Genomic DNA, 115,343 nt, shown 5'->3' on the forward strand with positions numbered 1-115,343 from the left:
CGCTTTCGAAATTCAGGATGAATTGATCTACAAGGTCGGAGAGGAGAGGAACGCGACGATTGACGAGAAGATCATACAGACGGTCGCCGTCCAGCGGATGCTGATGCGAGTCGCCTTGCTGAAGCCGGAGATCGGCACCGTCATCTTGATCGGCCGGGATAACAGCGTGTTCCAATATTCGAATACGACCAGCAGAGTCAACGAGAATAACCTGTTGTCGCGAGACTGGTACAAACGTCTAGACCCGTCGGGCGACACCTTCTTTATGACCGGTCTGCATGATCGTTCCTATTATGAGGACAAAGGGGCTGGAGCTATCGTGACGGTGGGAAGACTTCTATATAGCTCCGACGGGGCTTACGCGGGTATGCTTCTTATCGATCTGGACCCCTTCTCGCTGCTTCAGCTGGACCAGGATTTTGTCGCCGCCCGCAACAAGTACGGAATGAGGGTCATCATCCGCAATCGTCAAGACCGGATCGTGTATCATTCGGATGCGGCCAGCGGCAAGCTGTCCTGGATGCAGGTTCTCGAATCCGAGGCGGAGCCTGCCAAGGACGCGGGAAGCCAGGATCGGATCGTCTTAACGGGAAGCACGGCGAAGGGGGAATTGTCGATCCGAACGGAGATCCCGAGGGCGAAGCTTCTGTATAAAATCAATCGAATCAAAGGCATGACCGTGATTCTCATCCTGACGAGCTGCTTGATCGTCACTCTCCTCTCCCTAGGTTTAAGCTATACGATTACAAAGCCTATCAAGGCGCTGCGAAGAAGCATGAAGCAGGCGGAGGTCGGCCAATACCTGCCGATCGAGAAGAGACAGGCGAACGACGAGATCGGAAGCCTGGTGAACAGTTACAACAAGATGATCGTCACGATCCGGACGTTGATCGAAGAAGTGTACATGGCGGAGATCAAACGGCGTCAAGCCCAATTCACGGCGCTGCAAAATCAGATCAATCCGCACATGCTGTACAACACCTTGGAATCGATTCGGATGAAGGCGCTGATGAAGGACGACGAGGAGACGGCCGGCATGATCAAGATTCTGGCCCGCATGTTCCGGCTCGCGTTAGGCAAGGAAGGGAGGCGCCATTCGATCAAGCACGAGCTGGAATATACGATCCATTATTTGCAGCTTCAGAACATTCGATTCGACAACAACTTCCGGCTGCATGTCCGAATCCCCGACGAGTTGCAGGACTGCGGCATCATCCCCCTCGTCTTCCAGCCGATCGTGGAGAACAGCATTAATCATGGCTTCGAGGATTACGGAAGGATCATGAGGATCGAGATCGAGGGCATTCGAACGGCGGAGGGCGATCTCTTGATTCGGATTCGGGACGACGGGATCGGCATGTCATCGGACAAGCAAGCAGAGCTGCAGGAGCTGCTGCAGGGCGCGGAAGCGAAGAAGCACAAGCTCGAGCCTACGGACGAATCCGCCGGAAGCGGTCTTGGTCTGCTCAATATCGCGGAACGCATTAAGCTTCAATATGGCGATCGCTATTATTTAAGGCTGGTTCCCGCGATTCGGGACGGGACGACCATCGAGATGTTGATTCCCGACACGACGATCGGATTGACGTACGGCGAGAATACGGGGGTGTCGGAATGAAGATCGTGCTAGTGGACGACGAGAAGGGCATCGTGGACGGTCTTGCCAAAATGATCGGCCGCTATCTTCCGGAATGCCAGGTTGTCGGTGCGGCCTATAACGGAGCCGAAGGCTTCCGATCCGTTCAACAGCGGCGTCCGGATATCGTCATTACGGATATTCGAATGCCGAAGGAAGACGGGCTGGACATGATTAAACGGTTGAAGGAAGCGGGCAACCAGACGAAGTTTATTTTGCTGAGCGGCTATGCCGACTTCGAGTACGCCAGAAGAGGCATGCAGCTTGGCGTGCAGTTCTACATCAACAAACCGGTCGAGGAAGAGGAGCTTCGGGATTGCGTCCATCGGGTGATGGAAGCGATCCGGGAAGACAGGGTCAAACGGCAGGAGGTGGACGAGCTCAAGCAGGAGGTTCGAAGCCGAATCCAGGAAGAGGCTATACGGAATATCATCGAACTCGGGAACGAGCAAACTTCCGATCTGGCGGAAGAGCTCATCCGAAGCGCCGGCATCCCGACGAAGGATACTCGCTTCGCGTCCGTGCTTATCGAGCTCGACGGCAGCGTCGAATCGTTGAAGGAGACGGGGCTGCAACCGCTGTATCGTCTAATGGACGAAGCCTTATGCCGATACAAGCAGGTCTATCGGTTTCATTATTCGGGAACGCAGATCGCCGCGGTGGTCGCCCATCACGGACCCATTCGCTGCGAAGAGCTGATTAGCTCCATCCATCGACTGAAGGAAGCGGCCTACCGCGAATTCAAGCTGTCGATGACCGTCGGAATCGAGCACGGCGCACAATCGGGCGACGGGCATCGGCCAATCCTTCGAGGAAGCTCAGACGGCGTTATGCTACAAGGTCATCAAGGGAACGGACGCCGTCATTCCCTTCTCCGATATCCGTTCGGCCGAGAGGCGTCACCCGGTTCCCGAATCGCTGATCGGCGCCCTGCAGAACGGTCTCGAAGAGTTGAACGAAGCGGAATGCGACCGGGTCATTCGCGAGATCTTTCGGCGATTGGGGACGGAGCCGGGCATGAGCCCGGCCGAGCTTCAGCTGCAATGCTTAACGATCCTTCTGTCGAGCGCGCGAACCCTGAGCTTTGAGCAGCTGCAGCAGAACGACTTCCTGGGCCGTCACATCCTGACCTTGGAGGGCATCTCCCGGTTCCGCACGCTGGACAGCCTGGAGAATTGGATGATTCAAGTCATGCGGGGAATCCTTGCATTTAAGCGGGAGCATCGTATTCCGAAGAAGAAGAACCTTATCGCCGAGGTCAAGGAGTACGTCTCGAAGCACTATCAGGAATCGATTACTTTAGCGGACCTCGCCGCCCGGTTTTATCTCAGTCCCATTTATTTGAGTCAGCTCTTCAAGCAGAGGACGGGAGATACGTATTTGAACTATGTGGTGCAGGTTCGGATCGACAGAGCGAAGGAGCTTCTCGAGAATACGGATCTGAAGGTGTACGAGATCTGTCAGAAGGTAGGCTATTCGGACACGCAGCATTTCGCCAGGCTGTTCGAGCGACTGACCGGGTCCAAGCCAAGCGAGTATCGCAAAAGGGCGCAAGAAGGCAAGCGCATCTAGCCACTCCGGCCGGGGTGGCTTTTCTAATTCTTGAAAATGGCCTTGTTTAAACGAAAGAATGCCCGATTGAGAGAAAACGCTCCCAATTCTATAGTTAGGGTGTAAGCGAATTCAACCAGAACTACGGGGGGAATGAATTGAAAGAAACGGCATCCTATCGAATGAGAATACACTGGCCGCTGTATGTCATGGCGATTCCGGGCCTCGTTTTTCTCGTCATTTTCAAATTCGTGCCCTTGGTCGGCTCCGCGATCGCCTTCCAGGACTATTCGGTCTTCAAGGGGTTCACCCACAGTCCCTGGGTAGGGTTCAAGCACTTCGAGACCCTTCTTCATCATCCCGACTTCGCGAGAGTGTTCGGCAACACGCTCCTTCTGGGTTTGCTAAGAGTCGTATTGGTCTTCCCGGTGCCCGTCCTGCTGGCGCTGATGATCAACGAGATTCGGAAGTCTGCGCTCAGGAAAGGGATTCAGACCGCGCTCTATATCCCGCATTTTCTATCTTGGGTTGTCGTGGCCGGAATCATCTTCGACTTCTTCTCTCTAAGCGGGCTGTTCAACATCGTGCTCGGCTGGTTCGGAGCCGAACCCGTGCTGGCGATGCAGGACAGCGCCTACTTCCGTCCGGTCTACGTCCTCTCCTCCATATGGAGAGACGCCGGGTGGGGAACGGTGGTCTATATGGCCGCCATTAGCGCGATAGACCCCCAGCTTTACGAATCGGCCATGATCGACGGCGCTTCGAAGTTCAGGCAGATTCGCCACATTACGTTTCCGTTGGTCTTGCCGACCGTTCTGGTGTTGTTCCTGCTCGAGATCGGCAACTTCCTGGATCTAGGCTTCGATCAAGTGTTTAACCTGCTCACGCCGATGACGTACAGCGCAGGGGATATCCTGGATACGTACGTGTTCCGGACGGGAATCCAGCAAGCGCAATACAGCTTTGCTACGGCGGTTGGGCTATTCCAATCGGTGATCGGATTTATTCTGGTGTACATCTTCAACAGACTCTCGAGGAGAGTATCGGATGGGGGGCTCTGGTAGACATGTTCGCATCGAGAGGGGAAAAAGCATTCGTTACGGCCATCACCGTCATTCTCATCCTCGTGTCTATCGTGGCGATCATCCCGCTCCTGTCCGTGATCTCCACGTCGTTAAGCTCCCGGAGCGCCGTGGACATGAACCTGGTCACAATCTGGCCGAAGCAGTTCACGCTCGACTCATGGGGCTACATTATCGATCGAGCCGACCTGTGGAGATCGTTCCTTCTCACTCTCGTCACGACGGTCGTCGGGACGATATCGGCGCTGCTGTTAACCGCATTGCTGGCCTACCCGCTATCCAAGCCGGAGTACCGCTGGGGAGCGGTCGTGATGGTCGGCGTCGTCATCGCCATGATCTTCAAGGCTCCGATCGTTCCTTACTTCCTGACGGTACGCGGCATCGGCCTTTACGATAATCCGTTGGTGTTGATCATTCCTCAAATTTTGAATCCGTTTAATCTGATCATCATGAGGACCTTCTTCAAGCAATTCCCGAAGGAGTTGGAGGAGGCCGCCTTCCTGGAAGGCAGCGGCTACTTCCGGATGCTGTTCCAATTCGTCCTTCCGCTGTCCAAAGCGGTCTTGGCGACGCTCGCGCTATTCTATGGCGTCGTGCTCTGGAACCAATTCCAGCATCCGTTGCTGTTCCTGCAAAATCCGGATTGGTTCCCGCTGCAAATCAAGATCCGGCAGTTCATCACCGACGACAACGTGATTATTCCCGGAGCCGTCTCCGGCGCCGATCTGAACTACAACGCGCGGACCTTAAGAGCGACGACCGTTATTTTCGCCATTATCCCGGTCGTTGCCGTGTATCCGTTCTTGCAGAAGTACTTCGTCAAAGGGGCCATGATCGGCTCCGTGAAAGGGTAACGATTCGATTCGGTTTAAAGGCAATAGCCTTAAACATAATAAGACGAATTGAGGGGGAACAACGCGTGAACTTCAAAAAGATGGGGCTATTGGCCGCGGCAGGCATTCTATCGATTACGGCTCTTGCCGGCTGCGGAGGCAACAACGACGATTCTTCCGAAGGAGCTTCCGCTTCGGCCTCCAATCCGGCCTCGAGCGGCGGCGATGCCGTCGATATCGAAGTATGGGGGACCAATATCGGCTACAAACCGGTTACCAAGGGCAGCAAGACGTATGAGTTCTTCAAGGATAAACTGGGCGTCGGCGTCATCAACCCGTATGTGGAATGGAATGGGGGCACCAACTATTTAAACCAGTTGAACCTGAAGATCGCTTCCGGCGAAATGCCCGATTTGTTCGTTCCTTACGGGGGCATCGAAAACAACTTGGCCAAAAACGGAGCGATCGCCGATCTGACCGATCTCCTGCCGAAGTACGCGCCGAATTTATGGGAAGCGATTCCGCAGGATGTCTGGAATATCGTCAAAGCCAACGATCCTACCGGTCAGGGCAAAATTTATTATATCCCCAGTCTCGTGGACTACGGAAGATATGGCGGCATGATTCGTCAGGATTGGCTGGACAAGCTGAACTTGCAAATGCCGAAGACGCAAGAGGATTACGTGAAAGTGCTGGAGGCGTTCCGGGATCGGGATCCCAACGGCAACGGGCAGAAGGATGAGCTTCCGACCGGCGGTCGTCAAGAGGCGCGTTGGATGGATCACCTGTTCGCCATGTACGGCGTCGCCATGTTCGAAGGCTATCCGGATTGGGATCTTTACGACGGCCAACTGACGTATTCCGCCGTCACACCGAATATGAAGGCTGCGTTAGAGTTTATCGCCAAGCTGTACAAGGAGGGCTTGATCGATAAGGAAACGCTTCTGAACGATAAGGCCAAATGGGACGGCAAGGTTGCGGCGAACAAGGCGGGCAATTACTTCCATTGGGTAGAACAAATGCCTCTTTATCTGGATAACTTGCAAAAGAACACGGGCGTGAAGGGCCAGTTCTCCCTGCTCCCCGTACCGGAAGTTCAGGGCTACAAAGGCTTCTACACCTGGAAGAGAATGGGCAATCCGCAATGGGTCGTCAAGAACAACAAAGACGAGACGAAGCTGATGGCCACCTTGAAGCTGTTGAATAATGTATATGACAAGAAAAATTGGAAGGATTTATACCTCGGCGTAGAAGGAATGCACTACACGATGAAGGACGGCAAAGCCGTCAAGCTTCCGGACGATAAGAGCGCTCAAGAAAATGTGGGGATCCTGAATCCGGCTACGAGCTTGGCGACTCTTGATTTTACGACCGAACTCATGAAGAGTACGGCTTCGGAAGACAACCTGTGGCAGATCGATCAGGCGGTTAAAGCGATGCAGGACGCCCAGAAATACGCCAAGCCGATTGCGGGAGACGGCATGCCTTCCAGCGTATACGACGACTACCCGGACATTAACAATCGGACGTTGTTCGTGGAATACGCCACCAAGATTATCCTCGGCCAGTACCCGATTAGCAAATTCGACGAGTTCGTAGAGAAATGGAACCAATCGGGCGGCGAAGAGGTAACGAAGCGCGCGAGAGAATGGTATGCGAAAGTGCAGCAAAAATAAGGAAGGAGCGTCCGCCCGGCTTCGACAGGAAGCCGGGCGGAGCTTTCCCTCCGAGAGTTCAGGAGGCTATCATGAATTATCGTCTGCAACAATTGCTGGAGGGCCATGAGCCCAATTATATTCTTCCTTTTCTCTGGCAGCATGGGGAGGAAGAGGGGGTCATACGGGAGGAGATGGCTCGCGTTCACGAAGCCGGGATCGGGGCCGTATGCGTCGAAGCGCGGCCTCATCCGGATTTTCTCGGGCCGAAGTGGTGGTCGGATCTCGACGTTATTATGGACGAAGCCCGCAAACGCGGCATGAAGGTATGGCTGCTGGATGACGATCACTTTCCGACGGGACATGCGGCGGGCAAGGCGATAGAGGCTCCGGAGGAGCTGCATCGGCTGTTCCTGGGAGAACGTTATATCGATACCCTCGGACCCGCGGCCGGAGCTTCTCTGCTGCTGGATACGTTGCTGCTGACGGGACTGCGTCCGACTTACTCGACGGTCGATTATGCGCAAGGAAGGAACAAGCTTGTCTCCGTTGTCGCGGTCCGCCGCGATCCGTCGGACGGAACGCTGCTCGGCGAGCGCGTCGACCTGACGGGGAAGGCCCGCGACGGGGTTCTCTATTGGGATATTCCGGAAGGGCATTGGCGCGTCTTCGTCATTAGCGAGAATAAGAAAGACGGCAGCAAAGCGCAAGAGGATTACCTGAACCCGCTCGATCGGGAATCCGTCCGCATTCTGCTCGACACCGTTTACGAGGCGGTGTATGAACGCTACAAGGCCGACTTCGGCCACACCTTCGCCGGATTTTTCTCGGACGAGCCCGGGTTCTATAATGACAGAACGACCTTTAACTTCGAATCGAGACCAGGCAAGCCGGGCGTCTCGCTGCCCTGGAGCCGCGAGATGCCCGCCTTGCTGGAGCGGGAGCTGGGAGAGGATTATCGCAAGTACCTCTATCTCCTCTGGCACGATGCGGGCGAGCAATCGAAGATCGTCCGGTATACCTACATGAATATCGTCAGCAAGCTGTATGGGGAGAACTTCTGCGACCAGATCGGAGAATGGTGCAGAGCCCGCGGTGTCGAGTACATCGGGCATGTGTTGGAAGATAACAACGTCCATGCCAGACTTGGCTGCGGCGCCGGCCACTTCTTCCGATCCCTCTGGGGTCAAGACATGTCGGGACTCGACGTCGTCCTGTGGCAGCTCGTTCCCGGCTTCGACGAATTGTCCTTCCGCACGACATCCGGGGAGACGGACAGCGAGTTTTTCCACTTCGGCCTGGCTAAGCTCGGGGCGTCGCTGGGACATATCGATCCGAAAAAACAAGGGCGAACGATGTGCGAGGTCTATGGGGCGTACGGTTGGACGGAAGGCCTGAAGCTGATGAAGTGGATAACCGACCATATGCTCGTGCGCGGCGTCAATTATTTCGTGCCTCACTCCTTTACCCAGAGGGCGTATCCGGATCCGGATTGTCCCCCGCATCTGTATGCTGGCGGGAAGAACCCGCAATATCGTTATTACAAGCATTTAAACCGATATATGAATCGGATCAGCCACCTGCTGTCCGGCGGAAGACACGTGGCGACCGCGTCCGTCTTGTACCACGCCGAAGCCGAGTGGTCCGGGGAAGCGATGTATTTTCATAAGCCGGTGAAGGAATTGATGCGTCGGCAGATCGATTGCGACGTTCTTCCGATCGATGTTCTGCTCCATTCGGCCAAGGTCGAAGATAGCAAGCTGCGCGTGCATCGGGAGGACTACGAGTGCCTGATCGTTCCCTTCGCGGAAGCGCTGCCGGCGGCGATGCTTCGGCGTCTTGCCGAGTTCGCCGATCAAGGCATACCCGTTCGATTCGTCGAGGGGCTGCCGCTTCGATCGAGCGAAGGCCAAGACGTATCCGCCGAATTGGCTTGTCTGGCCGAGCATCGGAACGCGAAGCGGGTCGCTCTGAACGAGCTGGCTCCGGATCTCTTGGCCGAAGGCTATTACGACGTGCGAGCAAGCGAGTACGAGCCGTATCTTCGCAGCTATCATTACGTTCATGACGGTCTGGACGTCTTTATGTTCTTTAACGAACACCCGCATCAAATCTTGTCTGCGAAGGTGACATTGCCTGTTCAAGGCGATGCATACGCGTATGACGCATTCCACAATCGGTTGAATGCTTTGAATGCAATCGCGGAGACGGAGAATGGCTCTCTAATCGTACAGCTTGTTCTTCACCCCTATGAATCGATCGTCGTTCTCCAAGGAGTCGATCTGCAAGATGATGCCGAACACCCCATAAGCGAGGGAGAGTCCGAGTTAGAGCTGAACGGGGAATGGTCCGTCGCGATCGCCGACTCGGATAGCTACCCTCGATTCACGTCTTGGGGAACGTTGACGGCTCTGACGAATATGAGCGCGCCGGCGTATTTGCCTCGATTCTCGGGCACCTTCCGCTATGAGACGGAATTCGAGTGGAAGGATTCCGCAGGAGCTGACGTTCTGCTCGACTTGGGAGAAGTCTACGAAACGGCGGAAGCGTGGGTCAACGGCGAGCCGGCGGGGGTGCGAATTTGTCCTCCGTATCGTCTCGAGATCCATGGCTTGTTAAAGAAGGGAATAAACAAGCTTGTCATCGAAGTGACCAACACCTTGGCGAAGGAACAGCACGACTTCTTGTCGGCCTTCGCGCAGCAGGAACCGAGCGGCTTGATCGGGCCCGTCAAATTGATGAAGTTGTCAGAAGGGACAATCTAGCCGGCTTGGAGCTCGCCGATTCCGTATGAAGAAGTCGTTAAAGTACTATCGAATTGGTCGCCAAAGTATTAGTCCGCCTGGAAGGATTTCGTTAAGATGAGGAGAGTGAAACAGACTAGGAGCGTGGTCCGATGACGTATCTATGCAATCCCCTCAATATGGAATACAAATACCAGATGATGGAACTAATGGGATCGCTGGTTGCTTATCGGGAAGCCGCGGACCCGACGCTGGTTCTGTTCCGAGGGAAGTATTATTTGTTCCCTTCGATGACGGCGGGGTTCTTGGCGAGCGACGATCTGACGGAGTGGACGTTCCACCCGCTCAAGGATGTGCCGATTTACGATTATGCCCCGGACGTACGGGTCATGGGAGAGTATTTGTATTTCTCCGCTTCGGATAAATCCAAGAACGGCTCCTTCTACCGCACGAAAGACCCGATAGACGGCGGCTTCGAAGAGATCGAAGGGACGTTCTCCTTCTGGGATCCGAACCTGTTCGCGGACGATGACGGCAGAGTTTACTTCTACTGGGGATGCTCCAACCAAACGCCGATCTACGGAGTGGAGCTCCGACCGGAGGATATGAAGCCGCTGGGGGAACCGGTCGGCCTCATCTATCGCTCCGATACGACGGTCGGTTACGAACGGTCGGGGGAAAATCACGTTCCCAAATCGCCGGAGCAGATCGAAGAGATCGTTCGCAAGTTCGCGAGCAGCCGGCCCGACGCTTCGGAAGAGCTGTTGAATTCGATTCGCACGGCCGTCGGGAATGCCCCCTACATCGAGGGAGCCTGGATGGACAAGCATAACGGCAAGTACTACCTCCAATACGCGAGCCCCGGAACGGAATATAACATCTACTCCGACGGGGTCTATGTGGGGGATTCGCCGTTAGGACCGTTCACGCTGGCGAACAATAATCCGTTCTCCTACAAGCCGGGCGGATTTATGCCCGGCGCCGGGCACGGATCGACCCTGCGGGATAAGCATGGCAACCTCTGGCATGCCTCCACCATGCGGATCAGCGTCAACCACATCTTCGAACGAAGGATCGGACTGTGGCCGGCAGGCTATGACCAAGACGGAGAGCTGTTCTGCAACCAACGTTACGGAGACTGGCCGTATAAGCTTGAACAGGCTCGGATGGATCCATGGAGCGAGCCGGAGTGGATGCTGCTCTCGTTCGGCAAGCCGGCGAAGGCCTCCACCTTCGAAGAGGGGAACGACGCGTCGAGGGCGACGGACGAGAATGTTCAAACCTGGTGGAAGGCGGCGTCGAATGCGGCCGGAGAATGGCTTGAAGTCGATTTGACGCGGGAATTCGACGTCTACGCCGTTCAGATCAACTTCGCGGACGATCGGCTGCAGGCCGTTCTTCCCGAGGGAGCGGCGATGGAGAAAGGGAGATACATCGACCAACGCCGGCATTACACGAGATGGGTTCTCGAAGGCTCGGCCGACGGCAAGAACTATTTCGTCCTAGAGGACAAGTCGGACGCCGATACGGATTGGCCGCACGATCTCGTCGTCAAGGAAGAGGGAGTTAAGGCCCGGTACATCCGTTTGACGGTTAAGGAGCTTCCTTATAACCAGCGCGCCTGCGTCTCCGGCCTTCGAGTATTCGGCAAGGGGAAGGGCGAGCGGCCGAAGCCAGCCAGCGGAGTTCGAACGGAGCGGTTAAGCGAGCTGGACCTGTCGGTAACATGGGAGCGAAGCGACGCGGTCGGCTATAACGTACTCTGGGGATATGCGGCGGACAAGCTGTATCACAGCCATATGGTATTCGGCCGTCATGAGCTGACGATCAAAGCTTTGATCCAAGATCGGCCGGTCTATGTCCGAGTCGATGCGTTCAATGAATCGGGGATTGCCGAAGGCGAAGCGTTCCAAGCGATTTAGCGAAACGACGAAGAAATACGAAGCTTCATATATGCGTTCGATCAGGTCAACCCCTAAGTCGGGTTGGCCTTTTTGCGGGTTGAGCCCGTTCGATTAATGTTGTAAATGCAACAAAAATACAGTATTCTTTTCTTACCCGCTTCAAATATCCAGGTTGATCGGAGCTGCATAGATGAAGGAAGTTCTACGCGAGATCGGAATGATCGCCAGGGCGTTGGATTCGATCAGCAATATCGAATTTAAACAATACGACCTTACGAAGGGACAATACTTGTATCTCGTGCGTATATGCGAACATCCGGGAATCATCCAGGAGAAGCTGGCCGAGATGATCAAGGTGGACCGTACGACGGCCGCACGCTCGATTCAGAAGCTCGAGGATAACGGCTTTATCGAGAAGAAGGACGATCCGCACAACAGAAAAATCAAGAAGCTGTTCCCGACGGAGAAAGGGAAGTCCGTGTACCCTGCTCTCAAAAGAGAACACGATTATTCCGAACGAGTCGCGCTGACCGGATTCTCGGAGAGCGAAGCGGAGATGCTTTATAACCTGCTGTACAGGGTTCGGACAAACGTCGAAAAAGACTGGGAGTTCGTCAAAAAGGGGAACAAGAGAAATTACTGATGCAGGCGAGGAAGGAGAAGGAAAATGACGATCCGTATAAGAAAGGCTGTGCTTGAAGATCGGGGTCTGCTGCAAGAAGTCGGAATCGAAACCTACTACGATACGTTTAAAGATGATAACTCGCCCGACAATATGACAGCCTACTTGGATAAAGCGTTCGACTTGAAGCAATTGGAGAAGGAGCTGGCGAATCCTTCTTCGGAATTTTATTGGATTTATTCGGACGAGGAGCCGGCCGGGTACTTGAAGGTTAACGTGGACGATGCCCAGACGGAAGCGATGGGCGCCGATTCGCTGGAGGTCGAGAGGCTATATATCCGAAGGAAATTCCATAAACAGGGGCTCGGCAAACATCTCATGAATAAAGCTATCGAAATTGCGACCGAGCGGGGGAAAGCGAAAGTCTGGCTGGGGGTTTGGGAAAATAACGAGAACGCGCTCGCCTTCTATACGAAACTGGGATTCGTCCGGACGGGAGCCCACTCCTTCTACATGGGCGACGACGAGCAACTCGATTGGATCATGACCAAGACGCTTTAGACGATTAACGAAACCCGGTATGACGCACAAAAAGGAAATCGCGCGATCGAACAAACGGACGCCGGCTTATCACCGACGTCCGTTGCTCGATTATGGCTCCATATCCGCATCAAGACGGCGCACCTTAGGGGAGGATAACGTCCACAGCGCTCCCGTTAACAGCAGGAGGCCGCTAGCGGCAAATAGGAAACCGATCTGCGACCCCGCGTCATTGCCGAGCCAGGGCTTCTCCATCCATCGGTCCGCGAGAGGCCCGGTCACGAGGAAGGACAGGGGAGCCAGGAAGGCGCACAGCTGGCCGTAGGCCGCGAACACTCTTCCTTGAAGAGCAAGCGGCGTTCTGCGCTGAAGAATGGAATTGAACAAGGCCCCGGTCATCGCCAGCGGCAGCATCAGCAGGAACAGGGACGCTCCCATCACTCCAACCTGCCGGCTCGTTCCGAGAACGATAAACATCAAGGAAGTGAGGACCGATCCGGCGAAGATGAACCTGATTTTATAACGGAAATGTCCCCACCACACGGCTGCCGCGGCGCCGGCCAAGGCTCCGGCGTTCATGACCGCGAGAAGCCAGGACATCGCATCCGTGCTTCCCGTTCGCTGCAGAAAATAAGGGATGGCGAGCTCAAGAGGCCCGTTGAGAATAAAATTCCACCATCCGAAATACAGAAACAGATACAGAAGCGGCTTCTGCTTCCAGAGGAACCGGTAGCTCTTGGACGGCCTCCGCCCATAGGCCGCTTCGATCCTCCCGCGATTCATCGCGCCTCATCTCCGGAAGCGCAAGAATAGCGATGCCCCCTGTTCCAAGCAGGAACGTGATCAGATCCGCGGCCAAAATTCCGGAGAGACCGGAAGTCTCGTACAGCATACCGGCTATGGAGGGGGCGATCACTCCCGCAAGCGGGAACAACAGTTCCTTCAGCGAATTGATCCGATCCAGATCTTTGTCTTGCGCCATCAGCGGGGTCAAAGCGGACGTCGCCGAACTCTGAAGCGCCATAAACAATCCTTGAACGGCGGCGATCGCATAGAGGGGCCAAAGCGAACGAATGTCGCCGACAAGGCAGCCGACGAGCAGAGCCGCGCACGCCATCTGGCCCGTATCGCCGACGAGGATTGCCGATTTGCGCTTCCAGCGGTCCGCCGCCATGCCGATCCAGTTACCGAAGAAGAAGAGGGGCAGCTCATTGAAGAACGATAAAAGCAATAGAGGGGTCGCTTGGCCTGTATCATGAAACAGCTTGATACCGACCGCGATGGAGGTCATGCGGCTTCCCAGCATGGAAAGTCCTTGCAGGCCGAAGAAAGAGTAAGGCAGTATGCGGGAACGGGTCATATCGATTCTCCTTTAGTCGTTCTGAAGAGGAGAAGCTTTAGAGCCGCACGACGAATCAAAGCTCTGTCCATCGGACAGAACCTTCGACTTCATACGGATTCTAGCTTCGAATGCGGTTAAGCTTACCCTTCAGAACGAACAGCGAGGAGCATGCGCTATCGATTCCCCTTTAACGGTCCGGTTTTTCGTGAATTCATTCTATCATGCCGGAAAATCCCCATTCAACCCAATTTTTGGTTTAGACACATCCGTCCAGCCCATAACGGTCTGAATGATCGGATGCAATTGATCCTCGGCTCCGTCTCCTCAAATTCAAGTCGGCACAAATAATTCACTCAAACATTCGCGATCCGACTTTCTTAAGCGTCCTCATACTGGATGGCGACTTCGATATCTTGATCGTAGTTGCCGAACTGTCTGCCGAACAGACTGAGGCCGCCGCGGTTCTTGGCCGTATCGGGGGCGGAGATCCGGAAGCGGATGTCGGCTCCGAACGGGATCGGAACGTCGCGGATCGAGACGTCGGACATCCGCGTGCCGTCGATGTAGGCGCCATCGGGCTGGAGCCGGACCGTCTTCAACAGGCCGTACTGCGTGCCGTAATTCCACCAGTCGGGCGTATGAACGCCGCGGCGGCGGCCGAAGTCGCCGGGACAAGTCCAATAGCCGAGACAAACTTCATTAAGGTGAAAATAAATATCGGACGGCCAGTTCTCGTTGAAGCCGGGGGCCTCCGAGCAGAGCTCGAGGGAGATCGAGATGCCGCGAGGCCGCTGATTCGACAGCAGGTAGTTCGGGATCCGGTATTCGACGTAACCGCTGCCGAACCAGAGATGGGAAGCCTTCATCCGCTCGGGATCGGAGAAGTAGCGCGGATCGTCGACCATGCCGATGATTTGCGAGCGGGAGGCGAGCCCGCAGGTCGGTTGGACCCGGTAGTCCGAATATTGCCCGATCGGAATGGACGTCGAGTAGCGATTCGCGACCGGCGGCGCGGGCGAGCGAAGCTGCAGCGTAACGGAATCGAGCTGCAGATGGCACACCTTCTGCCGGCCGCGAGTGCCGGAGAGGCTCTCCGTCCGGATAATGCCGACGTCTTCCAGCTTCTGGACGTGCTTGGTGACGATCGCGGAGGAGATTCCCAGCGCTTCGGCAAGTTCCTTGACGTTCATGGGGCGCTTGTCCAGCAGTTCGATCATGCGCACGCGGCTCTCGGACGCGAACGTTTCGAGCAGCTTCATCTGCTGCGTCGAGACTTGGATTTTCATCGATGAACCTCACCGCTCTTGAACCGACATAGTTCTGATTATTATATAACCGTAAAGTTAACGAATCAACGATAAGAGGGTGTTCCGCTTGCCGTCCAACGACTCGGCGGGACACCCTCCAGCTCTAGATAATAGGTTATCAGGCTTCATCCTCGATCGCGGCGCGTCTGCCGTTAACGGCCTTCAGCCAGGCGAGGTCGAACTTCGGCCGCCGGTCGTACGTGTACAAGCCGTTGACCTCCTGTTCGATATCGTAAAGCTGCGTGTAACAGAACCCGAACATGTTCGGATTGTCGAGGAGCGCGTTCGTTAGCCCTTCGTATCTCTCCATGAATTCCTCCGCGCTCTTCGGCCGTTCGCCGTAACCCCAGCCCTTCTCGGACGATCGCTCGGGATCCCACCAGATACCGCCGTACTCGCTGACGAAGTAGGGCTGGCCGGAGTAGGACTGCCGTTCGGGGAACGACACCCAAGGCTCGCCGCCTTCCGCCAGCGGCTGGTACCGCGCCCGGAACTTCTCCGGATTCTGATCGTAGTCATGGACGTCGAAAATATCGGTCGCGACATGGAAGTTGCCGCTCGTGTCGATCACCGGACGCGTAGGATCGAGCGCGCGGGTGGCCTCGTAGACGATCCGCAGCACCTCGTCGTCCTGGCGGGTGCCGCGGGACGAATCCCACGTCTCGTTGAACGGGCACCAGCCGACGAGACTCGGGTGGTTGAAGTCGCGTTCGACGCCTTCGATCCATTCCGGCAGGAATCTCGCCAGCCCGGCGGCGGTCGTAATGTCGAGACCCCAGTTGGCATGCTCGCCCCAGACGAGATAGCCGAGCCGGTCGGCCCAATAGAGGAAGCGCGGCTCGAACATCTTCTCGTGCAGGCGGGCGCCGTTGAAGCCGGCAGCGAGCGACAATTCGATATCCCGCTTCAGCGCTTCGTCCGTCGGAGCCGTGTAGATGCCGTCCGGGTAGAAGCCTTGATCGAGCACGAGCCGCTGGAACACCGAGCGGCCGTTAATCCGGAACGCCATGCCGTCCAGCCGGAGCGAACGCAGCCCGAAGTAGGAGCCGGCGGCGTCGACGGTCTCTCCGTCCCGGACGAGCTCGAGCCGCAAGTCGTACAGAGCCGGGGCTCCCGGGTGCCATAGATGCTTCTCGGACAGGGGAACGGAGAGCGAGACGGACCGCGAACCGATGCGAACCGTCCGTTCGCCGGCGGCTCTGCCCTCGTAGGATGCGGCGACCCGAAGCGAGAGGCCGGCCGTCTGGCCTTCGACGACGGCGCTCACATGCAGGCAGTCGTTGTCGGGGTCCGGAATCAGACGGAACGAAGCGATGCGCGTCCTCGGCACGAGCTCAAGCCACACGGTCTGCCAGATGCCGGTCGTTCGCGTGTAGTCGCACCCTTGCGAATGGTACGAGCCGCTCTGCTTGCCTCGCGGCTGCAGGCCGGAGCGGACGTCGTCCTCCGCGTAGACGGTAACGACGTTGTCGCCTTCGCGCAGCGCATGGCTGATCGGGAAGGAGAACGAGCTGTAGCCGCCGCGATGCCGGCCGACGGAGATCTCGTTCACCCACACCTCCGTCTCGTAATCGACCGCGCCGAAGTGGAGCAGCACTTCGCCTTGCTCCCATCCGGCGGGAAGCGAGAAGCTGCGTTTGTACCATACCGCGGCCATGAAGTCCGTATGTCCGATGCCGGACAGCCTGCTCTCCGGGCAGAACGGCACGAGAATCTTCCGCCCGAGCGAGGCGTCCGGCGTTTGAAGTCCTCTTTCTTTGCCGCTGCGCGATGGGTCGATCTCGAATTGCCATTCGCCGTTCAGGTTAATCCAAGAATCGCGAACGAATTGAGGGCGCGGATGTTCCGGCCGTGGGATGGAAGGCGATTGAGGCACGGGTGAATTCCTCCATTTCGTTAACTTAATAATTAACAAATAAACTTTATGGCAAACCTTTTATAAACCATAATCGGGGCGAAGTCAACGATTAAACCGGTTCGTTGAGGAATAAACCGGAGGTTGAAGGTTTTTTCCTCGATTCCTTATACTAAGGAGTATCCAGGGAGACTTCCGTCATGCGGAGAGTGGAGGCCATGGAACGATTCGGATCGACCCGGAGAAAATGAAAGCGGCCGAAGCGGCCCATGGACAGGCCGAAAAAACGGCTCCGTTATTGGCTATTTAGCCACTCCGGCAGCCGACTATATGAAGTGGCCGTCTTCACGGTTACGGACGACGCCAGGGTGACGCTGTATTCGGAGCCTCGCGGAAGCAGGCACGATTAAGCAGGTCGAAGGCCCGTGGACGGTGGAGGAACGGATCGAGACCGTTCCCTGGACTCTGCTGAAGGATTATGTCTCCGTTGTAATTGAATCCTTGGTGAGCGACAAGCCTTCAAAGATAGATAGAGAGATAGAGGGTCCGGTTCAAAGGCCCTTTTTTCTCTGTAGAGTAAAGGGCCGGAACCCCCAGCCCTTTACTCTACAGATATTTAAATGGGCTTCTGACGCTAAATAGCGACTCTTGAATTCGTTAGAGAGCTCAATCCCCTCTAGCTTCGTCCTCGGCATTCTCGAAGAATACCCCCGCCCGAAGATCGTTCACGAACCGCTGAAGCCAGTCGTAGTAAGAGACGGCGTGCTTCAGCTTGTGCAGATCCCGGAGGCAGAGCTTGCGCTCGTCGTCCGGCGTGGCGGCGTCGAGGATAACCTCGGACAGCTCCGGGATGGCGGCGTCGAGAGCGCGGCGCATGACGTCGATCTCCCGCTGCAGCTTGGCGGCGAAGAAGTTCCGGAACGTCTGGAAGAAGTCCGTCTCGGCTGCGTACAAGTCCTTCCGCTCGTCCTTCTCCTTGAGCTTGGTCACCATCTTCGTATCCAGGAGCGAACGAACCGCGTAGCTCATATTGCTTTTGCTCATATTCATGAAGCTTTGCATCTCTTCGAGCGTCATCGGCCGATCCTCGAAGTACATAATCCCGTAGAGCTGCCCGAACGTGTAGTTGGCGCCGTACAAATCCATCGTCTCCGCGATCGCGTCGATCACGGGAAGGCGGAGCGCTTCGCGGCGCGTTGCCGGTTCCTTCAGGCTGCTGCTGGCCTTCTTCACGAATATCCCCCCAAGCGTTGTCCGGCTTCCGCCAAGTCGACCATCGACCTTATTTTACAAAAAATTAATTCTCGCATGATCAAGCTTTAACCATCCAAACCCCAAATGAACGTACAATAATTTTTGAACACAGAGCCGAATCGATGGAAATCAAGCTCTATTATACCCACTATTAAGATATTTTTGAACGATCCTAAGGAGGATTTAAGAAGAAAACATGAGACGGACAAGGCTCGCGTCGGAGGTCAAGGCGCTGTTGTTCACGTTGCCGGCGATGATTCCTCTCAGTCTGTTCTGGTTTTTCCCGCTGGCCTATGTCATCTACCTCAGCTTCATGGAATGGGACTTCATGAGTCCGGTCAAAACGTTCGCAGGTCTCGACAACTACCGCTACCTGCTGGACAACCCGGAATTCTATCGGACGCTGCGCGTCACTCTGCTGTTCTGCGCGGGAAGCGTGCTTCCGATCATGGCCGCCGGCTTGGCGCTCGCCCTGCTGCTCAGCCGGAAGCGAAGAGGCGGCGCGATCTACCGGACGCTGATCTTCTCGCCGTGGGTGACGCCGACCGTCGCCGTCTCGATCGTCTGGTCCTGGATCTACGAGCCCGACGTCGGACTCGCCAACAACGTCTTGCGCGTATTCGGCCTTCCCGGCGTTCGCTGGCTGGAAGACCCGAATTGGGCGCTCGTCTGCGTCCTGATCGTCACCGTCTGGAAGATGGCCGGCTGGAGCATGATCTTCTACCTGGCGGCGATCGGCAGCGTCCCTCCCGATTATCTGGAGGCGGCCGAGCTCGACGGCGCGAACGGCTGGCGCAAGTTCCGCGACATCACGCTGCCGCTTATCTCGCCGACGACGTTCTTCCTGTTCGTCGTCCTGACGATCTCGTCGCTGCAGGCTTACGACCAGATCAACGTGCTGACGCAGGGCGGGCCGGCCGGATCGACGCGCACGATTCTCTATTTCTATTACCTGTCGGCCTTCGACGCGTTCCGGATCGGGGAAGCTTCCGCCGTCGCCATTCTGCTCATCGCCGGGTGCGTCGCGCTGTCCTTGCTCTCGTTCTGGATCGGCCGCCGTACCGTGCATTATTCCTGATACGCGAATCGAAAGGCAGGGACACCGATGTCCAAGAACAGAGGCCTTCGCCGCCTCCTGACGCACTTCCTTCTCGCCGCGGCCGCCGTGCTGATGGCCTTCCCCTTCTATTGGATGGCGATGAGCGCGCTGAAGACGAACGACGAGATCTGGCGGTTTCCGCCGACGCTGTGGCCGCACTCGCCTCTGTGGAGCAACTTCGCGGACGCGTGGGATGCCGCCCCGTTCGCCCGCTACATGCTGAACAGCGTTCTGGTCGGAGCGGTTATCGTGCTCATCCAGATCGTCAACTCCGGGATGATGGCTTACGCCTTGACGCATATGGCGTTCCGGCTGAAGGGCGTCTTCACGGCGCTCACTCTCGTCGGCTACATGGTACCGGTCACCGCCGTGTACCTGCCCGGCTATGTCGTCTTAAGCCGGTTAGGCTTGCTCGATTCGTACGCGGGGCTGATTCTGTCCAACTGCGTCAGCATCTTCTCGATTTTCCTCGTCCGCCAAGCGTTCATGCAGATCTCACACGAGCTAGTGGAGGCGGGGCAGATCGACGGGGCTTCCCATCTCCGCATCCTGTGGACGATCGTATTCCCGCTGGCCCGATCTTCCTTCGCGGTGCTGGCGCTCATCACCTTTATCGAGCAGTACAACAACTACTTCTGGCCGATGCTCATCACGAAGAACCCGGATCTGCAGCTCGTGTCGGCCGGACTGCGAAGCTTCTTCGTGCAAGGGGGTGCATACGGACTCAAGTGGCCGCTTATCATGGCCGCCAGCGCCTTCACGATCTTGCCGCTGCTCGTTCTCTTCCTGCTCACGCAGAAGACGATCATGCGCAGCGTGAACTTGTCGGCGGGCGCCAGCAAAGGTTGATAGGGTAGACAGGGTAGAGAGAACGCGGATAGGAGCTTCTTAACTTAATCGAAGACAAGGTGGAGGATACGACAATGGCAACGATGAAGAAAACGACGGCAGGACTCGCTCTAGCGACGATCATGGCATTGACCGCATGCGGTTCCGGCAATAACGCGCAAACGGGCGACAACGCATCGCCTTCCGGCTCCGCGTCTTCCGAAGCTTCCGCTTCCGAGACCGCGACGAACTCGGCGGCGAACTCGGCGTCGCCTTCGGCAACCAAGGAGCCCGTCGCGATCGAGTTCTGGTACGGCCTCGGCGGCAAGCTCGGCGAGAACATGCAGGCGCTGATCGACAAGTTCAATTCGTCGCAGCAGGAAGTCATCGTGAAGCCCGTCGTGCAGGGAGACTATTCGGAGACCGGGAAGAAGCTGCAGGCGGCGATCGCCTCCGGCACCGTGCCGGCCGCCGTCCTGTCCTCGAACGTGGATTGGGCGCGCAAGGGCTACTACGCACCGCTGGACGACTTGATCGCGGCCTCGGCAGACTTCAAGAAGGACGACGTCATCCCGACCTTCCTCGCTCAAGGCCAAGTGGACGGCAAGCAATACTTCCTGCCGATGTACGGCACGACCCAGGTGATGTACTACCGCAAGGACGCCCTTCAGAAGGCGGGCCTGAAGCCCGAGGACCTGACGACGTGGGAAGCGCTGGCGAAGGCGGCGGAGGCCATGACCGTCAAGGAAGGCGGGAAGACGACGTTCTACGGCTGGGAACCGATGTGGGGCTCCGGCAACATGGTGGACGCGGTGCTGGGCAAAGGCGGCAAGGTGCTGAGCGACGACGGCAAGACGGTGCTCGTCGATTCCCCGGAATGGGTGGACACCTGGGAGCTGTTCCGCAAGTGGATCCATGACGACAAGATCATGCGCATCCATTCCGGCGGACAAGGCTGGGAGTATTGGTACAAGACGATCGACGACGTCATGAAGGGACAAGCGGCCGGCTACACGGGCTCGAGCGGCGACCAAGGGGACCTCGACTTCGGCATCGTCGGCGCGATGGAGCAGCCCGGCTGGGAAGGCGTCGGCCCCGGGAAGCCGGTCGCGGAGGCGATCATGGCGGGCATTCCGGCGAAGGCGAGCCCGGAGCAGCAGCAGGCGGCGTTCAAGTGGTTCCAGTTCTTCATGAGCGCGGAGAACACGGCGTTCTGGTCGATGAACACCGGCTATATCGCGGTTCGCCAGTCCGCGCAGCAGGATCCGGCGTTCGTCGAATTCAGCAAGGCGAATCCGCAGATCACGATCCCGCTGAAGCAAGCGGCTCACGCTTCCGCCCCGTTCCTCGATCCGACCGGCGGCAAGATCTCCGACGCGCTTAAGGTGGCCGCGGACAAGGTCCAGATCGGCAACGTGCCGGCCGAGAAGGCGCTCAAGGAAGCGAAGGAGACCGCGCAGCGAGAGCTGGACCGATTGAACAAGTAGGAGGATGAGTCATGCCGATCTTGCATGCGGCGGGTAAGGCTTATCGGATCGACGGAATCTTGTTCGATAAGGACGGCACGCTGCTGGACTTCATCTATACGTGGGGGAACTGGAGCGAGCGATTGCTCGCCCGGTTCTCCGCTTCGCTTCAAGAGAGAGGGCTGCCGCCTCCCGAAGCCGATCTGGACGCGCTCTGGGGCGCGTTCCGGTCGGCCGGCGGCTCCGTCGCCGGCTACGACCGGAACGGTCCGCTAGCCATGGGGACGGTGGACGACCTGCTGACGATATTGGCCTGGCAAGGTTATCGTTCGGGCCTATCGTGGGCGGAGGCGAAGGTGCTGGCGGCGGAGGGCAAACGGGCCGCCGACGAGCAATTGGAGGCGGAGAGGGCGGCGCGCCTGCTGCCGGACGCGCTGCCGTTCCTCGAAGCGTGCCGCCGAATCGGCCTGCCGCTCGCGGTCGTCACCGCGGACGAGACGGAAGCGGCGGTCAAGCACCTGGAATGGCTCGGCATCCGAGACTGCTTCTCCGCGGTCGTCGGCACGGATCAGGTCGCGAGGGGCAAGCCGTATCCCGATATGGCGCTGCTCGCGTGTCGCCGTCTGTCGCTGGACATCGGCCGCGTCGCGGTTATCGGGGATACGGAGGGAGACATTCGCATGGCCAAGTCCGCCGGAGCGGCCGCGGCGATTCGGATTGTGGCGCCCGGCCCGGAAGACGGCAGCTCCGAATCCGGCGAGGCGGATGCGGTCATCCGTTCTTGCCGCGAATTGTCCGTCCTTCGGGAAGAAGGTTCAACATGAGAGGGGCGCCGCGCATGGGTTGGCTGTTGTTAAGCTTGGCGATCGTCTTCGAGCTCTCCGGAACGATCTCGATGAAGCTGTCGGAGAGCTTCACTCGTCTCGTTCCGTCGCTCTTGATGTTCTTGTTCTACGGAATCAGCTTCACCTGCCTCAACTTCGCGCTCGGCTACATGGAGGTCGCCTTCGTCTACGCCATCTGGTCGGGAGTCGGCATCGTCCTCATCACGGTGGCGGGTTATTGGATCTTCCAGGAGAAGCTGCCGCTCGGCTCGCTGCTGTGGATCGGCCTCATCGTCGTCGGCGTCATCGGGTTGAATATGAGCAAGAACGGACATTGAATCTCGGGATCGGCTAGGAGGGAGTCTGATGAATCACGGCGTCGCAAGACCGCTGCTCACGTTCCAGGTCCTTACCGACACGCACGTGACGGCGGATCCGAACCATCTCTACAACCGGCGCTTCGAGCAAGCGCTGAAGGACATCGCGGAGAACGATCCGGCCAGCGCCGGCATGATGCACGCCGGGGACGTGACCGATCACGGGTTCCCGGAAGAATACGGGGAGTTTCGCCGGATCGGCGATCGGTTCCGCGACCGGCTGCCTCCGATGTACTTGGCGACGGGCAACCACGACGTCGCGCTCGGCGTCTGGGAATCGCGCCTCGGGAACTTCCTCGGGGCGACGAAGATGCCGGCCGCTTATCACGATCATTGGATCGGCGGCTATCATTTTATTTTCCTCGGGACCGAAGAAGGGCTGGAGCTGTTCTGCCATCTGTCGGAGGAGCAGCTCGAATGGCTGGACGCCAAGCTGGGGGAGGATGCGTCGCCCGGCAAACCCGTCTTCGTCTTCCTGCATCAGCCGCTTCTGAATACGACCGCCGGCTCGATGGAGCATCAGAAGTGGTACGGCGTGACGCAGGACGCCGAGCTGAAGGCGGTTCTGTCCAAGCACCGTCACGCGATTCTGTTCACGGGCCACGGCCATTGGGAGCTGGGGGCGGAGCGAACTTATTACGACGGGGAGGGCCGGCTTCCGGCCATGTTCAACGCGGCCTCGGTCGCCTACCTGTGGACGGACGAGGATAAGCGCAAGGAGGGCAGCCAAGGCTATTACGTCGAAGTGTACGAGGACCGGGTGCTCGTGCGAGGCCGGGATTTCGCCGCGGGCGCCTGGGTGGAGTCCGCCCGGTTCGAAGTGACGATTCCAGTCCGCTAACCCGTTATCCCGAATAGTCCGCTTGCCGTCCGGGCATGATGGGACTATGACAACTCTGGGACCTCTTGCCGGACTGATCTTATTCTGGAGCGCCGCCGTGCTCTTGCTGCTCTCCTTCTTCATAACCCGCCGGAGAATCGGCCTCCTGGAAGGCATCGTGTTGTGGTGCTTTCTTTTGGGCATCCAGAATCAATATATTTGGATAACGGAATTGAATTTGCGCTGGGTCCAGGTCTCGGACCAATGGATGGGAGCGCTGGCGTACGACGGAATTCGTTCGGCGATCGTTCCCTTCTCGATGATGCTGGCGTTGGAATGGAGCGATCGGCTTCCCGGAAGGCTTCGGCCGCTGGTCTGGGTCGGATTCGGCTCTCTCTTCGCGGGGATCGAGATCGCGGCGGAGTCGCTCGGCGTCGTGATCTACGGGGAGAAGTGGAAGCTGTGGTGGACCTTCGCCGTCTGGACGGCCGTTGCGGTACTGTCGGCGGCGGCTCTGAGCCTCGTCAGGAGCTTGGCCCGGAAGGATGTGCGCCCTTGAACGAATTTTGGCCCCGGCGGTTCGACAGCAACGAATGGTTCGTGCTGATCTCCCTTATTATCGTTTATGGCGTATTTCTGGCGCTGCCTCGCCGATTTCCGCGGGTGGTCGCGCTTGCGTATTGCTCGATCGGCTTCGGAATCTCGATGTATTGGGATTTCCATCTGGGCATCCCTCCGGCGGACCTTTACGATATTAACGATTCTCCAAACTATGAGATCACCGATATGTTCTTGTTCGTGCTGTATCCGCCGTTCGCATACTTTTTCGTCTACTTCATGGACCTGTGGAAAATCCGGGGGCTTGGCGTCGCCTTATACGTCCTGGCTTGCTCGGCGGGAGGAATGGCCTTCGAAGCCCTCGCCGTCTATTACCGCGTCTTTACGTACAAGCATTGGACGCTTGGCCTGTCCTTCCTCTTTTACTTGTTCGCCCAGACGGTCCTGGCGTTCCTGTACCTTCTGATCGAAAGGAATTATGGCCGGAAGAAGATGGAATCGGGTTAGAGGAGAGGCTCGATCCCCCGGAGCGGGGGCGTTCGAGCCTTTCTTCGTTCGGGTTACACGGACTTGACCGTATCGCGAAGAATCAGGCTCGTCGGAAGGAGCATCTTCTTGTAACCGTAGGAACCGCCCTCGATCTCGAACAGAAGCTTGGCGCTCTCATAGCCCAGGACGTCGAAATGCTGCTTGACGGTGCTTAACGCCACTTTGGCGAACTTGGAGCCTTCGAAGTCGTCGAACCCCATGACGGACACTTGTTCGGGAATGCGGATTCCCCGTTGGGTCAGCTGTTCGATGGCTTCAAGAGCCCGCCTGTCGTTCACGCAGAAGAGGGCGGTCAACTCCCCGTCTTGAATCTGACGCGCCAGCTTCGAATAGTCCAGTTCCTTCCGAAGGTATTGCCATTCCGGTTCCGGAGAGAGGGACGCATCCGCCATGGCGTGGCGATAGCCGTTATAGCGATCGACTTCCGGAGTCAGGTGATAATCGTAGGCGGCGAAGCCGATTCGCCGATGTCCTTGGCGAATCAAGTATTCCACGGCTTCGTAGGCGCCGTCGTGGTTGTTGCAGGCGATGCCGTTGACGGGATACTCGGCGGGGAACCGGTCGAGCATCACGAACGGAATTGAACGGTTGCGAATGTCCTTGAGGTAGCTCTTGGCGGAATCGGGATCGCAGGAGTAGATAAGCAATCCCCTCAGATCGGATTGAATCAGGCTTCGAATCCGCTCGCGCTCTTGATCGAAATCGTTCTCCACGAATTCGATCATAAGCTTGCATCCGCGCTTCCCCAAATACGACTGCACGCCCTTGATGATCTGCATATACGAGCTGTCGTGCATCTCGAGCCCGCAGAGGACGAAGGCGACCAGGTTGGAACCTCTGTCCGATGCGGCGTCTTGTCTGGCCACGAAGCTGCCCTTCCCCCGCACGCGGTAAATGACGCCCTCGTTCACCAGTTCGGCCAACGCCTTCCGCACGGTGATGGAGCTGACGTTCAGCAGCTTGGACAATTCCGACTCGCTCGGAATCCGATCGTCCGGCGAAATCTCGCGACGATGGACTTGGGATAACACGTAATCCTTAACCTTCTGGTACTTGGGCAGATCCTGTTCGATCTCGCTCACGGCGCGCTCACCCTCGATTCCAATTTACATCTTTACTTCGACGTTCTACCTTCTGATATTCCCTAGTATACGAACTTTTCCGAGATTGATAAAGCATAGAACCGACCCTCGTTACGCCGGCTTGACCGTATTCCGAATGACCAGGCTCGTGGGCAGCAGGATCTTGGCCGTGCCCCGGGCAGAGCCTTCGATCTCGAACAGCAGCTTCGCGCTCTCGCAGCCGAGGACGTCGAAATATTGCTTCACGGTGCTGAGCGGAACCTTGGCGAACGGGGAGCTCTCGAAGTCGTCGAAGCCCATGAGGGACAGCTGTTCGGGAATGCGGATCCCCAGGGCGGTCAACCGGTCGAGCGCCTCGAGAGCTCTTCGGTCGTTCGCGCAGAACAGAGCCGTCAGTTCTCCGGCATGAATCCGGCGCGCGAGCGCCTCGAAGTCCAGCTCCTTCTCGAGGAACAACAGCTCCTCCCGCACCGGGAGGGAGGCATCCGTCATCGCGTTGCGATACCCCTTGCAACGGTCGATCTCCGGGCTCAAGCGATAATCGTAAGCGGCAAAACCGATCCGTTCGTGCCCTTGTCCGATCATATATTCGACGGCTTCGTAAGCTCCGTCGTGATTGTTGCAGGCGACGACGTTAACGGGATAGTCCGCGAGGAATCGGTCGAGCATGACGAGCGGAATCGACTTGGCGCGGATCTCGCTCAGGTAGCTCTTCGCCGCGTCGGGATCGGCGGAATAGAGGAGCAAACCTCTAAGCTCCGATTGAATCAGGCGCAAAATAAGCTCGCGTTCGCGCTCGAAATCGTTTTCCACAAATTCGACGATCAGCTTGCATCCGAGCGGACCCAGGAAGGATTGGACGCCGCGGATGATCTGCATATACGAACTATCGTACATTTCGACGCCGGAGATGACAAGGGCGACCAGATTCGACGGCGCCGCAGGCTCGGTCGTCCGGCCCGCGACGAAGCTTCCCTTCCCCCTTACGCGATAGATGACGCCCTCGTTGACCAGTTCCGTCAGCGCCTTCCGGACGGTGATGGAACTGACGTCCAGCAGCTTGGCGAATTCCGACTCGCTTGGAATCCGATCGTCCTTTGCGATTTCCCGGTTTTCGATCTGGGACAAGACATAGTTCTTTACCCGTTGGTACTTCGGCGGAGACAACGTCTTTTTGCTCACGGCGGCTCACCTCGAATGAACTTTTTCTCCATTATAACGTAAGTCGATCCAATAATGTATACTAACTTAAAGAATAACATCATAAGTTTTGGCGAAGCATGCTTAAGTTGGGGATGGGGATTGAATAGCGAAAAACCTGTATTTATGCAGGTTTAAATCGTTGTTTCGACTATGGGATAGGAAAAGTAAGACACTTGTATATTAAAAAATGGGGGTTGAAAAATGGAAAAGTTCGGTTTAGTATAGGTCTCGTAAAGTATGTGTATTTGATTATGGTTAGCATAATAACTTGGGGGATGCGTATAAAGATCCAGCCAAACGGAAGGACGGTGGTCCGCATTCGGAAGATCGACGCTGTGATTTGCAAACGCTTTAACGACGCGGTCGAGTTCGCCGGCAAGCGAAAGGAGTTGTAGTCGGGAGATGAACCTGAGAGCAAGCTTTCTATTTCACCGATTGTTCGTATACCTGCTTCTCGTATGCGGCGGGGTCGTCTTTATGATTCCCTTCGTATGGATGCTGTCCACCTCGCTCAAAGGCTCCGCAGGGTTGTTCGATATTCCGCCGAAGTGGATTCCGGAGCCCGTTCAATGGCGCAATTACGTCGATGCCGTCCTCGCCTTTCCGTTCTGGAACTATACGGTCAACACGCTGATCATCACCGCGGCCAACATGGCGGGAACGATGATCTCGTCTTCGCTGGTCGCGTATGCGTTCGCGAGGCTGCGATGGCCGGGCCGCGGCGCGTGGTTCGTGGTCATGCTGGCCACGATGATGCTGCCGGGACAAGTGACGATGATTCCGATGTTCATTCTGTTCAAGCACTTGGGATGGCTGAATACCTTCTTGCCCTTGACTGTTCCGAGCTTCTTCGGCTCGGCGATCTACATTTTCTTTCTAAGGCAATTCTTCATGACGATTCCGAGGGAATTCACGGAAGCTGCGAAGATCGACGGCGCTCCGGAATTCATGATCTACTGGCGCATCTTCCTTCCGCTATCGGGCGCAACCATGGCTACCATCGCGATCTTCACCTTCATGGGCACCTGGAACGACTTCATGGGGCCGCTGATTTACTTGAACGACCCCGATAAATTCACGCTCGCTCTCGGACTCCGGTCGTTCCAGCAAGCCTTCGGCACGCGATGGAACGTGATGATGGCCTGTTCCATTATCGTCATGCTGCCTTCCTTGATTCTGTTCTTCACCTGCCAGAGGTACTTCATCGAAGGCATCACCTTGACCGGGATCAAGGGATAGCGAGACCGGGAGGCGAGCCGGGGAAGTCGATAGGGAAGGGAGGGGTCTTGGCAGAGCATCGGCGGTTGGAATAGGGAAAGAGCATGGCGAATCGGCAGTCCCGCATTTCATCCTGGTTAGGAGGGGTCTCCTATGAATTTCCGAATATTCAAGTACCTGATTCCCGGTATGGCGGTCATCTTGATGACCGGCGCCTGCTCCGGCAACGGCGCGAACGGCGTTAACGGGAATGCCGCATCCGGCTCGTCCGGCCCGAATTCGCAGGCGCCGGCGGGCAAAGAGGTGAAGATCTCGTTCTGGCATATCTACAATACCGGTCCGATGAAGGAGCTATACGACAAGCTGATCGACGAGTTCGAGGAAGCGCATCCGAATATTAAGGTCGATCACGCGGGTTACGGGATCTTCGACCTCGGCGATAAGCTGGCGACCGCGCTCGCGGGCGGCACGGGGCCCGATCTGGCGATGGACGGCATCGACGGCGGCCAATTGAAGATCAAGGCCGGCACGATCGTCAACCTGCAGCCCTATATCGAACGGGACGGCGTAGATACGAACCAATACTTCCCGCTGCTGATCGACATCATGAAGCAGGAAGGGAACGGCGACCTGTACAGGCTTCCGCTGGAGACCGACGTTCGCGTGCTTTTCTACAATAAGGAAGCCTTCCGCGAGGTCGGGCTGGATCCGGAGAAGCCGCCGACGACGTGGGAAGAGCTGGAGAGCTATTCGGATAAGCTGACCAAGTGGAACGACAAGACGAAGCTGCTGGACCGGATCGGATTCGCTCCGAATCTCGGCAACTTCTGGTACTGGACGCTGGCTTGGACGAACGGGGTGGACTTCTTCGACGATCAAGGCAATCCGACCCTCGATACGCCGGAGAATATCGAAGCCGCCGAGTGGTGGGTCAAGATGCAGAACAAATACGGAACGAAGGCGTTCAGCGCCTTCCAGTCGCAGTCCGGTTCGCTCGGCTTCGATCCGTTCGTGGGCGGGAAGGTCGCGATGGAGGTCAGCACCAACAACCTCGTCAGCGAGATCAAGGCGAACCAGCCGGATCTGGAGTACGGCATCGCGCCGATTCCGATCAAGAAGAATAACGCGACCTGGTCCGCCGGCTTCTCGCTGGAGATCGTCAACAACAAGGATCAGGCCAAAGCGGATGCGGCATGGGAGCTCCTCAAATTCCTGACGAGCACGGAGATTCAGAAGCGGCATCATATCGCCGGCAACGCGCTGGTGGGCAACCGGTTGGCCGCGACGGATCCCGAATTCATGAAGGATCCCGACTGGAAGACGGTCACCGACCAGATGCAGTTCACCCGCTTCCTCGAGACCCCGATCGAAGCGCAAGGCTGGGGCGGGCAGATGTGGAAAAACGTTCAAGCGGCCGTGGCCGGTTCCATGACTCCGGAGCAGGCGATCAAGACGAGCCAGAAAGAGACGGAAGATCTGATCGCGAATTACAAGAAAACGAGCTAGAGGGTGTGCGGAATGGAACAAGCGGAAATAAAGGTGTCCCCGGCAAAACGGTCCGAACGGCGCAATCGTCTGGCCCGGAGGGAGGCGCTGAACGGCTACGCCTTTTTCTCGCCGTGGCTGTTCGGGTTCCTCGTCTTCACCGCGGGTCCCGTCTTGTATTCGCTGTACTTAAGCTTCACCTCGTACGACACGCTCTCTTCCCCGAAGTGGATAGGGATCATGAACTATAAAGTGCTGCTGACGCAGGATGCGACGTTCTGGAAGAGTCTGTACAACACCTTGTATTATGTCGTATTCAGCGTGCCGCTCGGCCTGATCATCGGGGTGCTGCTGGCCATGCTCATGAATCAGAAGGTGCCGGGCATCCGCTTCTTCCGGACGGTCTTCTACCTTCCGAGCGTCGTATCGGGCGTCGCCGTCGCGCTGCTCTGGATGTGGCTGCTCGATCCGAGCTTCGGCCTCATCAATACGACCCTGGCCAAGTTCGGCATTCAAGGTCCGGGCTGGCTGACGGACGTCGATTGGTCGAAGCCCTCCCTCATCCTGATGAGCCTCTGGGGGGTCGGCGGCAGCATGATTATTTACCTGGCCGGCTTGCAGGGGATTCCGAGAGATCTGTACGAGGCTTCGCGGGTGGACGGAGCGGGCGCGGTCCGGCAATTCTGGCGGATCACCCTGCCGCTGCTGACGCCGACGATCTTCTACAATCTCATCATGGGCCTGCTCGGAGGCTTCCAGGTGTTCCTGCAGTCCTTCGTCATGACGAACGGCGGTCCGGTCGATTCGACCTTGTTCTATGCGCTGTACCTGTATAACAAAGCGTTCAAGTCGAGCCAGATGGGGTACGCTTCGGCGATGGCCTGGATTCTGCTCGTTCTTACGCTGATCTGTACGTTGATCGTGCTCCGCACGAGCAAGAAGTGGGTGTATTACGAAGGGGCGGAGAATAAGTAGCGGACATAAGCGGCGGTAAAAAAAGCGATGGACAAACAGCGGCGGACAACAAGCGGACAGCTCAGTACCGACAGGGGATCTTCATTATCCAACCTAGGAGGAATCGAGTATGCGATTTAACTCTTGGCGAGCGGCCGGATTGTTGACGGCCTGCCTCCTGCTGACCTCGGCGATCGGTCCCGGATTCGCGTCGGCGGAACCGGCGGGGGACGGTCTGGCGGGCAAGAAGCCCAAGCCTCATCCCATTCAGACGCAATTGTTCAAAATTCGAGTCGTCGACGCCGGGACGGGACGGGGCATTCCGGCCGTGGAGCTGCGGACGACGAACGGCATCCGCTACTATACGGACAGCGCCGGCTACGTCGCCTTCGACGAACCGGGTCTCATGAATCAATCCGTGTTCTTCCATCTGTCGAGCCACGGCTACGAGTTCCCGGCGGACTTCTTCGGCAATCGAGGTCAAGCGGTCGACGTCACGCCGGGCGGAAGCGTCACGCTGGAGATGAATCGGGTGAATATCGCCGAGCGGTTGTATCGGGTAACCGGCTAGGGCATCTATCGGGACAGCGTCCTGCTCGGCGAGACGCCGCCCATCGCGGAGCCGCTTCTGAACGGGAAGGTGATGGGGCAGGACTCCGTTCAGACGATCGAGTACCGGAACAAACTGTACTGGTTCTGGGGGGATACGGACAGACCGGCTTACCCGCTAGGGAACTTCCGCGTGACGGGCGCCACCTCGAAGCTGCCGGGCCATGGCGGTCTCGATCCGGACGTCGGCGTCGATCTGGATTACTTCACCGGCAGTGACGGCTTCGTCAAGAGCCTGGTGCCGCCGCTGCCCGACGGAGCCGGCATCGCCTGGGTGTTCGGCTTGATGACGGCCAAGGATGCCGCCGGGAAGGAGCGGCTGCTGGCCGGCTACAGCACGCATAACCCCGAGCTTACCGCCTTCGGCATCCTCGTCTTCAACGACGCAGAGGAGCAGTTCGAACCGCTCGTCCAGTTCCCGGACAAGAACGACTGGCGCCATCCGGGCGGCCAGGCTGCTTATTATGAAGAGAACGGCCAAGGGTATTGGGTGTTCACCGAGCATCGGATGCCGAACCTCCGCGTGCCGGCGACGTTCGCGGCGATTCAGGATTATACGCAGTACGAAGCGTTCACGCCTCTCGCGCCGGGAACGGTTTACGACGGAGCGAACACGACGCTCGAGCGAGATGCCGACGGCAAGCTCGTCTGGGGCTGGAAGAAGAACACGCCGCCTTTGAAGCAGGACCAAGAGAAGGAATTGATCGACTTGGGACTGCTCCAGGCGGGCGATCCGCGATACTTCCAGTTGAAGGACGCGGACACCGGGGCGGACGTCTCGATCGCCGCCAGCGCCGTCGAATGGAACGATTACCGGCAGCGATACGTTATGATCGGACAGCAGGTCGGCGGCAGCGCATCGGGGCTCGGCGAGATCTGGTACTCGGAGGCGGCCGCGCCGCAGGGACCGTGGACGACAGCCAAGAAAATCGTGACGCACGACAACTATACGTTCTATAACCCGGCGCAGCACGAGTTCTTCAACAAAGACGGAGGACGCTACGTTTACTTCGAGGCGACCTACACGAACACGTTCACGAACAGCATAGCGACGCCGCGATACAACTACAATCAGATGATGTATAAGCTCGATCTGGCCGATCCGGCCCTGGGCTTGACGGAAGCGGGAGGGTGACGTCATGCGGATAGGATTGACGCGCGCCGGAGTCGGCGAGGTCGAGAGCGACGAGCGGTTCATCGAGTTGGCCGCCGAGGGAGGATTCAAGGCGGTGGACGTCGACGCGAAGGGATTGGTCGAGCGGCTTGGCGCGGAAGGAGCTGTCCGGAAGCTCGAGAGTCACGGCGTCACCGTCGGCTCGATCGGGCTGCCGGTGGAATGGAGAGCGGGCGAGGAGGAATTCCGGGCCGGACTGACGGACCTGACCGAAGCGGCCGCCGCGGCGAGAGCGCTCGGCTGTACGCGCTGCTGCACCTATATTTTGCCTTCGACCGATTGGAAGCCGGCCCCGTTCATGGCGGCTGCGACCCGGCGACTGAGAATATGCGCCGGTATTCTCGGCGCCTACGGCTTGAGCCTCGGGCTTGAATTCGTGGGACCCCATCACTTGCGAACGGCTTGGAAATACCCGTTCATCTGGACGATGGACGAGACGCTGGACTGGATCGAGGCGATCGGAGAGCCGAATGTCGGTTTGCTGCTGGATTCTTACCATTGGTATACGAACGGCCATACGGTTGCCGACATCGAGCGGCTTCGGCCGCATCAGATCGTCCACGTGCATCTGAACGACGCGCCGAACGTGCCCGCGGAGTCCGCTCTGGACAACGACCGTCTGCACCCCGGAGAAGGCGTCATCGATTTGGCCGGATTCGTGCACGGTCTGCACCGCATCGGCTATGACGGCATCGTCGCCCAGGAGGTGCTGACGCCGTCCGCGCCGGAGGAGACGCCGGAGCGGCTCGTTCGCCGCTCCAAGGCGGGCTTCGACCGCGTCTTCGCGGCCGCCGGAATCCGGCTTGCCGGCGGGTGACGAAGATGGAGAGAACGAATCAAGCGAATCAAGCGAAGCAGGCCTATTTCGTGGACGGTTACCACGGCGGAATCAAAGGGCATATGCCGCTTGGCTCCTGGGCCGACGTTGTCCGCCGGCTTGAGCTGCATCCGGAGTGGAAGCTGTGTCTCGATATCGAACCGATCTCTTGGGAGACGCTGCGCCGGACGGATCCCCGCTCCTATGATGCGATCAAGCGGCATCTGAACGACCCGGCGGGCCGGGTGGAGATTGTAGCGGGAAGCTACGCCCAGCCGTTCGGCTGGGTCATCGGCGGAGAGAGCAACATTCGGCATTTGACCCGGGGAATGGAGATCGTCCGCGAGCACTTTCCCGGGGTCGCCGTCGATACGTATGCGACCCAAGAGCCTTGCTGGAGCAGCAGCTTCCCGCAAATTCTCCGTTCTCTCGGCTACAAGCGGGCCGTTCTCAAAAATCCCGGTACGGCTTGGGCCGGGTACGCCTCCGGCACGGATCGCGAGACCGTGCTATGGGTAGGGCCGGACGGCACTTCCATCCCCTGCGTTCCGAGGTACGCCTGCGAAGAGCTGCTGAACGCTTGGGAGACGGAAGCCGCGTATATGAAGCCGGACTTCATAGGCAAATGTATCGCTCGCGGCATCGCTCATCCGGTAGGCAGCTTCTTGCAGGATCTGGGTTGGCCGGCGTACCCGCGGCTGGACGGGGACCGCATCCGATACGCGACGTGGCGCGAATATATGGAGGAGATCGCCGCTCCGCCTTCCGAGGCATGGCTTATCACCCAAGAAGACATTCGCTGCACGCTTCCATGGGGAGAAGGGACGCTGCAGCGGATGTCGCGGGAGGTTCGGTCGGCCGAACAAGCGGTCCTTGCCGCGGAGAAGATGGCTTCCCTCGCCAGCGTGGTTACCGGATTCGCCTATCCGGAGGAGAAGCTTCGCGAGGCTTGGGACCAACTGTTGTTGTCCCAGCATCACGATGCCTGGATCTGCGCGACGACAAGAGATGGGCGCGAGAAGTGGGCCTGGCAAGCGGGGGCGCAAAGCTGGATGGCGGAGCTGCTTAGCAACGATATTCGCGAACGCGCGATGGACAGCTTCTCCCGGGGCCGGGATGAAGACGGCGCCAACGCAGTGAACGGCGAGAACGGCGAGTACGGCATCCGCGTGTTTAATTTATCGGGAATGGCGCGCAAGGAGCTGACGGAGATCGAAGTCCCGGCGATGGGAGCGGCGGCGATTCGCGTACGGAGTCCGGATGGCGCCCTCGTTCCGAGCCAGATCGCGCCGACGAGAATCTGTCGCGACGACGGCAGTCTCCAGGCGTGCAAGCTGATCTTCGAGGCGGAGCCGCCCGCGATGGGGTATCGCGATTATGCCATCGAGTACGTGGCCGAAGCCGACGGGCAGACAAGCGCCGGCCGGGACGACGACCGCTCGATCGCGTTCGCGACGGTATTCGACGATCATGCGGTCATCGAGACGGACATCTATCGGATTCGGATCGATACGGTCCGCGGCGGCACGATTACGGAATGGTTCGACCGGTCGCTGAACCGGTCGTTCGTCTCCGCCGAGCGGCCGTTCAACGAATTCGCCGGATACCTGATCCAAGAAGGGCGTTGGGCGAGCAGCGCCGAGGCGCCCGTCGAGTTGACGATCCGGGAGAACGGACCGCTTCGGGTCGTTCTCGAGATGAAGGGCAAATTCGGGAACGCGGACTTCGTCTCGACGTTAACCGTCGCCCGAGGCCGTAGAGCGCTCGATTGCCAAGTCCGGTTCCGCTTCGACGGCGATACGTGGGTCGGCGATCCTTGGGAGATGGCTCCGGTTAATCGGAATACGGAACGGAGGAGATCGCCCCATAACGCTCGCTATAAGCTGCGGGCGAGATTCCCGTTCGCGTTCGTTAGGCGGAAGGTCTATAAGAATTCCGCGTTCGACGTGACGGAAAGCCGGCATGCCGACACGCACTTCGAGCGTTGGGACGAGATCAAGCACAGCGTCATCCTGAATTGGGTCGATGCCTACGATGAGGAGCTCGACCTGGGACTCGCGATCTTCTCCGACCGTACGACGGGGTATTCGCACGGGGAAGACGAACCGCTTGCCCTTACGCTCGGCTGGGGCGGGGAAGGCGGCTTCTGGTGGGGCAAACGTCCGCTTGCGGGCGTTCAAGAGGCGCGATACGCGATCGTGCCTCACGGCGAACGCTGGGACCGGGCCGGCATCGCGCAGGAGTCCATGCGATGGGCGGAGCCGCTGCTTCCGATGACGATCCGCGGATTCGCCGGGTCGCCCGGGTCGTTGTCGCTCATGCATGTGACGGATCCGTCCATCGAGGTAAGTTCCGTGCGACGGGAAGGCCGAGACCTGCCCGTTCGTCTGTACAACTCCGCCCCGAAGGAGTCGAGCTTCTCCGTCGCGATTCGCGCGGAATCGGGAGACGTCGCGGAGGCCGAGCTGGACGGCAAGCTCAAGGAACGGCTTCGGCGTTCCGCCTTGCCGGATCGGGGCTTCGAAGCGAGCCTGTCGCTCCGGCGGCACGGACTCGCCACGCTCCGAATCTGCGACATTCGTTACAGCCAAGACGATACCAATAGGATGTGAGCGGAAGCTTGAATAGAAGACAAGAGATTCGATACCATGTCGAGAAGCTGCTTCAGGAGAAGAACCGATACCTGTATTCGAGATTAGCGCCGATCGACTTTGCCGGCTTCGTCACGAAGGAGCGCCTGACCTGCTCGGAGATCGGAGCTTACGCATTCGAACCCGTTCGACCGGGAGACCGATGGGGCGGCGATTGGACGTACGGCTGGTTCCGGGCGTCGATCGTCATACCGCCGGAAGCGGAGGGCAAGCGGGCGGTCGTGCGGGCCGACCTCGGCTCGGAAGCGACGCTGTACGTGAACGGGGTCGTCAGCGGAGCGTTGGATCTCCAGCATCATGACGCGACGTTGACGCGTTGCGCGAAGCCCGGAGAACGGTTCGAATTCGTCGCGGAGGCGTATGCCGGCCATTCGAATCGGCAGCCGACTCTCGGCGAATCGTACCTGTGCATTTTCGAAGAGGACGTCTATGCATTCTTCATCGATCTCGAATGCTTGCAGCAGGTCGGGGATCATATCGCCGCCGATTCGCTGCGGGCGGCGGAGATCCATCGCTGCCTCGCTCAAGTGGCGTCGACCGTCGATTTCGGCCTTCCCCGGGAGGCGCTGACGGAGAACCTGAATCGGTGCCGGCAGACGATGGCTCCGCTCCTCGCTTGCGTGAACGGCTCGACGGCTCCCACGCTGTTCCTCATGGGTCAGTCCCACCTCGATATCGCCTGGCTCTGGCCGATCGAGGAGACGAAGCGGAAGATCGCCCGGACGATGTCCAACCAGCTTGCGCTCATGGAGGAGTATCGCGACTATCGTTACATGCAGAGCCAGCCTTATCTGTTCCAGCTCGCCAAGGAGCTCTATCCCGAGCTGTACGCTCGAATCAAGCGGGCGGTGGAGGAAGGGCGGATCCTTCCCGAAGGCGGGATGTGGGTCGAATCCGATACGAATTTGCCCGGCGGGGAGAGCCTGATCCGCCAGGTTCTGCACGGCAAGCGGTTTTTCCGGGAGGAGTTCGGCAAGGACAACGAGATGCTGTGGCTGCCCGACGTGTTCGGTTATTCCGGCAACCTGCCGCAGATCATGCAGGGCTGCGGGCTTCGCTACTTCGCTTCCGTCAAGATGTTCCAGACCTACGAGAATGTCTCGGATCCGTTCCCGTACAATACGTTCCTCTGGGAAGGCATCGATGGCTCGCGGGTTCTGACGCATCTGCTCGATTACGGCGATTTTCCCATCCGGGTCACCCCGTCGTTCCTGATCCGCCAATGGAACGACCGCGCTCAGAAGGAGGGCATCTCGACCCGCCTCGTGCAGTTCGGACATGGCGACGGAGGCGGCGGAGCGAACCGGGACGACCTGGAGTTCCTGCGCCGGCTCGCGGATTTGGAAGGCGTCCCGCGAACGAGGCACGGCTCGCCGATCGACTACTTCGAGGATCAGGCCGCAAGAGGCCTTCCCGACGCCAAATACGTGGGTGAGCTGTATTACCCGGCGCACCGGGGGACCTACACGACGCAGGCGCAGCTCAAGCGCTTGAACCGCAAGACGGAGATCGGCTTCCGGGAGATGGAGCTGTGGGGAGCCGCCGCGGACCGGCTGCGGAATCGGGCGTATCCTTACCGGGAGATGGATCGGCTATGGAAGCGGCTGCTGCTGCAACATTTTCACGACATCTTGCCCGGCACTTCCATTCATCGAGTCCATGAAGAAGCGCAGGCCGAACTCGAATCGTTGCTCGAGACCGTCCAGGCGATGGCCTCCGGCGCAAGGGAGGCGCTGGCGGACGACGAACGTTCCTTTGTCACGCTTTTTAATTCCCTGTCCTGGGGGAGGCGGGAGCTGGTCGCCCTGCCGGACGGCGTCGAAGGCCTTACAGACCGGACCGGGCGGCCGTTGCCCGTTCAATGGCATGAAGGGGCGGCGTACGCGGAGCTCGAAGCTCCCTCCATGGGCTGGTCGACGTATGCGGTCGGCCGGCCGGGGATTGTTCCCGCGGAAGAGCCGTTCCAAGTCCCCGCAGCCGTGTCCGCAACCCCGTCGCGACTCGAGAACGAGCTCCTGGCGGTCGAGATCAACGAATGGGGCGAGCTGGTCAGCATTGTGGATAAGGAGACCGGGACCGAGTGGGCGGCAGGCCCTTGCAACGCCATGAAGCTATACCGCGATCGGCCGTCCGCGTTCGACGCGTGGGAGATCGACCGGCGATACCGGGCGTCCCCGGTCGAACTGGAGGAGAAGGCGAGCGTCTTCGTCACGGCCGACGGCCCGCTCTTCGCGAGCGTTCGCGTCGAGAGGACTCTTCATCGGTCGACTCTGATTCAAGATATACGGATTCGGGCCGGCAGCGCGCGGATCGATATCGACACGACGGTTCGCTGGAACGAGACGAACAAGATGCTGCGGGTCGATTTTCCGGTGCGCGTTCATGCGAACGAGTCGATGCAGGAGATTCAGTTCGGATACGTCAAGCGGCCGAATCACGCTTCGCGCCCCCACGACGCGGACCGTTACGAGGTATGCCAGCATAAGTGGTCGGCGCTTGCGGAGACGAACCGCGGCTTCGCGCTGCTGAACGATTGCAAATACGGGATCTCCGTCCAAGATCGTACGATGAGCCTGACGCTGCTCCGATCCCCCACGCAACCGGACGAGACGAGCGATCAAGGAACGCACCGGTTCTCGTACGGATTCACGCTCTGGAACGGATCGTTCCTGGACAGTCCCGTCGTCCGGCAAGCCTACGAGCTGAACTACCCGGTTCACGTCGCACGGGGAGGCAGCCGTCTTAAAGAGCTCTCGCTTCTTCGAATGGATTCGTCCTATGTGATCGCGGAGACGGTCAAGCTGGCCGAGGACGGATCGGGAGACTGGATCGTCCGCCTCTACGAGAGCAAGGGAGCTTCGGTATCGTGCCGGCTGCGCTTCGGGCTGCCCGTCTCTTCGGCGTTCCAGACCGATATGCTGGAGGAGAGCTTGGCCGAATTGCCGCATGCGGACGGAGAGATCCCGCTCCGATTCCGCCCCTTCGAAGTGAAGACGATTCGGCTCGTTCTGCAATCCTAGGAATTCCCGTAATTCCCGTAATTCCCGTAAGATAGCCAGTTCGATATGGGAGGCAGGATGACCGTGAAGCTGCGACATAATCAGCGTCTCGTCCTGATCGGAGATTCGATCACGGACTGCGAGCGCAAATTCCCGCACGGGGAAGGATTGTTCCAAGGCGTAGGCAAAGGCTACGCCGCCCTGGCGGACGCCTTGCTCCAGGCGGCGTATCCCGAGCTGAACATTCGAGTGACCAACATGGGAATCGGGGGCAATACGGTTCGCGATTTGAAGGCCAGGTGGCAATCGGACGTGCTCGATCTGAAGCCGGATTGGCTGACCGTCCTGATCGGCATCAACGACGTATGGCGACAATTCGATCAGCCCGCGATCCCGGAGTCGCACGTGCTGCCGGAGGAATACGAGCGCACGCTCGCGGAATTGGTGGAGTCGGCGGTTCCCTGCACGCAAGGGATCGTTATTCTGACGCCGTTCTATCTGGAGCCGAACGCCGAGGATCGGATGCGGAAGCGGATGGATGAATACGGCCGCGCGGCCGGTAGGGTCGCCGAGCGGTTCGGCGCGCTATTCGTGGATACGCAGGCGGCGTTCGACCCTCATTTTGCGCATGTGCACCCTACCGCGCTCGCCTCCGACCGCGTGCACCCGAGCTTGACCGGCCATCTGCTGATCGCGCGCGCGCTGCTGCAGGCGCTCGGCTTCGATTGGGGACGGATGGGCGGCGGAGCTTGATCCGGGTCTTTCGATTGAGGCGTTCGCATGGAATGCCATAAGCGCGCATGCAGACGGCTTCGGTGCAGACCGAAGCCGTTTGTTGCGTTCTCTACGAAATGAATGGAATTGAAATTTCGAACCCGGCAGCTTCGAGATTTCTATTGGAACGAGAGCGAGAACCGGATATGATGAAGGGAGACTTCGCAGAAGGAGACCTTCATGGATTATTCTTATCTTCAAGTGATCGTAACGATCCTTTGCGCGGTGCTTGTCGGTTTTACGAAAACGGGTTTGCCGACGCTCGGCATCTTCGTGGCGGCCATCATGGCGACGATCTTCCCGGCGCGGGAGTCCGTCGGCTTGCTGACGCCCATGCTCATCGCCGGAGACATCGTGGCCATTCTCTATTATCGCAAAGCGGTCGTCTGGAAGCATCTGTTCTTTCTGCTGCCTTGGGTGCTTGCGGGGATCGTCGCCGGGTTCTTCGTCCTGGACTATATTAACAACGGAGCGCTGTCCGTACTCATCGGTTCGCTGGTGCTCGTCTTGATCGCCGTCCATCTGTTTAAGGGGAAGCTGGAGAGCGCGCTGCATATCTCGCTCGCCAAGTCCCGAACCTTCACCGGGGTGCTCGGCGTTCTCGCCGGCTTCACGACGATGATCGGCAACGCGGCGGGCAGCATCATGTCGATCTACCTGCTGTCCAAAGGCATGAACAAGACGACCTTCGTCGGCACGAACGCCTTTTTCTTTTTCATCGTCAACGTCATCAAGGTTCCGTTCACCGTCTATCTCGGCTTGATCAACGCCCGTTCGCTGACGCTGAACGCCTGGATGATTCCGGTCGTGCTCGCCGGCGCGGCGATCGGCTTCAAGGTGCTCCCGCTGATCCCGCAGAAGTACTTCCAGGCGATTATCCTCGCCCTGGCGGCGTTCGGCGGCGTGTATCTGATACTCTTCTAATGAGAGAGACGTATGGGACAACGGAAAAAACTACGAATGTCCAATTGTCCAAAAGGCGCCATGCTTGAACGGTGGACGAAAAATCATACAAATTCTGCTTCAGGGAGACGTCTTGCTTGAATGTTGTATGATAAATCATACAAATTATGCTTCAGGAAGGCGCCATGCTTGAACGGTGTACGAAAAATCATACAAATTCTACTTCAGGGAGACGCCTTGCTTGAATGGTGTATGAAAAATCACACAAAATCATTTGCCTTGTTTTTTTCGGCAAGATTGGGCTCTCCGGCCCGGTCAATATGCGCTGAGCCGATCCATTCGAAGATAAGTACCTTATCATGAGTAACGGAGCTTGTATGTAAATGGGTCATCCGTAGAAAAAAGCTGCGTCCGGTGTTAGCCGGAAGCAGCTTTTTATCGTATGATGGCCTCTTCTCGTATGCCTTACTCAAGCGACAGCACCTTCACGCCGTAAGGCTCGATCGCCAGATCCCCGGCTGCCAGCCGCTCGCCGGCGAGCAGATCGTCGGTCTCCCGCAGCAGACGGGCGGAGACCGGTCGGCCGGAGTAGTTGAGCAGGAAGGCGAAGCGGCGATTCCCCTTCTCGCGGATCGCGATCTCCACCTCGGAGGGCAGCTCCGCCCAACCGGCCGTCGCGGGCTTGAGACCGAGGCGGCGAACCAGAGCATCCGCGACTTCGCGGGTGAACGCGGCTCCGTAATAGTACGCCTCGCCGCCGCCATAGGAAGCCCGGGTCAGCGCGGGTTTGCCCGCGTAGTAGTCGCCGTCGTACACGGCCAGCGTCTCGACGCTCTCGTTCATCGGACGAAGAATGTCGTTGAACTTAACGGCCGCGGCGCCGCGTTCCTCGCCGCCGTCGACCCACCGAATGTTCGGCGCAGCGCCGCCGCCCGGGATCAGGGTGAAGTCCTCCACCGTCACCCCGCACAGCTCCGCGACCGGACCCGGGAACGGCATCATCCGGCAATGTCCGCGCGTGTCCTTGTAGCCGGTGCGAGCCCCGAAGATCAGCTTGCCGCCTCCCGCCACGTACTTCTTCAGCAGCTCGGCCGTCTCTTCCGACATAATCGCGGGATGTGGATAGATCAACGCTTGGTAGCGCGCGAGCTCGTCCAAGCCCGTACTTCCCCGCATATACAGGTAATCGTACGGAATGTGGTTCAGCTGCAGCGACTTGCTCCAGCCGTATTCGCTCTCTCCCGTAAGCGGGCCGTGCCAGGCGTCCAGCTCGCCGTCCCATTCGTTGTCGTAATCGCGTACGATGGCGACGTCCGCCGCATACCGGGAGCCTGCGACGGCCTTCCCGATCCGTCCCCATTCGCGGCCGATCGTCTGCGCCTCCGCCACCCGGCGGTTGGGCTGGTTATGATAGTCGTTGATTCCGTGCCAATAGATCTCGGTGCCGAAGGAAGCCGTCCGCCAGCGGAAGTACAACAGCATGTCCGCGCCGTGGGCGACGGATTGATACGTCCATAACCGCATCTGCCCCGGCTTCGGAGACGGCTGCGCCATTCGGTTCACCCAGCCGCCCGGCCCCGATTGCTGCTCCATGACGCAGAAGTTGGGGGAGATCGAACGAACCTTCGCTAGGTTGTTGGACCACTTGCGATCCAGGAGGGGGTCGTCTCGATCGGCGTCGTTCCAGAGGGTAGCGAAGTTCGGGTACGAATCGTACGAGAAGAAGTCCAGCAGCTCGTCGGTCATCGCGTGGCTGTCCAGATGGCCGAACAGGCCGTTGGTCGTGATCGGCTGATTCGGCGCCAGCTTCCGCACAATCTCGACCTGCACCCGGAGGAACGAGATGGCGTTGTCCGAGATGAACCGCTTCTCGTCCAACGCTTGATGCGGATTCGGGGAATCGGCCGGCGTGGGGCGCGGCAGATGCACCTGTTCCCAGTCCGAGTAGCTCTGGTTCCAGAAGACGGTCCCCCAGGCCCGGTTCAGCTCCTCCAAGGTGCCGTATCGTTCCCGCAGCCAAGAACGGAACGCGGCATGGTCCGCGGGAGAGTAGAAGACGTTCGACTCGCAGTTGATCTCGTTGTCGATCTGCCAGCCCGCGACGCCGGGATGGTTCGCGTAATGGCGGGCCATCGCTTCGGTTATTTTGGCGCAATAGTCGCGGTATACCGGGCTGCTGTAATTGTAGTGCCGCCTTAACCCATGCTGATGTTGCACGCCCTCCAGCGTGACGTTCAGAACCTCGGGATGCTTGTGCGTCAACCAGGCGGGCGGCGTCGCCGTCGGGGTGCCGAGAATCACCTTCAGTCCGTGCTCGTGCGCCAGGTCGATGGCGCGGTCGAATACGTCGAACGTGAACTGGCCTTCTTCCGGTTCGAAGAAATTCCAGGCGAACTCGCCCATGCGAACGACGGTGAAGCCGAGCTCGCGCATGCGCCTGTAATCGTCGGCCCACAAGCTCTCGGGCCACTGCTCGGGATAATAGCATACTCCCAGTTCGAACTGCTCGACCGCTAGGGATTTGGACACGGTTCAAGACCTCTTTTCATTTTAATATACTAATTTTTTGCTGTGGAATCGCCTTCATAATCTCATTATAAAATGCTATAATTCCGTGTAAATAACATCATTTTGCCCGGAGTATCATCATTTTGCGTTTTGGAGGGGACATGAAACACCATTACGTGCTGCCGGAGCCGATGTACAAGCATTTTGCGGGTTATCCGGATATTATGGGGCTGTACTCCGAGTTCCCCGAGCACAAGGAGCGGCGGGAGCGGGGACAGCTGCAGCAAGGCAATCTGCATTTGGTATTGAACGGCCGAGGATACGTCACGGATAACGGCAGGGAATACGCCTTGGAGGCGGGGCAGGGCTTCTATTACGGACCGGGCTTGGAGCAGGAGTACCGGGCGGATCCGAAGGAGCCATGGGAGGTGTTCTGGGTGCATCTGGCCGGCGAGGGGGTGGACCGGCTGCTCGACGGCCGCGGAGCGTCCTCGGTATGGTTGTTCGCGTTCGGGGGGGAGCCGAAGGTCAGAGGTTTGACCGAGGAGCTGCTTCGGCTCGCCGCCAATAATGACCGAAGCGAGGTTCGCATGGCGGCGAAGGTGTACGAATTGCTGGCCGAGCTCGCGCTGAACGCGGAGACTCTCGGCAAGGCGGCGGCTCCGGACAGGCGCGCACGGATGCGGGAGACGGCGGAGTATATCCGATCGCATTGCGCGGAGCCGCTGACGCTCTCGCAGATGGCCGAGAAGGCCGGGTTCAGCGCCTATTACTTCAGCCGAACGTTCCACGAAGTGATGGGACGAACGCCGACGGAGTGGCTGTTCGAATGCCGGCTCGTCGTCGCCAAGCGGCTGCTCGCGTCCACCGGCTGGACGATCAAGCGGGTGGCGGAGCAATCCGGCTTCTCCCAGAGCAGCTACTTCATCGCCCGCTTCCGCGAGAACACCGGCTTGACCCCGCAGGAATACCGGAGCAAGTATCATCTTTGATCTGTTACCCGGGATTCATTTCGCTCGTTCTTCGGATATAACGAAGGAATTTCCGCGATTCTTGTCGAAACCGTATTCTTATGATGAAAAGAAGAAAAATCGCGGCCATCGTCGGCCTGTTCCTCCTCGCTCTGATCGGGCTGCGCCTGGCCTGGATCGGCGTGCAGACGACTTCGGCAAGGGCCGAGGCCGAAGACGGCTTGCTCGATCTGCGGCGCTGGGACCCTTCGTCCCAACCGATCTTCTCCCTCTCCGGGGAGTGGGAATATGTTCCTTCGCGCCTCGTGACCCCCGGTCCGGACGGCGCCTTCAAGGCGGAAGAGAGCCCGGTCGAGACGGTAACGGTCCCCGGAAGCTGGCGGCAGCAGACGGGATCCTCCTTCGGGTTCGGGACTTATCGGCTGCGCATTCTGCTGCCGTCCGGAAGCTTGCCGGAATTGACCGTTCGCGTCCCGGGAATCTCCGCATCGTCGGCTCTGTACGTGAACGGACGCCTTCTTGGCGGCTCCGGCCGTCCGGCCGAACGAGCTTCGTCCTATACGCCGAGCGTCTCGTCCTATTCCGCGACCTTCGCGGCCGATCGCGACGTTCTGGATATCGTCCTTCAGACGGCCAATTACGACGATCGCATCATGGGCGGCTTGTCGGAGCCGGTCAAGTTCGGCACGGCCAAGGCGATGAACCGGGCATACTGGTTCTCCGCCGGCTCCCAAGCGGCGGTCTGCCTGTTGATGCTCATCCACGCGTTGTACGCGTTCGTCCTGTACTTCATCGGGAATCGGCAGAAGGCGCTGCTGCTCTTCTCCCTGCTGGGGCTCTTCGGGGCGGGCGTCGCCCTATGCGATATCGATCGTATTCTGTCTTCCTGGTTCGGGGTCGACTACGAAGCGTTCTATAAAGTGTTCTATCTGTCCTACCTGGGCGCGGCGGCGCTGCTCCTGCAATATTTAAGAAGCCTGCTGCCCGAATTCCCGGCTCTTCGGTATGCGCGGTGGCACTTCGCCGCCTGCGTCGCCTTCGGATTGTTCGTGCTGGCGGCGCCGGTCAAGCTGTTCACCTATGCCGACGGCCTTCATACGGCGCTGCTGGTGATCCCGTTCTTGGCGGCCCCCGTCTTCCTCTATCGCGCCGCGCGAAGAGGCGTGCCCGATTCGATCTACCTGCTGCTCGGGGCGGCGGCCGTCCTGACGAATACCGTCTGGGGACTGCTGAATTACTCGCTGTTCCTCGATATCGGATACTACCCGTTCGATATGCTGGCCTTCTTCGTCTCCTTCGCGCTGTACTGGTTCAAGCGGTACTTCCGCAACGCCGCCGAGACCGTCCGGCTGGCGGAACGGCTGCAGGCGGCGGACAAGCGCAAGGACGAGTTCCTCGTGCACACCTCTCATGAGCTGAGGAACCCGCTGCACGGCATCCTGAACATGGCCCAGGCCGTGCTCGACAGCGGAGGGCGGTCGGACGAGGAGACGAATCGGGAGCGGCTCGCTCTGCTCGTCTCGGTCGGCAAGCGCATGTCGTTCCTGCTCAGCGACCTGATCGAGCTGAACCGGCTGCGGGAGAACCGTCTTCGTCTGAAGCCGGCGCCCCTTCTTCTGCAGGCGGAGACGGCGGGCGTGCTGGACATGGTGCGGTTCATGTCGGAAGGCAAGCCGGTTCGGCTCGAGAACCGGGTTCCGGATTCGCTTCCGGCGGTGCTGGCGGACGAGAATCGGCTTGTGCAGATTCTGTTCAATCTGCTGCACAACGCGGTCAAGTTCACGAACGAGGGAGTCGTCTCGATCGAGGCTCATGTCGAAGCCGATAAGGTCGTCGTACGGGTCGCGGATACCGGGATCGGAATGGACGGGAAGACGCTTAGCCGGATCTTCCAGCCCTACGAGCAGGGGGCGAACGAGGAAGAGACGAACGCCGCGGGATTCGGGCTCGGCCTGACGATCGGCAAGCGGCTGGTGGAGCTGCACGGAGGGGAGCTGACGGCCGATTCGACTCCGGGCGTCGGCTCCGTCTTCCGGTTCACGCTTCCTCTGGCGAAGGCGGACGGCCTCGACCCGGCGGGAAGCGAGGCCGCCGCGGCCAAGCTGGTCGAGGAAGCTGACGTTCCGGCGAGCGTCCCGGCAGGCTCGGTCTCGGCCTCAGCCGCCGCCTTGAACGCGGCTGAGGCCGACGGCTCCATGCCGGGCGCCTCCATCTCGGACTCCGCCGAAGAGGATCGGCCCCGCATTCTCGCCGTCGACGACGATCCCGTGAACCTGCGCATTCTGACGAACGTGCTCGGCCCGGATCGTTACGAGATCGTGACGACGACCAGCGGCTTCGAAGCGCTGTCCCTCTTGAACTCGGGCTCCTGGGATCTGCTCGTCGCGGACGTCATGATGCCGGACATCTCCGGCTACGAAGTCGCCCGGACCGTCCGGACGATCTACTCTCCCTCCGAGCTGCCGATTCTGCTGCTTACGGCCCGTCAACGGGCCGAAGATATCGAAGCGGGATTCCGCGCCGGGGCGAACGATTACGTCGTGAAGCCCGTCGACGCAGCCGAGCTGCGGATGCGGGTGAAGGCGCTGACGGACGTCGCGCGCGCCGCCCGCGAGCAGAAGCGCCTGGAGGCCGCCTGGCTGCAGGCGCAGATTCAGCCGCATTTCCTGTTCAACACGCTCAATTCCATCGCCGCGCTCGGCGACGAAGACACCGCCCGCATGCGCGACCTGCTGGTCGCCTTCGGCGATTATCTGCGGGCCAGCTTCGACTCCGCCAACTCGGACCAGCTGGTGCCGCTGCGGAAGGAACTGGACCTGGTGCGGGCTTATCTGTACATCGAGAAGGAACGGTTCGGACAGCGGGTACGTGTCGAATGGGAGGCGGACGACCATCTCCAGCTGAGGGTTCCGCCTCTCTCCGTCCAGCCCCTGGTGGAGAACGCCGTCCGGCACGGCCTGCTCCGGCGATCCAAGGGAGGCACCGTCCGCATTCGGACGGAGGATCTGGGGGATCGCGTGGAGATCTCCGTCGAAGACGACGGAGTCGGCATGGAGCCGGGCGCGCTGCCGCAAGCCCTGCGGCGGGCGAAGCCGCTCGACGGCGGGTCGGGAATCGGCCTGGCTAACACGAACCGCCGGTTGAAGCAGCAATTCGGGGAAGGCTTGCTCGTTCGCAGCCGCCCCGGGGAGGGGACGGTCGTCTCCTTCGTCGTTCCGAAGGAACGGCTCCGGGAGCCGGCCCGCCCCCGGAGAGCCTAGAAAAAGACGGGAGCCCGCATCTAAGAGATGGGGCTCCTTGTTGTTGCTCTCGTTGCTTTTGTTGAAATCGTTATAGTTGTGGTTGTCGTTGTAGTCGTTGTCGTCGTTATGATTGGCTCCTAACACCTTACATACTTGCGTTTGAATCCGAGCTGCCCTCGGGTTACCGCCTTTTGAATATTTTCGGAAGCGTTCAGCCATTTGCTTTTGCCTTTATCTTTGTAGATCTCCACCGGACCGACCGTCTTCGCCGTCTCGACCGCTTGCTCGTGAAGCGGCATATAGGAAGTCGCCGCCGTGTAGATGAAGTTATTCATGGCGGACTTCGTTCGATCCGGCGCGTCGTGAATCGTTTTCTCCACCGTCTCTAGCATCCCGGCGAGCTTGCTCTCGGCAAACTCGCGGTCCGCCCGGCTGCCCAAGAGCCAGCAATAGCAGCTCCAGCCGGCCGACATTCGGAGCTCCTCGCCGCTTGCGATCCACTTATCGGACACTTCCTGCGCGATATCGGCCTCCGCCAAAGTCACCGCGACCACATAATCGGACAGCATGTAAAAATAAGCCCCGTCCATCCAACGCTCGAAATCCTCTTCCGTCATCGCCTTCGGATCCGCAATGACGCCGGCGAAGTACATGGCGTCGTAGTTCCCCGTGGCGTACAGCTGCTCGGCCAGAGCCTGATCGATTTTGATCTTCTTCGCGATCGGCTTCATATCGCCGGTGGCGACGCCGAACAGCGGCTCGCGGGCGCCGTTGGACACGTACATCTTCTTGAGCCGTTCCTTGCCGAGAGCTTTGAGCTCTTGCATAACCGATTCTACGTTCATGGCTAACCCCTTCTTTCTTAGGCTCTTGCATTGTATTTTACACGATTCTGGACGGGGGGGCGTTGGCGTTTTTTTTCTACTATTGAACCATTCACATACAAGATCCGTGATTTCTGCTTGGGTACCTATCTTGACATAGATCGTATCTGGTGGAAGCCCGCGGGTAATGAAGGGGCCCGGCGGGCCCCAATTCGCCGACGCTGAAGGTTTCGCAGCAGCCAGGAGGGTGGCGGATAAATTTGTGTGATTTTTCGAATAGCATCACTGAAATCATCCGTGCAAATGAGCTTTTGTACGATATTTCGTACAACATCCGAGCAAGGTGCCATATCGAGGAAGAATTTGTACGATTTTTCATCCATCATTCAAGTAAGATGCCTTTTCGAGAAGGGGCGTACGTTTTTTCGTGCCCATTCAAGCATAGCGCCTCCTCGAGGCAGACGGGACCCTATCAAAATCGAACAGGACCATTTCGCCAACAGACTTCTCGGAATAGGGGATTCGGGAGCCGGGTTTAGGAAAATCGAGGGGAAAACCGGGCTTCCGGCACGAAATAGCGTCTATACGATTCGTTAGAATCGAAAAAACCTGATTTTCGGCGTAATAGCGTCTCCTCGATTCGTTAGCCGTCCCGTCGAAGTTCGTGCGTCCGTACCTTCGGGAGCTCGGCGACCGTCTCGACGGTCAATTCAAGATGATCTCGGAAGCGGTCATCGGCCCGATCCGCCGGGAGTTCGATACGAACCTGACGCTCGAGAGCTGCTCGGCCCGCATCAACTATCACCCTCACTATGTGAGCCGCATGTTCCGGAAGGAGACGGGCGTCAACTTCGGCGAATACTTGACGCAGTATCGGATCGAGATGGCCAAGCGATGGCTGAGGGAGTCCGACCTGAAGATCGGCGAGATCGCCGAGCGATTGCAAACTAACAACGCCGCCAACTTCATTCGTTCCTTCCGCAAAATCGTGGGAATCACGCCGGGGCGCTACCGCGAGCAAGGGAGCGAGCGATATCCGGTATAAGCCGTCGATACGGAGCCGGACGATCCGAGAACGGATTCGTCCGGCTTGTTCGCGATTTGCGGAACAGGGATGTTTTTCCTTGAGTTGCGAAGTTCGCTTTATTCGCCTATAATACCGAATAAACGTTCAGTATTATGGTCGATTGCGAAGGGGGGCGATCCGGATGAACAAGAAGCAGCAGCAGACCGAGCAGACGAAGAGGAGAATAGCCGACGCTTCCCGGGCTTTATTCGTCAAGAAGGGCTACAAAGCCACATCGATCGAAGACATCGTGAAGGCCACCGGATGCAGCGCGGGCAACATTTATTATCATTTCAAAAGCAAGGAAGGCTTGTTCCTGCATCTGATCGGGGAGTGGGACCGGGAATGGGAGGAGAAGTGGCTGGCCAAGGAGCCGCTCTATCCGACCGTAACCGATAAGCTGTACGGAATGGCGGAGCATCTGGCCCGGGAGCAGATCAATCACCCGCTGACGAAGGCTATCGACGAGTTCTTCAACAACTCGGAGAAGGATTCGGAAGCGGAAGAGCGGATCGGGGAGATGGTCCAAGGATACATTAACTTCAATAAGCAATTATTGCAGCGGGGCATCGACAGCGGGGAATTCAAGCCGGCCGACGTCACCGGTCTGGCCGTCATTCTCGACAGTCTGCTGTACGGCCTAAGCCTGCACGCCCGGCACATGGAACAGTCGCAAGCGCTGGCGGCTTATCGGCTGGCGATGGACGTGTTTTTGGGCGGGATTGCCAAGTAGGGCGACGCGGCTCTTATGACCGTCCGATGAGATAGGAAGGGCCGTTGCAATCGGAATCGGAATCCCTTGGCTTCGGCTCATAAGCCCCGTTCTGCGATTCGTTCGAAGCGAAATCCTTCATTTTGGGCGAAATAGCGTCTCCTTGATTCGTTAGCCGCCCTCAACCCATCGAAACGGGAAACCGGAACCGGGAACCGGGCAAAAATAGAGAACGTCATTTTTTTTTCGCCACATCTAGAATAAATATTCAGTATGCATGCGAATCAGGAGGATTCATTACGATCATGGCACTCTTTCTCAAAAACCGCGGGGCACTGCCGATTCTGATGCTCAATCTGTTCCTGGTGTTCACCGGGATCGGTCTTATCATTCCGATTATGCCGAAGTTTATGAACGAATTGGGCATCGGCGGGAGCACGATGGGCCTGCTCGTCGCGACGTTCTCGCTGACGCAGTTCCTCTTCTCGCCGTATGCCGGCCGTCTGGCCGACACCTACGGAAGGAAGCGGATGATCGTCATCGGCATGCTCGTGTTCGCCTTCTCCGAAGCGCTGTTCGGGATCGCGAGCTCTTCGTTCCTGCTGTTCGTCTCCCGGATGCTCGGCGGCGTCAGCGCCGCGATGATCATGCCGGCCGTCATGGCGTACGCGGCGGACATGACGTCGGACGAAGAGCGCGCGGCCGGAATGGGGTACATTAACGCTTCGATCACGACCGGATTTATTATCGGGCCCGGCATCGGCGGCTACATCGCCGAGTTCGGCATCCGCGCGCCCTTCTACGCCGCGGGAATCGGCGGGGGCGTCGCCGCGGGCATCACGCTGCTTTTCCTCCGGGAATCCCTGCCCGCCCAAGCGGCTCCGGCCGATTCCGGCCAGACGGCGGCCGCGGCGCCGAAGATCGGCCTGCTGACCCAGCTGAGAAGCTCCTACCGGGAGCCCTACTTCCTCAGCTTGATTATCGTGTTCGTCATGTCCTTCGGGCTCGCCAACTTCGAGACGGTGTTCGGCCTGTTCGTCGACCACAAGTTCGGGTTCGATCCCCAGGACATCGCCTTCATCATTACGTTCGGTTCGATCGCGGGCGCGGTCGTGCAGCTGACGATCTTCAGCTGGATTCTGAACCGCTTCGGAGAGAAGCGCGTCATCTCGGTTTGCCTTCTGTTCGCCGGAATCTTCATTCTGATGACGCTGTTCGTCCATCGGTTCTGGCTGATCTTCGCCGTTACCTTCATCGTGTTCCTGGCGATCGATATTTTGCGCCCGGCGATCGGGACCCAGATGTCGAGGCTGGCGAAGGACGAGCAAGGGTACGTGGCCGGTCTGAACTCCGCCTTCACGAGCCTCGGCAATATCGCGGGGCCGATCGTGGCCGGATTCCTGTTCGACCGCAACGTCAATTATCCGTACACGCTCGCGTGCGTCGTCCTGCTGATCTCCTTCGGGTTCTCGCTGCGGGCGGGGGCACGGAAGGAACGGGCGGTTGCTTGACGGCCGCGGATCGATTACAATAAGGTCATTCTGCGAATAGTAAACGGGTGTTTACGAATGCAAACGTTAAAAGAAGACGTCAACCGACGGATCCTGTCCGCCGCGCTGAACGAATTCGAACAACAGGGGTACGCCCAATCGTCCATGAGACGAATCGCCGCGGAGGCCGGGGTGACGGCGGGCAACATTTACCGTTACTACAAGGGCAAGGAGGAATTGTTCCAAGCGCTCATCCGGCCTACGTACCTCCAATTCATGGATTTGGTCCGCTTGATCCAGACGGAGGTCGACCGGGTGTTCGCTTCGGCCGGAGGCTTCCCGGAGCAGATGGAGCTCGTCGACGACACGTTCGATCGCCTGATCACCCTCCTCGAGGAGTCGAGCAAGGAGACGAAGATTCTGCTGACACTCAGCCAAGGCTCCGCCTTCGAGCACGCCAAGCAAGAGCTGACGGATATTATCGCCCAGATATTCAAGCGGGTCATGACCCGCCGGGAAGGGGACAGCGGCCCTAGCGCAACGAATGCCGCGACGGCCGTAACCATATTAGCCGCAACGATTGTGGAGGGGGTATGCATCACGCTGCAGAACGTCGAGGAACGCGAACAGATCCGTTATTCCGTCTTGGAGTTGGCTGCCGTATTCAGCGCCGGGCTTAAAGATAAGGCGAAGAGGTAGCCTTCTCTTTTTGTCCGAAAAATGAACGCTCGTTTACTTATGAGTTCCATTATTTCGGAAGGAAAGCAGGGATTTTAAGCATGGCAAAGTTACTGTACCGTATCGGAAAAGGGTGCGTTCGGCGTCCCTTGGCCGTCATTCTCGTCTGGATCGCGATCTTGGGAGGAACCGCGGCGCTCGGCACGATCTGGAAAGGTCCCGTCAGCAACGATATGTCCATCCCGGGCACCAAAGCGCAGGAAGCGTTGGATCTGCTCAAGGAGGAATTCCCGCAAGCGACGGGCGGAACGATCCGGCTCGTCTTCGCCTCCGAGAACGGAGCGCTTGACGCCGCGGATCGCCGCCAAGCGATCCTAAGCGCTCTCGAGGAGATTCGGAAGGACCGGGCGGTGCTGAACGTCGCCGATCCGTTCGCGACGGGGACGTTGAGTCCGGATAAAAGCATCGGGTACGCCGACGTCATGTACAACGTCCCGGCAATGGAGGTAAGCGAAGACTCCAAGGAGCGCATTCTCGACGCCATCGAATCGACCCGGGCCGCCGGGGTTCAGACCGAGCTGGGCGGCGACGTGGCCATGTCCGAGCTGGAGATCATGGGCGTCTCCGAGATTCTCGGCATCGTATTCGCCTTCGTCGTGCTCATCATCACATTCAAGTCCATCCTGGCCGCCGGGCTGCCGATCGCCACGGCGATCGTCGGCGTCGGCATCGGCATGATGAGCGTCTATTACAGCGCGAACTTCTTCTCGATCACGAACACGGGCACCATCCTGGCCGTCATGCTCGGGATCGCGGTCGGAATCGACTACGCCCTGTTCATTATCTCGAGGCATCGCCAGCAGATGGCGGAAGGGCTGGACGCGGCGGAGTCGGTCGCCCGGGCCAACGCCACCGCCGGCAGCGCGGTCATCTTCGCCGGGCTGACCGTCATCATCGCCCTGGCCGGTCTCTCCATCGTCAACATTCCGTTCCTGACCGTCATGGGGCTCGCCGGAGCGCTGACCGTCCTCATCGCCGTCGCCGTCGCCGTCACCCTGCTGCCGAGCGTTCTCGGCTTGGCCGGTTCCAGGCTTGCGCCCAAGGCGCCGAAGCAAGGCCGCGGCATGAGTAAGGACAAAAAGCCGTTCGCTTACAAGTGGGGCCGATTCGTCTCCCGGTACCCGGTTCCCGTCGCCGTCGTTATTATCGCGCTGCTTCTCGTCGTCGCCCTGCCCGCCCGGCATATGGAGCTCGGGCTGCCCGACAACGGCGCCAAGCCGGCCGATTCGACGGAGCGCAAGGGGTACGATCTGCTGTCCAAGGGCTTCGGCCCGGGCTTTAACGGCCCGCTCGTCGTCGTCGTGAAGGGCGGCGGAACGGGGAACGTTCTTCAAGATGCGGCCGCCGAGGCCGAGAACATCAAGCAGCTTCCGAACGTAGCCGTCGTGTCTCCGCCGATTCCGAACCAGAAGGGCGATCTCGTCCTGCTGAGCGTCATTCCGCTAACCGGTCCGAACGATAAAGCGACGAAGCGGCTCGTTCACGACATTCGCGGCCTGGGCGACAAGCTCATGGTCACGGGGACGACGGCGATCAACATCGATATCTCCGAACGGCTGAACGACGCGTTCCCGATCTTCGGCGCCGCCATCGTCGTGCTTGCGTTCATTCTGCTGACGCTGGTCTTCCGGTCGCTGCTCGTTCCGATCAAGGCGATTCTCGGCTTCGGCCTCTCCATCATTGCCACGCTGGGCGCGGTCGTCTATATTTTCCAGGACGGCCATCTGGCGGATCTGTTCGACGTCTCGAGCTCCGGCGTCATTCTGTGCTTCCTGCCGATTCTGCTCACGGGCGTGCTCTTCGGGCTGGCGATGGACTACGAGGTGTTCCTCGTGAGCCGCATGCGCGAGGAGTTCACGCACAAGGGCCAGGCGAAGAACGCCGTCGTGGACGGAATGGGGCTGAGCGGCCGGGTCGTCACGGCGGCGGGGCTCATCATGATCTTCGTGTTCGGCAGCTTCATCTTCGCGGACGACCCGATGATCAAGGTGATGGGCTTCTCGCTCACGGCGGGCGTTCTGATCGACGCGTTCCTCGTGCGGATGACGCTGGTTCCCGCGATCATGGCTCTGCTCGGACGCTCCGCCTGGTACTTGCCGAAGCGGCTGGGCCGCATTCTGCCGAACGTCGACATCGAAGGCGAATCGATTCGCGAGGAGCTGGAGAAGCCGGCGTCTCGGGCAGCTGTTTAAACAGCAGCAACTCCACGAAAAAAAACGCTCTTCGGAGCGTTTTTTTTTCGTGCGATTCGCCTTTATGCGTATTGTCGCTGCGACGCAACTCCCTAAGAAGTCGTTCCGGCCTTGTATTGGCCCGGGGTGACGCCGACGAACTTCTTGAACTGGCGCATGAAGTGGGTGTCGTGCTCGTAGCCGCACAGGGCGGCGACCTGCGAGACCGAATAGGCGCTGTGCTGCAGAAGATACTTGGCGTACTCGAGCCGGCCGGCGATGATGTCGGCGACGACGGAGCAGCCGAACAGTTCCTTGTAGAGATGTTGAAAATAAGACGCGCTGAGGCCCAGCCGAGAGGCGAGCTGGTCCACGGAATAGCGCCGCTGGGGCGAATTGAACAGCTCGTCGCGAAGCTCCGAGAACTGGCGGTAGTAGCGGCCCTGCTTCTCGGTCAGGGACAGGTCCCGCAGGTTGCTCAGCTTCATGAGGAGCGACCGGATCTCGCCGTCGAGAATGCGGTTCTTGAGCGGTCCGCCCGTCTTCCGGATCCGGTGCATCTCCATGACGCTCCTGGAGATGAGCGAAGGGTCGGTGGCCGGGAGGAGCGTGTCCGCCGGAAGCCGGAGCTCGTCCAGCAGGGGGCCCATCTCCTCGCCGGCGCAATGGAACCAATCGTTCACGAACGGAAGCTCCGATTCGCGATACGAGTGGGGGGTCGAGGGACCGAACAGGATATAGGAGTCCCTCTCGCAGATCGTCCGCATGCGGCCCGCGGCGACGACGGACCGGTTCCGGAAGAAGACGAAGGCGTAGTCGCCCGAGCCATGAGGGCGGTCGATGAAGATTCCCTCCGGATGGACGTAGCGATATCCGCATCCCAGCAGTTCGATCATTCCCAGGTCAGCTCCCCGATCGATGAATCGTTCCCGATCCCCGAATCTCCTAATCGTTGTAAAAAAAGCAGAATAGGTCAGTTTATATCATCATAGTCGATTGTCGCCCCCCTCACAATCGGATACAATATTTCATTGATGCTTGTACGGCAAAACGCAATGTTGCGCACTTATAAATAAAAGCGCTTACAAACGTGAAACGGGGGAGCTTCATGACACGGGTACCGATGATGCTGCAGCTGGCGCTGATCCTGTTCTGCGTCATGGCCGTTCCGACGGCCGTCCTGACCTGGTATAGCGGTACGCAAATTCTGCGGAATTCGGAGAGCGCCATCGCCGAATCGTCGCTGGCGGGGCTGAACGCCAACCGCAAGCTGAACGAGAACGCGCTGAACAACCTGGCCCAGGACGCCGTCCGTCTGGCCGCGACCAATATTTTCGACCGCATCCGCAATTACGAGACGTACTCCGAGCTGAACTCGAATTACAACTACGTGAGCAGCGCGCTGACCGTTCTGAAGGAGCTGGTCAACCTGAACCACCGGGTGGACGGCGTCTACTCCTCCTACTTCCTGCTCGAGGGAGCGGATTACGTCGTCTCGACGGACAAAGGCATTACGCCGCTGAAGCGCTACGAATCGATCGAATGGATCGACGAAGCGCTGGAAGGGCGGAGAGGGATCGGCGGGGTATGGTACCCGCGCACGCTGTCGTCGGGAATCCCGGTCCTCTCGTACGCGCTGCCTCTCAACCGGCTGTCGACCACGACCCGGGGGACGATCGTCGTCAATCTCCGGGAGAGCCAGATGGGAGACTATCTGCGCTCCTCGGAGCCCGGCAAGCACGGGTACCTGCTTATGCAGCCGGACGGCACGATCCTCTCGCACAACGACAAGTCGCTGCTCTATACGAACGGCCGCGAGCTTCCCTTCATCCGAGAGATTCTGGACGGAGGAACGAAGGAAGGCTACGCGTTCCATGAGCTCGAGGGGGAGCGGCTGCTCTATACGTGGTCCCGCTCGCCGCTGTTCGGCTGGTGGAACGTCAACCAATATTCGGTCGACGAGCTGATGACGAAGACGCATTCGCTGCAGCGAAGCATCATTCTGATCACCGCCATTATTATTTTCGTCGGCACGGCCTTGACCGTCTTCCTCGCCACTTGGCTGTCCAGGCCGGTGCGGAAGCTGGTCCGGACCGTCCGGTCCAACCGCAATCTGGGGGTTCCGGCCAAGAACGAGCTGGCCTTCCTCGACGCGGCGTTCCGGCGGATGCAGGAAGAGGAAGAGGGACTTCACAGGCTGCTTCGCGAGCGCGAGCAGGATACCCGCAGCCTCGCCGTCCATAACCTGCTGCGGGGCGAAGTGACGGAGCAGATCGCCGAGATGTTCCCGGAGCCGTTCTATCGGGTGGCCGTCGTCTCCATCGACCGCTACAGGCGTTACGTCGGCAAGACGAACCCGGAGACCCGCGTCTACCACCGGTACCATCTCGTCGCCAACGCCGAGAGCCTGTTCCCGGACGGCGTCCGCGCGAGGTGCGTCTATCAGGGGGAAGGCTGCTTCGCCGTCGTCCTCAACTACGGGCCGGACGAAGCCGGCTTCGGCCTCGAGGAGATGAAGGCGACGCTCGCCTCGATTCGCGACATGGCGACGGAGCTGCTCGGCCATACCGTGACGATCGGCGTCAGCGGTCCGGCGGAGACGGGCTCCGAGGCGTCGGATCGGCTGGCGGAAGCGATGGAAGTCGTCAAGCATCGCATGATCGAAGGCAGCGGGGGCATCACGTTCTGGAGACCGGAAGCCGACGGCGGCAAGAAATATGTTTATCCCGCCAACAGCGAGAGGCGCATTCTGAACTTCCTCGACGCCGGGGATCTGGACAGCATCGTGGGCGAGCTGGCGGCCATCCGGAGCGAGATTCATTCCGTCGACTATATCTCCTACGACAACATCCTGTTCATTTATAACCAATTGGTCGGCGTCACGATCAAGCACCTGAGGGAGAACAGCATCAGCACGTCGCGAATCTTCTCCGGGCGGAGGAACGTCTATTCCGCCATCGCCTCCTTCGACACGCTCGACGAGGTGGAGGACTATCTGCGCGAATTTTTCGGCGACATCATCCAGTACCTGGCCCGCAACAAGAGCGAGGAGAATTACGGGGAACGGATCATCCGTTATCTGGAGGAGAATTACCGCAAGGACGTCGCGTTCGAAGAGATGGCGAAGGAGATCGGCATCAGCTATTCCTACATGCGCAAGATCGCGTACGAGCTGACGGGCCAGAGCCTGATCGATTATACGAACAAGCTGCGAATCGAGAGCGCGAAGAGGCTGCTGCTGGAATCGAATCTGACGATGACCCAGATCGCGTCCGAAGTCGGCTATGCCAACGTCCAGAGCTTCAACCGGTTCTTCCGCAAGTTCGAGGGAATGCCTCCGAGCAGCTACAAGGCGTCGAAGTCCCGCACCTCGTAACGGGAGACGCTGCCGGGGACGCTATCGATAGAGCTTCGACGGAGCTTCGATGGAGCTGCTCCCCTGGCCATCCGGGCCGCGGGACCGCTCCATTTTTGCTTATGCCTATCAAAAATGATTTTGAACTGCCGGTTTGGACGGGCGAATCGGCGATAGCGGCCGGGTCAAAATCAAAAATGACGGCCGGAATCAAAACTCAAGATTTACCGTTCGGGAGACCGGAAGGTATGATGCAGTCATAACCGAGCCGACGCAGCAAGCTTGCACCCGGCAAGGAAGTTCTTCGAGGGGGAGGTGAGAGATGTGAAAGTTGAAAGCGCTTCATCGAATGTTGAAACCGCTTTAAAACGTGTGAAGGCCGACAGCCGGGGAGCCGCCTATTATCTGCGAAGGGACTGGCAGCTGTATCTGCTCCTGCTGATCCCGCTATCCTTCGTGCTCGTGTTCAAATACGCGCCGATGTCCGGACTCGTCATCGCCTTCAAAGATTATAAGATCGCGAGGGGATTCTGGGGCAGCGAATGGGTCGGGTTCGAGGTGTTCAACCAAGTCTTCGCGAAGCCGGACTTCGGCCGGGCGGTCCGCAATACGCTGCTGCTCAACAGCCTCGATCTCGTCTTCAGCTTCACGATGCCCATCGTGCTCGCGCTGCTGCTGAACGAGGTGCGGAGCGTCCGCTTCAAGCGCGTGAACCAGACGCTCCTGTATTTGCCGCACTTCCTGTCCTGGGTCATTATCGGGGCGATCGCCTACCAGCTGCTCGCCGAAGGCAACGGCGTGGTCAACAATCTGATCGAGATGATGGGCGGCAAGCGCGTTCCGTTCCTGCAGGAAGACGCCTATTGGCTCGTCAGCTACGTGGCGATCGGCGTCTGGCAGAGCATGGGGTGGGGAACCATCCTCTACCTCGCCGCCATGAGCGGCATCAACCCCGAGATGTACGAGGCGGCCATCGTCGACGGCGCGGGGCGTTGGCGGAAAATATGGAACGTCACGCTTCCTTCGATCCGCGTGACCATCGTGACCTTGCTGATTTTGAATCTGGGCAAGGTGATGGCCGGCTCGTTCGAGCGGGTGCTCGCCCTGCAGAACAAGGCGACCACGGAGTATTCGACCACGATCGAGGTCCTCGTGTACCGTTGGGGGCTCGAGGGCGGGAACTTCAGCCGCGCGACCGCGATCGGCTTGTTCCAGGCCGTCGTCGGGCTCGTGCTCGTGCTTGCGGCGGACCGCGTCGCCAAGAGACTCGGCGACGACGGAGTGATCTAGAGAGGAGGCGAACCATGAGAGCACCCGCCGGAACCCTGGCCGCATCGCGCAGAAGGCGCTTCGACATCTGGGACGCGCTGATCCGCTTCGTTCTGATCGTCGCTTCGCTGGCGTGCCTGCTGCCGCTCGTTCACGTCGCCTCGAAGTCGTTCAGCTCGGATGCCTTCGTCATCGCGAACAAGGTATACCTATGGCCGAAAGGATTCACTATCGAGGCGTACAAGAAGATTTTCGCCGACGTCAGCATTCTGCGCTCCTTTTATATCTCGGTGCTCGTGACGGTCCTGTTCACCCTGCTCGGGATGATCATCACGATCTGCGCCGCCTACCCGCTGTCAAGGCCGCAGCTCAAAGGCCGCAAGGCGCTGACCTTTCTCTTCTTGTTCACGATGTACTTCAGCGGCGGCATCATCCCGGATTACATGCTGATGAACAATCTGGGCCTGCTCGATACGATCTGGTCCCTCATCCTGCCGCTGTCGTTCAGCGCGTACAACCTGCTGATCATGAAGTCTTCGATGTCCAACAGCATCCCGATCAGCCTGGAGGAATCGGCGCGAATCGACGGGGCGGGGCACTTCCGGATTCTGTGGAGCATCGTCCTGCCGCTGTCCAAGCCGATTCTTGCGACGTTGTCTCTCTTCTACGCGGTCGGGCGTTGGATCGCGTATCAGGACGCGCTTTTCTACATCAAGCAAAACGTCGATCTGAGGCCATTGCAGTTGAAGCTGTACTACCTGGTCATTCAGGCGAGCGAGAGCTTCCAGCTGGAAGCTGCCCAGGTCCAGCTCAGCAATCCCGAGGTGCTGAAGGCTTCCTGCGTCATCTTCGCGACGGTTCCGATTCTCTGCATCTATCCGTTCATCCAGAAGTACTTCGTCCAAGGGGCCATGCTGGGAGCCGTCAAGGAATAATCCAAGCAAGCTTGAACCGGTACCGTTACGAGAATCGAAAATTCGAAGATGGGGGAACAACGATGAGCAAAAAGAAAATCGGATCCATGGCGATGGCCGTATTCGTGGGCGCCGGCCTGCTGGCCGGCTGCTCGGGCAACGACAGCAATTCCAACGCGAGCGGCAGCCCGGCTTCCGGCGGATCGACGCCGTCCGCGAGCAATGTCGCGAGTCCGAGCGAGAGCGCGAAGGGCAGCTATCCCGATTATTCGAAGGGCTTCCCGGAGAAGGTCAATCTCGAGATTCCGGTCTACGAGCGGGCGTTCGAGGGCTGGAACGTCACCGACAACTACTACACCCGCTGGATCCAGAAGGAATTCGGCGACAAGTACAACGTCAACGTGAAGTTCGTGCCGATTACCCGCAGCAGCGAAGTGCAGGATTACGAGCAGCTGCTCGCGTCCCACAAGGCGCCGGACATCATCTTCCACTACGACATGCCTCAGGCGCTCGCCTATTACGGCGAGGACGTCATGCAGGAGCTGGATTGGAACGAGATCGAGAATTACGCTCCGACCTACTGGAAGAACATGAGCGAGACGATCAAGAAGTACGGCGCCGTGGACGGCAAGAACGTCTTCTTCTTCGCCGCGCGGCCGGAGGCGGACAACTTCACGTCGATTATCCGGAAGGACTGGGTCGAGAAGGTCGGCATGAAGGTCGAGGGCCTCACTTCCCTGGAGAAGTTCAACGAGATGCTCGTCAAGTGGAAGGAAGCCGGTCTCGGCGTCGCCGGCGAGAGCCTCAAGAAGAACAACTACAACTTCAATTACGCCTTCCGCGATTGGCCGATCGATCCGAAGCAGCGCGCGCTCTATTCCGATCTCGGCGTCGCGGATCTGACCACGCCCGCCACGGAGCGTTACTTGCGCAACCTGAACTATCAATACAATAACGGGCTCGTCGACAAGGAATTCTACCTGCGCGACGACGACAACAAGATCAAGGCCGAATTCGTGGCGGGCAAGACCGGCAACTACGGCTTCTATCTCGCCAGCAATACCGACGTTCTCTCGGCTACGCTCGCGAACAATCCGGGCGCCGAATTCGCCGTGCTTCCTCCGGGAGCGCTCGTTCCGGAGGGGTTCAAGCCGCAAGGTCGCGCCTACTGGCCGTTCGGCTTCATCATGGGCATCAACTACGAATCTTCCGCCCAGGAGCGCGCCGCCGTCTGGCTGTATCTCGAGTGGATGAGCCAGCCGAAGAACCTGTTCTTCCTGCAGAACGGCGTCGAAGGCCAGAACTACACGCTCGACGCCGACGGCATCGCCGTGAAGGTCCCGGACTTCGCGGGAGAATCCAAGCTGTCCAACAACAACAACAAGGACTACTGGGCTCTCGTCACCGAGATCGCGCAATATTCCACGCCGGAGCTGACCCGCAAGGCGAACATCCGCAACTGGGCGCCGGCCGGCTACGAGTATCTGGCCGAAGACCTGATCAAGTATTACGACCAGACGGCGGAATTCCGCACGCCGGACGCCCTGTTCACCGTCGTGCTCGACAAGGTGAACGAGTACAAGGCCGATCTGAACGCCCTGTTCCAGGAGCTGTACGTGAAGTGCGTCATGGCTCCGACCGATCAATTCGACGCGACCTACGAAGCGGCGAAGAAGGCTTACCTCGACGCGGGCTATCAAGAGATTCTGGACGAGAAGCAGAAGGCGATCGACGCCGGCAAGTTCAGCTAATCCGACAGCTCGCTCGATAGCTAACCCGACATAGGACCGACGGACCTTAAACCGATTGCCGGAGCCCCTGCCCCCAGCGGGGGCTCTGGATATGGAGGCATGAACCGGATGAAGATTCAAGCGGATGCGCAAGAGTTGAAGCGAACGATCGATCGAGCGGTCGAGTATACGTTCGGGATGGACCTCACCTGGGATTGGCCGGGCGGGGTCGCCTTCTACGGCGTCAGCCGGGCGTTCGAGGCGACGGGCGAGAAGGCGTATCTGGAGAAGATGGCCGCCTGGGTGGACGAATACCTCGAAGCAGGCCTTCCCGGCTGGACCGTGAACACGTGCGCCATGGGTCACATGCTGCTCACCCTCTACGAGCAGACGAAGGATCCGAAGTACCTCGAGCTGATCGACAGCAAGATCGACTACCTGGAGCATAAGGCGCTTCGATTCGGAGACCGGGTGCTTCAGCATACGGTGTCGGCCAACAACGATTTTCCCGAGCAATGCTGGGCGGACACGCTGTTCATGGCGGCGTACTTCATGCTTCGCGTCGGGGTCGCGAAGGGAGAGAAGCGGCTCGTCGACGACGCGCTGCATCAATTTTTGTGGCACATCAACTATCTGCAGGACGAGAATACCGGCCTGTGGTACCACGGCTACAACCATCTCAAGAAGGACCATATGTCCGGCATCTACTGGGCCCGCGCCAACGCCTGGGCGGCTTATACGATGTCCCGCGCGGCGAAGGGATTGCCGGAAGGCTATTTGTATCCCCCGATGATGCATATCTGGAGTTCGCTGCGCGACCAGCTCGCCGCGATCAAGCGATTGCAGAAGGAAGACGGCCTGTGGGGCACCGTTCTCGACTACCCGGAGGCGTACGGCGAAGTCTCGGCGACGGCCGGCATCGCGGCGGCGATGGTGACGCAGGGCAACCCGCTTCATTCGAAGCACGTCCAGAAGGCGCTGGACGGCGTCCTGGCCAATATCGCCGCGAACGGACGGGTCATGAACGTATCCGGCGGAACGGCCGTGATGAACGACATCGAAGGCTACCTCGGCATCGACCGGAAGTGGGCGCAGGGCTGGGGACAGGGACTCGCGCTGGCTCTGCTGGCCGCGGTGCTGGAGACGGTCGAAGCGAACGGGAGGAACCAGGCGACTCCGGACTGACGGGAGATGGAATGTGTTAGGAAAAGAGGAGGATAGCGGCATTTCCGGGAGAGGGGGTGGTGCCCGCTTCAGGCACCATGGGACAATTCATTTTCTTATTTTAGCCGAAAGAGAGGAGATTGCTTTGATAAGACGGATTCGAAAAACGGCGACTCTCGCGATGAGCTTCGCCATGGCGTTCTCTCTGGTCGTTCCCGGCGGGCTGGCGGCGCCGTCGACCGCCAGCGCGGAGGAGGGGGTCTCGGCGTTCGAGAAGAAATTCGATTTCGGCCCGGCGACGGGGCCGGTGATGGAAGGCTTCCTCCCGGTCGGCCCTGCCGATCTGTATACGGCCGAACGCGGCTACGGACTGGACCAGGAAGTCAATTCGCGCCTTCGCTCGGGAGGGACGGATCTGACGAACGACTTCGTGCTGGCGCCTTCGTTCGGCTTCCTGGCGGACGTGCCGAACGGCGATTACTTCGTCACGGTGTATTCCGGCGACCTGCTCGCGGGCACTTCGACGACGAAGCTGAACGTGACGCTGGAAGGGGTCGCCGCCGGCACCGTTCAGGCACGCCAATCCGTGAGCGAAGCCACGTTCCGGACGACGGTCGCGGACGGCCAGCTGACCGTCGGGCTGAGCGGCTCGGGCGGCGGCGGCGCTTACCTGAACGGGCTCATCGTCCGGGAAGCCGTCCCCGTTCCTCCCGCCGCACCGGATTCGCTCGCGGTCGCGGGCGTCGCCGTCCAGCCGCCGTCCGTGACGCTTCGGTGGAATAGCGTGGCGGACGCCGTCTCTTACAACGTGTATCGTTCGGAGGGGCAGGAAGGGCAGGAGGGAGGCGGCTTCGCGAAGCTCGATCAAGTATCCGGAACCTCTTATACGGATGCTTCGGTTGTCGCCGGCGGGGTTTACGCTTACCAGGTGACCGCCGTGAACGCGTCCGGCCTGGAGTCCGGGGCGAGCGCTCCGGTCTCGGCGGAGGTGCCCGAAGCCGGCGAGCCGCCGGGAGACGCGGAGCCGCTTCCGTCCGGATGGCCGCTGAAGCTGGACTTCGGCCCGGGCGAGACGGCCGAAGGCTACTTCGGCGTCCGGTCTCCGGTCGCTTACTCGCCGGAGCTGAAGTACGGCTTCGCCGATCCGTCGGCCGTCGTTCCGGGCGACGCGGGCACGGACGACGCGCTGAGGTCCGACTACCTGATGCCGGCGGGAACGACGTTTAACGTCGATCTGCCGAACGGCGATTACGCCGTGACGGTCACGGCGGGAGACGCGGGCGCCGCCACGGAGACCTCCGTCTCCGTCGAAGGCATGACCGCGAGCAAGATCGCGCTCACCGCGAAGCCGGCCGGCGAATACCTGGAGCAGACGTTCGAGGTCGCGCTCGTGGACGGCCAGCTGAACCTCGCCTTCGGCGGCGCCTCGCCGAAGATCAACGGCCTCGTCATCGAGCGGCTGCCGGAGCGGACCGCCGGCGAGACGCCGACCGTCTACATCGCGGGCGATTCGACCGTCCAGACCTACGACCCTTACTGGAAGCCGCAAGCCGGGTGGGGGCAGATGATTCCCCGCTACTTCTCGGCCGGCGTCGCCTTCAGCAATCAAGCGATCGGCGGACGCAGCTCGAAGTCGTTCCTGCTGGAAGGAAGGCTGGACGCGATCCTCCGGGCGATCAAGCCGGGCGATTCCTTCCTCATCCAATTCGGCCATAACGACGCTACGATCAGCATTCCCGAGCGGTACGCGTCGCCGGCCGATTACAAGAACTACTTGAAGACGTACGTCGAAGGCGCGCGCCAGCGCGGAGCGACGCCGATTCTCGTGACGCCGGTCGGCCGCCGGGATTACAACGCCGACACGGGCCGGTTTAACGTGAGCTTCCCGGAATATGTCGCCGCGATGAAGGAGCTCGCCGAAGAGCTGGACGTTCCGCTCGTCGATCTGAGCGCGCTCAGCCGGGAGTATTACGACACGATCGGGCCGGAAGGCACGCTGGCCGTGTTCCTGCACGTGCCGGCCGGCATTTCCGGGGCTTTTCCGAATGGCTCCCAGGATAACACGCACTTCCAGGAATACGGCGCCATCCAGATCGCGAGGCTGCTGTCCGGCGGAATCCGGGAGCTCGGCCTGCCGCTGTCGTCCTATGTGGCCGATACGGAGCCCCCGGCGGAAGCGCCGGCGAAGCCGACCGGCCTGACGGCCGGCAGCGTGAGCAACGCCGGCGCGGTGCTTCGCTGGAACCCGGTAGAAGGAGCGGATATTTACAAGATCTACCGCAAGCCGTCCTCGGAGACGGAGTATTCGCTTATCGGTACGGCGACCGTGCCGACGATCACGATTCAGGGCATGGCGGAAGGGCAGAGCTACGACGTCTACGTCACCGCCGTGAACGGCCGGGGCGAGTCCGCTCCGTCGGATGTCGTCGCGATCCGCACGAAGCAGGCGACGCTCAAGTTCGACTTCGGGCTGGCCGGTTCTCCCGTAATGGAAGGGTATACGGGAGTGAATCTCTCGACGGTGTATACGCCGGAGCTCGGATACGGCATCGTCGACCCGACCGGCATGATCGGCCGCGACCGCGCGACCGGATCCGATCTGCTGCGGGATTGGCTCGGCTACTTCAACGTCGGCTGGAAGTTCAACGTGGACGTGCCGAACGGCTTGTATTCGGTGAAGCTCTACGTGGGCGACTACTTGGGCAGCGCGAGAACGAGCGTGGCGATCGAGAACGTCGACTACGGCACCGTCTCGGCGGGAAGCCGGACGATCGCGGAGAAGGTGATCTCGCAGGCGTCGGTATCCGACGGCCAGCTCAGCTTCGCCTTCGGAGGCGCGACCGGCATCGTCAACGGGCTCGAGATCACGCCGATTCTGAAGGCCCCGTCCGAGCTTCGGCTGGAGGCCAAGAGTACCGATCCGGACCGGCCTTCGGTGTCGCTGGCGTGGACGGGTGTCGACGACGCGGCGAAGTATAACGTCTACCGCAAGGTAGAAGGGGAATCGAAGCCGGCGCTGCTGGGCAGCGCGACGGACGAGGCGTACACGGACGAATCGGCGGACGTCGGCATGACGTACGTCTACCAGGTGACGACGGTGGACGCCGCCGGAACCGAGACGGGGCCGTCCGCGGCACTTGCGGTATCCATGGTCGATCCGGCCGTGCCGATTCCCGAAGCGCCGGGTTCGCTCGCGATCGGCGCCGTCAACAAGAACGACCTGTCCTTCGCTTGGGAGCCGAGCGAAGGCGCGAAGACGTACAACGTCTACCGGTCCGAGAAGGCGGACGGCCCGTTCGCGCGGATCGGCAAGTCTCGCGAAGCGAGCTATACCGATACGACCGTGCTGACGACCATTCCGTATTATTACAAGGTCGCGGCGGTTAGCGCGGGCGGCGTCTCGGAGCTGTCCGAGACGCTTGAGACGCCGGCCGTCACGGTTCTGTACCGGCAGGCGGAATATTTGGACCGCGCCTTCGTCGCCGTCAAGCGGGAGGATGGCGTCTATCTCGGGTGGAGGATGCTCGGCACCGATCCGTCCGGCATCGCCTTCAACGTGTATCGGGACGGCGTCAAATTGAACGCCGAGCCGACCGCCGGAGCGACCAATCTGCTCGACGCGAACGGAACGGCTTCTTCCTTCTACGTCTTGAAGACCGTCGACGCGGCAGGCAAGGAGAGGACGGCTTCCAAGGAGACGGCCGTCTGGGGGACGAATCATCTGGCCGTACCGCTTCAGAAGCCGGAAGGCGGCATTACGCCGGCGGGCGAAGCCTATACGTACAGCGCGAACGATACGAGCGTCGGCGATCTGGACGGCGACGGCGTCTACGAGCTGATCGTCAAGTGGGATCCGTCCAACGCCCACGACAATTCCCAGGCCGGGTACACCGGCAACGTCTATCTCGACGCCTACAAGCTCGACGGCACGAGGCTGTGGCGCATCGATCTGGGCAAGAACATCCGGGCCGGAGCGCACTATACGCAATTCATGGTATACGACCTCGACGGCGACGGCCGAGCGGAGGTGGCGTTCAAGACGGCGGACGGCACGGTCGACGGGACGGGAGCGGTTATCGGGGAGGCGTCGGCCGACCATCGCAACAGCAGCGGCTATATTTTGCAGGGGCCCGAATATTTGACCGTGTTCGACGGGCTGACGGGCCGGGCGCTGACGACGACCGACTACGATCCTCCGCGCGGAGTCGTGGCGGATTGGGGAGACGCCTACGGCAACCGCGTCGACCGGTTCCTCGCGGCGGTCGCCTATCTGGACGGCGAGCGTCCGAGCTTGATTTTCAGCCGGGGGTATTATACGAGAACGGTCATCGTCGCTTACGATTACAAGGACGGGCAGCTGGTCAAGCGCTGGAAGTTCGACACGAACGACGAAGACATCGGCGCCGCTTACACGGCCCAAGGGGATCATAACCTGTCCATCGGCGACGTGGATCGGGACGGCAAGGACGAGATCACCTTCGGCGCCATGGCGATCGACGACGACGGAACGCCGCTCTACAACACCGGCCTCGGACACGGCGACGCGCAGCATCTGGGCGATCTCGACCCGAGCCGGCCGGGGCTCGAATTCTTCAACGTGCACGAGCATACGGATTCGCCGTACGGGATGGACTTCCGGGACGCCGAGACGGGCGAGGTGCTGTGGGGCGTTCGGACCGGCATCGATACCGGCCGGGGGATGTCCGCGGATATCGACCCGAATTACTGGGGCGAAGAAGTATGGGCGGCGACGATCACGAACGAGCAGCACATTCCGATCACCGGCTTGTACAGCGCGAAGGGAGAACTGATCAGCACGGCGATCCCGTCCTCGACGAACTTCGGCATCTGGTGGGACGGAGACTTGAGCCGCGAGCTGCTCGACGGCAACCATATCGACAAGTGGGATTACGACAACAAGTCGACGTACCGGCTGTTCACGGCCGAGGGAGCCTCGTCCAACAACGGCACGAAGGCGACGCCGAACCTGCAGGCGGACCTGTTCGGCGATTGGCGCGAAGAAGCGGTCTGGCGCAGCGCCGACAGCTCCGAGCTCCGGATTTACACGACGACCGACGTGACCGACACCCGCCTGCGCACGCTTATGCACGATCCGATCTACCGGCTCGGCGTCGCCTGGCAGAACGTCGGCTACAACCAGCCGCCGCATACGAGCTTCTATCTAGGGACAGGCATGGAAGAGCCGCCTGCGCCGAAGATCGTCGTCGCGGGAGGGCCGTCTTCGACCGACGGGGAAGCTCCCGTGACGACCGCCAGCGTCGAAGGCGAATCGCGGAACGGGTGGTACCGGTCGGCCGTTCAAGTGAAGCTGGAAGCGGCCGACGACGGTTCCGGCGTCGAAGCGACCTTCTTCCGCATCGACGGGGGAGAGGCGCAGACGGGAACGCGGGCGACGATCGACGCCGAAGGCCGGCATACGGTCGAATACTGGAGCGTCGATAGGGCCGGGAACGAGGAGGAGGCCAAGACGCTGTCCGTCGCGATCGACCTGACGCCGCCGACGGTCGAGATTCAAGGACAGTCGGAGTACACGATCGATCAGAGGGCGGCGATCTCGTACGCCGCGACGGACGCGGGCTCCGGAGTCGCCGAGCCTCATGGCTCCTTGCTCGAGTCCGAAGCCTACGACCTGGAACCCGGCCTGCACCGGGTGACCGCTTCGGTCTCCGACTTGGCGGGGAACACGACGAGCGTACCCTTCGCGTTCGGCGTTACGGCTACGTTCGACAGTCTGGCGGCGCTGACGGCCCGGTTCGCGGGCGGGTCGGAAGCTCCGAACGCGGACGAGGTCGCGCGGGAGCTCGCGCGCAAGCTGGAGCAAGCCGAGCAGGCGGCGAAGGAGCATCGGGGAGCCGAGGCGCGCAAGCTGCTCGAGGCTTACAGCCGGCAGGTCGAGGCGCATAGCGGCAAGGTATTCGCGGCCGGGCAGGCGAGCGTCTTGAAGAGGTGGGCCGCGTGGCTCGGCCAAGCGACGCCGCTCGCGAACGGCGCTCCCGGGAAGCCGGTTCTGTCCGACGATAATGGCCATGACACGGGGCTTCGAGACGGGGATTACGCGGTAACGATGAACCTGTGGTGGGGCTCGAACGGCACGGAGTTCAAGCTCTACGAGAACGGAGGGCTGATCCGCTCGGCGACGCTGCCCGACGAATCGCCGGCCGCCCAGACGGTGAAGACGGAAATTCGAGGCCGCGGGAACGGCGCTTACGTCTACACGTGCGAGCTGATCAATTCGTTCGGCACGACGAAGTGCGATTCCCTTACGGTGAACGTGACCGACGCGGCGCCCGGTCGGCCCGTCTTGTCGCACGACAATTGGGACGGGGACGGCAGCTACCGGATCTCCGCGAATCTGTGGTGGGGAACGAACGCCACCCGCTATGCCCTGTACGAGAACGGGACGCTGGTCGATTCGCGGGAGCTTGAGGCCCATACGCCGAACGCCCAATCCGCCGAGACGGCGATCGGCGGGCGGGCTCCGGGAACGTACGAGTACGCGGCCGTATTCGGCAATGAAGCCGGAGAGACCCGAAGCGCGACGCTCAAGGTTGCGGTGTCGAAATAGGCTAGAAGAAGGCTAGAAGAAGGCTAGTAGTAGGTTAGTAGAATGCTACTAGAAAGCTACTAGAAAGCTACTAGAAAGCAAGTAGAAGGCTAAAAGAAGGAAACGAGGAGTCGAGTACGAATAACCGGAAGGCGGCGCAGGGAGAACCTCCCTTGCGCCGCCTTGTGTTGTCGTCAGATCGGATTCGCCAGGCTCATCTCCGAGCACATGAGAATGAAGGCGCCCGCGCCGTGCAGGTCGTTCTCGCTCGTCGGACGGGCGATATAGTGCGCGTAGTCGCCGATCCCCGTGCCGATGCAGATCCGGCCGATGACGAGGCGGCCGTTCTCGTCGAACTTCAACGTATCGACGACGCCTTGGTACCCTCTCCAAGCCGCCTCCATATACTTCGGATCCAGATAGCCGAGCCGCACGGCCTTGGCGATAGCCTGGACGTATAGGGCGGTGCAGGAGCTCTCCAGCCAATTGTCCGGCCGGTCCCCCTTGTCGACGACCTGGTACCATAGGCCGGTGGCGGCATCCTGATACTCCGTCAGGGAGATCAGCAAATGTTGCAGAATCGCGACCAGCCTCGGCTTGTCCTTATGATCCTCCGGGAGATGGTCGAACATCTCCAGCAAGGCGACCGGGTACCAGCCGATGGCGCGTCCCCAGAATTCCGGAGCGAGGCCCGTGACGGGGTCGGCCCACGGCGCCGTCCGGGTCTCGTCCCACCCGTGGTACATGAGGCCGGTGACCGGGCCCTCGTATGCTGTTCCATCAAGATCGCTTGATAGGCCATCAGGTCGAAATAATCCGCGTCGCCGAACGTCCGGCCGAATTGAACGGCGATCGGGCCGGCCATGTACAGTCCGTCCAGCCACATCTGGTTCGGACAATGCCCCTTATGCCAGAACCCGCCGGACGGATTCGTCGGCCAATCCTTCAATAGCGGTACGAGTGTATGCAGCGCCTTCCTGTACCGCTCGTCTCCCGTCCGTTCGTAGAGGTTGAACAGAAGCACGCCCGGCTGGATGTCGTCCAGCTCGTCGGCGTTGAACTTCCGGATCGAGCCGTCCGGGAGCACCTGACTGTCCACCCACCTCTTGATGTACTCGTAATAAAGGCTCTTGCCGGTAATCCGCCAGCACTTCTCCATCCCCGACAGGAACACTCCTTGGTGGTAATGGAACCGGTCCGGCGGCAGCTTCTCCGGTTCGAACTTGGCCATCAGCGCCTCGCAGGCCAGCTCCGCCCACTGGATGGGGGAGAGCGTCTCCCTCTGCGCCTTCGTCGTCGAGAGCTCGGAAGAATTCATCGCGATCGTTCCTCCTCTATGGATTTACGTTTAGGGTAGCATCGTTTATTGTGCATTTTGTGCTGAAAACAATGAAATCTTCTTATATTTTGCGAGATCGGAATGGAGTCTTATAATAGGGAGACTAGAGGCGGAGGAGGCGGGGGACCGAATGGAAGAGTTGGCGTACGAGAACGAAGAGGGGACCTTCTCGGTATCGCACCGGAAGGCCCGCAGCCATCATATGCCGGCCAGCCACTTCCACGGCACGTTCGAAATCTACTATATGATGGCGGGCAGCCGGCTCTTCTTCATCCAGGATCGGACCGTGGCGGTGAACGAGGGAGAAGTCGTCGTCGTCTCGCCGAATATCCTTCATCGGACGACCGATGCGGCCTTGCCCGAACACGAGCGGCTCATCGTCAATCTTCACGAGACTATCATGGCCGCCGCGAACGGGTCTTATCGGGACGATCTGCGGCCGTTGTTCGAGAAGGAGTACGTGATCGCCCGCTGTCCCCTGCAGGATCGGCTCGTCATCGAGGCGATCGCGAGGCAGATCGCGCAGGAGATTCGGGAGAAGCGGCCGGGCTTCGAGATGTACGCGCGAACGCTGACCCTGCAGCTGCTCCTCGTCTGCTGCCGGCACGTTCGCCAGCTCGGCGCGGAAGAGGAGCCGGTCTCTCCGAGCCCGATGCACGAGAGAATCTCGGAGGTCGTCCGCTATATCAACGGCCACTACGCGCAGGAGCTGTCGCTGCCTCTTCTGGCGGAGAGGTTCTTCGTCAGCCCCTACTATTTGAGCCGCTTCTTCAAGGAAGCGACCGGCTTCTCGTTCGTGGAGTACGTGAACAGCGTCCGGATCAAGGAAGCGAAGAAGCTGCTGGAGCAGTCGACTCTGAAGGTCGGCCTGATCGCCCGGAAGGTGGGCTTCGGAAGCGTGACGCACTTCGGGCGGGTGTTCAGATCCGTCACCGGGCATGCTCCATTGTTTTACCGGCGGGGAAAATAAGGCGATCGGACGGGGCGGGCCTTCGGCGTTCCGCGCTTATCCCGACGAACGGGCGCTTCGTTCCATCACGCCGCGCAGGAAATCTTGCAGCCCGGCGATGAACAGCTTGGCGGCCTGGCCCATATATTTGTCCGTCCGGTAGACGATGCAAATATCCTGACTGGGAGAAGGATTCAGCAGCTTGACCGCCGCGATCGAGTCGCGGTCGAGGTAATCGAGCAGCAGCCGGGGCAGGATGGAGGCGCCGATTCCTTGCTCGACGAGCGACAGGAGCGACGACAACGTGGAAGTCACGATCGGATTGTCCAGGGACATCCCTCTCTCCTGGCAGCACGACTGAATCAGCTTCGTCATCTGATGCTCGGCGCCGAACAGGACCAGCTTAAGCTGCCGCAGCTGCTCGAAGGGGACCGCCTTCGACTTCGCGAGCGGATGATCCGCTCGAATCGCCAAGGCGAACTCCTCGTGGAACAACGGAATGACGGCGATGCGGTCGTCCGGCTTGGAAGGCGCCGTGGTCACGCCGAGATCGCGCGTTCCGTCGAGGACCTGCTCGTAGACGTCCATCGTCTCCGTCACGCGAATCGAGATCTTCGGATACGTCCGGTGGAAGTCGACCAGCAGAGCGTCGAACAGCAGGTCTCCGTCGCCGGGCAGAATGCCGATGTCCAGCCTGCCGCCTTCCATCCTTTTCAGATCCGCAATCGCCCCTCTGGCATAGTCGAGACGTTCGAAGACGAGATGACATTGCTCCAGCAGGATTCGGCCCGCCTCGGTGAGAGCGATCCGCTTGCCGATGCGATCGAAGAGAGGGAGTCCGAGTTCGTTCTCCAGGAACTTGATCTGCTGGCTCAGGTTCGACTGGGTGGTGCACAGCTGTTCGGCCGCCCGGGAGAAGTGCATCTCCTTGCAGACGGCGGCGAAGTACTCGAGCTGTCTCAGTTCCATATCCGGCGCTCCCTTCGCGTAGCGATATTTCTCTCCATTATAAGGGCGCCGGCTTCCTCCAACAAACGGACGTTCCTTCATTACTGAAACCGATCGATTGCATCGGAATCCCGCGATTGTTGCCTTGTTGCCGGAGAAGTACACTTGGATTGTGCAAAGGAAACGAAGCCAATTACGAGGAGGAAAATTGATTATGACGCAATCGATCATCGACACGGGGAAGGTTCTGCGGCAGATCGTCATCGGGCAGCTTCTAGGCGTAGAGGAGAACCGGATGGACGTCCGGCCGGAAGGCTTCAACAATACCGTCCGCTGGAACGTCGGGCACGTCGCCTACTGGATGGATAAATACTCGACTCTCTCCTTCGGCACGCCTTCGAATCTTCCGGCTTCGTACGAGACTCTGTTCAATTCCGGAACGAAGCCCGAGGATTGGACGTTCGCGCCGCCCTCGAAGGAGGAGCTGATCGGAACGCTGGCGGCGCAGCTGGACCGGCTGTCCGAGGTGACGCCCGATCGGTTGGACCGGCCGCTGGACGCTCCGTTCGAGATGGGCCCGTTCCGGTTCGAGACCGCGGGCGAGCTGTTCAACTTCGCGCTGATGCACGAAGCCATCCACCTGGGCGTCGTCTCCAGCCAGCTCAAGCTGATCTCTTGATCCGACTAAAGACGGCGGTCGCCTCCCTGCCATACGGGGGAAGCGATCGCCGTCCGGCTTGTTCTTGTACCCGGATGCCTCCCGGATGCCTCTCGCTACGCGATCAACGCCGGAAGGACGACCTGGATCGTCGCGAAGTCGCTCTGCGCCCCGCCCGAGACTCGCTGCACGCCGATGGTGACGAGACGGTCGACATTTTGCGGAATCGGGAGCGGCAGCGTATCGTAAAGATAACGTTTGTTCTGAACGGGCTGGGCCGGGTGAAGCCCGGTCGATCCCCGAAGGACCAGCTCGGCTGCGGTCGCGGCCCCGTCGGTCCACCAGACCGTATAGGTTCCTGCCGTCTCCGATGCGAATCTCACCTTCAGAAGCGTCCGGTGATAGAAGTCGATGCCGAGCAGTTCGACGGTGAACGGCGGCGGCGTCTGCAAAGCGGCAGGATAATGAAGCGCGCGCACGATGCCGCCCTGAGGGCCGATTTGGCCGCCGAAGAAACTAAGCCGCGCCATATAAGAATGAACGGCGACTCCGTCCGGGGCTGGCAGGGGATCGTCGAACACGAGCCGGTCCGGCAGTCCTACAGCCGGAAAATGCGTTATTTTCGTCCACAGCGCCGGATGCTTCATGTCCTGGACGAGCCGCGCGCTTCCGGGGCCGAAGGCGTCGGCCGAAGAGCCGGCGTTGTCGGAGGCGCGAATAAGCACTTCGTTGCCGCTAGCCGCCACAATCGTCTCCGTGATGCCGCCGGCCGACAGCGTGCCGCCGATGAAGTCCTCCAGCGCCGACGCTCCGGCGACGACCGTCCGGTACAGGCCTCCTCCGGCCGGTACGGCGCCGCTGACGGTAACGGATGCGCTGCGGGGGGATTTCGTCTGCCGATAAATGTTCAGCAGGCCGTTCGATCGCCTGACGACGTCGTCGGGCTCCCAGTCGCTCTCTCCGGGAGCGGGGGCCCGGCGCACGAGGGTAGTCGTCCCCGACTTGCAGGCGGCGGACTCGAACGCGGGCGGCGACGGATGATGGATCAGCTGCAGCGGCGTCTCCGGCGACCAGGCGGAATAACCGCTGACGCGGTCCCAACCGTCGACGGCTCTGGCCCTGGCCGAGAGCCGGACGTCCGGGAAGGCGACTTCGAAGCTGCGGGCGGCGGACAGCCGGAGAGGCGGGTCTTCCGGCCTTCTCGTTCGGAGGTGGTAAGCCGTATGGCGCTCGGCCGAACCGGCTATCGAACTTTGGCCCACGACCTCCTCCACTTCGACGCCCAGCGCGCGCGGATCGCTCTGGTCGACGGTGAGCGTCATCCGCGTCTGGTACCGGTCGGTTCCGAATTCCAGCTGACGGAACTTATAGGGCGAAGAGCCGATGGGGGCGATAGCAGAGGCCGCTTCGCTCGCGCCCGTACCGAATTCGACCAGCCGCACTTGCGGGTTCAGATACTGCGGAATTCCCGGCACGCCGAGCGGCGGCGCAATCGCGGGCCGGACGACCGCGGGATTGCTCGCCTCGCCGGTATCGGCGTCGACGACCCGGTAAGCGACGAGCGTCTTGGCCGGTTCCTTCAACGGGTCCGCGAGAAGCTGGTCGAGCGGACTCATCCGGTCCCGCGGGCCGTCGTAGTAAGCGAACCCGCCAAGCAGCGCGTATTCCCATCTCAATCCGAGCAGCGTCAGGAACGAGTCCCAAGAAGAAGGTTCCCCGTGCTGATCGTCCGAGGGAGCGGAGGCTTGGGCGGCCTTCGCATGCCGGACGACGTCTTCCCATTCCCGGTCGCCGAGGGTAGGCGGGAGGCCATAACGCTCGGCTGCCGAAGACAGATCGGAGTCATAGGAGGCTTCAACTCCGATCTCGGCGATTCGCTCCCAGTCCAGACCGAAGTCCCGGAACAAATCAAGCGTCTGCAACTTCTCCAACGTGCCGCCTTCGCCGATCGCGACGATCGTATCGATGCCCAGCCCCTCGGCATAGACGGAATCGCCGTTCCCGACCGTTCGAGCCGCTTCCGTCCGGCCCGTCTGCGAGTTTGCGAACAGAATGCGCGCCTCCGTCCCCCGCCACGTGAACGACACCGCCTGAACCGGCCCGCTCAATCGGTGCTCCGAAGCGGGAAGCAGGGGGCCGAAGTGGATGTCCCCGTGTAACTGCCACCAATTCGCCGGATAGTCCGCAGATGACGCTTGACGGAATTGGCGCAGCTCTCTGGAGTCCAATAGCGCCCGCTCCACGATGATGGACCGGGGAAGCCCGCGGTAGCTGCCCTCCGCCCCGATCTCCTGCACGGGATAATGCCAACGAAGCCGATTGCCCGCAGGGGCATCGGGAACCCAGCCGAGCGCGGATAGATAGATGGTCAAGACTCCTCACCTCTCCCAATGGAATCGCTTCGTTCATGGCCGTCTCCGATAGCCGAGGCTTCCGCCGTCCGTTCCCAGCCGTCTGCCGATGCCCGGAATTCGCCGGCAAGCGGGATTCGCGGGAAGGCGGCCGGTTCGCCGGCGCTCATCCGCCGAATATCGCGGAGATCGAGTCCGGGCGAATCGGACGGCGCGGACTCCCGGTCGGCGGCCTGCAGACCGTTCGCAGACGCGTCCGCAAGAGTCCGCTTCGGGTTCACCTTGTCGCCGATCGCCGGATCGAAGGGGCGCGGGTCGAAGGGGCGCGGGTCGAAGGGGCGCGGGTCGAAGGGGCGCGGATCGATCACAACCGGAATATCGATCGGCGGAATCCGGATGCCGCCCTGGCGCGGCAGCGGCCAGGCGAGCCCGAGCGGCTGCACGAACTTGAGCGTCGCCGTCTCCGGGACGGGACCCGCGGCCGGCGTCGGACGAAGCCGCGGAAGGCCCGCCAGGTGAGGATCGAACGACAGCCTCAGCTCGTATTCGCCGCGCGGCAGAAGGGCGGGAATGCCGGCCAGCTCGCCGGTTAAGAAGGCGGAGCTGCCGTCCGGACCCGGCAGGATCGACACTTCGAGCTCGAGCTTGCGCCGATGGGCGAAGCCGGTCGGGCAGCCCGCGGCCGGCTCGACGTGGCGAATCGTCAGCTCGGCCGAGACGCGCCGCCAATCGACGGGCTCCGGCGTGCGCAGCCACAGCGCGTAGGGCCGGCCCTGCGGGTCGGTGACGGCTTCGACCGTCGTGCTGCCGGCCGCGATGTTGATGCCGGCGAGAGGGTCGCCTCCGGCGGAAAATTTCGCGCCCGTGGCCGCCGCGAACCGGATGAACCGCAGCGCGGCATCCTCGTCGATATCGCCCGTCTCGGCCGCGAGCGAAGGCGGGAGCTGCCAACCGGCCGGGGGTTCGGAATATTCCTCCGGATACGGCTTCGGCGTCGGGATCTTATCGATCGGCCCCGGGATCTTGTCGATCGGCGGCACCTGCGGCTTGATCTTCTCGCTCGCGACAACCGGATTCTTCTTGGCGCGCGCCGCGCCGCTCAGGACAATATGGCCGATGCTGCCCGCTCTGGCGAGATCGAACGCCGGATTGATCCGGCCGAAAAGAGGACCTCGCTTGGCTTCCGGCAGCGGGCATTCGGCGGTTGTATGCCGGCCGGCCGAATCGTAATACACCGTCACGCACGAATGCGGCCAATTGACGTGCTGGTTGAAGTCGGCGAATGCCGAGGCGTAGCCGCTCCATTCGTCCAGCCGCACTTCGCCTTTGACGGGGTGCTCGAACAGAAGCGTCAGCTTCGCGGCGCCGGCTCTCGGAAGCGCCCCGGCCAGCTCCGCTTCCTGATCGGCGGGAACGGAGCCGCCGCGGGCCAAGATCCAATTCCGGCTCTCCGGCGGCAGCGAGCTGAGGCCGTCCGCGGCGGCGGCCGGCGTTAGCGTCTCCTCGAAATCGCCGATGCCGTCTTCATAGGAGATCCGCGCGATCAGAGGCACGCTGCCGAACACTTCGCTCACGTAAGGAACGACAAAACGGACGGCTACCTTATAGCTGCGATAAACCGGGAACCCGAAACCGTACTGCGTCGGATTCCATTTGTCCTTGGTCCAGGTCGTCCAGGGATGGCGGGCATTGGCGAACAGGCGGGTGTCTCCGAAGGTCGAGTAGTAAATGTAAGGGCGCAGCGTCTCGGGATACACGACCTCGAACTCCTTCTCGAAGGCCCATTCGACGGGGCTTGCCGGCGGATACGGAACGGATGCTCCGCCGCTTGCCGGATGCTCCGCCTTCGACCGCCCTTTTAGCGTCAAGCGATACTTGCCGGGCTTCAGAGTCTTCTTCGTCCACGAAGCGGAAGAGGCCGGCACGGTCTCCCGGTAGCGAATCGCATAGACGTACAAGGAATTTAATCCCCGTTCGATAGACTCCAATTGGAGAGTGAAGCGGTCGACCGGCACGGGCAATCGGAACGTGACCGAGACTAGGCGCAGATTGCTCGTTACGGGACCTAGATCCGCGACCTTCGCCTGAGCTCCGCCGGAGGAGAGGAGAGAGAGCAGGTGGATCGCCCGCTTGCCGGCAATGACGAACAAGGATACCTCCGATACGAGAACCGGGCTGCCTCCGAGATCCAGGAATCGAAGCGAGAACCCGGACGTTGCGAGCACGCGGGTCGGAATAACGGGCTGGAACGAGGCAATGAGCCGATCCGGAGCTCCGTTCGCGTTGCTCGGCTCATATTCCACGGATCCGAACTTGCGGGCTTCGGGGATCGCTTCGGGAGCGCCGTAGCCGAAGAACAGATCGTGCAGCTTCTCGGCTTGTTCGGAGACCGGGAACTTCAAGGTATCCGACTTGGCCGTAATCCAGGCGAACGGGTCGGAGCCGAGAATGTGCAATTGGGCGGTTCCGCCGCCCGGACCTTCCGCCCAGACGGCTCCGACGTCCGGTACGGCGGTATGGTGAACCAGGTCGAACAGCTCGAGCTCCAACAGATCCTCCGTAACCGTATAGCCTCCCTGTTCGCTCGGTCCCGCGTTTTGACTCGGCTCCACCTTGCCCGTCATATCGCGAACCCGTCTCGTGAACGGAATGACGAGATCGAGATCCGGCCACGGCTTATCGGCGTCCAAATTCCATTGCAGGTCGCTGAGGACATGGATGGCGGTAACGGTTTGCTGCTGCGCGGTTATCGCGCCATTGATCTCGTACGTGCCGACCGTAAGCGGGGAGGAGAGGGCCGGCGCGGAGGCGATGTTATCCCCGAACGACTTGGTGAAGCTGACGTCCGGAATCGGCCACGGCAAGTCCAGCTTCACGCCGATCTCGAAGCGGAACAGCGTCGGGTCCGGGAAATAAACCTCCGCGGAGGCGTCGCCGCTCAAGATAAGCTCGAACTTCCACACCTTGATGCCGAGCTCCCCATGCACCTTGATCTGAGCGCGAACGAGAAGAGGGTCCCATCCGACATAGGCGTTCAGCGAGACCGCGAGCCTGGCGATCAGCGTGATCACATCGCCGATCTCGTATTTGCCCCCGATTCCGATGGAGCCTCCGAATGCGATCCGGCGGTGATTGATGCGGAAGTACGCGTCCGCTTTCTGGAACAGGAGGATGGAGACGACGGGGACATCCTTGAGCAGCTCGAGCTTCACCGGTCTCGATTCGGTGCCCAGATCGAGGTACCAGGCGGTCGGATCGGAGAAGGAGAAGAACACGTCCAGCTGGCCGCTGCCTTTGATCAGCTTCTTCAGCTCGACGTTGACGCCGAGGCCAAGCGCCAGCGAAGCGCTCGCGGCATCGAACACGAAGAAGCCTTCCGCGCCGAAGCCTTCCCGCTTCAGCAGGACGCCCTTCCCGCCGACGATAAAAGTCCCGCTCGGCATCAAGAAGGCGAATCCGACGGGATTGAGCTCGAAGGCGAAGCCTTGGTCGGCGATGGTGCAGAGGACGGTGCGAACGCCGACGCCGACGGACGTTTGGCCGATCGGCCCGTTCTTCCAGCGGTCGATGCCGTTCCCGGCGCGCGCCCATGTCACATAATCGGCAGCCGACGGCTTCGGGATCGGAATGCCGCCTTGCTCCAGACGAGGCACGAAGTTATAGGCGAAGTCGCCGCCCAGTCCGCGCAGGCCAAGCCCGGTCGGGCCCAGCGGAATCGACGAGCCGCGCGGAGCCTGGCCGTCCAGGCCGAGAATCATGCCGCGGTCGCTGAAGCCGCCGTAGATCGCGCCCGAGATATCCAGCGGGATCAGCTTCAGAGAGCCTTGCCCCAGCCAGGCGCCATCTTCGTAGCCGAAGCCGAGGCTGCCTTTATATTTTCCTTCCGATTCGACAGTCAAGTCGCCGAGCACGGTCTTCCATTGAACGATGCGGATAGGAGCTTCGGCGAAGGAGAGATGAACCTCCGAGCGGGAGATGACGATCTCCAGGCGCATGAAGGGGGTGACGCCGCCGATCGGGAAGGCGCCTCTGACAAGCAGCGTAATCGTATCGGACCCGATGTCGACTCCAAGTACCCGAACGAGCGGCGAAGAGGATAGCTCTTGACCTGCCGTCAGGCTGTGCAGCTTCTCTCTGATTGCATCCTCCGCAAGACCGGGCAGCATCTCGAAAAAATCGGCGATCGCTTTCCAGATGGTATCGCGGATCAGCTTCTCGAACCATTCGAACATCGCCCATACTCCCTTCTGGCAGCCGCTTAGTCGGTTCCCTCGACTGTCCGACAAGAATATAGCATACGGCCGGGAATCCTGACAGAGACTTTCAGCTAACGACGACCATGCCAAAATTACTATATAATGGTTATCCATTTGTGGGAAATTGTCATCTTGCCGCGACAGGGAACGCCCTTCAATTCCGCGAGTGCTCGGATTTACTCTTGGGCGTCTCATCCTCTATAATTTGTAGGGGAAATTCTGCAATTTCTTTATTTCGGATCGGGGCAAAATAGAAGATAATATTCGGAAGCGGCCTTGAACGGGGATTCGCCCCGGCAGGCCGGCACCCCGAGATCCCGAGATTACCAACCGAATGGAGCTGACCCGATTGAACGACGCGCCCAAACCGAATCAGCCGCTCGTCACCCACCTCTTCACCGCGGACCCTTCCGCCCACGTGTTCGACGGCCGAATTTACATTTACCCTTCGCACGATGTGGATCACGACGGTCCGGACAACGATAACGGCGACCAATACGCGATGGAAGATTACCACGTCTTGTCCATGGCCGACTTCGAGTCTCCGGTCGTCGACCACGGCGAGGTTCTTCACCTCCGGAACGTTCCCTGGGCGTCCAAGCAGCTCTGGGCTCCGGATGCCGCGTACAAGAACGGCCGCTATTATCTCTTCTTCCCCGCGCGGGATCGCGAAGGGATCTTCCGCATCGGGGCGGCGACGAGCCCGTCGCCGGCCGGCCCCTTCGAGCCGCAGCCGAGCTATATCGAAGGCAGCTTCAGCATCGATCCGGCGGTCCTCGTCGACGACGACGGCCAGTCGTATATGTACTTCGGCGGCCTGTGGGGCGGCCAATTGGAGAAATGGCAGACCGGCGTCTTCCGTCCGGACGCCGAGGGACCGGCAGCCGACGCGCCGGCGCTCGGGCCGCGGGTCGCGCGGTTGAGCGACGACATGCTGTCGCTGCGGGAAGCGCCGCGGGAGATCGCCATCGTGGACGAGGAAGGAAGCCCGATCCTCGCCGGCGACGAAGACCGGCGCTACTTCGAAGGGCCTTGGGTGCACAAGTATAACGGCTGGTATTACCTCTCGTATTCGACGGGAACGACGCACAAGCTCGTGTACGCGGTGAGCCGCGAGCCGATGGGACCCTATACGTTCAAGGGGACGATCCTCACGCCGGTCATCGGCTGGACGACCCACCACTCCATCGTCGAGTTCCGAGGCAAGTGGTATTTGTTCTATCACGATTGTTCGCTGTCCGGAGGCGTCAACCACAAGCGCTGCGTGAAGTATACGGAGCTGCGGTACAACGAGGACGGAACGATCCGGACGATCGATCCGTACGCCGAGGGGTAAGAAGCGGCCCGGCTATTCTGCAAGGGAAGAGCTTGGTATCGCCAAGGCCCAACTTGCTCGAACGACAAAAAAACGTCTCGATCCGATATTCATCGGAGAGACGTTTTTTTGTCGCGTATTCAGCTATCTGTTATGCGATTTGCTCCTTGGCGCGAACCGCGGCGCTCTCGTCGGACGCCTGCGCGACGCGCTTGATGAAGAAGGAGAGCAAGAGGCCGACGACGCCGATGCCGATGATGACGAGATAAGCGTCGTTGATCCCCTGGATGGTCGCGTCCGTGATCATCTGCTGCTGCGTGGCGCCTTGCGCCGAGCCCGATGCCATCATATCCTTCATGTGCGTCTCGGTCCGGCTCGTCATGACCGTGACGAGCAGCGACGTGCCGATGGCGCCGGCCACCTGCCGGACCGTGTTGGAGATGGCCGTGCCGTGGGCGTTCAGCCGGTTCGGCAGCTGGTTGAGGCCCGCGGTCTGGATCGGCATCATGAACAGCGCCATCCCGATCCGGCGTGCGGTGGACATGAGAATCAGATATAAATAGCTCGTCGAATCCGTCAGATCGACGAAGCCGATCGTCGTGGCGATCGTGATGACGAGTCCGATGACGGACAGCCACTTCGCCCCGAACCGGTCGAACAGCCTTCCGGTCACCGGCATGAGGAAACCCATGACGAGAGCGCCGGGGAGCATCAGCAAGCCGGATTCCAGCGCGGTATACCCGCGAGCGTTCTGCAGGTACAGCGGAAGCAGCATCATATCCGCATACATCACCATCGTAACCGCGATATTAATGATAGTCGTCAGCGTGAACATGTTGTACTTGAAGGCGCGCAGATCGAGCAGGGGATTGCGCGCGACGAGCTGCCGCCAGGCGAACAAGACGATGGCGACGACGCCGGCGGCCAGCGAACCGAGCACTTCGCCGCTGGACCAGCCCTCGCTGCCGGCCCGGCTGAAGCCGTACAGCACGGCCCCGAAGCCGACGGTGGACAAGGCGACGCTGAGCAAGTCGATCTTGGCGGGAGACGGCTCCGATACGTTGCGCAGATAGACGAAGCCGCAGACGATGACGATAAGGGCGAGCGGAATCATGCCGTAGAACATCGTCTCCCAGGCGAAGTTCTCGAGAATGTAACCGGCGAGCGTAGGGCCGATGGCCGGGGCGAATATAATCGCGAAGCCGACCATGCCCATGGCCGCTCCTCTTTTCTCCGGGGGGAACAGCGTCAGAATGACGTTCATAAGCAGCGGCATGATAATGCCGGCTCCGGCCGCCTGAATGAGCCGCCCGACGAGCAGAACGGAGAAGCTCGACGCCAATGCCGACACGATCGTTCCGACGAGGAAGATGATCATGGACGCCTGGAACAGCTGGCGCGTGGAGAATCGCTGCATGAAGAAGGCCGTGATCGGGATCAGAACGCCGTTGACGAGCATGTAGCCCGTCGTGAGCCACTGGGCCGTGGCGGCGGAGATGCCGAAGTCGCCCATCAGTTCCGGGATCGCGACGCTCATTACCGTCTGGTTCAGCGTGGCCAGGAAGGCGCCCAGAATCATGATGAACAGGATCGGGCCCTTCTTGACGGAATTGCCGGTTGTTGCCGTATTCGTACTCAACCTGTTCCATCCTTTCGTTCCTATCTCTCTGTAGATAGTTTACATAGTGTCGTATACTTTACGAGCGATAAATTAGATTATAAACGGAACGGATGACATTACAAGCGACGATTTCGGTCCGGATTGTTATTTAGTTAACAGGAACTGGCCGATGTGTTACGGAAGATCGACATATTAGACAGAGCCTTTGAAAATGTCGTTTAAGGCTTGCGGGCTTGTCCGAACCGGGAGCTCCGCGTTGCAATCGGCCTGCGGGGAACAGATAATGAGGAAGGGGATTGAAAATAACGAGGGAAACGCCTCCAAGTCGGAGAGGGTGCGAATGAGCAGGAGTCATAATTGGGCAGGCAATTATACGTATAACGCTACGGAGCTAATCGAACCCGAAGACGTCGCGCAGGTGCGCGAGCGGGTCGCGGCGAGCGGCCGGATCAAGGCGCTCGGCACGCGCCATTCGTTCAACGGCATCGCCGACAGCGCCGGAAGCCATCTGTCGCTCGCGAAGCTGAACCGGATTCTGGAGCTGGACCGGGAGAACGGCAGGGTGACGGTCGAAGGCGGCGTCCGTTACGGGGAGCTGGGGCATTATCTTCACGACAACGGCTTCGCGCTGCCGAATCTGGCGTCGCTGCCGCACATTACCGTCGCGGGCGCTTGCGCCACGGGCACGCACGGCTCCGGCGACCGGAACGGGAGCCTCGCGACTTCGGTTCACGCGATGGAGATCGTCCGCGCGGACGGGAGCCTCGCCTCGCTCTCCCGCGACGACGGGGACGAGACGTTCCAGGGAGCGGTCGTCGGGCTCGGCGCGCTGGGCGTCGTGACCAAGCTCACGCTGAACGTCGTTCCGACGTTCCGGGTGGCGCAGCGCGTGTACGAAGAGCTGCCCCTGGCGCGGCTGGAGCAGGGGCTGGACGCGATTTTCTCGAGCGCTTACAGCGTCAGTCTGTTCACGGATTGGAAGAAGGACTCCATCAATCAAGTATGGGTGAAGGCGCGGCTGACGGGGGGCGATTCCGGCCCGGATTCGGCTTCATCGGTCCGCGCGGCGGAAGCGGAGGCCGAGTTCCACGGGGCGAGAGGGGCGCGGACTCGCCTGCATCCGGTGCCGGGTTTGTCCGCGGACCCCTGCAGCGAGCAGCTGGGCGTTCCGGGCCCTTGGCACGAGAGGCTGCCGCACTTCCGCATGGACTTCACGCCGAGCGCCGGCGAGGAGCTGCAGAGCGAGTATTTCGTTCCGCGCGAGCAAGCCTACGCCGCTCTAAGCGCCATCTACGAGCTGAGGGAGAAGATCTCGCCGCTGCTGTATATCTCGGAGATTCGCACGATCGCCGAGGACAACCTGTGGATGAGCCCATGCTACAAGCGGAATTCGGCGGGGATTCACTTCACCTGGAAGCCGGAATGGGAGAAGGTGCGCGAGGTGCTGCCGCTGATCGAGCGGAAGCTGGAGCCGTTCGAAGCGAGGCCGCATTGGGGCAAGCTGTTCGCCATGCCGCCCGGACGGGTGCAGCCTCTCTACGAGAAGCTGCCCGAATTCCGGCGCCTCGTCCGGGAATTCGACCCGGCCGGCAAGTTCCGCAACGCGTTCCTGGAGGAGTATATCCTGAAGGAGTAAATAAAGCCTATGTCCCCTTCGTATAAGGCTCCGGGGACATAGGCTTCTTCTTTTCAACGGAATCCGAATCTTAACGCAGCGTCTTGAGAGCGCCGCTCCAGGCGACGAGCTGATCGAGCATCGCGTTCACGTTCGTCAGATGCAGCTCGGCCGGCTTGAACACGGAGAAGTTCTCGAAGTCGGTGAACAGGGAGAGCGTCGGATGAACGCGGACGTCCGCCACCAGCAGCTCGCCCAGAATGCCGCGCAGATGCTCGGCTGCGCGGGCCCCGCCCGTGGAACCGTAGCTGACGATGCCGGCCGCCTTGTTATTCCAGGCCTCGCGCGCCGAATCGATGGCGTTCTTCAGGACGCCCGTGATGCTGTGGTTGTACTCTTGTACGATGAAGACGAACCCGTCGAGGCTGTTGAGCTTGGCGTTCCAGTTCGCGATGCCCGGCTCTTGTCCCGTTCCTTCGCCCAGGAAGGGGAGCTTGTAATCCGCGATGTCGACGATCTCGTACTGGGCGTCCCCGCGCTTGTCGGCGATCTGCTTGACCCATTCTCCCACCTGCGGGCTTACGCGGCCTTGACGGGTGCTTCCGAGAATGATGCCGATCTTCAGTTGTCCGGTTGTCATGATTGGTCCCTCCGATCACTCTATCGTAATTTACTTTGTATTACATAGTAGATTATAATTTGTAATGCGCGTATCCGATAGAAGGCACTTGGAAGATACCTGGTATCCCGGAAGGAACCTAGTTCAGCCGAATGACGGAGGAGATCGAATTGTCCATGGACTGCAAGGCCGAGGCGGTGTTGGAGATCCTCGCGGGGAAGTGGAAGCGGGTTATTCTGGAACAATTGTTCTCGAACGGGACGATGAGATTCAGCGAGCTTCGGAGGGCGATTCCGGATATTACCAAGAAGATGCTGACCTCGCAATTGCGGGAGCTGGAGTATCACGACATCGTGAGCCGCCAAGTGCATCTCGACGTTCCGCCCAAAGTGGAATATTCGGTGACGGAGTACGCCCATCGGCTCATTCCGTTGCTCGAGGGCTTGAACCGCTGGGGAACGGAGCATATCGAGCACCTCAAGGAGATCTACGGCGAAGAATATGCGGCCAAGTCGCCGGCGCGTCCCCGGAGGCCGGATCGGGCGGCCACGGGGGAATAACGGGTACGGACCCGCCAACCGGCTATAGGAACGGCCATGAAGCCGGCTCCCCAGGGAGCCGGCTCTCGTTCGTCCGCGGCACGCGCCGGGTTGGACTCCATTTACACAGTGTCATATAATGAACACGCAATCGATTATTCAGACAAGCACGCCTAGGAGAGGAGAACGACGTTGGATCCAACGAACAGCCGCACGGACCCCCGTATCCTCCGGACCCGCCGAATGCTTCGGGAAGCCTTCATCGAATTGCTTGAGGAGATGGACGTCGACAAGATCTCGGTCAACCGCCTCGCGGAGCGCGCCACCATCAACCGGGTGACGTTCTATCTGCACTACCGGGACATTCCGGACATGATGGACAAGCTGGCCGACGAGATGGTCGAGGAGATCTCCAAGATTCTGGGAGAGGAGCGGCAGGAGCCGAGCGCGGACCCGAACGAGGATTGGCCGATGATTCTCCATCTGCTGGAGCATATCGCGGAGAACTCCAAGTTCTATAAGGTCGTTCTCGGGTCCAAGCGGACTCCGCTCTTCACCGAACGCCTCCTGGGACTTCTGAAGAGGCTCATCACCGAGAGAATCGAGCGCATCGAAGGCATGGCCACCGTCACCCGGGCGGGCGTCCAACGCGACATCGCGATCTGGTACGGCTCTTCGGCCCTGATCGGCACGATCGTATCCTGGCTGCGCCACGACATGCCGTACACGCCGGCGTTCCTGGCCAAGCAGTTTATGCTGCTTCGCCGCCAGTTCAACAAGCAGCCGTGAGCCGGCCGGAATCGTCGCGGCAAGCGCCGCATTCCGGCCCCCGTTCGTACCGGCCGCCGGCCCGGCAAGTCGACGCGCTCCGAATGTCTTCCTCTGTCCCGATCCGATCCGGCCGCACATTCCCCGATCCGAGCCCGCCTCTCGTTCCCCGAAACCGGTTCCCGGCCGCTATTCGTCGGTCCGGCGCCTAGACGGGAATCCAAAGATCGTTTCATTTTCTAAAAATAATAGAGGTACCCGAGCCCTTCCCGACAGGTTATAGTAGAGAATGACAGCGCTTACGCAAAAAGAGGGTGTGTCATTTGGAAACTCTGCTGATCGTAGACGACGAGCCTCGCCAGGTCAAGGCGCTCTCGGCCATCATCGGGAAGAAGTGGCCCCGGTTCCGCATCCTCGAGGCGGCGGACGCGGAGGAGGCCTGGAGCCTCCTGCAGCGCGAGCCTATCGACGCGGTGTTGACCGACATTCGAATGCCCGGCAGCGACGGCTTGTCGCTCGCCGAGCGCATCGCGAACGAGAAGCCGGCGGTTAAGACCATCTTGATAAGCGGATACGGCCGATTCGAATACGCGCGCCAAGCCCTGGAGCATCGGGTCGTCGATTATCTCGTGAAGCCGATCGGGCTGGCGGATATCGAGAGAATCGTCGCCAAGCTGCAGCATCTGTTCGACCGGGAACGGCGGCTTCGCCAATCGGAGACCTTGTACCGCGAGCATCTGTGGAGAGCGTGGCTAGGCGGAACGATAAGCCGCGAGCTCAGAGACGAACTGTTCAAGCCGTATCCGGCCGGAATCCCGGGGATCGCCATGGTCCTCGAGTTCGCCGCGCCGTCTTCGGAGATAGAGGCGGATCCCGACCCGTCCGCGTCAGAACGGTTGTCGGCGAAGTGGTCGGAATCGTTGGCGGCGCTTGGGAGAAGCGAATGCTTCGCCGATCCGGCCCGTTCCCGAATCTATTCCTTCGCCTGGCTGGATCAAGCGTCAGCCGCGCGGCACGCGCCATGGACCCGAACGGTCAGGAAAATATACGAACGGCTCGCGGAAGGAGAGGAGCGGCGGATATACCTCGGAATCAGCAGGCTGCAGCCTTCGCTGACCGAAGCCGCGCCGGACGCCCTCGGCGAAGCCTTGCTGGCCGTCCGGCACCGCTTCTACGCCGAGAACGAGCCGATTCTGCTGCGCTCGGAAGTCGGCCCCTTCGCCGACGCGGCTCGGACCGGAACGAAGGAAGCGGCGGAGGCCATCGCCTCGGCCGTCCGGAACGGAGACCGCGCGGGAGCGCGGAAGCGGATGGACGCCTTCTTCTCCTTCCGGGAATCGCCGCCTTACCCGGAGCCCGACGTCGCGAAGGAAGAGACCGTCCTGTTGTACCGCGGCGTCGTCGAAGCCTTGCGAAGCGGCCTTCTCGCCGAGATCGATCTTCCGTCCATGGCGGCGGCGAAGCGGAGCTTCGAAGCCAGCCAGAGCTGCCTGGAACTCAGGTCCCGGTTCGGCCGGCTTCTGGACGCTCTGTTCGAACAGGCGGAAGCGGCGAGGCGGGACAAGAACGGGCAGCTGATTCTCCAATGCCAGAACTACCTGCGCGAACGCTACATGGAGGATCTGTCGCTGGAATCTCTCGCGCAGATGTATCACTTTAACCCGTCCTACTTCAGCAGCCTGTTCAAGCAGAAGACGGGAGTGAACTTCTCCGATTACGTTCTGGAATTGCGGATCCGGAACGCGAAGCGGATGCTCGAGAACACCGACGATCGAATCGCGGACATCTCGGAGCGGGTCGGCTTCCGGAACGTGACCTACTTCAACAAGATGTTCAAGCGCTATACCGGCATGTCGCCGAACGCGTTCCGCCGGATGAACGGAAGAGGCGCCATGGGATGAGAAAATGGTTTAACGCGATGAAGGACAGCCGCCTTCACACGAAGCTGCTCCTTACCTATATCTTGCTGTTGGCGGCGACGGCCCTTATCTTCAGCTTGAGCGACTACCGGCTGAACCGAAGAACGATCCTGGAGATGGCGCAGAAGGACGTCTATACGATCGTGAAGAAGAACAACGAGATCATCGACTCCAAGTTTTCCCGAATCCGGGAGATGATCTACGGCTTCACCGAAGACGCGGATTTCTACGAGACGTTCTCCCGCCTCGACCCCGGGAACAAGACGCAGGTGCTGACCGCGGATCTTCGCATCAAGGCCATCCTGGATAAATATTTCGCCCAGTCCCAAGACATCTATTCGGTCCAGGTGGCGACTTCGTACTTCATCTTCGGCACGTCGTCTTCGGCGAACAGCGAGCACGCCAAGAACTTCATCCCGATCCGGGAGTTCGACGGCTCGGCGATTCATCTTCTCGCGAAGCGGGGCGAAGGGAAGATCCAGTGGGTTCCCACCTACGACTTCGCCGAGATGTACCGGGTGCCTTACCTGAAGCAAGTGGACTACGATTACCGCTACTTGTTCTCGGCCGTCTCGATGATCCAAGGCACCTACTTCAAAGGGAGGTTCAAAGCCTATTCGGAGCTTAAGGACAAGCCGATCCTGATTCTCAACTTCAAGGATTCGCTGTACACGAACGTCTTCGACGGCAGCCTCCCGGTCGGCGGCGGCGCTTACTTCGTCGTCGACGGGGACGGGCGGATCGTCTCCCACCCGGATCGATCCCGGTTGACGTCCCGGATCGAGCTTCCGGCTCTGGACGAGCTGATGAGCGAGAAGCACGGCGTCCGCATGCTCAAGATCGGCGGGCGGGAACAGGTCGTGGCGTATTCCCGTTCGGAGATTACCGGCTGGCTCAGCGTCGCCGTCGTGCCTCCGAGCGAGCTTCTCGGTCCCGTCATCCGCCAATACGGGCGCAATCTGCTGTTCACCGTCGGCATCATCACCTTGCTGTTCGTCGGCTTGTCCTTCCTGCTGTCGCGGCTCGTCACCCATCCGTTCCGGACGATGATCCGGGCGATCGCGAACACGGGCGAAGGCCGGTTCGAGACGCGCTTCCGGGAGAGCGGGAGCTACGAGTTCAAGGTGCTGATGAAGAAGTTCAACGACATGAACGAGAACATCGGCAAGCTGATCCGGGAAAATTACGAGACGAAAATTCGCGAGAAGGAAGCCGAGATCAAGGCCCTGAACCTGCAATTGGACCCTCACTTCATGTACAACACGCTGAACATGGTAAGTCTCATGTCGCTGGAACGAGGAGAGGCGGAGATCAGCGAGATCGTCGTCAGCCTGTCCAACATGCTCAAGTATATGGTGAAGACCGATGCGGCCGTCGTCCGGTTCCGGGACGATCTCAATTATTTGCAGAGCTACGTCACGATCATGAGCAGCCGGTTCGAAGGAACGTTCCGGGCCGAATACGACATCGACGAAGAGATGCTCGACGGGGAGGTCCCGAAGTTCTTCCTGCAGCCGATCGTCGAGAACGCGTTCGTGCACGGCTTCAAAGGATTGGACCGATTCGGCAGGCTCTCGATCTCGTGCCGGAAGGAGAACGGCGAGCGCGTCTATCGGATCGAGGACAACGGACGGGGGATGGACGCTTCGAAGCTGGACGCGCTTCTGAAGGAAGAGCATCACGTCGGAATAGCCAACGTGAACCGGCGAATACGCCTCCTGTACGGCGCGCCGTACGGGGTTCATATCGATTCCGTTCCGGACGGGGGCACCGTCGTCTCCGTCACGCTGCCGCCGGCCAAGTCATAGGGGGGACTCCGCATGCTGCGCAAGCCGATATCGATAGCACTGGCGTTCGCCCTGCTCCTCGGCGGCATTCTGACGGGACTGCGCTGGGAGGCGGGGCGGTCCGCTTCTTCCCCGAAGGAGACGTACCGGGACAAGGTTACGCTTCGGTTCACGTATTGGGGGTCGCTGGAGGAGCAAAGGGCCATTGAGGACGCGCTCGCGGGATTTATGCGGGAATACCCGTGGATCGCCGTCGAAGCCAGCCAACTGCCGAATTCCGATTACAACACGAAGATGCTGGCGATGTCGGCCTCGAACGAAGAGCCGGACATCGCGTACATGACGACGGAGCTGGGGGAAGCGTTCGCCCGGCAAGGGAAGTTCCTGAATCTGTTCGATTATCTGAATCGGGATCCGGAGCTGAAGCGGCAGGACTTCCTGGATTACCTCTGGTACAAGTCCGATCCCGAGTATGCCTGGGGGATCAGCACCGCGGCCGAATGTTACGGCTTGTTCTACCGGAGAGACCTGCTCGCGGAAGCGGGCGTGTCGCCCCCTCCCGCCAGGGCGGAGGAGGCTTGGACGTGGGAACGGTTCGTCGACGCGGCGAAGCGGCTTACGCTGGACAGCGAAGGGCGCAATGCCTACGATCCGGCCTTCGATAAGGACCGCATCGTTCGCTACGGCGTCATGTTCGAGACGTGGCCGGAGCCTCTCAACAACTTCATCTTCGGGAACGGAGGCGATTGGGTCAGCCCGGACGGCTCCCGCTTCACGCTGCACGAGCCGGCGGCCGCGGAAGCGATTCAGCGGCTCGCGGACCTTGTCAACGTGCATCACGTCGCTCCGTCCGCTTACGATTCCAAGTCGCTGCCCTCGATTCATATCGCCCTGCAGGCCGGACTCGCGGCCATGATCGTCGACGGCCAATGGATCAACCTCGATCTCGGCAAGGCGAACGTCGATTACGACATCGGCGCGCTTCCGAAGCTGAAGAAGAGCGTCACCGTCGCCCTCAGCGGCGCGACGGTTCTGTTCGCCTCGTCCCGCCATCCGGACGAAGCCTGGCTGCTGTACAAGTGGCTGTCCGATCCGAGCAAGGCCATCCACCTGTACGCGGACGGGCTCTGGATGCCGGTGCTGAAGAAGTGGTATACGGATCCCTCTCTCGTCGACCGCTGGGTGAACGCCAACCGGGCCGCCCATCCGCCCGGCTTCAAGGACGCGATGCTGCGGCAGCTTCTGGAGCGCGGGGTACCCGGCGTCGGCTACTACTTGCGCAATCAGATGGACATTTACCCCGAAGTCACGGAAGCGCTGCTGCCCGTCTGGCAGGGCGAGAAGACGGCGTCGGACGCGCTTCGGGAGCTGGCGGCCCTGGTGGAAGAACGGTATCCGCAAAAATAGTCGAAGAATCCAAAAATGGTTCAAGGAGGACCCTCCTCGGGTTCGGTATAGTGGAATGGCGAAGATGAAAGCGTTTCAACCGACGCTTCGGGCTTCGACACTATACCGATCGTGGAGGGTCTTTTCGGCATGAGAAAGCAACTGACGGCTATTGCGATTCCGCTGAGCCTGGCGCTGCTCGCGACGGCTTGCGGCGGGAACGGGAATGGGAATGGGAACGGGAGCGCCGCGGGCGGTTCCGCCTCGCCTTCCGGATCCGCTTCGTCGCCGGCATCGTCCGGCGGCGGCCAGAAGAACGAGCAGGTCACGCTGAAGTTCATGGGCTGGGAAGTCAGCCCGCTCGAGACGGAGAGCGTCAAGAAGGGCATCGAATCGTTCATGAAGTCGAATCCGAACATCAAGGTCGAGTACACGACGATTCCGGGCGGCACCCAGTACGTCGCCAAGATGCAGACGCTCGTGCTCGGCAACGAAGCTCCCGACGTGTTCTTCCTGCAGAGCGACTATTACAGCGACTTCGTGAAGCGGAAGAGCCTGCTCGACCTGACGGACCGCGTCCAGGCAAGCGGCATCGCCGGCGATCTGATCGACTCCGCCGTCAAGCTCAGCACCGTGGACGGCAAGTATTACGGCATCGAGTCGTGCATCGTCGCTCCCGTTCTCTACTACAACAAGGAGCTGTTCGACAAGGCGGGCGTGCCTTATCCGCCGAGCGATCCGGCCAAGGCTTGGAGCTGGCCGGAGTTCGTGGACGCCGCCAAGAAGCTCACCGTCAAGAACGGCGACAAGACCGAGCAGTACGGCGTATACGGCCTGGAGACGTACTACAACACGATCGCCGAGATCATGAGCAACGGCGGCAACTGGTTCTCCGACGACCTGACGAAGTCGGCGGCGAACACGCCGGAAGTCAAGGAAGTGCTGCAGGCGATCTCGGACCTGCGCAAGAAGGAGGGCGTCGCGCCGGAAGGCAAGCTGCTCACGAACAGCGGCATGAGCGCTTCCCAGATGCTGCAGACGGGCAAGATCGCGATGCTCGTGGACGGCTCGTGGGCGCTTCAGGAGCTCTCGAACATGAACTTCGAAGTGGGAATGGCGGTGCTTCCCAAGTTCAAGGAAGCCGTGACCCACGGCCAAGCGCACCTGCACGTCGCTTCGGCCAATACGAAGCATCCGGACGAAGCGTGGAAGCTCATCGAGTTCTTGTCTTCCGAGGAGTACCAGCTTCAGAACGTCAAGGCCGGCCTCTGGCTGCCGAACCACAAGTCGCTGTATTCGGAAGAAGGCATTAAGAAGTGGCTGACTCCCGGCGTTCATCCGGACGGCTTCGAAGAGATGATTCCGTACTTCACTTCGTCCAAGACGTATCCTTACGCGCTGCTGAGCAGCCAGAAGATCCAGGAAGATACGTCCGCGGAGCTGGACAAGTACTTCCTCGGCAACCAACCGCTCGACAAGACGGTCGAGAATATCGAATCCGTCGTCAATCAGAACTTGCAGGCTCAAGGCAAATAAACAGATTGCGGAGCGCCGGAAGGACCGGGCGACGGTCCCGTTCCTCCCGCGCTCCCTCACCCGGGGTGCGACGATGAAACCGATGAAGCGTCTCGTTCATAAGGACGGTTTTTGGGCTTTTCTCATGCTGCTGCCGAATGTGCTCGGCTTCCTCTTGTTCCTGCTGCTGCCCGTTCTGGCGACGTTCGCGATCAGCTTCTCCGACTGGAACCTGACCGACTCCTTCCAATGGAGAGGCGTCGACAACTACAAGGAGCTGTTCGAGGACAAGGTGTTCGGCCAGGTGTTCAAGAACACGTTCGTCTTCACGCTGGTCAGCGTTCCGATCGGGATCGCATTGTCCTTGGTCCTGGCGGTATTCCTGAACCAGAAGCTGCGATTCGTGCGTTTTTACCGGGCCGCGTTCTTCATTCCCGTCATCTCGTCCATGGTCGCGGTCTCCGTGATCTGGCAATGGATCTACAATCCCGAATACGGTCTGCTCAACTACGCCCTCTCCTGGTTCGGCATCGACGGACCCGCTTGGCTCACCAGTCCGCGTTGGGCGATGCCTGCCGTGATCATAACGAGCATCTGGAAGAGCCTCGGCTTCAACATGCTGATCTTCCTGGCGGGGCTGCAATCCATCTCCGACAGCTATTACGAGGCCGCGGACATCGACGGGGCGAAGTGGTACTCGAAGTTCGCCCGCATCACGGTTCCTCTTCTGTCCCCGACGACCTTCTTCGTGACGGTCATGTCCTTCATCAACTCGTTCCAGGTGTTCGATACCGTCTATCTCATGACGCAAGGCGGACCGGCGCGATCGACGTCCGTGATGGTCTATTACGTCTTCCAGAACGCGTTCCAGTACTTCCGCATGGGGTACGCGAGCGCGATGGCTTACGTCCTGTTCTTCATCGTCATGATCGTCACGTTCATCCAATTCTGGCGTCAGAAAAAATGGAGCGTCTATTAAGGAGGTTCGCGCAATGAATCGACGAACGTGGGCAAGACCGGCCGCGCACCTCGTCTTGTTGGCCGGCTCGATCCTGATGCTGTTCCCGTTCCTCTGGTCGATCGGTACGTCGCTGAAGGGAATGAACGAAGTGTTCACCTATCCGCCGAAGTGGTTCGGGGAGGAGCTCAAGTTTGCGAACTATGTCCATATGACCGAACGCTTTCCCTTCTTCCGATTCTTCTTCAACACGGTGAAAATCACGGCGATCGTCGTCGCGCTCCAGCTCGTCTCCAGCTCGATGGCCGGGTTCGTGTTCGCCCGGCTCCGGTTCCCGTTCCGGGACGGCCTGTTCGGCATCTACCTGGCGACGCTGATGGTTCCGGCCCAAGTGACGATGATCCCGACCTTCCTGCTGATGAAGTATTACGGGCTTCTCGACACGCATCTGTCGCTGATCCTGCCGGGGATCGTCTCCGCGTTCGGCACGTTTTTGCTCCGGCAGTTCTTCTCCACGATTCCGGTCGCGCTGGAGGAGGCCGCCCGAATCGACGGCTGCACCCCGTTCGGCATCTATTGGCGGATCTTCGTGCCGCTGTCCAAGCCCGCGCTGGCGACGCTCGGCATCTTTATCATGCTGGGCACGTGGAACGACTTCATCAATCCGCTCGTCTTCTTGAGCTCGATGAACAAGATGACGCTTACGCTCGGCCTCGCCAATATGCAAGGACTGTATTCGACCGACTGGCCGGCGTTGATGGCGGCGACCGTCATCACCATCCTGCCGATCCTGATCGTGTTCCTGGCCGCCCAGGACTTGTTCGTGCGGGGCGTGACGCTGTCCGGCCTGAAGGGCGAATAGGGCGGGCGGCCGGCCCGGGAGGAGGTGATGCGGCCGACGAACGCGCGGCAGGGAGTCATCCTGGAATCGGAAGGCGAGAAGACAGGAAGACAGGAAGGCAGGAAGGCAGGAAGGCAGGAAGACAGGGCAAGGCCAATTCTAACGTACGGGAGGTTGTTTAATGAGAAAAACGTTGTCTCTAAGCATCCTGACCGCGCTGCTCGGGAGCGTGCTATCGGCGGCCCCCGCCTCCGCGGCGACGAATCTGACCGTCGATTTATCGAACGCGATCGGTCCGGTCACCCACGGCGCGGCCGGCTCGTTGTACGGCGTTATCGAGAACCAGCCCGACAACAACTTGATCCTGCCCCTGCGCGCCAAGGCTTACATCAATCCGGCGGTTGCCGGCTATCAGCAGCCGTGGGGGGCCGTCGTGCCCGTCGCGAAGCGGCTCGCTCCTTCGGGCAGCCAAGCGACGGTTCGGCTGGCGGACTGGTATACCGGCTGGTACGACTATTCGAACTTGACGGACTGGTTCGGCAAGCTGACGACGACGGTGAACGACGTCCAAGCGGCCGGCCTGACGAACGTGTACGGCTACGAATTGTGGAACGAGCCGGACGGCACCTGGAAGGGCAAGTACGTCGGGACCATCGACTATAGCGACAGCTACGTCGAGTTCGCCGTGAACGTGCCGACGGCGAAGACGTACGCGGTTACGATCCGGTACGCCAACGGAACCGGCGCGAATGCGACCCATCAATTAAGCGTCAACGGCGGCGGCGCTTCGACGATAACGTATCCGAACACGGGCGGCTGGTTCCGGGCGGGGACCGCGGGTTCGCTGACCGTGAACGTCGGCTTGCAGGCGGGAAGCAACACGATCCGGTTCGCGAAGGGAGCGACGGGCTACGCCGAGATCGACTACATCGACGTGGCCGGCGCGAGTCCCGTGCGATACGAGGCGGAGAACGCGAAGGCGAACCGCGCGACGACGTATAACAGCGGGTATGCTTCCTCCGACGCATCCGGCAACTTGACGTTCCGGGAGTTCTTCAGCCTCAGCTACAAGAAGCTGAAGGAGCTGGCCCCGGCCGCCAAGGCGATCGGTCCTTCCTTCGCCGGGTACGGCCACGCCGCCATGCTGGACTTCCTCGCCTATCAGAAGTCCCAGAACACGCTGCCGGACATCGTATCGTGGCATCAGCTCGGAGGCGAGAACTTCACGGCGAACTACAACGACTACCGGGGAATCGAATCGTCGCTCGGAATATCGGCCCGGCCGATCTCGATCAACGAATACAGCGGGGCCGGCTGGATCGCGGACGAAGGCAAGCCCGGCGTCGTCGCGCCGCTCATCGCCAAGTTCGAGAGGCTGAGGATCGATACCGCGATGCAGAGCTACTGGGACGTGCCGAATCCCGGCCGGCTCGGCAGCCTGCTGGCCAGCCCGACGCAGCGCAACGGCGGGTGGTGGTTCTACAAGTGGTACGGCGATATGACGGGGAATATGGTTAGCGTCGCGCCTCCGAACCCGAACGATATGCTCGCTCTCGACGGGTTCGCCAACGTGGATTCGACCCGGAAATACGCGAGCGTCCTGTTCGGAGGAGCGACGGACGGCTCCGTGAACGCCGTCGTCAAGAACTTCCCGTCGTTCTTCGGAACGAACGGCAGCAAGGTTCATGTCCGGGTGGAATGGACCCCGTTCGTCAACCGGGGAACGGCCGTGAACACGACGAACACGCTGCTGGAAGGCGACTATACGATCTCGAACAATCAGATCTCCATCCCGATCCATGGACTCTACAACAACGACGGGTATCGGATCTATCTCACCCCATACGGACAGGCGACCAACGTGTACGAAGCCGAAGACGCGGCGGTGAACCGCGCGAACGTCTCTTCCGGCTCGGGCGCGTCCGGCGGCCGATACGTCGCGCAGATCGACTATAGCGACAGCTACGTGGACTTCTACGTGAAGGCGGCGACGACGAAGACGTACACGATGACGATCCGGTACGCGAACGGCACGGGAAGCAACTCCACTCACCAATTGGCCTATAACGGAGGAGCTTGGTCGACCGTGACGTATCCGCCCACGGCGGGATGGGGGCAGTTCGGCACCGTCAACGTGAACGTGAACCTGACGGCCGGGGACAATATTATCCGGTTGGCCAAAGGAAGCACGGGGTACGCCGAACTCGACAGCATTACGATTAACTAGCGGTTCGTCTCGCGTGCGGCTAGAAGAGGGGACTCGTCCTGCGAACAGGATGGAACGGGTTCCCTCTTCAAGGCCGCTTGATAAGCGAGGCGATCTGCCGATAAAGAGGATTCCCGTACGGAACGGGGGTCTTCTTTTTGTTCTGCGACTGCCCCATTCCGGGCCTTGAGTCGGTTATCGCTTATTTACCTGATTGGGGAGGGGGCTAACGAATCGAGGAGGGGCCAATGAACCGGAGCCATAGGATTCTCCGAAATGTTGTCCGCTAGCGTATTTTTTATCCGAAATTAATTCGTAGTCGGAACTATATGGCTAACCAAAGCCTTACGGCTCGGACGACGACGGCCATCTGATCGCCTTCGCCCGGCTGCCGCGGGACGAAGGGGCTTGAGCCGATCGCGGCCGAGCCGCTTATAGAGGAAGAGAAGGGGCTGCCGGCTTTGCCGGCAGCCCCTAAGGCGATTGGTTCCCCTACTTCAAATATCTCCCCGTGACCGACTGTTCCGCATGGACGATCTGCGACGGCGGGCCCTCGAACACCACCTGGCCGCCCCGGCTGCCTCCGTCCGGTCCCATATCGATGATCCAGTCCGCCTGGCTAATCACCTCGAGATTGTGCTCGATGACGATCACCGTATTGCCGGCATCCACGAGACGGTTCATGATCCCCAGCAGATGGCCGATGTCCGACATATGCAGCCCGGTCGTCGGCTCGTCCATCACGTAGATGCTGCCCTTCTTATGCAGCTCGCTGGCCAGCTTGATGCGCTGGCATTCCCCTCCCGAGAGCGTGCTGAGCGGCTGGCCGAGCGTAATATAGTTCAGCCCCACGTCGCTCATCGCCTGGAGCTTGCGCACAACCTCTTTGAGTTGGAAAAAATCCAAAGCCTGCTCCACCGTCATCTCCAGCACTTCCGCGATGGACTTGCCGTTCAGCTTGTACGCCAGCACCTCTTCCTTGAACCGCCGGCCGCCGCAAGCTTCGCAGGGCAGCTTCACGCTGTCGAGGTAGGCCAGGTCCGCATATACGACGCCAAGCCCTTGGCAGTTCTCGCAAGCCCCCTTGGAGTTGAAGCTGAACAAGCCCGGGTTCACCTTGTTCGCGGCAGCGAACGCCTTGCGCACCTCGTCCATGATGCCCGTGTAGGTCGCGGGATTCGAGCGCGTCGACACGCCGACCGCCGACTGGTCGATAACGATCGCGTCCGGATGCTGGCCGAGGAATACCTCGTTGATCAGCGTGCTCTTGCCCGAGCCGGCGACGCCCGTCACGACGGTTAGCACGCCGGTCGGAATATCGACGTTCACGTCCCGCAGATTGTGCAGCGCGGCGTTCCGAATGGGCAGCGTGCCGGACGGCTTCCTGCCATCCCGCTTCAGCTCGAGCGGCCGCTTCATATGGATTCCCGTCAGCGTGCCCGACTCCAGCAGGCCCTGGTAGCTTCCTTCGTAGACGATGGTGCCGCCGCGGCTGCCGGCATGAGGTCCGACGTCGACGATATGATCCGCTACCTTGATCACGTCGGGATCGTGCTCGACGACGATGACGGTATTGCCCTTGTCGCGCAGCTTCCGAAGCAAATCGTTCAGCCGGTGAACGTCGCGGGGATGCAGGCCGACGCTGGGCTCGTCGAAGATGTACGTGACGTCCACCAGACTTCCGCTCAGATGCTTCACCATCTTGACGCGCTGAGACTCGCCGCCGGACAAGGTGTCGGTCTCGCGATCCAGCGTCAGGTAGTCCAGTCCGATATCCACCAGGTGCTGCAGCCGTTCCGTTAGCGACTTCACGATCGGCGCGGCTGCGGGATCGTCGATCTCCCGCAGGACGCGGATGAGCTGCCCGACCTCCATGGAGGCCATCTCCGCGATGTTAAGCCCGTTGATCCTGCAGGCCAGCGCCGCCCGATTCAGTCTCGCGCCGCGGCAGCCGGAGCAGGTCCCCTCGGCGATGTACGGCGCGACCATCTGCTGCGTGCGCTCGGACTTCGTCTTCACGTCCTGCTTGATGTACTTGTTCGTGAACTTCTCGATGACGCCCTCCACGGTAATGTTCGTGGCCTTGCCGGCGAAATCCATCTTCACCTTCTTCGCCTTGCCGTACAGAAGCTGCTCCAGCTCCTCCTCGGGATAATCGCTTAGCTTCTTGTCGGGATCGAACGGCCCCCCTTGCACGATCAGATTCCAATCCCAGCTGTCCACCGAGTAGCCCGGCAGCAGGATGGCCCCTTCGCGAAGCGACTTGGACAGGTCCACCGCCTTGCTCATGTCGACGACCATGCTCCGGCCGATCCCGTTGCATTCGGGGCACATGCCTTGCGGATCGTTGAACGAGAACAGGTTCACAGGTCCGACGTAGGGCTGTCCCGCTCGGGAGAAAAGCAGGCGGAGAATGGGAGAGATGTCGGTGATCGTGCCCATCGTGGAATGGGAGCCGCCGCCCAGCCGCTTCTGATCCACGACGACGGCCATGCTCAGATTCTCGATCGCGTCCGCGTCCGGCTGCGGGAACTTCGGCAGGAAGGTGCGGACGAATGTGCTGAAGTTCTCGTTCAGCAGCCGCTGGGATTCGGAGGCGATCGTATCGAAGACGATCGAAGACTTGCCGGAACCGGATACGCCGGTGAAGATCGTAATTTTCCTTTTGGGAATACGCAAGGAGACGTTCCGAAGATTGTTCTCCCTCGCTCCCGAGATGACGATATACTCCTGATTCGCTTGACTCATGCTTGATAACCTTCCTTCAATTGAAATAGAGGAACGAGAAGCAGCACGCCGACGAGCATTCCGAAGCCTGCCAGCATGTATAGCGGCACAAGCGAGAAGACGTTCTTGAGAACGCCCGACAGCATCATCGTAAGGACCATCGAACCCGTGAACAGCGGATTCAGAATGCCGTTCACCCGGCCCACGTACGATTGGTCCGTATTCCGCAGCATCAGCGTGCCGAGTCCGATGTTGATGCAGGGGAATACGAGACCGGCGATAAACTGGCAGACAAGCGCGATCCAATAATTCGTCGCGAGTCCCATGGCGATGATGGCCAGACCGTTCGCCGCGATCCCGAACGCGAGAAGCTTCTGCGCCGGCAGCTTGCCGGAGAAGCTCATGGCCAGCGCGCCCCCGATCAGAATGGCCGCGCCGTTGGCGAGCAGGAACCACTGCAAGTAGGCCTCCGGCTTGCCGAGCCGTTCCGTAATCAGGAATACGGCCGTCGGCTGGATAAGTCCCAATCCCAATCCGACGGCGACGAACGAACCGCCGAGACGGCGTAGAACTCTATTCGACCTGACGTAGCGGAATCCTGCCTTCAAGTCTTCCCTTATATGCGCTTGGCGGCGGGCGCCCTCATCCTGCCGGTCGCGAGGCATGAAGGCCAGAGCGGCGGCCGACAACAGAAAAGCGAAGCCCATGACGCCGATGGAGGTCTCAATCCCGTAGCTCTGGTAAACGAACGTGCCGACGGTCGGGCCGAAAATCATAAATACGGATATCAAGGTTTGATATCCCGACATTCCCTTCTGCAGCAGATGTTCGGGGACATGCTGCTTGAACAGCTTCAAGCCGGAAGGCTGAGAGAACTGAGACAGGATGGCCGAGACCATCGTCACGAAGAAGACCGCCCGCCAAGAGCCGTACTCCATGGCCAAGAGGACGGCGACGATGGAGCCCGCGCTTAACAGGTCGCACCACACCATCGTTATCTTGGGCCGCCAGCGGTCCGCGAACGTCCCTCCGATCATAGCGAAGAGAAAGATCGGGGCGAACTCCGCGACGGAGATCAGCGATACGGCGAAGGCATCGTCGTTCGTCATCTTCTTCACGTAGAAGAGGACGGCGATATTTCTCACCCAAATGCCGAATTGCAAAAATAAAGCGGACAGCAAAATCATTTTCACGAACCGATTGCCCAGCACCGAGTCCGAACGCTCCCTTCGAGATTTTCTTCCATCGTACAACATTCATGCAAGATTTCGGTTCGCGCCGCCATAACCCTTGATTATCGGGGGCGAATCCGATTTAATATTGTTGACGGACTTGAAGGTTGAACTTGAATCTACGAAGAGGGATGGAATGAGCGGACCTTATTACACGCCGAAGCAGCTCGCGACCAGGCTGCAGGTGAGCACGACGACGCTGCGCCGATACGAGAAGCTGGGTCTTATTCCCGAGATCGCCCGTACGGCCAGCAACCGGAGACGCTACGAGGAAGTTCATCTGCAAGCGTTCGCGACGATTCGGGCGTTGTTGAAGGGATACGGCATACCGGTCGTTTACGAGACGATGAAGAACGCGAAGCGCGGGAACGTCGAGGAGGCCCTGTGGCTTCTCAATCGGGAGCAATACAAGATTCAGGAAGAGAAGCTCCGCGTCGAGGAGATTCATTCGTTGATTCGCAATGCCGACTTCTCGGAGTATCGGAGGGTGAAGATCAAGGAATTCATGACGATCGGGGAAGTCGCCCGAATCGCCGGCGTCAACGCGTCGGCCATTCGGCATTGGGAGCAAGAGGGGCTTATCGCTTCGAGGCGCAACAAGGAGAACCGGTACCGCGTCTTTACGCCTTCCGAACTGAAGAAGATCATCGTCATCAGCAGCTTGCGCCAAACGGTCTATTTTATCGAGAATATGAGGAGCTTGCTGAACGATCTCGATCACATGCAGCTGCCGAGATTGGAGAAATCGTTCCAAGTCGCGCTGCAGAAGTTGAACAGCCGATTGCTCGCCCAGTTCCAGGGTATTGCGACGCTCATGCAATATGTGGCGTTGCTGGATAAAGGGCACGTCCGATAACGGGAGACGCACGCAGAGAAAGGTCTCGCACAGAAAGGGTCACGCAGCGATAGGCTGCGAAGCGATCGGGCCACGCAGCGATAGGGCTGCGCAGCGAAAAGGGCGGTCCTTCAGGTCATACGACCTTGAGGGACCGCCCCTTCGTCCTTACTTGCTCGCGAGGAACGCGTCGAACTGCTTCTGCTTCTCGGCGACGACCTTATCCGCGCCGGCGGCCTTCAGCGCCTTCACGTACTCGGGCAAAATCTTGTCGACGTCGACCGAGCCGGTCTCGATCGCCCGCTGGTACTGCTTGATGACGTTCGCGATTGCGCCGACCTCGGCCTTGACCGGCTCGCTGTCGAACACGAAGCCGAGGCCCGGGGAAGACTTCGCGCCGGAATTGAACTCCTTGAACTGCTCCCACTTGTTCGGATCTTCCGAGTCCCAGACGCGGTTCAGGAACTGGTTGCCCAGCTCCCACGCGACGCCCGGAGAATATTGCGCGGTCTGGGGAGTCGGCGACATGATCTCGCCGTTCAGCGTGTAGTGGACGCCTTCGATGCCGAAGTTGAGCAGGTTGTTGATCTCCTTGTCCGTATGCAGCAGGTTGATGAACATCATCGCGCGAGCCGGATCCTTCGACGTCGAGGAGATAGCGAGCATCGCGCCGGCCGTCTCGGAGGTGGCGACCGTCTTGCCGGTCAGAATAATCTGGGCCAGCTTGCCGGAGATGCCGGCGGCGTTCGCGATCTCGTCCGCCTTGCCCGGCTTCATCGGCTCGACGGTCGAGAACACGTTGCCGGCCTTGTAGGCGTCCTGGCTGGACAGCTGCGTCGTCGCCGCGTCCTTGTTGATGTAGCCCTTCTGGAAGAAGTCGCGGGCGACGTGCAGATACCGCTTGTAGATGTCGAGCTCTTCGACCAGCGAGATCTTCGTGCCGTCCTCGTTCTTCAGGATGGCGCCGGGAATCGTGCCGTCCCCGAGAAAGTCGAACTCGGCGAAGAAGTGGGAGGTGAACAGGCCGCCCGTCGTGTAGAGCGGGATCATGTCCGGCTTCTTCTCCTTGACGACCTTATAGATGGCGTCGAGGTCTTCCGGCTTCTTGACGGCGCTCATGTCCAGCCCCAGCTCGTCGGCGATATCCTTGCGGTAGACGATGCCTCCCGCGGAAGCGAGCTCCTTGTTCGTCGGAATGCCGTAGTTCTTCCCGTTGATCTTCGAGCCTTCGAGGAAGGCGGGGTCGAGAGTCTCCAGAATTCCTTGTCCGTATTGGTTCAGCAGCTCGCCGACTTCCTTGTAGGCGCCTTTGGCGACGTTCTTCGCGTAGCCGTTCCATTGCGCCGTGAACATGACGTCGACTTCTTCCCGGGAGGCGATCATCAGGTTCATCTTGTCGTCCCAGGCGCCCCAGTCGATGGGGGCGATGTCGATGGTCGCGTTGATTTTCTCCGTCAGCAGCTTGTCAAGAGCCTCTTCCACCTTGGCTTCGTCCGCTTGGGGCGGCCCTTCGTACACGAGCTTCAGCTTGTACGGCTTCAGATCCTTCGCCCCTTCGCCGGCGGAAGCGCTGGCGGACGGCGAGCCGCTCTCCTTCGTCCCGCTGTCGGACGCGCTTCCCGAAGCGCTGGGCGACGGATCCGCCCCGTTGCCGTTATTGCCGCCTCCGCAGGCGCCGAGCACGAGGCTCATGGCGAGGAGCAGGAAGAGCGAAGCGGATATTCCCTGGCGTGCCTTCATATCCTTATGACCTCCCGTAGGATTTGATATATGCTCAACCGGGAGCGACCCGGAAGAAGCCGGCCGTAAGCCGCAAGGCGGATCGGTCATCCTTTGACGGCGCCGACGGTCAAGCCCCGGATGAAGTACTTCTGGAAGAAGGGGTAGGCGAAAATAATCGGACCGACGCCGACGATAACGAGCGCCATGCGGACCGTCTCGCTCGGGAAGTTGAACATGCCTCCGGCCTTCGCGATCTCCGCCGCGGCGGTCGGGTTGCTCGACAGGAACTGGATGTTCGCCAGCATCTTGTACAGCAGGTATTGAACCGAGATGTTGTGGTTGTCGGTGATGAACACGAGGCTGAGGAACCAGTCGTTCCAATAGGTAAGCGTCTGGAACAGGGCGACGGTGGCGATGACCGGCATCGACAGCGGGATGACGATGCCGAAGAAGATGCGAAGCTCGCCGGCGCCGTCGATCTTCGCCGATTCGAGCACCGCCGCCGGGACGGTCTCCTTGAAGAAGGTCCTCGTCACGAGCACCCAGAACGCCGACATGAGAAGCGGGATAATGAGGGACGCCAGCGTGTTCTTCAGATCGAGCATCTGCACGTAGACGAGGTACCAAGGCACGAGGCCGCCCGAGAACAGCATCGTGAAGAACGCGAAGAACGTGAAGAACTTGGCGTGCGGGAAGTTGGGGCGCGAGATCGGATACGCGTACAGGGCGATGATGATGACGCTGAGCGCCGTCCCGATCACCGTCACCGCGATGGACACCCCGTAAGAGTAGGCGATCTGGCCGATATCCTTGTACAGGAATTTATAGGCCGCCAGATTGAACTTCTCGGGGATGAAGCGGTATCCGTTGTTGACGACGGACTTCTCGTCGGAGAAGGAGACGGACACGATCAGGAAGATCGGAACGATACAGACGATCGAGTAGATCACGAACAGGGCGTGGACGACGGCGTTCGCCAGAGCGGGCAGCCGATTGTGCCCGCCCGTGCCGGCGCTTGTCTTGACTCGTTCGGTCGCGGCTTCCATGGCGGATCCCTCCTAGAAGAGCGCGTTCTCGCTGTTGAAGCGGCGAACGACCCAGTTTGAGAAGAAGACGAGAATAAAGCCGACGACGGACTGGAACAGCCCGGCCGCCGAAGAGAGGCCGACGTCGCCTACGGACAGGAAGGTGCGGTAGACGTACGTGTCGATGACGTTCGTGACGGGGAACAGCACGCCCGATTCCCGGGGCACCTGGAAGAACAAGCCGAAGTCGGCGTTGAAGATCCTCCCGATCTGCAGCAGCGTCATGATCGTGAGAATCGGCTTGAGCAGAGGGATCGTTATGCTCGCGATCTGCTGCCACTTGCTCGCTCCGTCGATCGTCGCCGCTTCGTAGTACTCGTCGTCGATGCCGATGATGGCCGCCAGATAGATGACGGTGTAATAGCCCATGCCCTTCCACGTGTTGATGATCGGCAGAACGATCGGCCATACCTCCTGCGTGAAGTACCAACGCACCGGCTCGAGCCCGAGCGCGGGAAGCAAGGTGCCGTTCAGGTATCCGTGCTCGTCGCTCATGAAGCCGAACACCAGATAGCTGATCACGATATACGAGAGGAAATACGGCAGGAACATGATCGTCTGGTACGTCTTCGACAGGAAGCGGTTCTTCAGCTCGTTCAGCAAGATCGCGAAGGCGAGGGGGATGGTCATGTTGAGAAGGATAAACGCCGAGTTGTAGAGCAGCGTGTTGCGGATGATGATGTAGGAATCCGGCGATCGGAACAAATACTTGAAGTTCGCGAGCCCGACCCACGGGCTGTTCAGGATGCCGATCTCGTAGTTGACGTTCTTGAAGGCGATGATGATTCCGGCCATCGGAATGTAGTTGTTGATCACGAGCAGCGCGACTCCCGGCAGCAGCATCAGATAGAACATCCAGTAGTGCCGCAAGATCGAACCCAGCGATCTCTTGCGCGGCTTGATCTCGCCGGAGCCGCCCGCGCGGGCGGGTGCGAGCGCTTCCATGGAAGTAGGGGGCATCGCCGTTCCTCCTCTGTCGTCTATGCTTCCATGGTATAGCAATAACGACGCCGCTCTCTATCGGCGTCGTTACCTGCTTGTTGCTCCCGTGACTTCTTCACGTCACGTCCTGGTGCTTCCGGCGGTAATCCTGCGGAGTGAACCCCGTCAGCTTCCTGAACAGCTGGGAGAAATGGGAGAAGTTCGTATAGCCGACCGAAGCCGCGATCTCTCCGATCTTCTCGTTCGTCTTGGCGAGACTCTCCTTCGCCTTCTCGACGCGAAGCTCCGCGATGTAGTCCGTGATCGACTTGCCCGTCTCCTTGTGGAACAGCCGCGACAAGTAGGCTTGGTTCAGATAGACGTGCTCCGCGAGAGCTTCCCGGCTCAGCTCGCGGTCCAGATTCCGCTCGATGTACCGCTGCACCTTGATAATCGCGTTCGACGCTTCCCGTCTCTCGGCGGCGAGGTAATCGGCCGCGGTGCCGAGGAACCGGACGGACCAGTCGCGAAGCGCGTCCAGCGAGCGCATCGCCCGCTCCCCGTTCCGCCAGGCCTCGTCCGCGTAGACGTCGGAGGGGGAGAGGGACCTCCGCTGCAGAATCTGGAAGACGCAGTGGACGAGGCCGAAGTAGTAGTTGACCATGTACGTATAGTCGACCTGCTCCGCCCGCAGCGTATCGAACAGCGATTCGACCCTTCGCAGCAGCTCCGCGCGTTTGCCCTGCTCCGCCAGGGCCGCCCATTCCGGCCAATTCGGCGCGGAGGCCGAAGGCTTCTTCCGCTTCGCGGCGGGGGCGAGACGCAGGACGCTTCGCTTCGCGGCGATGTTGCTTCTCTCCATCTCCGTCAAGGCGTGAACGCACGCCCTCAGGCCCGCGATCGGCACGGCTTCGCCGATATAGCAGGAGACCTCGGCGTACAGGTATTCTCCGCACTTGCGGATATATTCCTCGCAGCGGCCGGGCACCTCCGAACGAAGCGCCTCTTCGCCCGGATCGTAGACGAGGGCGACGAGCATGCCGTTTTGAACGTGAACGACGTGGCCGTCCCAGTCGCGGAGCAGAATCTCGCTCGCGGCGTTCTGGAGCGCGTACGACAGAATTTCCTCGTCCCGCGCGCTCCACTCCTGCCGCCACCGCTCGACGCTGATCAGCAGCGGCAGAACCGGGGTCTCCGCCTCCAGCTTCAGGCCGTACAGCTTGAATAGCGGCTGAAGCTGCGCGGGAGCCGTCCCGATCCGCAGGTTCAGCACGTCCTGCCAGAACCGCTCGACGAGCAGGGGAAGCTGCCGGTTCCACTGCTCGTAGTAGTACTCGTACGTCCGTCGGAACGCCAGGTCCTGCTCGCGTTCCCGCACTACGCCGAGAGCCTTCCCCACGCAGTCCCGGAGCAGGTCGTGGTCGATCGGCTTGAGCAGGTAGTCGAAGCCGTTCAGCTGGACGGCCTGCTGGGCGAAGGCGAAGTCCGCGTGCCCCGTCAGCAGGATCGTCTCGGTACCGGGGGAGTGCTCCTTCGTCCACTTGAGCAGATGAAGGCCGTTCTCGCTCGGCATGTCGATGTCGGAGATCATGACGTGGACGGTCCGGCTCCCCATAATCTCCCGCGCCTCCTCCGCATCGCAGGCCGAATAGATCTCGGCGATCGGCAGGACGGACCAATCGATGCCTTCGACGATGCCGCGGACGGCCACGGCTTCGTCGTCGACGACCAGCAGATTGTACATTCCTTATCCCTCCCTGGCGGATTCGGCGGGGAGCGGCCATGGCAGCCGGATGGTGACGACCGCCCCGCCTCCCTCGGCGTTGTCGAACGAGATGGACGCCTTCTGGAACCGGAGCTTCAGCCGCTGCGCGACGTTGACGATGCCGAGCCGGCTGCTGTCCGAATGCGGAAGGCTCTCCTCCCGCCGGAGGCTGAGCAGGACGTCCTCCGGGAAGCCTTCGCCGTCGTCTTCGACCGTGAGCAGGGCGTATTCCCCGTCGTCGGTCCTCCGGCCTTCGATGCGGATGGAGAAGGGCTTCCGCCGATTCGCGAAGCCGTGGAGGATGGCGTTCTCCGCGAACGGCTGCAGGGACAGAGCGGGCAGCATCAGGCTTCGCAGCTCGTCGTCGACGCGTTCCTCGTAATGCAGCCGGTCGGGGAAGCGGAACTTCTGGATCTCGATATAGTTGCGGATATGCTTCAGCTCCTCCTCCAGCGTGATCAGGTCGCGGTCGACTCTCATAATGAAGCGGAAGTAGTCGCCGAGATGCAGAGCCATTTTCTTGACCGAGTCCGTATCCTTCAAGGTGGCGAAGTTGTAGATGATATTCAGGCTGTTCATGTAAAAATGGGGGTTGATCTGCGCCTGCAGCTGCTTCATCTCGGTCTTCTGCGCCTTCAGCTGCTCTTCGTACACGCCGATGCGCAGGCTTCGGATCTGCTCGGCCATGTTGTTGAACGTATTGGCCATGAACACGAATTCGAGCGTTCGCGAGGTCTGCAGCCGGACGTCGAGAATGCCGAGAGAGATCTTCTTCATGCCCGAGATGAGATGGCGCAGAGGCTTGATCAGCGATTGCCGGATGTAGAGCATGTACAGGGCGAGCAGGGAGACGAGAACGAGCGTCACGATGTACGTCGCCTTCTGGAAGTAGGGGAGCCCCTGCAGCATGTAGCTCTCCGGGACGAGGATGCTCGTCGTCAGCTTCGACACCTCGCTGGTCACGTTCATCATCAAGTAGCGTCTGCCGGATTCCTTGTCGGCGATGAACGCGTACGGGGCGGTGCCCTTCGACCGCACGTCCTCGTACGACAGGCTCGTCCGGTTCGAGGCGTCTTCCTGAGCGAGGCGCGCGCCGGTCGGGCCGAACATCGCCCCTTCTCCGATGTCCCCGTCGTCCCATTGAATGGACAGCAGCTCGAGCAGGTCCGAGACCCGGATGATCGCCCCGACGTACAGCTCCTCGGTCGGCACCTTGTCGATGCGGACGAGGAAGTCGCCGCCCGGCACCCGTTTGTCGTACCAGAGCATCCAATCGTCGCGGCCGACGGTACGGCTCTGGCGGATCATCGTCTCGATGTTGTCCGAGAACATGCGGGAGATGTCTTCGTACCGGCCGGTATGGTCCGTGCTCAGCATCAAGTCGTTCGAATTGTAGATGAAGATCGTATCGATCAGGTTATAGAAGTCGACGTCGCGGTTCAACGTGTTCTGGATGCGGATCTTGGTGAGGATGTAGCGGTCGCTCCCGAGCGGGTAGGAGGTGAGCAGTCCGACGTCGTCGTCGAGCACGGTGAGCTTGCTGAGGTATTCGTTGACCGTTATCATCGTCTCGTCCATCTGGTGAACGAACAGGTCCAGCGTGTTCCGGTACATCTGCGACACTTTGTCCCTGACGATGTTCTTCGAGTAGAGATTGTTGCCGACGAGGAAGAGAGTCACGGGCACCATGACCAGCAGGAAGCCGATGATAAGCTGCGTTCGGATCGATCGATACATAGCATCGCTCCCCGTTAGGAGTATGGTGTCATTCTATCAAAAGAAAGCGTTTTCTTCAATCGATTTCGGCAAGCGATCCGCTCGGCTTATGGGGATGCTCCGGAGCACTCCGCTTGCTCGAGTATCGTTTCCCTTGAAACGAAAAGAAAGATGTATTATAGTGAGAGAAGCAAAGAAGAAGGGGATTTCGCCCAAGTGGACAACAGCCGAATGAACAAGCAGCAAGTTTACGATCTGTTCATCAAGTTCTTGCATCGCAGGGAAGAGTACGAGAACGAGAAAAACGCGTTTTTCCTAGAGAAGCTTCGGTTGGAGATCCCGAACGTGACCGCCCTGAATCTGACGGAGGTGCACGTCATCGCCTGCATCGGAGAGCACGAGCCGATCAACTTGACGAGCATCGCCGAACGGATGGAGATCAGCAAGGGCAACGTCTCCAAGATCTGCTCCAAGCTGACGAACAACGGCTGGATTCGCAAGTCGCAGCTAAGCGACAACAAGAAGGAAGTGTACTTCCGTCTGACTGCGTCAGGGAAGAAGCTGTTTGTCTTCCATGAAGAGCAGCACGGGCACATTCAAGAGAAGTTCATCCGGTTATTGGACCGATACGACGAGGCGGAAGTGGAATTCATGAAGAAGTTCCTGTCGGACGCGATCGATTATTTGGGCGATTTGTCCTGACCGGCGTTTCGAGATTCGGACGATCGAGGGCGCCGGACTTTTTTTGGATATATGGTTTCATTGGAAACAATAATTTATTGGGATTTGATGCGAAGGAGTGGGTTCCATGGATCTGGCGACGATCATTACGGAGCGGAGAAGCATCCGGAGGTTCAATTCGCGAAGCGTGTCCCAGGAGCTGGTGACCGAGCTGTTGGCCCAAGCCGTGCGGTTATATGGGCAAGGCGAATCGCCGCGGGTACGGTTCGTTTATGCGGGGACGCCCGAAGCGAGGGAACGGCTAGTGGACGGCATGACGAGCTCCATGAGGGAGAACAAGCTGATGAGATGGGTTCCGGGCAAGATGATCGAGCTGTTCAAAAGCCGCTTCACGGCCATTCCCGGGCATCTTATCGTCGTCGCCGAGGCGGGTTCGGATCGGAGCGGGGGAGAAGCGTCCGTCGCGGCGGCATGCGGCATCATGCAGATCTTCCAACTGCTCGGCTGGGAGCAGGGGTTAGGCATGCTCTGGGATACGGAGAGGATCATTCAGAACGAGGTCTTTTTCAAGCAGATCGGGATTCGGGACCATGAAGTTTTCGTCGGAATCCTGCACATCGGGTATTTCGATAAAGCTCCGCGGGGCCGTTCGCGGACGCCCGCCGAGAAGAAGTGGACGGTGTACGAGGGAAGGGAGGCGAAGACGGTATGACATGGGCCGATAGGACGATTCCCGATTCGAAGCGGCTTCGGTATCGGAGCGGGCCGGTTCCGCAGCCGATTGTGCTGGAGCTGCTGAACCATGCCGTATGGGCTCCGAATCACGGGTTAAGGGAGCCGTGGCGATTCATATTCGTGGACAACGGGAAGGGGGATGCCTTGGGAAAAGCGCAAGAGCCGGCTCCCGCTTATCTCGTCGTCGCGATGAAGGAGGAGGCGAACCCGTACAAGCGGCATGAGGATTTCGCGGCCGTGTGCTGCCTCGTTCAAAATTTTCGCCTGCTCGCCTGGGAGAGGCAGCTCGGCGTGAGAGCGACGCGGCCCGAGTGGACGGACGATCCGCTGCGGCGCCGGAGCTTCGGCATCCGGGAGACGGAGAGCATCGCGTTCGTGCTCGAGATGGGATTCGTCGACCCGCCGCCGCCCGAGTCGGCATCGTCCGCAGCCGCTCCAGCGCCCGCCGGGCTCGCTTTCGAGCTGTTCTGATTAGCTCGCATGCTCTAACTAACATTTCTTCCGTTGCGGCACCCGATTCCCGAAGCTCGCATGCTCTAACTAACGTTTCTTCCGTTGCAGCACCCGATTCCCGAAGATCGCATGCTCTAACTAACGTTTCTTCCGTTGCAGCACCTGATTCCCGTTGATCGCACATTCTAACTAACGTTTCTTCCGTTGCAGCAATTCCCCTTCGACTCTGCAACCGCCAAATTGGAGGTTAGAGAGAGCGATCCGTGAGATGTTGTCGCTGTAACTGCCAATTTGGAGGTTAGAGAGAGTGATCCGTGCGATGCAGCCGCTGCAACCGCCAATTTGGAGGTTAGAGAGAGCGATCCGTGCGATGCAGCTGCTATAACCGCCAAATTGGAGGTTAGAGAGAGCGATCCGTGAGATGTTGTCGCTGCAACCGCCAATTTGGAGGTTAGAGAGAGCGACCCATGCGATGCAGCTGCTGCAACCGCCAATTTGCAGGTTAGGGATATCCGAAGTGTGCTTTGCCGCGTAAAAAAAAGCAGGGCTGTCCCTCGAGTCTTCGAGAATACCTCGAAGGTCTCGAGATGGACAGCCCTGTTCCTTGAACGCGATCTCGCTTATTAGTCAGCCAGCTCCGGCACGGCTTCCTGCACGACCGCGAGCCATTGCTTCGCGATCACCTGGTGGCCGGCGGCCGTCGGATGCACGCCGTCCCAGATCCAATAGGCCGGCTCGGCCCGCTCCGCGGCGCGGTCGAACGCATCCTGCAGCGGCACGAACACCGCGCCGTACTGCTTCGCCAGCTCCCGGACCGTGCCCTGGTATGCGGCCATTCTCGCCTGCCATTCCTCCCACCGCTCGACCGTCGCCCCGGCCTTCAGCAGGAACGGCTCGCACAGCACGAGCCGCGCGTCCGGAAGCGCCAGCTTCGTCTCGTCGAGCAGGTGCCGGTACGCGCGCTCGAACCTGTCCGTGGCGCCGCTCGGCTCGCCGGCCATGATGCGCCACAGGTCGTTGACGCCGATCAGGATGCTGATCAGGTCCGGCCGGATCGCGATCGCGTCCTCGTTCCAGCGGGCGTACAGGTCGGACACCCGGTTGCCGCTGATGCCCCGGTTCACGAAGCGAAGCCCGTTCTCGGCCAGGCTCTCGCCCAGCTTCGCGGCGATCAGGTACGCGTATCCGTGGCCCAGAATATGGTTCAAATCCTCGTTGCGGCCTCTCGCCCCGTCGGTAATCGAATCCCCTTGGAACAACACGGTATAGTTCTTCGCGTTCGTCATCCTCATTCTCCTCCGAATCCCACGTATGATAGCCTCTATCAAAATAGCACCATTGCCGCCTTGGAAGCAACAGGCAGCCGCGAACCCCCGTCAGCTCCGGCTCTTGTATTCGACCGGACTGCAGCCGACTCTCTCCTTGAACACCTTGGAGAAGTAGTGCTGATCCCCGAAGCAGAGCGCCTCCGCGATCTCCCGGATCAGCATGTCCGGCCTCGTCTCCATGAGGCGGCGGGCCTCGCTTATTTTCAGATCCGTGTAGTAGTGCACGAACGTCTGGCCGGAGAACCGCTTGACGATCCGGCTCACATAGGACGGGCTGACATGGAACCGGTTCGCGAGATCCGGAATGGACACGCTGGCGTACAGGTTCGTCTTCAGGTACTGCTCGATCTCCCGGAACAGCTCGTCGCCGGCCTTGCGGTTCCGGCTGCGGGCCTCGTCGAGCCACTCTTCGGCGGTCGCCAGCAGGGAAGAGCAGAAGATATCATAGCCGGGAAGCGCGAGCAGCCGGTCGAATTCCGCATAGACGCGGACGGGTCCAGAGCCTTCGCCGTCCTCGAGAAGCGGCTCGAACGCCGCGCCGACGTGCCCGAGGAACCGCTTCAGCTCGGACAGGCGCAGGCTTCCGAGCTTCCACTTGGCGAGCTGCTCGGACAGCATGAGCACGAACCGGTCCTTGTTAAGCTGCTCGATCAAGGAGGCGAACTGGCCGCCAAGCCGGTCGATCTCCTCGTAGCCGGGTTCGACGGAAGGCCGGGGATGGTCGCAATCGACGGATACCGGTCTGAAAAGGAGCAGCTGCTCCTCGAGGCAGTCGGCCGCCTCCTTGATCTTCTCGGGCAGAAGGCTCCATTCCATCGGCTTGAAGCTGCCCGCGACGGAGACGGGCAGGGCCGCTTCGAGCAGCCGGAGCCGGATATCCTCGAGCAGCGGGAGGGGAGAGCCGGAGACTTCCGCCGCCCAATCCCCGTTCGCGGCGACGAGCAGCCGGTCCGCATCCAGCGTCGGAATGACCCAAGCCGGATCGGGAAGGCGAAGACGGGACGCGACGAACGCCGGCGTCAGCTTGTCCGCTCCTTCCGCGAAGGGCTGCCGGCGAAGGACGACGAACGTTTTCTCCTTCTCGTAGAATTCCGCCTTGCGCTCCATCTCCCGCCAGTAGCTCTCCTCCACAAGGTCCCGGAACAGAGTAGCCGCCTGCTCGCGCGTCTCCTGAAGCTGGCCGAGCACGCTTAGCATCACTTCGGTCAGCTGCTTGCGGTCGACCGGCTTCAACAGGTAATCGCTCACCTGAAGGTTAAGCGCCTTGCGCGTGTACTCGAAGTCGTTGTAGCCGCTGATCAGCACCGCCTTCAGCTTCGGATGAAGCCGCTTCGCTTCCGCGATCAAGGCCAGCCCGTCCATCTTCGGCATGCGGATATCCGTCAGCAGAATGTCGATCGAATGATTCCGGAAGGCTTCGAGCGCTTCTTCGCCGTTGGCCGCGGTCGCCGCGATCCGCACGGGCAAGCCCGACGCTTCGAGCAGCCCCCGAATATTCCGCAGGATCGGCTTGCTGTCTTCGGCGATTAGAACGTTGTACACGATAGAACGCCCCCTGTCGTCTTGTCGTCAGTAGAAGTCCCTCTTGAGGGAAGCGATGATCTGGACGGTCGCGCCTTGATCGGCGTTGTTGAAGATGTTGAAAAACAGGCGGTTCTTGTACATCAGCTTGAGCCGATTGACGGTGTTGACGATGCCCATGCTGCCGATGCCGAGAGATTCCCGCTTCATGTCCTGGATGCCGTGGTCGGATTGCTCGATTTTGTCCATGATCGCCTTGATCTCCTCCGGCCGAAGGCCTTGGCCGTTGTCGCCGATCTCGATCGCCCACAATCCGTTGTACAGCTTGACCTGGATTCGGATCGTCCACGGCGGGTCCGTCCGGTTGAACGCGTGCTCGATGCAGTTCTCCACGAACGGCTGGATGACGAGGCGGGGCAGCTGGATGGCGTCGGCGGAAGGATCCATGTCGATCTCCCACTGAAGGTCTTCCTCGTAGTTGCGTTCGACAAGGGACAAGTAGCGCCTCGTATGCTCGATCTCCTCCAGCATGCTGACATGCTTGTACGGGGATGATACGATATAGCGCAAGCTCTCGGACAGCTGCTTGCACATGTCGGACACCGCTTCGTTCTTGCCTTCCTGGGAAGCGATGCTGATCAGGTACAGCGCGTTATGGATGAAGTGCGGGGCGATGTGCGCCTGAAGGGCGGAATTTCTCGCCATCGCTTCCTCGTGGACGGCCAGCTTCTCCCGCTCGATCGACGTCTGCAGCCGGTCCAGCAGTTCGCCAAACGCCTCGTTCAGCAGCACGAGATCGTTGTTCTGAAGCTTGCTGTCCGATTGCAGGTTCAGGTTGCTATAGTTCATTCTCATGATCTGCGCGCGAAGCCGGCGGATCGGCAGAACGAAGTTGCTCGCCGAGAAGTACAGATAGGCGAACGAGAACAACGTCAGCGAGACGATCACGATGATCGAGATGTTCCGGACCGAGTTGACGGACCCGAGCGCCGATTCCTTGGAGGTGACGACGACGGTCGTCCAGCCGTTGTTGTCCGACTTCTGGTAAGCCACGTAACGGTCGTCGGAGCCGTCGGTGTAGATGCCGCTTCCGGACCATTCCCGGCCGAGCCGCTCCTGGGGATAGGTCTTGTCGGCATGAGTCGACTTCAGAACGACCGATCCTTCGGCATCGACGACGTAGACGTCCGAGCCGAGAACGCCGTCCGCCACTCTCTGCATATACGCATTGTCGAGCAGAATGGACAAATATCCGAAGATCTCGCCGTCCACGTTGATAATAGAGCGGACGAACGCCATCGTGTCGGATTGCGTCATGTACAGAATATAATGACTCCCGTTCAAGGCTTCGGCGTATTTGGGTTCCCGGGTGATCGACTTCAGATCCAGCGGAACGTTCGTCCCCAGATAAGAGGCCACGGGAATGCCGTTCAGATCGTAGACGGCCATATCCCGGATATCCATGGAGGGCCCGAGAGCCTGGAACATGGCCTCCTTGAGCATTCGAACCCTCGCGAGCCTCGTATACGCAGGATTCCTCTCCAGGTCCATCGCTTCGAACAGACGGGCGTTCGCGAGAAGGCGCTGGGACAGCTGGT

Annotated in this window: 83 protein-coding genes and 1 pseudogene (1 of these 84 running past the window's edge); 58 read left to right on the plus strand and 26 right to left on the minus strand. The window is 60.0% G+C overall.

The genetic code is table 11. The features are described 5' to 3' along the window. The 10 genes from H7B90_RS25930 to paiA form a co-directional block, all read left to right on the plus strand. Positions 1-1,618: sensor histidine kinase (locus tag H7B90_RS25930; RefSeq protein WP_185138804.1), on the plus strand; the 1,618-nt coding region annotated here is incomplete at its 5' end. Continuing rightward, positions 1,615-2,724 carry a response regulator gene (locus H7B90_RS25935; RefSeq protein WP_185138805.1) on the plus strand — a complete coding sequence of 370 codons (1,110 nt, stop codon included), beginning with the start codon at positions 1,615-1,617 and terminating at the stop codon, positions 2,722-2,724. The genes H7B90_RS25930 and H7B90_RS25935, both read left to right, overlap by 4 nt. Further along, positions 2,654-3,208, plus strand: coding sequence for a helix-turn-helix domain-containing protein (locus H7B90_RS25940; RefSeq protein WP_185138806.1), 555 nt, complete (start codon positions 2,654-2,656; stop codon positions 3,206-3,208). The genes H7B90_RS25935 and H7B90_RS25940 overlap by 71 nt, the downstream gene beginning before the upstream one ends. A 161-nt stretch (positions 3,209-3,369) precedes the next feature. Beyond that, positions 3,370-4,251: an ABC transporter permease gene (locus tag H7B90_RS25945; protein ID WP_376701761.1), complete on the plus strand. Its 882-nt coding sequence runs from the start codon at positions 3,370-3,372 to the stop codon at positions 4,249-4,251. Between the two features lie 2 nt (positions 4,252-4,253). Further along, positions 4,254-5,123 carry a carbohydrate ABC transporter permease gene (locus H7B90_RS25950; RefSeq protein ID WP_185138808.1) on the plus strand — a complete coding sequence of 290 codons (870 nt, stop codon included), beginning with the start codon at positions 4,254-4,256 and terminating at the stop codon, positions 5,121-5,123. Between the two features lie 65 nt (positions 5,124-5,188). Next, entirely contained in the window at positions 5,189-6,778 is a 1,590-nt protein-coding gene (locus H7B90_RS25955; RefSeq protein WP_185138809.1) for a type 2 periplasmic-binding domain-containing protein, read from the plus strand. Between the two features lie 71 nt (positions 6,779-6,849). Beyond that, on the plus strand, positions 6,850-9,522 hold the full coding sequence (locus tag H7B90_RS25960) for a glycosylhydrolase-like jelly roll fold domain-containing protein (RefSeq protein WP_185138810.1): 2,673 nt from the start codon (positions 6,850-6,852) through the stop codon (positions 9,520-9,522). Positions 9,523-9,653: 131 nt separating this feature from the next. After that, a complete protein-coding gene (locus H7B90_RS25965; protein ID WP_185138811.1) occupies positions 9,654-11,423 on the plus strand; it encodes a family 43 glycosylhydrolase in 1,770 nt (589 codons plus the stop codon). 172 nt (positions 11,424-11,595) lie between these two features. Beyond that, complete coding sequence (locus tag H7B90_RS25970) at positions 11,596-12,048, plus strand: MarR family winged helix-turn-helix transcriptional regulator (RefSeq protein ID WP_185138812.1); 453 nt, start codon at positions 11,596-11,598, stop codon at positions 12,046-12,048. 24 nt (positions 12,049-12,072) lie between these two features. Continuing rightward, positions 12,073-12,588, plus strand: coding sequence for a spermidine/spermine N(1)-acetyltransferase (paiA, locus tag H7B90_RS25975; RefSeq protein ID WP_185138813.1), 516 nt, complete (start codon positions 12,073-12,075; stop codon positions 12,586-12,588). A gap of 90 nt (positions 12,589-12,678) precedes the next feature. On the opposite strand, the gene H7B90_RS33160 is transcribed toward paiA, so the two are convergent. From H7B90_RS33160 to H7B90_RS25995, 5 genes are all read right to left on the minus strand, one after another. Then, positions 12,679-13,167, minus strand: a complete 489-nt coding sequence (locus tag H7B90_RS33160) for an MFS transporter (protein ID WP_260411227.1) — start codon at positions 13,165-13,167, stop codon at positions 12,679-12,681. 46 nt (positions 13,168-13,213) lie between these two features. Continuing rightward, positions 13,214-13,927, minus strand: coding sequence for an MFS transporter (locus tag H7B90_RS25980; protein ID WP_185138814.1), 714 nt, complete (start codon positions 13,925-13,927; stop codon positions 13,214-13,216). A gap of 359 nt (positions 13,928-14,286) precedes the next feature. Further along, positions 14,287-15,195, minus strand: coding sequence for an ArsR/SmtB family transcription factor (locus H7B90_RS25985; RefSeq protein ID WP_185138815.1), 909 nt, complete (start codon positions 15,193-15,195; stop codon positions 14,287-14,289). 139 nt (positions 15,196-15,334) lie between these two features. Then, positions 15,335-17,092, minus strand: a complete 1,758-nt coding sequence (locus tag H7B90_RS25990) for a glycoside hydrolase family 2 protein (protein WP_185138816.1) — start codon at positions 17,090-17,092, stop codon at positions 15,335-15,337. A gap of 645 nt (positions 17,093-17,737) precedes the next feature. Then, on the minus strand, positions 17,738-18,304 hold the full coding sequence (locus tag H7B90_RS25995) for a GbsR/MarR family transcriptional regulator (RefSeq protein ID WP_376701760.1): 567 nt from the start codon (positions 18,302-18,304) through the stop codon (positions 17,738-17,740). A 217-nt stretch (positions 18,305-18,521) separates the two neighbouring features. On the opposite strand from H7B90_RS25995, the gene H7B90_RS26000 reads away from it, so the two are divergent. The 8 genes from H7B90_RS26000 to H7B90_RS26035 all read left to right on the plus strand — a co-directional run bounded on the left by H7B90_RS26000 (position 18,522) and on the right by H7B90_RS26035 (position 24,804). After that, on the plus strand, positions 18,522-19,403 hold the full coding sequence (locus tag H7B90_RS26000; RefSeq protein ID WP_185138817.1) for a carbohydrate ABC transporter permease: 882 nt from the start codon (positions 18,522-18,524) through the stop codon (positions 19,401-19,403). Positions 19,404-19,496: 93 nt separating this feature from the next. Further along, entirely contained in the window at positions 19,497-20,273 is a 777-nt protein-coding gene (locus H7B90_RS26005; protein ID WP_376701762.1) for a carbohydrate ABC transporter permease, read from the plus strand. A gap of 74 nt (positions 20,274-20,347) precedes the next feature. Next, complete coding sequence (locus H7B90_RS26010) at positions 20,348-21,739, plus strand: ABC transporter substrate-binding protein (RefSeq protein WP_185138819.1); 1,392 nt, start codon at positions 20,348-20,350, stop codon at positions 21,737-21,739. An 11-nt stretch (positions 21,740-21,750) separates the two neighbouring features. Beyond that, positions 21,751-22,542 carry an HAD family hydrolase gene (locus H7B90_RS26015; RefSeq protein ID WP_185138820.1) on the plus strand — a complete coding sequence of 264 codons (792 nt, stop codon included), beginning with the start codon at positions 21,751-21,753 and terminating at the stop codon, positions 22,540-22,542. 14 nt (positions 22,543-22,556) lie between these two features. Further along, on the plus strand, positions 22,557-22,880 hold the full coding sequence (locus H7B90_RS26020) for a DMT family transporter (RefSeq protein WP_185138821.1): 324 nt from the start codon (positions 22,557-22,559) through the stop codon (positions 22,878-22,880). 28 nt (positions 22,881-22,908) lie between these two features. Next, positions 22,909-23,760: a metallophosphoesterase family protein gene (locus tag H7B90_RS26025; protein WP_185138822.1), complete on the plus strand. Its 852-nt coding sequence runs from the start codon at positions 22,909-22,911 to the stop codon at positions 23,758-23,760. Positions 23,761-23,971: 211 nt separating this feature from the next. Beyond that, the gene (locus tag H7B90_RS26030; RefSeq protein WP_185138823.1) at positions 23,972-24,298 is read left to right on the plus strand and encodes a hypothetical protein; all 327 of its coding nucleotides are present in this window, start codon (positions 23,972-23,974) and stop codon (positions 24,296-24,298) included. Continuing rightward, complete coding sequence (locus H7B90_RS26035) at positions 24,295-24,804, plus strand: hypothetical protein (protein ID WP_185138824.1); 510 nt, start codon at positions 24,295-24,297, stop codon at positions 24,802-24,804. The genes H7B90_RS26030 and H7B90_RS26035 overlap by 4 nt, the downstream gene beginning before the upstream one ends. A gap of 53 nt (positions 24,805-24,857) precedes the next feature. On the opposite strand, the gene H7B90_RS26040 is transcribed toward H7B90_RS26035, so the two are convergent. Together H7B90_RS26040 and H7B90_RS26045 are read right to left on the minus strand one after the other, a co-directional pair. After that, positions 24,858-25,928: a GntR family transcriptional regulator gene (locus tag H7B90_RS26040; protein WP_185138825.1), complete on the minus strand. Its 1,071-nt coding sequence runs from the start codon at positions 25,926-25,928 to the stop codon at positions 24,858-24,860. Positions 25,929-26,039: 111 nt separating this feature from the next. Beyond that, positions 26,040-27,110 carry a GntR family transcriptional regulator gene (locus tag H7B90_RS26045; protein WP_185138826.1) on the minus strand — a complete coding sequence of 357 codons (1,071 nt, stop codon included), beginning with the start codon at positions 27,108-27,110 and terminating at the stop codon, positions 26,040-26,042. Positions 27,111-27,533: 423 nt separating this feature from the next. Between H7B90_RS26045 and H7B90_RS26050 the strand changes: the two genes are divergently transcribed. From H7B90_RS26050 to H7B90_RS26090, 10 genes are all read left to right on the plus strand, one after another. Further along, positions 27,534-28,370 carry a carbohydrate ABC transporter permease gene (locus H7B90_RS26050; RefSeq protein WP_185138827.1) on the plus strand — a complete coding sequence of 279 codons (837 nt, stop codon included), beginning with the start codon at positions 27,534-27,536 and terminating at the stop codon, positions 28,368-28,370. A 132-nt stretch (positions 28,371-28,502) separates the two neighbouring features. Then, complete coding sequence (locus tag H7B90_RS26055; protein WP_185138828.1) at positions 28,503-29,855, plus strand: ABC transporter substrate-binding protein; 1,353 nt, start codon at positions 28,503-28,505, stop codon at positions 29,853-29,855. Between the two features lie 12 nt (positions 29,856-29,867). After that, the gene (locus H7B90_RS26060) at positions 29,868-30,809 is read left to right on the plus strand and encodes a carbohydrate ABC transporter permease (RefSeq protein ID WP_185138829.1); all 942 of its coding nucleotides are present in this window, start codon (positions 29,868-29,870) and stop codon (positions 30,807-30,809) included. Between the two features lie 109 nt (positions 30,810-30,918). Beyond that, positions 30,919-31,359 carry a hypothetical protein gene (locus H7B90_RS33165; RefSeq protein WP_260411230.1) on the plus strand — a complete coding sequence of 147 codons (441 nt, stop codon included), beginning with the start codon at positions 30,919-30,921 and terminating at the stop codon, positions 31,357-31,359. Positions 31,360-31,431: 72 nt separating this feature from the next. Next, positions 31,432-32,532: a hypothetical protein gene (locus H7B90_RS26065; protein WP_260411231.1), complete on the plus strand. Its 1,101-nt coding sequence runs from the start codon at positions 31,432-31,434 to the stop codon at positions 32,530-32,532. 4 nt (positions 32,533-32,536) lie between these two features. After that, positions 32,537-33,388 carry a sugar phosphate isomerase/epimerase family protein gene (locus tag H7B90_RS26070; RefSeq protein WP_185138830.1) on the plus strand — a complete coding sequence of 284 codons (852 nt, stop codon included), beginning with the start codon at positions 32,537-32,539 and terminating at the stop codon, positions 33,386-33,388. 5 nt (positions 33,389-33,393) lie between these two features. Beyond that, positions 33,394-36,000 carry a glycoside hydrolase family 38 C-terminal domain-containing protein gene (locus H7B90_RS26075; protein WP_185138831.1) on the plus strand — a complete coding sequence of 869 codons (2,607 nt, stop codon included), beginning with the start codon at positions 33,394-33,396 and terminating at the stop codon, positions 35,998-36,000. A gap of 8 nt (positions 36,001-36,008) precedes the next feature. Continuing rightward, positions 36,009-39,059 carry an alpha-mannosidase gene (locus H7B90_RS26080; RefSeq protein WP_185138832.1) on the plus strand — a complete coding sequence of 1,017 codons (3,051 nt, stop codon included), beginning with the start codon at positions 36,009-36,011 and terminating at the stop codon, positions 39,057-39,059. Positions 39,060-39,122: 63 nt separating this feature from the next. Beyond that, positions 39,123-39,791 carry an SGNH/GDSL hydrolase family protein gene (locus H7B90_RS26085; protein WP_185138833.1) on the plus strand — a complete coding sequence of 223 codons (669 nt, stop codon included), beginning with the start codon at positions 39,123-39,125 and terminating at the stop codon, positions 39,789-39,791. Between the two features lie 201 nt (positions 39,792-39,992). After that, positions 39,993-40,736, plus strand: a complete 744-nt coding sequence (locus H7B90_RS26090) for a sulfite exporter TauE/SafE family protein (RefSeq protein ID WP_185138834.1) — start codon at positions 39,993-39,995, stop codon at positions 40,734-40,736. A gap of 444 nt (positions 40,737-41,180) precedes the next feature. Here the strand turns inward: H7B90_RS26090 and H7B90_RS26095 are convergent, their stop codons facing one another. After that, positions 41,181-43,244, minus strand: coding sequence for a beta-galactosidase (locus H7B90_RS26095; protein WP_185138835.1), 2,064 nt, complete (start codon positions 43,242-43,244; stop codon positions 41,181-41,183). A gap of 140 nt (positions 43,245-43,384) precedes the next feature. Between H7B90_RS26095 and H7B90_RS26100 the strand changes: the two genes are divergently transcribed. Beyond that, positions 43,385-44,215 (plus strand): helix-turn-helix transcriptional regulator, encoded by an 831-nt coding sequence (locus H7B90_RS26100; RefSeq protein WP_185138836.1) that lies wholly within the window; start codon positions 43,385-43,387, stop codon positions 44,213-44,215. A gap of 80 nt (positions 44,216-44,295) precedes the next feature. Continuing rightward, the gene (locus H7B90_RS26105; RefSeq protein WP_185138837.1) at positions 44,296-47,454 is read left to right on the plus strand and encodes an ATP-binding protein; all 3,159 of its coding nucleotides are present in this window, start codon (positions 44,296-44,298) and stop codon (positions 47,452-47,454) included. Between the two features lie 119 nt (positions 47,455-47,573). Here the strand turns inward: H7B90_RS26105 and H7B90_RS26110 are convergent, their stop codons facing one another. Beyond that, a complete protein-coding gene (locus H7B90_RS26110) occupies positions 47,574-48,281 on the minus strand; it encodes a DNA alkylation repair protein (protein ID WP_185138838.1) in 708 nt (235 codons plus the stop codon). Positions 48,282-48,924: 643 nt separating this feature from the next. Between H7B90_RS26110 and H7B90_RS26115 the strand changes: the two genes are divergently transcribed. The 5 genes from H7B90_RS26115 (at position 48,925) to H7B90_RS26135 (ending at position 54,458) form a co-directional block, all read left to right on the plus strand. Next, positions 48,925-49,305, plus strand: a complete 381-nt coding sequence (locus H7B90_RS26115) for a helix-turn-helix transcriptional regulator (RefSeq protein ID WP_246578704.1) — start codon at positions 48,925-48,927, stop codon at positions 49,303-49,305. A gap of 163 nt (positions 49,306-49,468) precedes the next feature. Beyond that, a complete protein-coding gene (locus H7B90_RS26120) occupies positions 49,469-50,059 on the plus strand; it encodes a TetR/AcrR family transcriptional regulator (protein WP_185138839.1) in 591 nt (196 codons plus the stop codon). Between the two features lie 284 nt (positions 50,060-50,343). Further along, the gene (locus tag H7B90_RS26125) at positions 50,344-51,549 is read left to right on the plus strand and encodes an MFS transporter (RefSeq protein WP_185138840.1); all 1,206 of its coding nucleotides are present in this window, start codon (positions 50,344-50,346) and stop codon (positions 51,547-51,549) included. A gap of 57 nt (positions 51,550-51,606) precedes the next feature. Beyond that, positions 51,607-52,227 (plus strand): TetR/AcrR family transcriptional regulator, encoded by a 621-nt coding sequence (locus tag H7B90_RS26130; RefSeq protein ID WP_185138841.1) that lies wholly within the window; start codon positions 51,607-51,609, stop codon positions 52,225-52,227. An 80-nt stretch (positions 52,228-52,307) separates the two neighbouring features. Beyond that, positions 52,308-54,458, plus strand: coding sequence for an MMPL family transporter (locus H7B90_RS26135; RefSeq protein WP_185138842.1), 2,151 nt, complete (start codon positions 52,308-52,310; stop codon positions 54,456-54,458). A 92-nt stretch (positions 54,459-54,550) separates the two neighbouring features. On the opposite strand, the gene H7B90_RS26140 is transcribed toward H7B90_RS26135, so the two are convergent. Continuing rightward, positions 54,551-55,333 (minus strand): helix-turn-helix domain-containing protein, encoded by a 783-nt coding sequence (locus H7B90_RS26140; RefSeq protein WP_185138843.1) that lies wholly within the window; start codon positions 55,331-55,333, stop codon positions 54,551-54,553. A gap of 212 nt (positions 55,334-55,545) precedes the next feature. On the opposite strand from H7B90_RS26140, the gene H7B90_RS26145 reads away from it, so the two are divergent. From H7B90_RS26145 to H7B90_RS33500, 6 genes are all read left to right on the plus strand, one after another. Continuing rightward, positions 55,546-57,813 (plus strand): AraC family transcriptional regulator, encoded by a 2,268-nt coding sequence (locus H7B90_RS26145; protein WP_185138844.1) that lies wholly within the window; start codon positions 55,546-55,548, stop codon positions 57,811-57,813. Positions 57,814-58,116: 303 nt separating this feature from the next. Then, positions 58,117-59,082: an ABC transporter permease gene (locus tag H7B90_RS26150; RefSeq protein WP_185138845.1), complete on the plus strand. Its 966-nt coding sequence runs from the start codon at positions 58,117-58,119 to the stop codon at positions 59,080-59,082. Between the two features lie 14 nt (positions 59,083-59,096). Continuing rightward, positions 59,097-59,996 carry a carbohydrate ABC transporter permease gene (locus H7B90_RS26155; RefSeq protein WP_185138846.1) on the plus strand — a complete coding sequence of 300 codons (900 nt, stop codon included), beginning with the start codon at positions 59,097-59,099 and terminating at the stop codon, positions 59,994-59,996. A 62-nt stretch (positions 59,997-60,058) separates the two neighbouring features. Next, positions 60,059-61,726: a type 2 periplasmic-binding domain-containing protein gene (locus tag H7B90_RS26160; RefSeq protein WP_185138847.1), complete on the plus strand. Its 1,668-nt coding sequence runs from the start codon at positions 60,059-60,061 to the stop codon at positions 61,724-61,726. 108 nt (positions 61,727-61,834) lie between these two features. Continuing rightward, positions 61,835-62,890: a glycoside hydrolase family 88/105 protein gene (locus H7B90_RS26165; RefSeq protein WP_185138848.1), complete on the plus strand. Its 1,056-nt coding sequence runs from the start codon at positions 61,835-61,837 to the stop codon at positions 62,888-62,890. A 160-nt stretch (positions 62,891-63,050) separates the two neighbouring features. After that, a complete protein-coding gene (locus H7B90_RS33500; protein WP_311772815.1) occupies positions 63,051-69,455 on the plus strand; it encodes a rhamnogalacturonan lyase family protein in 6,405 nt (2,134 codons plus the stop codon). A 173-nt stretch (positions 69,456-69,628) separates the two neighbouring features. On the opposite strand, the pseudogene H7B90_RS26175 reads toward H7B90_RS33500, so the two are convergent. Further along, a pseudogene (locus H7B90_RS26175) lies at positions 69,629-70,752 on the minus strand (glycoside hydrolase family 88/105 protein). 151 nt (positions 70,753-70,903) lie between these two features. On the opposite strand from H7B90_RS26175, the gene H7B90_RS26180 reads away from it, so the two are divergent. Further along, positions 70,904-71,743, plus strand: coding sequence for an AraC family transcriptional regulator (locus H7B90_RS26180; protein ID WP_185138849.1), 840 nt, complete (start codon positions 70,904-70,906; stop codon positions 71,741-71,743). A 36-nt stretch (positions 71,744-71,779) separates the two neighbouring features. Here H7B90_RS26180 and H7B90_RS26185 read toward each other — a convergent pair whose 3' ends face one another. Further along, positions 71,780-72,691 carry a LysR family transcriptional regulator gene (locus tag H7B90_RS26185; RefSeq protein ID WP_185138850.1) on the minus strand — a complete coding sequence of 304 codons (912 nt, stop codon included), beginning with the start codon at positions 72,689-72,691 and terminating at the stop codon, positions 71,780-71,782. Positions 72,692-72,884: 193 nt separating this feature from the next. On the opposite strand from H7B90_RS26185, the gene H7B90_RS26190 reads away from it, so the two are divergent. After that, positions 72,885-73,349: a DinB family protein gene (locus H7B90_RS26190; RefSeq protein WP_185138851.1), complete on the plus strand. Its 465-nt coding sequence runs from the start codon at positions 72,885-72,887 to the stop codon at positions 73,347-73,349. Between the two features lie 95 nt (positions 73,350-73,444). Here the strand turns inward: H7B90_RS26190 and H7B90_RS26195 are convergent, their stop codons facing one another. Both H7B90_RS26195 and H7B90_RS26200 read right to left on the minus strand, forming a co-directional pair. Then, positions 73,445-75,700, minus strand: a complete 2,256-nt coding sequence (locus H7B90_RS26195; protein WP_185138852.1) for a hypothetical protein — start codon at positions 75,698-75,700, stop codon at positions 73,445-73,447. After that, positions 75,697-79,911: a hypothetical protein gene (locus tag H7B90_RS26200; RefSeq protein ID WP_185138853.1), complete on the minus strand. Its 4,215-nt coding sequence runs from the start codon at positions 79,909-79,911 to the stop codon at positions 75,697-75,699. The genes H7B90_RS26195 and H7B90_RS26200 overlap by 4 nt, the downstream gene beginning before the upstream one ends. A gap of 358 nt (positions 79,912-80,269) precedes the next feature. Between H7B90_RS26200 and H7B90_RS26205 the strand changes: the two genes are divergently transcribed. Beyond that, on the plus strand, positions 80,270-81,271 hold the full coding sequence (locus tag H7B90_RS26205) for a glycoside hydrolase family 43 protein (RefSeq protein ID WP_185138854.1): 1,002 nt from the start codon (positions 80,270-80,272) through the stop codon (positions 81,269-81,271). A 130-nt stretch (positions 81,272-81,401) separates the two neighbouring features. Here H7B90_RS26205 and H7B90_RS26210 read toward each other — a convergent pair whose 3' ends face one another. After that, entirely contained in the window at positions 81,402-82,829 is a 1,428-nt protein-coding gene (locus tag H7B90_RS26210; RefSeq protein ID WP_185138884.1) for a DHA2 family efflux MFS transporter permease subunit, read from the minus strand. A 382-nt stretch (positions 82,830-83,211) separates the two neighbouring features. Here H7B90_RS26210 and H7B90_RS26215 point away from each other — a divergent pair, with 382 nt between their 5' ends. After that, positions 83,212-84,507, plus strand: a complete 1,296-nt coding sequence (locus tag H7B90_RS26215) for an FAD-binding protein (RefSeq protein WP_185138855.1) — start codon at positions 83,212-83,214, stop codon at positions 84,505-84,507. 70 nt (positions 84,508-84,577) lie between these two features. Here H7B90_RS26215 and H7B90_RS26220 read toward each other — a convergent pair whose 3' ends face one another. Next, positions 84,578-85,126: an NADPH-dependent FMN reductase gene (locus H7B90_RS26220; RefSeq protein WP_185138856.1), complete on the minus strand. Its 549-nt coding sequence runs from the start codon at positions 85,124-85,126 to the stop codon at positions 84,578-84,580. Positions 85,127-85,281: 155 nt separating this feature from the next. On the opposite strand from H7B90_RS26220, the gene H7B90_RS26225 reads away from it, so the two are divergent. The 9 genes from H7B90_RS26225 (at position 85,282) to H7B90_RS26265 (ending at position 97,045) form a co-directional block, all read left to right on the plus strand. After that, complete coding sequence (locus H7B90_RS26225) at positions 85,282-85,665, plus strand: winged helix-turn-helix transcriptional regulator (protein WP_306421783.1); 384 nt, start codon at positions 85,282-85,284, stop codon at positions 85,663-85,665. A gap of 171 nt (positions 85,666-85,836) precedes the next feature. After that, positions 85,837-86,433: a TetR/AcrR family transcriptional regulator gene (locus tag H7B90_RS26230; RefSeq protein ID WP_246578703.1), complete on the plus strand. Its 597-nt coding sequence runs from the start codon at positions 85,837-85,839 to the stop codon at positions 86,431-86,433. A gap of 302 nt (positions 86,434-86,735) precedes the next feature. Further along, the gene (locus H7B90_RS26235; protein WP_185138858.1) at positions 86,736-88,313 is read left to right on the plus strand and encodes a response regulator; all 1,578 of its coding nucleotides are present in this window, start codon (positions 86,736-86,738) and stop codon (positions 88,311-88,313) included. Continuing rightward, a complete protein-coding gene (locus H7B90_RS26240) occupies positions 88,310-90,139 on the plus strand; it encodes a sensor histidine kinase (protein ID WP_185138859.1) in 1,830 nt (609 codons plus the stop codon). The genes H7B90_RS26235 and H7B90_RS26240 overlap by 4 nt, the downstream gene beginning before the upstream one ends. A 12-nt stretch (positions 90,140-90,151) precedes the next feature. Next, complete coding sequence (locus H7B90_RS26245) at positions 90,152-91,525, plus strand: ABC transporter substrate-binding protein (RefSeq protein ID WP_185138860.1); 1,374 nt, start codon at positions 90,152-90,154, stop codon at positions 91,523-91,525. 129 nt (positions 91,526-91,654) lie between these two features. Then, positions 91,655-93,040 (plus strand): ABC transporter substrate-binding protein, encoded by a 1,386-nt coding sequence (locus H7B90_RS26250; protein ID WP_185138861.1) that lies wholly within the window; start codon positions 91,655-91,657, stop codon positions 93,038-93,040. Between the two features lie 82 nt (positions 93,041-93,122). Next, the gene (locus H7B90_RS26255) at positions 93,123-93,998 is read left to right on the plus strand and encodes a carbohydrate ABC transporter permease (protein WP_246578705.1); all 876 of its coding nucleotides are present in this window, start codon (positions 93,123-93,125) and stop codon (positions 93,996-93,998) included. Between the two features lie 13 nt (positions 93,999-94,011). Continuing rightward, positions 94,012-94,839, plus strand: coding sequence for a carbohydrate ABC transporter permease (locus H7B90_RS26260; protein WP_185138863.1), 828 nt, complete (start codon positions 94,012-94,014; stop codon positions 94,837-94,839). Between the two features lie 160 nt (positions 94,840-94,999). Then, positions 95,000-97,045: a CBM35 domain-containing protein gene (locus H7B90_RS26265; RefSeq protein WP_185138864.1), complete on the plus strand. Its 2,046-nt coding sequence runs from the start codon at positions 95,000-95,002 to the stop codon at positions 97,043-97,045. A gap of 471 nt (positions 97,046-97,516) precedes the next feature. On the opposite strand, the gene H7B90_RS26270 is transcribed toward H7B90_RS26265, so the two are convergent. Both H7B90_RS26270 and H7B90_RS26275 read right to left on the minus strand, forming a co-directional pair. Beyond that, positions 97,517-99,772, minus strand: a complete 2,256-nt coding sequence (locus H7B90_RS26270) for an ATP-binding cassette domain-containing protein (RefSeq protein WP_185138865.1) — start codon at positions 99,770-99,772, stop codon at positions 97,517-97,519. Continuing rightward, positions 99,769-101,007, minus strand: coding sequence for an MFS transporter (locus tag H7B90_RS26275; RefSeq protein WP_185138866.1), 1,239 nt, complete (start codon positions 101,005-101,007; stop codon positions 99,769-99,771). Before H7B90_RS26275 ends, H7B90_RS26270 begins: the two co-directional genes overlap by 4 nt. 112 nt (positions 101,008-101,119) lie before the next feature. Between H7B90_RS26275 and H7B90_RS26280 the strand changes: the two genes are divergently transcribed. Beyond that, complete coding sequence (locus H7B90_RS26280; RefSeq protein WP_185138867.1) at positions 101,120-101,839, plus strand: MerR family DNA-binding transcriptional regulator; 720 nt, start codon at positions 101,120-101,122, stop codon at positions 101,837-101,839. A 147-nt stretch (positions 101,840-101,986) separates the two neighbouring features. Here the strand turns inward: H7B90_RS26280 and H7B90_RS26285 are convergent, their stop codons facing one another. The 5 genes from H7B90_RS26285 to H7B90_RS26305 all read right to left on the minus strand — a co-directional run bounded on the left by H7B90_RS26285 (position 101,987) and on the right by H7B90_RS26305 (position 109,048). Further along, positions 101,987-103,558 (minus strand): ABC transporter substrate-binding protein, encoded by a 1,572-nt coding sequence (locus H7B90_RS26285; RefSeq protein WP_185138868.1) that lies wholly within the window; start codon positions 103,556-103,558, stop codon positions 101,987-101,989. A gap of 86 nt (positions 103,559-103,644) precedes the next feature. After that, complete coding sequence (locus H7B90_RS26290) at positions 103,645-104,586, minus strand: carbohydrate ABC transporter permease (RefSeq protein WP_185138869.1); 942 nt, start codon at positions 104,584-104,586, stop codon at positions 103,645-103,647. Positions 104,587-104,598: 12 nt separating this feature from the next. Next, positions 104,599-105,585, minus strand: a complete 987-nt coding sequence (locus tag H7B90_RS26295; RefSeq protein ID WP_185138870.1) for an ABC transporter permease — start codon at positions 105,583-105,585, stop codon at positions 104,599-104,601. Positions 105,586-105,682: 97 nt separating this feature from the next. Beyond that, positions 105,683-107,290 (minus strand): helix-turn-helix domain-containing protein, encoded by a 1,608-nt coding sequence (locus H7B90_RS26300; protein ID WP_185138871.1) that lies wholly within the window; start codon positions 107,288-107,290, stop codon positions 105,683-105,685. Positions 107,291-107,293: 3 nt separating this feature from the next. Beyond that, on the minus strand, positions 107,294-109,048 hold the full coding sequence (locus H7B90_RS26305; protein ID WP_185138872.1) for a sensor histidine kinase: 1,755 nt from the start codon (positions 109,046-109,048) through the stop codon (positions 107,294-107,296). A 195-nt stretch (positions 109,049-109,243) separates the two neighbouring features. Between H7B90_RS26305 and H7B90_RS26310 the strand changes: the two genes are divergently transcribed. The 3 genes from H7B90_RS26310 (at position 109,244) to H7B90_RS26320 (ending at position 110,914) form a co-directional block, all read left to right on the plus strand. Further along, entirely contained in the window at positions 109,244-109,729 is a 486-nt protein-coding gene (locus H7B90_RS26310) for a MarR family transcriptional regulator (protein WP_311772813.1), read from the plus strand. A gap of 106 nt (positions 109,730-109,835) precedes the next feature. Continuing rightward, on the plus strand, positions 109,836-110,420 hold the full coding sequence (locus H7B90_RS26315) for a nitroreductase family protein (protein WP_185138873.1): 585 nt from the start codon (positions 109,836-109,838) through the stop codon (positions 110,418-110,420). Beyond that, complete coding sequence (locus H7B90_RS26320; RefSeq protein ID WP_185138874.1) at positions 110,417-110,914, plus strand: nitroreductase family protein; 498 nt, start codon at positions 110,417-110,419, stop codon at positions 110,912-110,914. Before H7B90_RS26315 ends, H7B90_RS26320 begins: the two co-directional genes overlap by 4 nt. A 605-nt stretch (positions 110,915-111,519) precedes the next feature. On the opposite strand, the gene H7B90_RS26325 is transcribed toward H7B90_RS26320, so the two are convergent. From H7B90_RS26325 to H7B90_RS26335, 3 genes are all read right to left on the minus strand, one after another. Then, a complete protein-coding gene (locus tag H7B90_RS26325) occupies positions 111,520-112,182 on the minus strand; it encodes an SGNH/GDSL hydrolase family protein (RefSeq protein ID WP_185138875.1) in 663 nt (220 codons plus the stop codon). 90 nt (positions 112,183-112,272) lie between these two features. Beyond that, positions 112,273-113,766 (minus strand): response regulator, encoded by a 1,494-nt coding sequence (locus tag H7B90_RS33505; RefSeq protein ID WP_185138876.1) that lies wholly within the window; start codon positions 113,764-113,766, stop codon positions 112,273-112,275. Between the two features lie 27 nt (positions 113,767-113,793). Then, positions 113,794-115,343 carry the 3' portion of a sensor histidine kinase gene (locus H7B90_RS26335; RefSeq protein WP_311772814.1) on the minus strand. The gene runs 214 nt beyond the window's last position, so only the last 1,550 of its 1,764 coding nucleotides appear in the window; its start codon lies beyond the right edge, outside the window; the stop codon is at positions 113,794-113,796.

The sequence above is a fragment of the Cohnella xylanilytica genome, from assembly GCF_014212175.1.
GTDB lineage: Bacteria > Bacillota > Bacilli > Paenibacillales > Paenibacillaceae > Cohnella > Cohnella xylanilytica.

Bases quoted from the DNA above. Each gene is read 5' to 3' on its own strand.
- H7B90_RS25935 (WP_185138805.1), top strand. From the start codon at position 1,615: ATGAAGATCGTGCTAGTGGACGACGAGAAGGGCATCGTGGACGGTCTT.
- H7B90_RS25940 (WP_185138806.1), top strand. From the start codon at position 2,654: ATGAGCCCGGCCGAGCTTCAGCTGCAATGCTTAACGATCCTTCTGTCG.
- H7B90_RS25945 (WP_376701761.1), top strand. From the start codon at position 3,370: ATGAGAATACACTGGCCGCTGTATGTCATGGCGATTCCGGGCCTCGTT.
- H7B90_RS25950 (WP_185138808.1), top strand. From the start codon at position 4,254: ATGTTCGCATCGAGAGGGGAAAAAGCATTCGTTACGGCCATCACCGTC.
- H7B90_RS25960 (WP_185138810.1), top strand. From the start codon at position 6,850: ATGAATTATCGTCTGCAACAATTGCTGGAGGGCCATGAGCCCAATTAT.
- H7B90_RS25965 (WP_185138811.1), top strand. From the start codon at position 9,654: ATGACGTATCTATGCAATCCCCTCAATATGGAATACAAATACCAGATG.
- H7B90_RS25970 (WP_185138812.1), top strand. From the start codon at position 11,596: ATGAAGGAAGTTCTACGCGAGATCGGAATGATCGCCAGGGCGTTGGAT.
- paiA (WP_185138813.1), top strand. From the start codon at position 12,073: ATGACGATCCGTATAAGAAAGGCTGTGCTTGAAGATCGGGGTCTGCTG.
- H7B90_RS33160 (WP_260411227.1), bottom strand. From the start codon at position 13,167: ATGTCCTGGCTTCTCGCGGTCATGAACGCCGGAGCCTTGGCCGGCGCC.
- H7B90_RS25980 (WP_185138814.1), bottom strand. From the start codon at position 13,927: ATGACCCGTTCCCGCATACTGCCTTACTCTTTCTTCGGCCTGCAAGGA.
- H7B90_RS25985 (WP_185138815.1), bottom strand. From the start codon at position 15,195: ATGAAAATCCAAGTCTCGACGCAGCAGATGAAGCTGCTCGAAACGTTC.
- H7B90_RS26000 (WP_185138817.1), top strand. From the start codon at position 18,522: ATGAGACGGACAAGGCTCGCGTCGGAGGTCAAGGCGCTGTTGTTCACG.
- H7B90_RS26005 (WP_376701762.1), top strand. From the start codon at position 19,497: ATGGCCTTCCCCTTCTATTGGATGGCGATGAGCGCGCTGAAGACGAAC.
- H7B90_RS26010 (WP_185138819.1), top strand. From the start codon at position 20,348: ATGGCAACGATGAAGAAAACGACGGCAGGACTCGCTCTAGCGACGATC.
- H7B90_RS26015 (WP_185138820.1), top strand. From the start codon at position 21,751: ATGCCGATCTTGCATGCGGCGGGTAAGGCTTATCGGATCGACGGAATC.
- H7B90_RS26020 (WP_185138821.1), top strand. From the start codon at position 22,557: ATGGGTTGGCTGTTGTTAAGCTTGGCGATCGTCTTCGAGCTCTCCGGA.
- H7B90_RS26025 (WP_185138822.1), top strand. From the start codon at position 22,909: ATGAATCACGGCGTCGCAAGACCGCTGCTCACGTTCCAGGTCCTTACC.
- H7B90_RS26050 (WP_185138827.1), top strand. From the start codon at position 27,534: ATGAACCTGAGAGCAAGCTTTCTATTTCACCGATTGTTCGTATACCTG.
- H7B90_RS26055 (WP_185138828.1), top strand. From the start codon at position 28,503: ATGAATTTCCGAATATTCAAGTACCTGATTCCCGGTATGGCGGTCATC.
- H7B90_RS26060 (WP_185138829.1), top strand. From the start codon at position 29,868: ATGGAACAAGCGGAAATAAAGGTGTCCCCGGCAAAACGGTCCGAACGG.
- H7B90_RS33165 (WP_260411230.1), top strand. From the start codon at position 30,919: ATGCGATTTAACTCTTGGCGAGCGGCCGGATTGTTGACGGCCTGCCTC.
- H7B90_RS26065 (WP_260411231.1), top strand. From the start codon at position 31,432: ATGGGGCAGGACTCCGTTCAGACGATCGAGTACCGGAACAAACTGTAC.
- H7B90_RS26070 (WP_185138830.1), top strand. From the start codon at position 32,537: ATGCGGATAGGATTGACGCGCGCCGGAGTCGGCGAGGTCGAGAGCGAC.
- H7B90_RS26075 (WP_185138831.1), top strand. From the start codon at position 33,394: ATGGAGAGAACGAATCAAGCGAATCAAGCGAAGCAGGCCTATTTCGTG.
- H7B90_RS26090 (WP_185138834.1), top strand. From the start codon at position 39,993: ATGGATTATTCTTATCTTCAAGTGATCGTAACGATCCTTTGCGCGGTG.
- H7B90_RS26100 (WP_185138836.1), top strand. From the start codon at position 43,385: ATGAAACACCATTACGTGCTGCCGGAGCCGATGTACAAGCATTTTGCG.
- H7B90_RS26105 (WP_185138837.1), top strand. From the start codon at position 44,296: ATGATGAAAAGAAGAAAAATCGCGGCCATCGTCGGCCTGTTCCTCCTC.
- H7B90_RS26110 (WP_185138838.1), bottom strand. From the start codon at position 48,281: ATGAACGTAGAATCGGTTATGCAAGAGCTCAAAGCTCTCGGCAAGGAA.
- H7B90_RS26120 (WP_185138839.1), top strand. From the start codon at position 49,469: ATGAACAAGAAGCAGCAGCAGACCGAGCAGACGAAGAGGAGAATAGCC.
- H7B90_RS26125 (WP_185138840.1), top strand. From the start codon at position 50,344: ATGGCACTCTTTCTCAAAAACCGCGGGGCACTGCCGATTCTGATGCTC.
- H7B90_RS26130 (WP_185138841.1), top strand. From the start codon at position 51,607: ATGCAAACGTTAAAAGAAGACGTCAACCGACGGATCCTGTCCGCCGCG.
- H7B90_RS26135 (WP_185138842.1), top strand. From the start codon at position 52,308: ATGGCAAAGTTACTGTACCGTATCGGAAAAGGGTGCGTTCGGCGTCCC.
- H7B90_RS26140 (WP_185138843.1), bottom strand. From the start codon at position 55,333: ATGATCGAACTGCTGGGATGCGGATATCGCTACGTCCATCCGGAGGGA.
- H7B90_RS26145 (WP_185138844.1), top strand. From the start codon at position 55,546: ATGACACGGGTACCGATGATGCTGCAGCTGGCGCTGATCCTGTTCTGC.
- H7B90_RS26155 (WP_185138846.1), top strand. From the start codon at position 59,097: ATGAGAGCACCCGCCGGAACCCTGGCCGCATCGCGCAGAAGGCGCTTC.
- H7B90_RS26160 (WP_185138847.1), top strand. From the start codon at position 60,059: ATGAGCAAAAAGAAAATCGGATCCATGGCGATGGCCGTATTCGTGGGC.
- H7B90_RS26165 (WP_185138848.1), top strand. From the start codon at position 61,835: ATGAAGATTCAAGCGGATGCGCAAGAGTTGAAGCGAACGATCGATCGA.
- H7B90_RS33500 (WP_311772815.1), top strand. From the start codon at position 63,051: ATGAGCTTCGCCATGGCGTTCTCTCTGGTCGTTCCCGGCGGGCTGGCG.
- H7B90_RS26180 (WP_185138849.1), top strand. From the start codon at position 70,904: ATGGAAGAGTTGGCGTACGAGAACGAAGAGGGGACCTTCTCGGTATCG.
- H7B90_RS26185 (WP_185138850.1), bottom strand. From the start codon at position 72,691: ATGGAACTGAGACAGCTCGAGTACTTCGCCGCCGTCTGCAAGGAGATG.
- H7B90_RS26190 (WP_185138851.1), top strand. From the start codon at position 72,885: ATGACGCAATCGATCATCGACACGGGGAAGGTTCTGCGGCAGATCGTC.
- H7B90_RS26200 (WP_185138853.1), bottom strand. From the start codon at position 79,911: ATGTTCGAATGGTTCGAGAAGCTGATCCGCGATACCATCTGGAAAGCG.
- H7B90_RS26205 (WP_185138854.1), top strand. From the start codon at position 80,270: ATGGAGCTGACCCGATTGAACGACGCGCCCAAACCGAATCAGCCGCTC.
- H7B90_RS26210 (WP_185138884.1), bottom strand. From the start codon at position 82,829: ATGATTCTGGGCGCCTTCCTGGCCACGCTGAACCAGACGGTAATGAGC.
- H7B90_RS26215 (WP_185138855.1), top strand. From the start codon at position 83,212: ATGAGCAGGAGTCATAATTGGGCAGGCAATTATACGTATAACGCTACG.
- H7B90_RS26220 (WP_185138856.1), bottom strand. From the start codon at position 85,126: ATGACAACCGGACAACTGAAGATCGGCATCATTCTCGGAAGCACCCGT.
- H7B90_RS26225 (WP_306421783.1), top strand. From the start codon at position 85,282: ATGGACTGCAAGGCCGAGGCGGTGTTGGAGATCCTCGCGGGGAAGTGG.
- H7B90_RS26240 (WP_185138859.1), top strand. From the start codon at position 88,310: ATGAGAAAATGGTTTAACGCGATGAAGGACAGCCGCCTTCACACGAAG.
- H7B90_RS26245 (WP_185138860.1), top strand. From the start codon at position 90,152: ATGCTGCGCAAGCCGATATCGATAGCACTGGCGTTCGCCCTGCTCCTC.
- H7B90_RS26250 (WP_185138861.1), top strand. From the start codon at position 91,655: ATGAGAAAGCAACTGACGGCTATTGCGATTCCGCTGAGCCTGGCGCTG.
- H7B90_RS26255 (WP_246578705.1), top strand. From the start codon at position 93,123: ATGAAGCGTCTCGTTCATAAGGACGGTTTTTGGGCTTTTCTCATGCTG.
- H7B90_RS26260 (WP_185138863.1), top strand. From the start codon at position 94,012: ATGAATCGACGAACGTGGGCAAGACCGGCCGCGCACCTCGTCTTGTTG.
- H7B90_RS26265 (WP_185138864.1), top strand. From the start codon at position 95,000: ATGAGAAAAACGTTGTCTCTAAGCATCCTGACCGCGCTGCTCGGGAGC.
- H7B90_RS26270 (WP_185138865.1), bottom strand. From the start codon at position 99,772: ATGAGTCAAGCGAATCAGGAGTATATCGTCATCTCGGGAGCGAGGGAG.
- H7B90_RS26275 (WP_185138866.1), bottom strand. From the start codon at position 101,007: ATGTTGTACGATGGAAGAAAATCTCGAAGGGAGCGTTCGGACTCGGTG.
- H7B90_RS26280 (WP_185138867.1), top strand. From the start codon at position 101,120: ATGAGCGGACCTTATTACACGCCGAAGCAGCTCGCGACCAGGCTGCAG.
- H7B90_RS26285 (WP_185138868.1), bottom strand. From the start codon at position 103,558: ATGAAGGCACGCCAGGGAATATCCGCTTCGCTCTTCCTGCTCCTCGCC.
- H7B90_RS26290 (WP_185138869.1), bottom strand. From the start codon at position 104,586: ATGGAAGCCGCGACCGAACGAGTCAAGACAAGCGCCGGCACGGGCGGG.
- H7B90_RS26295 (WP_185138870.1), bottom strand. From the start codon at position 105,585: ATGCCCCCTACTTCCATGGAAGCGCTCGCACCCGCCCGCGCGGGCGGC.
- H7B90_RS26300 (WP_185138871.1), bottom strand. From the start codon at position 107,290: ATGTACAATCTGCTGGTCGTCGACGACGAAGCCGTGGCCGTCCGCGGC.
- H7B90_RS26305 (WP_185138872.1), bottom strand. From the start codon at position 109,048: ATGTATCGATCGATCCGAACGCAGCTTATCATCGGCTTCCTGCTGGTC.
- H7B90_RS26315 (WP_185138873.1), top strand. From the start codon at position 109,836: ATGGATCTGGCGACGATCATTACGGAGCGGAGAAGCATCCGGAGGTTC.
- H7B90_RS26320 (WP_185138874.1), top strand. From the start codon at position 110,417: ATGACATGGGCCGATAGGACGATTCCCGATTCGAAGCGGCTTCGGTAT.
- H7B90_RS26325 (WP_185138875.1), bottom strand. From the start codon at position 112,182: ATGACGAACGCGAAGAACTATACCGTGTTGTTCCAAGGGGATTCGATT.